Below are 115,343 nucleotides of genomic sequence, written 5' to 3' on the forward strand. Positions count from 1 at the left end.
TCAATGATCTCTTCTCTCTCGCTTTTTACGATACCTACATTTTCTGTCGTTTTCAGTACCGATTTGCGTGTGCAAAAGTAAAACTTTATTTCTAATTGACCAAATGTTTTTGAAAGAAATTTTAAAGTTTTTTGATAACCCTAAATCCTTATTTCCTAGCACTTGATTTATTCTACTCCGCTTCCCGTTTTACCGGACTGCAAAGATACTAATCTTTTTATTTCTCACAAATTTTTATTTCAAAAAATTTAAAAGTTTTTTTAAGATTCTTATCTATCCGTAGATAACATTAGTCTTATCGTTTTCGCCTTATTCAAAGCTCTTCTGCGCTACCGAACAACTCTCGTTTTTCAGTGGGGCAAAAGTAGTACTTTATTACCACACAATCCTAATTTATTTAACATAAAATTCATATTTAATCAATATTCCATGGTAACTAGCTGGTTTAATGATTCAAAATTTTGAGGGCTAGGTAGCACGGGTTGGGACTTAGGGCATCGGTGGCTGGTCGCAGATTATGGGGTGTGTCGGAGAGTTGCGGAGCAATAGCGTTGGAACGTTTGGGAATGAAGATTGTGGGAAAGGCTTAAGTTCTGGGATTCTCGGAGCGCAGCAAAGTAGAAAGAAAGGGTTTCCAGAGGGAAATATCTATGATAAAATATAGAGAGAAGCATCTTATCGCAAAGGCAGACTAAGAGTTTTCAGTTGTATCCTTATATAAGATAAACAAAGGCGTTTCACTTAGCAAAGAAAGACTAATGGAAAAATAAAGGATTCAAACGTGAAAAAATATTCTTTTATATATTATAAAAGAACACGTTCCTTAGGAGTGCAGGATTTTGCTTTTATATATTGTTCTGTCTGTGATTTGCTTTTTGGAGGATTTGTGTTTTAGGTGTCGCTCCGATGGAGCTTTGATTCTAAATTCATATGCCTTGCTACAAAGGTGGCGCTCCGTAGGAGCGCTATATTTATTATTATATATGATTTTATGTACAAAATAAAATGGATTGGTTTTCTAATGATTAAACAATAAGAAGTTTTTTGAAAAAATCCTTTAATGACCCATAACTGAACATTTTGGTAAACACCTTTTCTTTATATAATAATCTACTATCATTTTACAGATCGCTCCTATGGAGCTTAATCCTGTACTTTTATAATACTCTATTAACCGGGCACCACGATGTGGTTTTTAGATATTTTTGCTTTTAACGATATTGGGTGTTATCCACCAAATGGAACAATTGCTAAAATAGCCCGGATTGAACGGCTTGTTTGAGCTCTTTTTGCTACAAAGAAAAAGCAGGGCGCAAAAAAGCGAGTAGTGAAAGCCGGATTAGGCTACTGAAAAAAGTGGGAGGGTAAGAGAATAAGAGAGTTGAAAATATGCTTCTATTATTTTTCAAAAAAATACCTCCGAAAGTTTCAGAGGTATATGTATGTAAAAAATTTTATTGCTTATTTTCTGTGTAGATCATTCTAAGAAAATCTCCGTATGATCTATCAACTCCTATTATATCTCCAGATTTCAAATTTATTCCGGCATCACCAGATTTATTTGAACTGACTTTAAGTGCAGAGACTTGAAAATATTGAGGAACACCATCTGTATTGGAGATCTTAATTGCCGATCCGAGGAACTTTTTCGTCGAAATTGTATAAACATCTCCACGAACAGTTGTTAGTGAGAGGTAGGATCTTGGTTCAAGCACATAATTTTTTTTATTTACACTAATTGTCTGAGTCTTTTCTGAGGAAGAAAACAAATAAAGCTGTTGTGAATTTCTAGAAAGTTCTTCTTTTGTGATATAAAAAAGTTTAATTCTGTAGTTGGCAGGATTAAAAGGTTGCTCAATCTCATCAACTGTTTCAAAAGGCTCGTAAGCGAAAGCATTCGCGCCAATTTCTTTTGCTTTTTTATAAATTTTAGAGAAAACTTTCTCGTCATCAGAAGAGAATCCCTGAACATCAATCTGACCAAGGTATTCCGCAGGTGTCTCTTTACTAATTTTTATAAAAATTTTATCCGTGTTATCGTTGACCTTTGCCACTTTAGACAAATAAACATCTTGAGCACTAAATAATGTAAAGGAAAAAGCAAAAATAAGAGTGATTATATTTTTCATTTTAATTTGAAAGTATATTTACACAATCTTCTAAACTGTTTTCCCAATGTTTCGGCTCAATCTTGTAAATCTTTTCAATTTTATCGAGACACATTGTGCTTCTTTTCGGTCTTTTTGCCGGGGTTGGATACTGCTCTGTCGTTAATGCATTAAGCTTTACTGATGATTTGGAGAATTCAGCAATTTTTTTTGCAAACTCAAACCACGTTGTTTCCGGATAATTCGAAAAATGGAAAACACCAAAAGTTTTGTTCGGGTTTTCTATAATACTCATAATCGCTTCTGCCAAATCATTAGCATTGGTTGGTTGCCCAAATTGATCAGCAACAATTCCTAACTCATCTTTTTGCGAAAATAAGTTGAGCATTGTTTTCACAAAGTTCTTGTTGAACTCTGAATACAGCCAAGAAGTTCTTAAAATAATGGTCTTAGGATTATTTTCTAAAGCCAGCTCTTCCCCTTTCAGTTTAGATTCACCATAAACTCCGATAGGATTTGTAAAATCGTCTTCCGAATAATCTAAATTGGTTTCACCATCAAATACATAATCGGTTGAAACGTGAATGAAGACCGTTTTATAATCAGCACATGCTTTTGCAAGATTCCCTACTCCATCTGTGTTTACAGCAAATGCTTTTTCCTTTTCTTTTTCTGCAAGATCTACCGCAGTATATGCTGAAGCATTGATGCAGAAGTCTGGTTTTTGATCATAAAAGAAATCATTAATCTGGTCTTCGTCTGTAATATCTAAAGATTGAGAATCTGTAAAAATAAATTCATAATGAGTTTCAAAATCGGGAGCAATTTTTCTGATGCAGTTTCCTAACTGACCGTTACTTCCTACTACAAGTATTTTTTTCATTGAATTGGTTTTATGAATTTTTTGCATTTTGTGATCTTAAAAACTTTACTCTCGACTGAAAGTCTTTCTGTTCTAAGTCAACATAAAAATTTCCAAAAGTCTGCATAATTTCTTCCGGATGAATATCAGAACGCCTTGTTTTTATATTAAAATAAATTACCGTAACCCAAAGCACGGCATGAATTGTTTTTTCATCAAGACTTTTCATTAGAATTTCTACTTTAGAAATTCGGTCTCCTATCTCGATCGTTTTACTGCTGATAACAACCTGAGTATTGTATTTTACTTCTTTAAGATAAGCAATTTCATTTTGAATCGCAATCCAGGTACAGCCGGTTTTTTTAGTATATTCTTCGTAAGTAAAGCCATAGAAAGTTTCTACATGATCTTCTCTGGCATTGAACATGTAATCGAGATATTTCACATTATTTAAATGTCCAATCGGATCACAATCACTGAATCTTACTTTTACGGTCGTTGAGACTTCTTTTTCCATAGCGCAAAAATAAAAAAACCACTTCGAAATGAAGTGGTAGTTTTTATAAATCTTTGTTAATTTCAGAAAATTATTGAAGACCTAATTCTTTTTTAACAGCTGCAGTAGCATCAGGACCTCCTTTATAGATAAGACCTGTAGAGTTTGTATCCATTACATAATCATAGCTATTTGCTTTTGCTACTTTGTTTACAGCATCCATTACTTTCTTTTCGATAGGAGCGTAAGCTAATTTTTCTTTTTCAGCAAGATCTTTTTGTGCTCTTTCACTCATTTGTTGAGCTTCAGTCTGTAACTTCTGCATTTCCTCTTGTCTAGCTTTGTTTTCAGCTTCAGATTTTGTAGGAGCTTCTTTAGTATACAAAGCATATTTCGTTTGCATAATATCAGTCTTCTTTTTGATCTCAGCTTCTTTTACATCAAGGAAAGCTTTAAGATCTGTATCTGCTTTTTTCTTTTCAGGCATTGCATTAAGTACGCTTACTAAGTCTAGAGTAGCAATTTTTTGAGCTTTTGCCATCCCAACAGAGACAAACATCATTACTGCTCCAAATAATACACTTAATTTTTTCATAACGGGTAATAAATAATTAATTTGTTTTTAGATTTTAAATTTAAGTAAAAGTTAAGTTCTGGTGAAACTTTTACTATTTTTTATTTGTTTTCTTTTCTTTTTCTTTCTCGGTTCCTTTTAATAATACAGCCAATACTTTATCTGTATAATCATATCTTGGTTCATAAGAAAGAACATTGTCTCTATTTTTATCAAAAACTATACCTAATCCGTTTTTTGCAATAACAGTACGGAGAGCGGTATAAATCTGATCTTGAAAAGGCTCTACCAAATTAGCACGAAGCTGATTGATCTCGCCGGTTTTACCAAATCTTAAACTTAATGTCGTCTGAATACTTTTTTCTAAGTCTAAGACCTCTTTTTCTCTAAGCTTAAGCTGATCACCAATTAATAAAACTTTTTCACTCTCAAAAGCGGATTTTTTTTGCTCATATTGTGATTGAATGTTTTTAATTTCTTGTTCCCAAGTATCAATCTGAGCATTAAGCCTTGCTTCAGCTTCCTTATATTGAGGCATTTTATCCAAAATATATTGGGTATCAATGACTCCTATTTTCTGAGCATTGCTAAATCCAAAAAGCAAAATTACCGCTAAAGTGAAAAGAGTTTTAAAATTTTTCATACTATTATAAAGATTGGTTCATTAAGAAGTGTGTTCTACTTCCAGAAACATCACCACTGATTGTTTTATCAAATCCGTAAGCGAAATCAAATCCTATTAAACCAAATGCTCCCATATAAACTCTTACCCCTACACCAACTGATCTTTTAAGCTGGAATGGATTGTAGTCTCCCCACTTGTTCCAAACATTACCTCCTTCTGCAAATGTAAGTGCATAAATTTTAGCTGTTTGATTTAATGAAATCGGATATCTTAGTTCTAACGTAAATCTGTTGTAAATAGTACCTCCACCTCTTTGAGTAATGTCTTCAGCCTGACCACCGTACGTAGAAGCATTTTCATAACCTCTTAACGGAATTAATTCTCTACCATCAAATCTACCTCCAAAAAGACCGGTTCCACCCACATAGAATCTTTCAAATGGCGGTGCTCCCAATTCTTTGTTGTAACCATCCATGAAGCCCATTTCGGCAGAAGATCTTAAAACTAATTTCCCAATAACTTCATTGTAAACATCAGCTTTAAACTTTATCTTATAAAATTCCATCCACTTATACTTTTCTGTAGGTGTCATTGTAGAGTAATTTTTATTACTGAACAATGAATATGGTGGAGTAAATTTACCTGACAATTCAATATTTGAACCCACTGTAGGGAAAATAGGATCGATACCTGCAGAGTTTCTGCTTAACCCAACATTTAAACTTAAGTTGTTTGCATTACCATACAATTCTGTGGTATCTCCAAACTCAAAAGGATAATTGCTGAAGTTATATTTTTGGAATTGAATCCCAGTGTATAAAGAGAAATAATCATCCGGCCATCTCAAATATCTATTTAAACCCACAGTAGCTGAGAAAATATTTAATCTCTGATCCGGACCAGTAACTTGGCTATAATTAACTCTCGAATTATTTAAACTTACCGAAAGAGCTGTTGGTTTTGTACCAAACAACCAAGGTTCTGTAAATGAAACTCCGTAATTCTGGAAGTACTGTCCTGCTTGAGCCTGAATAGATAAAGTCTGACCATCACCTTGAGGTACAGGTCTGAAATCTTTAAATTTCAGGAAATTTCTCAATGAAAAGTTATTGAAAGTAAGTCCTAAAGTTCCGATGAAACTGTTACCTCCGTAACCAGCTTGCAACTGGACCTGAGAAGAACCTTTTTCTACTAATTTCCAACCGATATCAACTGTATTATCTTGTTGATTTGGTTGAATATCCTGACCGATTTGTTGAGGATCAAAGAATGACATTGACGCTAAATCAAAAAACGTTCTTTTGATTTCTGTTTTCTTAAACAATTCGCCAGGTTTCGTTCTTAACGCTCTCAAAATCACATGGTCATGAGTTGTTGTGTTACCAGACCAAGTTACTTTATTCCAGCTTGCCTGTTCACCTTCAACAATTCTGATTTCAAGATTAATAGCATCACCATTAACCGATTTTTCTACAGGAGTAACGTTTGAGAAAAGATAACCGTTATTCATGTAATTTGATTTGATATCAGAATCATCTTCTTTTCCTCCGTCTTCCCCTACTTTTTTGTTGAAACCTACTGCATCATAAATATCTCCTTTCTTATATCCTAAAATTCTTTGAAGATATTCTGTAGCAAAAACTGTATTTCCGGTAAAAGTAATATCACCAATGTAATATTTTTTACCTTCTTTCAATTTAACATTGATTTCGTAGTTATTCTTTTTATTCCTCCATACAGAATCAGAAACAATTGCAGCATCTCTGTATCCTAATGAATTGTAATAATTAATTAAGCTTTGTTTGTCTTCCTGGTATTTTTCTTCAACAAATTTTGAAGACTTCAAAATACCACCGATACCAAATCTCTTTTGTTTGGTTTCTTTGAAAGCTTTTTTTCTAAGTTTTGCATCAGTTACATTTTCATTTCCTTCGAACTCGATGTGACTGATTTTAATTCTTTTCCCTTTGTCTACATTAATTGTCCAGTCAACAAGGTTAGGATCACTTGCGTTTACCTTGTCCTGAATCGTGATTTTAGCATCAGCAAAACCTTTTTTAATATAGTCTTTAGGAATATTTGTTTTAAGACTAGAAACAAGATTTTGAGTAATCTTAGTTCCCGGCTTTAAGTTATTATCTTTTGCTAATTTTTCATTTTTAGACTTACCGATTCCTTTACCTGTAAATTTCACTTCTCCAAGATCTTTTAAATCCTGCAGATAAAATCTAAGAACAACGGTTTGTCCTTCAATGCTTTCTACATAAACTTCCACTTCAGAGAAAGATTGAGAATCCCAAAGTTTTTTGATAGCATTACTTACCTTTTGCCCCGGAATATCTACAATTTCGCCTTTTGATAGACCTGTAAATCTAAAGATCTGAGCTGGTGTGTATTTTTTTACTCCATCAACAACAATGTCCTTCAGCGTGTAAGTTCCTGTTTGATTTTCTGCAAGAACAGCAGAGGTAGTATCAACCTTTGTACTGTCTTGTGGAGTTACCTGTCCATAAAAATGTGCAGAAGCAGCAAACATAATGATGGGTAATAGTCTAAACTTCATTTTATCGTAATCTTTCTTTTCTTAAAATTTACTGAATTTGAATTTGGTCGCCTGTGAGACCATATCTTCTTTCCTTATTTTGATAATCAACAATACATTGGAAGAAAATATCTTTTGTAAAGTCTGGCCACAGAACATTAAGAAACTGAAGTTCTGCATAAGCAATCTGCCAAAGCAGAAAATTGCTTATCCTTATTTCACCACTTGTTCTGATAAGTAGATCCACCGGTGGAAAATCTTTTGTATAAAGATAGTTTTCAAATAATTTTTCATCAATATTCTCCACTTCTACTTTTCCTTCTTTTACATCGGAGCTTATATTTTTTACAGCATTTAGTATTTCACTTTGTGAGCCGTAGCTTATCGCTAATACTAAATTTCCTTTTGTGTTTTCTTTTGTAAGATCAACTACACTAAGCAACTGATCTTTTACCATAACTGGCAATTTATCTAAGTTACCAATAACGTGCATTCTTAAACCCTTAGTAAAAATCTCTTCAGCTTCTAGTAAAAGCGTTTCAGCAAGCAAACTCATTAAAGTGTTTACTTCATCTGAAGGTCTATTCCAATTTTCTGAAGAAAATGTATAGAGTGTAAGATAAGGGATATGAATCTCATTACATGCATTAATAGCATTTCTTACGGCATTAATGGCATTCTTATGACCAAAAGTTCTTTCTTCACCACGAGATTTAGCCCATCTTCCATTGCCATCCATAATGATGGCTACGTGTTTCGGTAAATTCTCAGAATTTATTTGTTTCTTTATCAACGACATAATTTCTTAATCACAATAACATGGTGGTCTACCAAAAGAATAGGTCAATCCTAAACTGAAAGTATTCATCCAATCTTTAGATTTTGGATCACCTACCGTTCTGTTGTTTATATAAGTTGCTTCTCTTTCTTTAGAAACATTATAATAATTTCCTGTTTGCAGTAAAGAACCTCCAGTTGTAGGACTCAGAATATCTGCATTATAATTACTAATCACATCTTTTGCAAGAATCTTGCTATGATCAAGCTGATCAGTTAAAGCATATCTGAAAGTAGCTTCAGCAAAAATAGCCCATCCATGATTGAACTTATATTTTAAACCAACTCCGAAAGGAATTTGTGCAACTGTTTTTTTACCCATAGAGTATTCTGTAGTAGTTACAAAATCTGTTTCATTGATTGGAGCTTGCGCCACACCATCCGCATTCCTTCTGAAATCATGAGTTAAAGTTGCTTTTGGAGCGTCAAACATTAAACCTCCAATTCCCCCAAAAATATAAGGACTCAACATGCTCAACTGCTCATTATTTACAGGGAAGAAGTTGTATTCAAACATTAAACTAGCTTCATAAACATTATTTTTACCGTACGAGTTTCTGTTTCTTCTGTATTCTTCTTTTGCTGCCTTATCGCTAAACTGCACCTGATTATAACCTAAGTCTAATCTAACAGTCTGATGCGGATTAAAATTAAATCTATATAAAATACCACCATAAAACGGAACACCCCATTCTGAGGCTCTATCCAAATCCAAAGGTTGCTGTAAAATGTAATTGGTTTTTCCGATGTCGCCAACAAGATTACTCATCCCTAAGCGAATTCCCAATTCATTTCTTTGTGCTTTTAAACTTACCACAGTTCCTAAGAGGGTAAGGAAGCTAAACAATAATTTTTTATTCATAAAAGAATATGGATTTATGGTTATTTTAAAAATTAATTTTTGCAAATATAAAACATTTTTATATTAATGATAATCTTAATGTTTAGTTAAAAATAAACAAAAAAATATAATTTGTTATAAAGTAAACGGCAAAGTAACAAATTTATTCTTTTTTTAATAGTTCAGATGAAATTTATAGTTTGTAAATTTCATCTGAATGTTTTATTTATTTCTATCAAAATAAGCTCTTACTTTATTTCTAATTTTAATTAATATAGGCTCCGTATAGTTTTTATCTTCGTCAAAGTACCCGTAACCATAGCCGTAACCATAGCCGTAACCATAACCATAGCCGTAACCTTGCTTGGTTATGTAATCATTATAAACAAATCCTAAGTGCTTAATCTCGTTATTGTGATACTTTTCAGTAATCATTTTAAGCATGTACTTTTCGGTATACTCGTGGCGCACAACATATAAATTAGCATCAGAATGCTTCATTAATTCATATGAATCTGCAACAAGCCCTACTGGCGGCGAATCTATAATAATAAAATCATACATTGTTCTCAGTTCTTCTATAAACTTCATATTTCTTTCGCTCATTAACAACTCAGACGGATTTGGGGGAATGGGGCCTGAAGTCGCTACATCAAGATTAGGAATTTTGGTTTTGTTAATAATCTGATCTATTGATGTTTCTCCGGTAAGATAATTTGAAATCCCAAGTTTATTATCAATATCAAAATCTCCAAAAATTTTTGGTTTTCGCAAGTCCATTCCCAATAAGATAGTTTTCTTGTCGCTTAAACCTAAAACCGATGCCAGATTTATTGAAACATACGTTTTTCCTTCTCCTCCAACTGATGAAGTCACCAAAATAACTTTACTATTATTGTCTTCTCCTGACAAAAACCTCACATTCGCTCTAACACCTCTGAAAGCTTCTGCAACCGAAGATTTTGGAGTATTAAGAACAGTAAGCATACTTTCATTGTTATTATTCCCAATTACACCTAATAATGGAATTTTGGTTGCACTAACCAATTCTTTGATATTTCTAACTTTACTATCAAAAAGACTTCCCAAAAGAATTAAAGCAAACGGAAAAGCAAGGAATCCAGCTAAAATTGTCATTTTTGTTCCTTTTACATTAGGTCCAATAGGTCCTTGTCCAAGGTTTTTAGCAGGGTCAATTACAGTAATATCAGACTGATTAGTTGCCAATCTCATTTGACTTTCATTCTGTCTACCGAGCAAACTGTTATAAGTCGCCTCAATCATATTATATCCTCTTTCTGCATCAAGAAATTTTCTTTGCTTTTCAGGGTATGTTGTAAGATCTGTGCTTGTTTCTGCTATTTGTCGGTCAATTTTGTTAAGTTCTGAAGTATATATGTTTTGAACATTTCTAAGAGACCCTGAAGAATTGGCTTTTGCTTCACTTATTAATCGGTTTATTTCCTTAATTGGTTCTGAATTAGGAGTATAAATTGATGATAATTCTCTTTTTTTAAGATAAAGAGCTTTTAGCTCAGAAACAGATGCTGTAAAAAGTCCATCATCAAAACCTGCCGCAGAAGGACTAATCATCTTATCGAAACCTTGAGATTCTACAGAATTCCTGATATTATTCAAGGAATTCATTTTACTAAGTATGTCCGCTTTTTTTGTTTCGAGATCTTTTATTTTTTGTAAAGATTTTTCGTCTCTGTTTGTAATATCATATAATTCTTCTGAAACCTTAAGATAATTAACATACGCTGCACTTGAATCTAACTTTTTTCTAATATCAGTTAAACTACTTTTCAAATACTGCTCCGTATTCTGATCCACTTTTATCTTATCATTAAATCTTTTCTTCTGAAGTTCAGCCACAGATTTATTAAGAAAATTAACTGTTCCATTTAGATTAAAACCGGTTTTAGTGATAATCATAATGGTATTAATTTCTTTGTCAAAATCAACACCAACAGTAGAAACAATTCCATTTACTGCATCATTTACCGTAGAAAGATTTACAATAATATTTTCGAAATTTATAGCTGGTGGCACGGGATTGGGAACCAATCTGAATCTAAGATTAGGAGTTGTGTACCACTCATTAACTTTAATAGTTTTGTCGGCAGGTCTTGCAAAATTTTCAATACTCTGAAATCCTTCAAAGTCATAAGAGTATAAATAAGACGACTGGCCTTCTTCCGGCAGATTTACCTGATAAGAGCCATTACCTTTAGGTGTTAAAGTAATAGGATAGTTTACCTGCTGTAAGTGCTTTCGGTCTACCTCCAAAAATACCGGAGAATCATTTTTGTCTAAATAAGTAGATTTAACGACTCCTTTGGTGCTATAATTTACAAAAAGCCCTAATTCTTTCACCAAAAATTCGTTATGCGATCTAGACAGCAACATTTTTTTCAAATAAATACCGTCCTGATTCCCATTTTGCCCCCAAATAAAATTAATCGACTGACTTGGTGTAAAATAACTGGCTGTATTGTTTGAAATACTTAATTTTAAATCTGATGCATAGATATTCTGCGCATAGTATTTACCATAAAACCAAGACACACCATATCCAATAGACAACATCAGTACAAACCAATACCAATTTCTTAGGATTCTTCTTAAAAAATGTTCTATATCAAATAAGGCAAATGATCCGTATTTTTCTTTTTGCGGTTCACTTTTACTTACTAAAGCTTCTTTTCCTGGAATCATACATTAAAGGTTTTTAATAAGTAGATAAATTGACAATGCCGTTGTAATCACAGAAACACCACTTATAAGTGTTTGTATCGGGTCTTTTCCAAAACCGTTAAGAGCTCTTCTCTGTGTAGTAAGGAAAATCTCGTCTCCGTTTTGCACATAATAATAAGGAGAATTCATCACGTCTTCTCTTGTAAGGTCAATCTTCGCTTTTTTAATTCCTTCTGGCAATTTCCTGTAGACTACAATATTTTTACGATCAACCGTTCTGTTTAATCCACCATTAATAGAAATTGCTTCTGTTAAAGTCAATGTATTTTTATGAACCTTTTTCTCCCCAGTAATTCCGGTCGTTTCAATATCACCTAAGACGTAATAAGTGATACCATCTGTGTTGAGCCTTACTTCAGATTTTCCTTCTTGAAAATTTTCGTTTACTTTTTCCTGAATATCCAAAGTAATCTCTTCAATCGTTCTTCCTTCCGCTTTTACATACCCTATACCGAAAATCAAGATATCGCCTTTAGAATCAACTTTTAAGCCATTAAAATATATCATTGCATTGCCTCCTATTCCGTTTCCAGCGCCCCCTCCACTAAATGAAATTCCATTTCCTGCCGCTTGAGCATTTAAAGAAGAATAAAACTGGGCTGCATCACCTTTAGGAGTTGTTACAATATTCAAAGTCAACATATCGTTTTTGGTAACCCTGTAAACAGGAATATTGTAGGGAATTAAACCCTCTTCATTGATAACAAGGCTTTCACTTGGCTGCATATATTTTACATCTTTTGTTGTGATACAAGACATCAACAAAAAAGGTAAAACTAAAAATGGGAAGTACTTATAAATTTTCATCGTAATAAATGTAGTTTGCAAAAATAGAATTTAATTATTAGTTTTTAGTTTATTATTCCGCAAGAGTAAAATAATATCCGGAATATAAGCCCCTAAAAAACCTAAACACAGAATGATCAACAATAATAGATTCACATTAGTATGCCTGAAACAATAGGTAATTGTTACAATAAACAAATAATAGCATATAATGTAAAAACTAGCCCTTCGATGAGTGAGATCAAGCTGAAGAAGTTTATGATGAATATGGTTTTTATCTGCTTCAAAAGGTGATTTTTTATTCCAAAGTCTTACAATAATAACATTTAATGTATCAACAATTGGAAGAATAAGAATAGCAACGGCCACTACAGGAGCTGATTCCAAATGATATCTGGGAACACTCACAATATTTTTATCTATAAAAATATCTATAAAACAGATACATGTAAACGCCAATAAAAATCCTAAAAGCATAGAACCTGTATCACCCATAAATATTTTTGTCGCCCGTAAATTTGATAAATTATAATATAAAAATGCCAATACAGAACCAATTAAAACAACGGATAAAATAACCAAAGGATAATTATATTCTCCTAAACGATAGTAACTGATTCCAAAAAGAGCGCTGCAAATAAGAGAATATCCACCTGCAAGACCGTCAATTCCATCTATAAGATTAAAAGCATTAATGAGAATAATAAAAGTGATAATTGTAAAAATGACACTTACCAAATAATGAATTTCGTAAATACCAAAAATTCCAAATAAATTTCTGATTCTCACATCCGAGCCAATGACGATGAATGCCGATACCACAATCTGCGCTACCAGCTTCTTGTAAGCACGCATCACAACAATATCATCCATTATTCCTACATAGAGCAAGATAATGAGCGAAGCAAAAAGAAATTTATACAAATCGAAAATTTCATACGCAAAAATTGAAGTACAGATTCCTATGGAGTAAAACATCGCGATGCCTCCCAAATTAGGAATTTTCCTGAGATGAGAGCTCCTTACACCGGGCTCATCCATCAGGTTTTTACGTTTTGAAATTTTAATGATTGTGGGAATAGAAAAAAACGTAATCAGAAAAGAAGACAAGAAACCAAACCCTACTTTTATGTAAAAAATAGAAATTCCTGTTTCATTTAAGAATAATTCAAAATTTTTCATCAACTGCTTTTTGAGCTTCTAGTTTTCGGTAAGTATTAAATAATTTTTAAAAGATTGCACTTAAAAAATCATTTCAATATCCCGAAAATTTCATTTGTGTTTATATGAGTTTTCGTATCATTTTTTTTTGTCCTGTAAAAAAAAGCAGATAGAATATTTTTTTTTTCAGGGGTAAAGATAAAAGATAATTCCTACCAAAACGACTGTAACACAATATATCTTTCATTTTAACATCTCTTTTTTCTACAAAATCCTTAAGCTCTTGAGCCATTTTGTAGAATTGAGTTTCGTTTTTAACAAAGGCCAAATAAGCCAAAAAGGTATATATCCCTTCTAAAATCTGAAACCCCTGCAATTCTTTTATTTTTGAAGAATATTTTGAATTTTTAAAAACTTCTTCCACATCTTCCACTGCTTTCAAAATATCCAGACCTCTTTCGTTATGGGTTTTCGAGATAGAATCTGCTCTTTCAAGATATTGATAATGAAAATTTTGCGTTTGCGCCAATATTTTACATTCCAGCAAAAGCTGAGGAATCAGCTGAATATCTTCAAAATGAACTCCTTTTTTAAATCTTTTATCAATAAATAACTCTCTTTTGAATAATTTATTGCAGGCAAAATAACTTAAATCAGAAAAAACAGAAAAATGTTTTTCCAAAACAATTTTCTTAGGCATATTAGGAATCTGGGGCAACTTTTGCGTTACATTTCCATCCTCGTCTACTTTCTGAATATTGCAGATCACCATTTCGGCATCGTTTTTTTCAGCCAGATTCAACATGTCTTCAAACATTGTTCCAGAAACATAATCATCACTGTCTACAAACCCCAAATAATCTCCCGTTGCTTGATCAATCCCAAAGTTTCTTGCATCACTTAAACCTCCATTTTCTTTGGTAAAAGATTTTATTTTATCCGAATACTTTTCTGAATATTGCTTAATAATATTTCCCGAACCGTCTTTACTTCCATCATTTACAACGATAATCTCAATATTCTGCAGACTTTGGTTCACCAAAGAATCGAGGCATTTAGCCAAATAATGTTCAACGTTGTAAACAGGAACAATCACAGAAACTTTTGGATTCGGATTTTCCATCGTTTAGATTTTTGTAAATCTTGAGCTCAGCCAACCTTTTTTAGCTTCATCAAAATCTTTTCTTGAGCACGGAATACAGTTTTCAATATTTTCATCATCTCCAAAATACCAAAGATTACTGAAGGTATCGCGCTTGAAAGCATATTGTCTGTCTTCAATCAAAACATAAAACATTTCGTAATGTCTTTCTTTAGGATGCGACTGCTGAATGTTGATTCCTTCAATCAGATACCAAAGCATTTGTGCCAAAAGCTGATGATTGAGCTGGTTCTCAGAATAAATATTGTAATTAAAAATTCCTACAGATTTCAAGTTTTCGCTTAAGCCGATTTCTTTCATGTAAGCACAGATTTCTCTTCGGTTTAAACCATTTACCTGCGGATTCATCGAAAATGCATCACTGAAGCTTTCAATGGCATCACAATTTACCGTTACCAGATCTGCTTTTCTGAAAAAAGGTTCGGTTTTTTCTGTAGAATTCATCATTTCTGCTAAACGTACAATATCAAACTCCACTTCTTTGATGAGCTTTACAGAATCCTGCTCGTTCAAATGTTTTTGATATCCTAAATGATGATAATTTTTGATAGAGAAGTTTTTCGAACCTAAAATTTTACTTAAAAAAGTATGTTCATTAATATTTTCACCTTGTTTCAGAGAAATAATATTACTGATTTGAGTATAATCAATATTTTTCTGATGAAAATGTAACCCTGAAAATAATGAGAATGCAAAATCATTAGAACCGCCAATAATCACCGGAATAGCTCTTTTATAATGACATGCCGACAAAACTTCCTGTAAAATATAATGAGAATCTTCCACCGATTTTCCTGAAACCAAATCTCCAAGATCAACTATCGGAATTTCAAAATCCAGTTGCGAAAGTTTGTAAAACTCTCTTCTTACTGCCGTAAAATCCTGAACTTCAGCATCACCATTTGCTCCTCTGTAATCAGAAACAAACAAAAGTACAATGCTGTCTTCTTTTATTTCCTTTGTAATCTTATTGCCAATCTGCCAGTTTTCTGTTCTGAAATTTCTTGGTGAAATGATAAAATCTTCAAAATCCATATTCTCAAATACTTATTAAAGCTCAAAAATATTAAAATTAAATGAGTCTGTAGAGTTTTGAAATTATATTTCAGAACGAAAAATATTCTTGTGATCAACCTTGTCAAAGTTCAAAACTTTGACAAGGTTTTCAAAACAGTGTAGTTTAAGCCTAACTGTTTAAAATCTCAAACACAAAAGTCGTAGAGGTTTCAAACGCACCACCTTGTGTTGTTCCAAATAAGAACTGCGGTTTTTTCCCGTCTTTGCTCATCAAAATCATTGGACGCTCTAACCTTCCAAATCGTTTTAAATGTTTTGGTGGATTAGCTTCCTGAGTATAAGACTGCATATTGAGATAAGCTATTTCAGGTTTTGTCCATTTCATTCCGTTTTTTGTCGTTAAATGCAAACCATATTCGTGGTTAAAAAATCCCATATCACGAGCGATCATATGGAACTTACCGTTTTCTTTCCAGATAAAAGCGTCTTCAAGCTGAGCATTGTTGGGTAAGTTTGAAAAATCAATCACTGGATTTTCAGAAACCTTTGCGTAAGGTCCGATTGGAGAATCTGCTTTTGCCAATCCGTATTTTCGGTTACCTCGAACGGTTCCTTTCTGAGTTTCGTATTCTTTAGTATTCCAAGATTTGTAAAACAGCCAATATTTTCCGTCATTTCCTTTTACAAAAGCCGGATTTGTAGTACAATGATCGTCCCAAGAACCTTCTTTTCCGGGAAGAAGCAAAGGTTCATCCGGTCTGTTCCATTCTCCACTCAAACTTTTCGAAGTAGCCAATCCTATTCTTTTGGTATTGGTTTTCCCGTTGGAATTTCCCATAAAGAACAGAAAATAAAGATCATCAACCTTTTTTATCAGAGGATTATGACAAGTTGTTGCATCCCAAAATTCGCCACCTCTTGGACTAAGAACAACCTCTTTATGCTCAAATTTATCGAATGGAGAATTGGCTTCCGCTCGACAAATTTCAGAGCCATTGAGCCAACCTCCCATTCCTTTTTCTTTTTTCCATCGAGAATAAAAGAGATGTACTTTTCCATCTTCACCCCAAATCGGAGACGAGCACCAAATATAATATCCTTCGAGTTCTAATGAACGACCGATCGGTTTTAGTTTAAAATAAGGTTTGTCGGAAAAATCAAATGCTTTAGTAAATGACGAACCCAAAAATACAGCCGCCATCCCCAATCCTGAGATTTGTAAAAATTCTTTGCGTGAAAAGTTTTTGGGCTGTTCCATATCATAAAATTCGCTACAGCCAAGGTAATGGGATTGATTGTGCAGAGCATCCTGCACTTTCGGGTTTTCTTATAATGGAAATGGTTTGATGATGATTTTTTTGTTTCTAATAGAAAACTTACAAGCAATTCGACGTCGCTGATTTTCAATCCGTTGGATTTTATTTGATGAAATTTTGTAATTTTAAATAAAAGATTGTTATAACAAACCAAAAGATATTTGCTTTTAAATCCTAAAAGATGATGTTATTAATCCAAAACTCCTAACAGTATGAATTTTAAAACTAAAATGTTTATGATTTTATTATCCTCTTTATTAATTACGAATTGTAAGGAGGAAATGAAAAAATGTGTAAGTCAATCTACCGATACTAATGTAAAACTATATAATGATTTAACAGATCAGTTGATACCTTATTTTTTTAGAGAAGATTATTTAGGTGAAAAAAGATATTTTGATAGTTTAAGAGTTCATGATGATGATTTATATATCGAAGAGAAGACAAAAGCGCACAACGAAATTTTTAATCATCCTGAAAAATTTTGCAATTTGTATATAGATTCTACTAAAAGTAAAAATACATATTTCGGGACAGATAATACCGAGGTTTATTTAAGACGCATAATCAGAACGAAGGATTCTTTTAAAGACTTTTCTAATAATCCAGATATTAAAAATTTAAGCATACGAAGTTCTATAAAAGCAAATCAATTTAATTTGTGTACCACAAAAGTTCTAGATCTGGCAGAGTATGATAAACATACAAATGAATGTGAGATAGGTGTTGTCTATTTTTCAGAGATTGTATTCGATACTTCAAAAAAAAGAGCATTAGTTTTTGTTGACCATCGTATAAAAAAAGATTATTACGGTAGAAATGCTGTATTTAAATTAATATTGCATGATAATTATTGGGAAATAGAAGATGCTATGTTAGTGTCAACTTCCTAATTTCCCCAGTTGGTGCGAGTATCCGCTACGCAAAGTCTCCCGACTTTGCACAATAAACAAATAAACTCCGAAGTCAGGAGACTTCGGAGAGCAAAAAAGCACAGACCAAAAAATCTGTGCTTTCTATTTAAATATAAACTATTTTATTTCTTCGCTGCCGGTTTCTTAGCCGCAGGCTTTTTCGCTGTTGTCGTTGTCTTCTTAGTCGTAGCCGCTTTCTTCGCCGCAGGTTTCTTTTTCTCTGCAAAAGCTTTAGGATCTTGGTCGGTAATCCATTTTTTAACCTCATCGATAGAAACGTCTTTCAGCTCGTCTGCTTCATACTTGGTATCGTCTTTCTTTTTAGGAATTTTATAAATATTCTTTCCATGTTTTACGATAGGACCCCATCTCGCATTTTCAATTGAGATTTTTTCAGCTTCCCACTGTTGGATGTAACGGTTAGCTTCTTTTTCCAGTTTGGCTTCTACCAATTCGTTGATGTCGCTTTGAGAAAGGTTTTCGAAGTTATATTTCTTCGGAACGTTGATAAAAATACTTTTATACTTAATGAAAGGACCAAATCTCCCTGTTCCTTTTGTAATCGGCTCACCTTTGTATGACGCAATGGGTGCATCGGCTAATTTCTTTTCAGCAATGATTTCTTCCGCACGTTTTTGATCTATAGAAAGAGGATCTTCACCTTTAGGAATACTGATGTAAGTTTCACCCCATTTTACATAAGGACCAAATCTTCCGACTCCGACTGATACGGTCTGATCTTCAAAACTATTTAATTCAAAAGGCAATTTGAATAGCTCCAAAGCATCTTCCAGGTTGATAGTCGCAATATTTTGTCCGGCCAATAATGATGCGAAAATTGGTTTTTCTTCATCATCCTGCTCTCCAATTTGAATCATGGCTCCAAATCTTCCGATTCTTGCATGAACATTTTTACCGGTTTTCGGATCTACACCTAATAATCTTTCACCATTCGCACGGTCTGCATTTTCTTCTACATCGGCAATTCTTGGATGGAACTTTGAGTAGAAATCGATCATCATTTCTTTCCACTTTTGGGAACCACTTGCAATTTCGTCAAAACTTTCTTCTACTCTTGCAGTAAACCCGAAGTCTAGAATTTCACTGAAATTATTCGTTAAGAAATCATTCACAACTTCTCCTATGTCAGTAGGAACAAATTTATTTTTGTCGCCTCCAAATTTTTCGTCAAGAACTTCTTTTTTGATTTTATCATTTGTTAAAGAGATTTTCACAACCTCTCTTATCTGTGGCTCAATTTCTCTTTTATCAACATATTCACGGTTCTGAATCGTCTGAATGGTTGGAGCATAAGTCGATGGACGACCAATTCCCAATTCTTCCAGTTTTCTTACCAATCCGGCTTCTGTATATCTTGCACTCGGTCTTGTAAACTTTTCCTGTGCCGTAATTTTTTTATAGCTTAAAACTTCACCAACGGTTACTTTTGGCAACAACTTTTCGTTGTTTTCCTCATCATCATCTTCTGTTTTTACAATTCCGTATGCTTTAAGGAAACCGTCAAAAATAATAACTTCACCTTGAGCTTCAAAATGCTGTGGAAGTTTGGCATTACCAATTTCGATAACCGTTTTCTCAATTTTAGCATTTGCCATCTGTGAAGCCAATGTTCTTCTGTAAATCAACTGGTACAATTTGCTTAACTGCACATCTGCAATTGATTTCACAGAAAAATCTGTCGGACGGATCGCTTCGTGAGCTTCCTGAGCCGATGAAGATTTTGTAGTATAATTTCTCGGAGAAGAATATTCTGCTCCGTATTCTGATATAATTTGATTTTTTGCGCCTTCTATTGCTTCCTGAGAAAGGTTTACCGAGTCGGTTCTCATATAGGTAATGAATCCTTCTTCGTAAAGTCTTTGTGCAAGACGCATCGTGTTGGTCACATTATAACCTAATCTTGAAGAGGCTTCCTGCTGAAGTGTAGAAGTTGTAAACGGTGCAGATGCAGAACGGCTTCCCGGTTTTGTTTCTACATTTAAAACTTTAAACTCAACTGTTTTTGCAAGTTCTAAGAATTTTTCAGCTTCTTCTTCTTTTTCGAAATCTTTTTTAAGCTTAGCAGCGATTTCCTGCATTGCTTTATTTAAGAAAATTCCGTCTAGTTTGAAGCTTGCTTTTGGAGTAAACTCACGGATTTCTTTTTCTCTTTCAACCACCAATCGTACAGCAACCGACTGTACTCTTCCTGCAGAAAGACCTGGTTTTACTTTTTTCCAAAGTACCGGAGACATTTCAAAACCTACAATTCTGTCTAAAACTCTTCTCGCCTGTTGAGCGTTTACTAAGTTTTGATCAATATCTCTTGGGTTTTCAATTGCTTTAAGAATCGCATTTTTAGTAATCTCGTGGAAAACAATTCTTTTTCTGTTTTCGGGTTTCAGTTTTAATTCATCTGCCAAATGCCAAGCAATAGCTTCTCCTTCACGGTCTTCATCGGAAGCTAGCCAAACCATTTCGGCTTTCTTTACGGCAGACTTTAATTCTGTTACCAATTTCTTTTTGTCGGCAGAAACTTCGTAATCTGGGCTGAAGGTCTCCAAGTCAATCCCCATTCCTTTTTTAGGAAGATCCCGGATGTGTCCGAAACTGGATTTTACCTCGAAATCCTTTCCTAAATATTTCTGAATAGTTTTTGCTTTTGCGGGGGACTCAACGATTACTAAATTTTTCGACATATTGAAAATTTTTGCAAAAGTAAAGCTTTTTTATTAGATGAGTTTTGCTAAATGATTTTATTTACCCCTTGAAATGGCTCAAATCAAGGTTTTTTAGATATTTTTTTTGAAAGTAAAAAGCCATTCCCCAATCGATTACCAAATAAAAAAAGGTAATCTGAGAAAAGCTCTTCTTTTAATAAAATAGACAAAATCGTTTAGGGTATTTGATATTTTAAATAACATAGGCTTAAAGAATTGAGTTGTTTTTAAATTCTTTAAGCCTTATGCAGTTATTTTTTTATAATTTTAACTACTGTTTCAGAATTATTAATTCTTACCAAGTAAATCCCTCCTACCAAGCCAGAGACATTGGTAAAATTGTTTTCAAACTTTCCTGATTTTACCATTTGACCTGCCGTATTGTAAATTTGAAAATAATAATCTTTATCTTCAGTTGCCTTAATATACAATCGATCTTGTACCGGATTTGGGAAAAGAGTAATCTTGTTTTCTTTTATCTTTTCAGAAATCTCATCTTTGCTGAAAACATTTGAAGCTCGTACAGCAGAACCTGGTGTTACAGGAATTGCCGGAATAGCACCTTCTTCGTCTCCGTTTTGATTGTATTTTACTTTAACACATCGGCAATTCATCCCAAAATAAGGATCATTATTATCATGGAAAGCAATAAAACGATTCGCTGCAGAAGCCGTATCAAATAAAATATTAATTGGTCTGCCAATATAATTTGAGTTTAAAGCAGCCGTCCAAACACCGGGATATTGAAAATTATTTACTCCATAAGTTCCAACGGGAGTTTGATTTGCCAACACACTTCTAAAACCACGCGACCCAGAATTAGGATAATTTCCTACAGCATAAGCCGGATTATTGAAAACAAAACCAATACTTGCATTAGCAGAATTTTTTACGGGTACTCCCAAATAATCAGCGGTCAAGCTATAACTTGTTGCCACTTTTTTATCTTTTTTATACCAAGGCGAAAGACCAAAATCTCTATTGGTAACAATTGCCACATCTGTGAGATCTGGAATTCTCCATCCTTCAGGACAAGGATCGAAAGGCGATTTTTTACCACCTCTTCCCCATCGGTCATTGGCAACATTCGGCTCATTTAAAAGCCAGTCTGTACCATTAGTATAATTCGGAACCGCACCATTATAAGGAGCAAAAGAACTTGGAATCATATAAACCAAAGGGTTTTCTACTGAGTAAGAAAGCACTTTCGCTACTTTTTCGTTTACTTTATCACTTGCTAAAATATTTGCATTGGATGCATCTGTATATGTATTGTAAGGAATAATATAATTTCCTGACGTGTTGTTGTATGAAGCCGCATTAAGTGTAGTATAAGCAATCGCTCCAGTTGAATTCGTGTTTCCTAAAAATATATCATAAGAAGTTCTGTCAGCATATTGAAATGAAGGAATTGGATCTTTTCTTCCCCATTGATATTGCAATCCTGTAGAAGCTTTAATTTTTAAATATTCCTGAACTGTGGGAGCTAGAGGATTAGCAACAACCGGAAAAGCATCGACTGCACCAAGATTCCGATCCATAAATTCTGTTTTTAAAACATCACCTTTAGGAACATAATTTACATAATTAGTCGCTACTGCATTAGGAGTTTCAGTTGCATAAATATTAGATTCTATCGCTGTATCTGTTACCCAAATATGCCATGACCAGTAAACAGGATTTGTAATACTTCCGTTATGTAAAGTAACCACAGCATTTCCGCTTTGATTAGCGCCTAAATTAACCGCAATTTTAGAATTTGATAAATCCGTCAATGATCCCGGTGAAGGATTTATAATATTTACTGAATTAATTAAATCTGTGTTAGTTGTCCAGAGAACATTAACCTTCAGATCATTAAAGCTGGAAGTGTTTAAAATATCTGGATTATTCAGCAATTGACTCTGAACAGAAAATGCTTTAGCTACAGGGATTTCAACAGTTGAAGACACTGTAGACTTTACAACCTGATATGTGTTTGGATTATCTAACCCAACTGTATATTCAGAAATTGGGTTTATATATTCTGTAGGAAAATCATAATCATTAAGCTGAAATAACGGATCTTTAATACATCTACAAGCATTAGCATCCGAAGTTTTGGCAGTTGATAATGGCATATACCAATATCTGCCTTTAATGGTCGGGTTTGCCGAATCTGGAGTATCTCCCTGATATTTATCTGGAAGCATAAATAGCATACGTGAGCTTACAGCCGGAGTTGTATCATAAAATCGTGTCATCGTTGAAGTCCACAAACCTACATGATGCTGGTCTGTATATTGCCCTCCCTGAGTATTGATAATAACATGCCCAGTTCCGGGAAACATACCCATACTATTTCCTCCAACATTTGATAAATTAAAACCAACGTTAGGAAATACTTTAAATCCCGTCATGAAAGCTGGAACATTATTATCATTTGGTTTTATGATATGATATCCATTAGATTCGAAGGCATTCTTCCCGATATTTGTTCTTGTTCCAAATGGAGAAAAATCTACCCTTATATTATCAACATATCCACCGGAAGCTAAATTAGCAACAAGCATTGAAGGAATTCGCCATCCGTTCGGGCAAGGGTCAAATGAAGATTTATTTCTATACGGAGCGCTGCTTGCATCACTTGTATAATCTGTATTGAGTCTACCTTTGGCATTATCTGACCATAAATTGAGCTCAGTGAGTCTACTATCTGTCAAAGCTACAGTTCTTCCAAACCAATTAATCATAAGATTTGCGTTGTTATTGTAATAAGCAGGGCCCGAATTATCATCTTTATTTACATAAATAAGACTTAACGGATTTTTTACAGAAAGCTTCATATTATTATCTACAGTTGCATTAGATAATAAGACGAATTTTCTAAGGTCATCAAAATTAACAGCACCAGTAAAGTTTTTTGCTCCTCTATGACGCACTCTTCCAATAGAACCAGAAACCTCATAAAAATCATTCCCTCTATAAACCAAAGCAGGAATAGGATCTTTTCTTCCCCATTGATATAACAGACCTCCATTTTTATTCCAATCATCCGCAGTAATTGAGTTACTTAAAGCACCTAGGTTTCTATCCATCCATTTCCATTCTGCATCAGGAATTACTTCTACCGTACCGTCGCTTTTTTCTCTTTTAACGCCTGCAAAACTTTTGTAGGTTGATCCATTGGTAGGGTCTTCGGTAACCCAAATATGCCAGGACCAAAAAATTTCTCCATTTACTCTAAAAACGACAACCGCATTGCCTTCTTTTGATTTATTTACAGGTACTTTTATTTTAGCACTTTCTCCAGAACCCTCGATTTCCAGGCTGTAATCCAATCCCGACTTGATCAGACCATGATTATCTTCCCAAAGAACATCTGCTGTAATATTTCCGTCCGGAATACCAGAATAACCTAAAAATTTATAGCCAGACCACATGGCATAAGCCTTTTTCACAGGAATATAAATTCCGTCGTTCGCTTGTGAAGGTTCGAAAATATAACTATTCGGAGCCTTCATCCAATCTTTTGCAGCGACTCTCTCGGTGTTTCCGTTACTTTTATCGGGAAACTTACTACCTAAAGTATCTGTTTTTTTTATCAATGCTGAATGTTCTGATTTACAAAAAGTATTTTTTGATTCTAAATTTTGAGCATCAACAGAAAAGAAACAGAATGCTGCCGCAACACTGTAAAAGTATTTTTTATTCATATTATAATTTGATCCCGCAATCTAAAAATAAAATTCACACAAACACAACATAAAATAAAAATATTAACTAAATAAAAATATATAAAACATTTATTATGTATAATCAATAAACATATTCACATATGTATGAAAATTTCATTCCAAATTATTTCGCGCACAAAAGTACAATATTAGACTCATTATATACATAAGTCCGAATTAACTTTCATTAAGATTAATGAAAATTTAAAATAGTTTAAAACTGAAAATCAGAAGTTGTTTTAAATAGAATAAAACTTAAGGTAGCAGATAATTTTTGTAAAGTTCTGAGGTAAATCTACCTCTTACAATGTTTTGAAAGCTTGCAAAAACAATAAAATTGAATAAGAATAAAGCGATAATAAAAGCGTAAATCGTCTTTTTGGTATTTGACGAAACTACATACATCGTATTGGGAATAATGATATAGGCAAAACCTATAAAAGCACCTGCCAATCTGGAAGAAAATATACTATTGTTTCTAAAAATAAAATACATACATATTCCCATCACGGCGTAAACCTTATGATATTCATAATAAGGGAATTTTTCCATCATTTTATCATCAAACGTAAACAAGAAAAATGTAAGAATTGCCATCATCGCCTCCGGAATACCAATACCTCCATTCAATCTTTCTGCAGATTGGTTCATGTATCCGTTGAAACCTTCGACAAGCATACTGTCTGAGGTGACACCCGTCAGAAAATCTCCGAATACTCTGTAAATCTCAAATGGTGAAGCGATAATTGAACCGATAATTAAAATCAGCATCCAATATCTGTTTAAAGGAACACGAACCAGCCAATACATGGGTAAAAAAAGGTAACAAACATTATGAATACCTGAAGCAATGAAAATCCAGAAAAGATAATGAATAAGCTTTCTTTCTTTAATATAACGTAAAGCAAAATACACAATAAAAGTCCCCAGATTCTGTCTTATCTGTCCGCTTTCCCCAATAAAAAAGCCCGGAATAAACATAAACAAAGTGAAAGTAAAGGGATAGAAAGTATTATCGTCAGTATATTCTACTTTAAAAAATACGGCGCAAATAGCAATAATCAACGTAAGAACATAAAACGGTGCGTTAAACACATTGAGCAATACTTTATTAATCAATGCAAAAAGCCATTCTAAATCAACATTTTGAGACCCGTGAATATGTAATGCTTTTAGAAGTATATTGATATATTCTTTGGTATCTGCATACACATAAATCATTACATAACTTCCATAATCTGGTCCCACATTCTCACGAAGTCCCGCAACAATCATTAAATAGATTCCTAAAAACCAAAACCATTTTTTTTCAACCTTATTTCCAAAGACTTCCTGAACGCTAAAAAACAGCATGTAAACAATAGCAATCAGATAATAAGGGTGCAGTAAACTCATCGTTTAATTATATAATTTTTTTAAATCATGACACGCCACCAATGCGCCTGTGAGAATAAGTGGTAAAAATAATCTTACTTCCCAAAAAAGCCCAACCAAAGTAATCATTACAATATAAGGCATTGAAAAGAATACATACTTTTTTAAAACCAGTCTGTTTTCGCTACCTGCGCAAAGTTGATACATAAAATAAAGTGCAATCATCGAAAACAGCAATCCGGCAAGATTGAAAGGACTTGTAAAATTAGCAACAACATACACGCCTTCCATAAAAGACGTTTCTTCGTGGCTCAAAAATATTCTTAAACCTAAATATGGAATCAGGAAAGATAAAAGTAAAGGAATCACTTTCCAAATAAATTGAAAATTTTTCCGCTTTATTTCTTCTATGTTGAAAAAAACTGAAGCAAAAAAAGCAATATTAAGACATGCAGTTTCCCTCACAAGAGTTGATACCGCAATGAGAATGATCAACATATAAAAAAACACGTTTTTACCGGTATGAAGATATTTTAAAGTCAAAACAATTCCAACTAAATAGCAAAACAAAGCAATTGTATCGCAGTTTGAAGGAGTATATTGAGTCATGACAATAAAGAAAATCATCAAAAGATGAACAATTCTTCTCCCCATCACATTCGAAAAAAGATCAACCGATTTAAATTTTAAAACCGCATTAATAATTCCAGAACACAAAATAAAAAAGAAGGTATTCATCAAAAAAAGACCGTGATAAAACGGAGTTCCATTTTTAATGAGAAGATTTTTAAAAGGCAAAAGATTATTGATACAATATTCTATAAAATCTGTCATATAAATGCTCAGATAATTAGGGATTATTCGGTACGAATAGACCGAAGAAAACAAGAAATCCGGTGGTCTTTCAGAAGTTTTAAAATGAGTATAAGAAGACTCGAACCCATAATACGACATGAAGAACAGCAGAAACGGTAAAATTACTACAAACAGAAATCCGGATAATTTTTCATCAAATGTTTTCAACATACAAAACAATTGCGTCTTTTAAGAATAATTTACTGCCAAATATAATCTGGCAATAAGGGAACTTTTACAAAAGTATAAGTTTTTTTCATTTTACATTAAATATTTTATTGATTTTCAGTTAAAACTTATCAAATAATTGTTTTGAACTACTACTTAAAAATTTAAATTTGCAAACTTGATTCAAGAAACCATGCATCGTTTTTTCATCCATTTATATTATTTTATTTCTAAAAACCGACTTATTTCTATTGCTGCAGCATTGGGAATCTTATTGGTTTGTGGTTTTTTTGCTTCGAAAATTAATTTTGAGGAAGATATCAATCAGATTATTCCGAAAAACGAAAAATCTGATCTTACGGCAAAAGTTCTCACGCAACTCAATTTTTCAGACAAGATTATCGTCATCGTTGAAAAAAAATCAAAAGACGACAATTTTCAGCTTTCAGAAACTGCCGATACTTTTTTAAATAAAATTGAACCTTTAAAAAAATACATCGGCTCAGTTCAGGGAAAAGTAAATGACAATGAAATTTCGGAGACTTTCGATTTTGTCAACCAGAATCTTCCTTTGTTTTTAAACGAAAAAGATTACGCAGAGATCGAAAGAAAGCTCAGCAAAGACAGCATTGCCAAACAGGTTGAGAATAATTATGTTTCGCTGGTTTCACCTACAAGCTTAGTGACTAAAGATTTCATCAAAAAAGATCCTTTAGGAATTACTTTTTTAGGAATCAAAAAACTGAATGCGCTCAATATCAGCAAAGATTTCAAGCTTGAAGACAATTACATCGTCACCAAAGACGGCAAAAATCTTTTGCTTTTCATCGATCCTAAAAACAAAAGCGACGATACCAAAAACAACGAAGTTTTCGTCAATCAATTAAACGAAATTAAAGACGAAATCAACAAAACTTTTAGCGGAAAAACTGAGATCAGTTATTTTGGTTCGCCCGTAATTGCTGTTGCCAATGCGCAACAAATCAAAAAAGACATTCAGAACACGGTGATTATTTCGATGACGGTTCTTTTGATTTTACTAATTTATTATTTCAGAAATTTCTTTACGCCATTAATTGTATTTCTACCAACCGTTTTTGCCGTTTTCATTTCACTGATGATTTTATATTTTATTAAAGATAAAATCTCGGCAATTTCGCTCAGTGTTGGTGCGATTCTCATCGGAATCACCATTGATTACGCGCTTCACATTCTCACGCATTACAAGCACAATAATAATATTGAAGAGCTTTATAAAGAAATTACACAACCTATTATTCTGAGCAGCGCAACGACAGCAGTTTCTTTTTTATGTCTGGTTTTCGTTCGCTCTGAAGCGTTGAAAGATCTCGGTCTTTTTGCTTCGATTACGGTTTTCCTATCTTCTTTTGCAGCGTTAATTATCGTTCCGCAATTGTATCACCCGAAAGCAGATAATGAGAAAACCAACACCAATTTTATCGATAAAATAGGAAGTTATCCTTACGAAAAGAACAAACCTTTAATTATCGGTTGCTCTCTGATTATCATTGCCTGTCTTTTCGGTTTCAGGCACGTTGGTTTTAATGAAGATATTGGCGACTTAAATTATATTCCAAAAGATTTAAAAATAAGTGAAGCCAAGCTTGAAAAACTGTCTGACATCACTTCAAAATCGATTTACACTATTTCTTATGGAGATTCTGAAAGTGAAGCTTTAACAAGAAATTCTAAACTGAGTCAGTTTTTAGAAAAAGAAAAGCAAGATGGAAAAATTTTAAGCTACAATTCGATTGGAAACGTTGTTCTCTCAGAAAAAGACCAGCAGAAAAAAGTAGACCAATGGAATCAATTCTGGAACAAAAATAAAAAAGACCAGACGATTTCTGAATTAGTTGAAAACGGAAATAAATTTGGTTTCAATGCTTCCGCATTTGATCAGTTTAATGAAAACTTAAATAAATCTTATTCTACTTTAAGTTTAAAAGATTATGAAAAAGTAAAAGCACTCCAAATCTCAGAATTCCTAAGCAATGAAAAAGGATTTTATACTGTTTCGAATGTTGTAAAAGTGAATGAGAAAAACAGAGATGCATTCATTAAAGATGTCGAAAAAAGCCACGAAGCTTTAGCAATCGACCGTCAACAGATGAATGAAAACTTTTTAGGTTTATTGAAACGAGATTTTAATACACTGATTAATTATTCTCTTTTAGCGATTGTTTTAACAATAATTGTTTTCTTCAGAAATTTTGAATTGTCGCTTTTAACAATGTTTCCTATTGTTTTAACAGGAGTCGTTACCGCGGGAATTCTTTATTTTTTAGGGCTGGAATTAAATATTTTCAGCACTGTTGTCTGTACTTTGGTTTTCGGTGTGGGCGATGATTTCAGTATTTTCCTGACGAAAGCAATGCAAAAAGAGCATACAAACGGGAAAAATGAACTTCCGACTTACAGAACCTCTATTATTTTGGCAGTTTTCACAACTATTTTATCCATCGGTTCGTTGATTTTTGCAAAACACCCCGCTTTACATTCTTTAGCTTTGGTTGCTTTAATTGGTATGTTTTCGGTGATTGTGATCACCTCCACTTTATATCCGTTTTGGTTTAGGTTTTTAATTACCAACAGACAAAAGAAAGGATTGTCACCAATTACTTTGAGGTTATTTTTGCGTTCAGTCTTCTCATTTATATATTATGGTTTGGGTGGGCTTATTTTTTCTTTCTTCGGACATTTCTTCATTAAAAAAGCCAAAGGAAAAACGTTAGACAACATTAAAAAAGCCATTGCTTTATTTTTAAAATCGGTTTTGCATCTTACCCCATTTGTAAAGAAAACTGTAATAAGAAATCCGAACGAAGATTTCAGCAAACCAGCAGTAATTATTGCCAATCACACCTCATTTCTCGATACTTTGGCGATTGCAATGACAACACATAAGATCGTTTATCTTGTCAACGATTGGGTATGGAATTCTCCAGTTTTTGGTAAGCTGGTAAGAGCTTTGGGCTTTTTCCCAGTTTCTCAAGGTATCGAAAATGGAAAAGAAAAATTAAAAGAAAAAATCGACCAAGGCTATTCATTAGTTGTTTTCCCTGAAGCAGAAAGGTCTTACACCAACGATGTGAAACGCTTTCACAAAGGAGCTTTTTATCTGGCTGAAGAATTCGGTTTGGATATTTTACCACTTTACATTCACGGGAATTCTGAAGTACAGCCAAAAGGCGACTTTATTATCTACGACGGAAGTATTACGGTAAAAGTAGGCGACAGAATCAATAAAAACGATTTAAATTTTGGAAAAGATTATTCTGAAAGAACGAAAAAGATCAATGCTTATTTCAGAGATGAGTTTGCCAAACTGAGAAATGAAATTGAAGACGAAAATTATTTTAAAAAGAAACTGTTTTTAAGCTTTTTATATAAAGAAAACGAAGTCGTAAAACCTGTAAAAGAAGATTTTAATAAAAATAAATCGGTTTATTTTGAACTGAACAAACACATTCCGAATGATGCAACGATTTTTCATATCGCTGATGATTTTGGACAAAAAGATATTTTGCTGACTTTGCAACAAGCCGGAAGAAGAGTTTTTAGTTTAATTAATGATGAGGAAAAAAGACTGGTTGCCAAAAACAATTATCTGGTACAGAGACGAAAAATTTTCTACATTGATAATCAGAGCCAAATCAATAAAAAAGTTGATCTGCTTTTAATTTCTGATGATAATTTTAATCTTAATGATATCAAAGATTTACCCGAGACTATTATTTTATTAAATAGTAAGAATCAAACTTTTGAAAATCCTAATTATAAAGAGGTTGTTATTTCAGAATCAATAAAAATATTTAGGCACGAATAATAAAATTGAAAATCTTATTTTTGTAATCCATAAAAAATATTAATGCAAAAAAATATACTTGTTCTTTACTATACTCAGACCGGTCAGCTTGAAGATATTGTAAAAAATATTGCACAGCCTTTTGAAGATAAAAAAGACGAATATAAAGTGACGTATTACAACATTCAGCTCAAAAAAGATTTTCCTTTTCCCTGGCCGAGTGATGTTTTCTTTAATACATTTCCCGAATCTTATTTACAGATTCCCAGCGAAATTCTTCCACCACCGGAAGAAGTGCTCAATACTAAATTCGATTTAATTCTTTTCGGATATCAGGTTTGGTATCTTACGCCATCAATTCCGATCATTTCATTTCTGAAAAGCGGTTTTGCAGCTGATATTTTAAAGAATACGCCAGTTGTTACCATTTCAGCAACCAGAAATATGTGGATGCTTTCTCAGGAAAAACTGAAAGTATATTTAAAGAATTTTGAAGCTAAACTGATTGGTAATATTGCATTAGTAGACAGAAGAGACAATTACACAAGTGTTTTGACTATTCTAAGATGGTTAACAACCGGACAAAAAGAAAAATCAGGAATACTTCCTGCAGCCGGAGTTTCTGATGAAGAGATCAACGGAGCCGGAAAATACGGTAAGATTATTGAAAATCATTTTGAAAATAATAATCTCGCCAATCTGCAGCCGGAACTGGTAAAAAAAGGAGCCGTAGAAATCAGACCTTTTTTGGTAAGAGTTGAAAAAGTAGGGAATAAAATCTTTACAATCTGGTCTAATCTGATTATCAACAAAAAAGAAAAACGACCATTGCTGATAAAATTCTTTAAGGTATATTTGATGGCAGCAATTTGGATCATCTCACCAATTGTGTTGATTTTTCATATCTTGCTTGCTCCAATTTTATGGACGAAAAGACAAAAACAGAAAGAATATTTACAAGGAATTAATTTAAAATAGAAATGTACGACGTATTTATAACAAAAGCTTCAACATACTTGCCGAATGAGCCGGTTTCTAATGATGAAATGGAAACGTATCTTGGCTATATAAATGACAAACCGTCAAAAGCAAAAGCACTGATTCTAAGAAATAATAAAATTAAAACCAGATATTACGCTTTAGATAAAAACGGAAAACCTACGCACACCAATGCTCAGATTACGGCAAAAGCAATTGAAGGTCTTTTTGATGACAATTTCAAAAAAGAAGACATGGAATTGCTTTCGTGTGGAACAACTTCTGCAGACCAGATTCAGCCTTCTCATGCATCAATGGTGCATGGTGAACTGAACATCGGAAAATCTGTTGAAATTAATACCTCAACCGGACTTTGTAATTCAGGAATGAACGCTTTAAATTATGGTTTCTTAAATATTAAAGCCGGAATTAAAGACAATGCAGTCTGTGTAGGCTCAGAAAGAATGTCTGCATGGATGACTGCCGATAAATTCAACCACGAAGCTGAAAACTTAAAACTTCTTGAAGAAAGACCTATCGTTGCTTTCAAAAGAGAATTTTTGAGATGGATGCTTTCTGACGGAGCCGGAGCATTTTTATTGGAAAACAAACCGAGAGAAAACGAAACTTCTCTAAAAATAGAATGGATTGATTTCTATTCTTATGCTCATGAGATTGAAGCGTGTATGTATTCTGGTTGTGAAAAACAGGAAGACGGAAGTTTAAAATCTTGGGCAGAATACCCTGCTGAAGAATGGCTAAACCAATCTATTTTTGCTTTAAAACAAGACACCAAGATTTTAGATAAATATATTTTGGTAAAAGGTGCCGAAAGTTTGAGAGCATCTTTTGATAAGCACCAACTTGATCCTGAAACTGTAGATCACGTCTTGGCGCACATTTCTTCAGGTTATTTTAAAGAAGGTTTAAAGAACGAATTTGCTAACGTTGGTCTTGATTTCCCTTGGGAAAAATGGTTTTACAATCTTTCAGAAATTGGAAATATCGGCGCAGGATCTATTTTTGTTGCCGTTGAGCAATTAATGAATTCAGGAAATTTAAAGAAAGGCGAAAAAGTACTTCTTTGTGTGCCTGAAAGTGGAAGATTTGCTTACTCTTGTGCATTGTTAACGGTTTGCTAATGGAGATATCTTTACCAACATCTGACCAAAATTTTGTTGAAAGTTTAATTCCGCAGAAATTTCCTTTTGTGATGGTCAATGGTATTTCAGAATATTCTGAAGAGCATTTGGTTTCAGCATTTACCATTAAAGAAGAAAACATTTTTGTACACGAAGGAATTTTTCAGGCTTCAGGTTTAATTGAACATCAGGCTCAAAGTGTAGCACTTCATACCGGATACAAATTTTATCTTTTAGGAAAAGAAGCTCCCACAGGTTACATTGGAGCCATCAAAACTTTTGAAGCGAAAACTTTACCTAAAACCGGCGATCAATTAACTTCAGAAGTAAAAATCATCAATGAAATGATGGGCGTTACTTTGGTTGAAATTATCACAAAAATCAACGGTGAAATTATTGCGAAGTCTGAAATGAAAACGGTGGTAAAGTAGACACAAGAACCAAGGAAAAAGTACCAAGAATCAATGGAATTAAGAGAAGAAAACCTCATCAATATTCATCATTTTTTGCCTCATCGCAGTCCGATGTTGATGGCAGATTATATTCTGGAGCTTACTCCGGAAAAAGTGGTGACTTCTTTTGAGATTACTCCAGACAATATTTTTGTACACAATGATCAGTTTGTAGAAGCGGGATTAATCGAACATTCTGCACAAACCTCATCATCAATTCTTGGGCAAAGCTTTTTTGAAAATCCGGAATCAAACACCAAAGTAATAGGATTTATTACCAACATCAAAAAAATTGAAGTTTTCGGACTGCCTCAAGTTGGTGACAAGATTATTTCTAAAGCTTCCTTGATTTCGCAATACGAAAACATTTGCAATATTTTCTGTGAAACTTTCCTTGATGATCAGTTGCTGATTCGTACGCAAATCAGTTTGTTTATTCAGGAAATAGAATCATAAAAATTTCAATACAAAATACAGAAGCCGACTTTGAAGTTGGCTTTTTTATTGGCTAAATTCTCGATATATTTGAGAAAATAAAGTTATATGAGCGTAAAAGTAAGATTCTATTCGTACGACATTGAATTTGAGTTCGAAAACTCTGTAGAATTCCCGGTAGCACCACAAGTTGGCGATGAGGTAAATCTGATTTCTTTTTTTAAATATCAAACTTCAGAAAGAATTGAATATTACGAAAACATGGAAGATTTAGGTTTATACAATAATGCCTTGGTTATTGAGCGAACCTGGTGCAACGATCTTGAAAAGAACGAGATTTATCTTTTGATACAGCTGAAATATAAAAGGAGGTAATACATATTAAAGGGATAAAAAAACAAGCAGAAAAATAAATAAAAACAAATCACACAAATGAAATATCTTTTATTCTTTCTTATGATTTCAGTATTTGGTTTTTCACAAAAATTTAGTTTTATATATGAGACTAAATATAAATCGAATACTCAAAAACCAGATGATATCAATACCATTAATATGATTTTGGATTTTGAAGGTAACACATCCATTTTCAGAGAAGTGGAAGACAAAAAAGCTGATTCCGCAAAATTGAATAATGGTAACGGAATGATGAAAATGGGAGTTGAAAACCAATTCTATGTTAAAAAAGATGTATCGAAAAATACAGTAGAAAAAATCATCACTTATTAGGAACCGATTATCTCTTACCAATTGATGAAAATTTAAATTGGAAAATTGCTTCCGAGCAAAAAACAATAGGAAAATACAAAGTTCAAAAAGCCGAAACAAATTACGGCGGAAGAAATTGGGTTGCTTGGTTTACAACAGAATTGCCTTTTAGTAACGGTCCTTATATTTTTGGCGGTTTGCCCGGTTTGATTATTTCGATTCAAGACACCGACAATCATTATTCTTTCAATTTGACAGAAGTAAAAAAAGGTGGAAATCTATTTGATACACGAACAAAAACGGTGAAAATTGACTGGAAAAAATACGAAACTTTAGCAAAATCATATTACAACGATCCCTTCGATTTACTTTCTAAAACCGGAAGAAAAGTTACCATGACCGATGCTAATGGAAACAAAGTAGACATTACAGAACGTATCAAAGTAATGCAAAATTATATTCAAGAAGAAGATAATCCATTAGAATTAAATCACAAAATAAATTATAAATAAAGGCTGTAAAACAAAAAAATGAGGCATTTCTGCCTCACTTAAAACAATTTATATTAATGAAAATTAATATCCAAAGATTTCTTCTAACGTCACTTCTTTAAACTGTCCCATTTTGTTGATCGATTCCATTTTCAGGTTTTCTCTTTTCCCGATAATGGCTGTATTGTAGCTCAATGGTTTAATTTCTGTATTGTAGAAACCAGTCAATTGAGGTAATGTCAATGACTGAATTTCAGAATAAACATCTTTTCTGATATCGTAATCAACTCCCAGTTTTTTAAGAGCCATTTGATTGTAGAAAATATTTGTTCTGTTGATTCTGTTAGATGCAATTTGCTTTAAAGCCGATCCTTTAGAATTCTCAAACTGAGCAGGAATTTGTGGGAAATCTGCCATCAATTCATTCATTGCATTTACTGCTAAAGGTAATTTATTAGACTGTGTTCCGATGTAATTGGTTACATAGTTCGGATGGTCTTTTTCATTTGCTGTAGCATAAGAAACGTAAGCAGAATATGCCAAAGATTTACTCTCTCTGATCTCCTGGAATACGATCGAAGATAAACCTCTACCAAAATATTCGTTGAAAACATTGGCTTTACCGAAGTTGGCAAGATTTACATCGCTTCCTTTTGCAATTTTAGACATTTCCATTTGTACCATGTCGTAGTTGGCAAAATAAACAGTTCCTCCTGTTGCAGGTTCTGCATATACTTTCGCTTTTGCAGGCTGTAAAGTTGCGTTTGCAATAAATGGTTTTACCGCTTTCTCAAGATCTTTCTGGCTTTCTCCGTAAAGGAAAACTTCGTAAGGATAATTATTTAAAGTCTTGATCTTCGACATCAATTCAGTTACATTGATATTCTGAAGCCTTTCTTTAGAAATAATATCAGTCATTCTGGAGTCTTTCCCGTATTTAGCATAGTTAGAAAGCGCTGCCATAATTCTGTTCTTGTCTTTCTTAGCAACATCTCTAGATTCAAGGATAGTCTTTACCGTTTGGTTGTAAATTGTCTGATCTGCTTTTACGTTTTTCAACCAGTGATCCAACAATTCTACCCCTTTTTTCATATTTCCTTCAAGACCGCTTAATGTAATAAAAGTTTGATCATTAGTCGTTCTGAAGCTGTTTGAAATTCCTAATTTGTAGAACTCTTCTTTTAATTGCTCTGGCGTATATTTATCCGTTCCTAAATACTGTAAAACACTTACTCCTAAAGAAAGCTCTTTATCGTTATCTGTTCCGAATGGGAAAATATAACTTACCTGAGCAACTTTATTGTATTTATTATTCACGAAACTTACCTTTTTATCTTTGATCTCAGTTGTCGCAATAGCAGTTTTGTAATCAACAAACTGAGGTTTTATTTCTGCAACTTTTGTACTTAAAATATCTTTAAGGAAAGGCGATTGCGCATCTCTGTTCAGTTTAATTGGTGTAATTCCTGGGTTTTCTACACGAACCAATTTATCATTCACCCCTTTCTCTTTGTAGATTACAACATAATTATCTTTAAAGAAATCATTTGCAAATTTTACAATATCAGATTTTGTAATTTTCTCAAACTGGTTAATTTCGTCAAGTTCCTGCTCCCAGGTTCTTTCACCAATATAAGCTCCGTAAAGCGTTGTTGCCAAACCATCTGCAGTTTCCCAACCTTTCATACGCTGAACTCTCATATCGTTTACGATAGCTTTCAGCATCCATTCCGGGAATTCTCCTTTTTTAATTAAATCAATCTGAGCAAAAAGTAATTTTTTCGCAGCATCAAAACTCTGTCCATCTTTCGGAGTTACATACATATTAAATGAACCGTATGTTTTTAAAGGTGAAGCATAAGCTCCCGCTCCTAAAGTCGCTTGTTTTTGATTAATGTTAAGGTCGATTAATCCTGCATCACCGTTGTTGCTCAAGATTTCACCTACCATTGTTGCCAATCTAGCCTCTTTAGTTCCGTTAGAATCTGTTCTCCAAGCGATTGTCATTCTTGGTGTAGATGGGCTTTTTACAGTTCTTGTTACAATAGAAGTCATTGGTTCTTCTGAAACCATTTTCTTCATTGGCAATTCTTTGTATTTGAATGCTCCGAAATATTGATCAACTAATTTTATAGTTTTGTCGAAATCAAGATCTCCAACCAAAACTACTGCCATGTTATTAGGAACATAGTAGGTATCAAAATATTTGTGGATCGCCTCCATTGAAGGACTCTTCAAATGTTCTGAAGTTCCTATTGTCGTTTGCTGACCGTTTGGATGTTTCGGGAAAAGAGCATCCATTAATGCGTAATTTACCAAACGTCCGTCGTTATCTTGAGCTCTGTTGAATTCTTCATAAACCGCTTCCAATTCTGTATGGAAAAGTCTTAAAACCAATTCAGAGAAACGCTCTTTTTCTACTTTAAGCCATTTTTCAAGCTCGTTTGCAGGGATGTTATTTTTATAAACAGTTTCATCCAACCAAGTATGAGCATTGGTTCCTGTTGCTCCTAAAGATGAAATTGCTTTGTCGTATTCGTTGGCAATTGCATATTTTGAAGCTTCCTGAGAAACCTCATCTATTTTTTTATAAAGTGCTTTTTTCTTTTCAGGATCTTTTTCTGCTTTGTGCTGTTCATAAAGATCAGAAATTTGCTTTAAAATAGCTTTTTCTTTTGCCCAATCCTGAGTTCCCAAATGTGAAGTCCCTTTGAAAACCATATGCTCTAAGTAATGAGCAAGACCGGTATTGTCGCTAGGATCATTATTAGAACCTGTTCTTACCGGAATATAAGTCTGAATTCTCGGTGCATCGTCATTCTTAGCAAGATATACTTTCAAACCATTTTTCAAAGTATACACTCTTACTCCTGACTGGTCATTCTTCACAGTTTCGAAGCTGTAGCCTTGAGCATCCGTTTGTTTCTGCGTTTCAAATTTTTGTGCAGCAGCGTGCAACATCACAAAAAGAGAAAGAGAAATAAAAATTTTCTTCATATGAAATTAATTATTTTAATAACATTAGTCTTTACAAATTTTGTTTCGTTACAATTCGTTCACACAATAAAACAACCTCACCCACGTTTGATATATAATTTAAAAATCTATACTATGAAAAGAAAACTTTTAAACATTTTTACGATCTCTGCAATTATTACAACAATCAGCTTTCTTATGGATGGTGATGTAAAAGAACCAAGCATGACAATGCGTTTTACAGAATTTTTTGCAATGATGACGATGCTATTTTTGGTAATATCAGCAATATATCTTCCGATAAATTCTTTTACAAAAAAACTTCAGAGAAAAAAACAGAATTATTTTTTCATGATTATATGATTAATTATCATATATTTATTTTATTAAAATAAAACCCAAATGGAACAAAAAATTAAAAACTTCAAAGAAATTTTATTTCTTTTCTTACTTTTTTCTCTTTCTCTTATAAGCTGTAGAGAAAATGACTCGATTCAAGCTGAAAATAAAGAAATTGTTCAAAAATTCCAATTTTTCCAAAAACAAGGAAATACTTACACTAAAGGAGCTCAATCAATGTCTGACCAGGAAGCCTTTAGAGCTCTTTACTATTATTATTACATTGATAACCCTAATAAATTTCTTGATTTTAAAGATTTAAGCCGACCCCATATCGATTTCAGGTATGCTTCTCAAGTTTTTATTGACGAAGATTCTACACGAAAGGTACTTTATCCTTTTATTGAGGATGGTTATGTATCAAATATTATAGTTGCTTCCGTAAGTAAAGAAAACGACAGAATTTCCTTCTATTTTCCTGAACAGGATGAAGATGTAAAGAATGCTATAGCCAGATTTTCTGAGACATATCGAAGTCCGGGATTTGATCTCGAAGATCCAGCTCTTATTGAACCAGTTGTTATTCCGACTCCTCCTAAACGAAATTATTATTTAGCACCAACTGAGCCTTTTAACCCAGGTTTCCCACTACCCCCTAGTGGTGGTTGTGGAGTTTATAACAATTGTGGTGGAAGTGGCGGAGGTGGCGGAGGTGGATCTTCTATACCACCACCAACAAATACGATTACACCACCACCGCCACCTGAGAAACCAATAGCTGATATAAAGAAATTTTTAAGCTGCTTAAATATTAATCAATCTGCCAATTTAAAAGTATATGCACAAACAATGCAAAGTTCACCACCTGGTCATGCTTTTATATCAATTACTCAGGGGAATAATATCATGGTTTTTGGATTCTATCCTTCAAATGGATTTCCTCAAAATATTAATGGACCAAGTACTTTCGCCAACGATGGAGGACATGCGTTTACTCATTCATGGAATATAGGAACAATTTCTCCGACACAATTACAACAAATTATAGCTGTAGCACATGCCTATTCTTCATACACTTACGATGTCAGTTTTACCAATTGTGCTGATTTTACACTCACAGCATTAAGCTATGCTGGAATTAGTACAAATACTAATGGAATTGACACTCCAAACACTGTAGCCAATTTAATTGGCGGTTCACCAACAAATGGAACAGCTCCATCAACAAATAGAACATGCAATTAACAATGAAAATTTTTAAATTAATATCTATTGTTTCATACATGATGATCTGCAGCATAGACTCAAAAGGATTTCCAATTTTTGTTCTATTATTAATATACTTAGTAGATTTTTTTCAAAGTTTTACCTATAATAACTTAGAAATTTCATGGAATTCTTTTATTACTTGCATATTGACCATTGGCACTCTTAGCGTTTTTTTGAAATGTCGAAAGTATAAGGATAAATATCTGTTAATATTTTGTTTTATATCATTATTACTATCAACAATCATATATACAGGAATTTTAAATCCTTCCAATTATTATTATCAAAATCAATCACTAAAATGGTTTGCGATACCTTTTTTTGTATTTGTATTAAGTTCTTTATCTCTTATTATTTTAAACTTCAAAAGAGTCAAAAATTAAAAAATTTCAACCGTATAAACTTTAATTCCTTTTTTATTGTTAGAGCGCCGAGAAAATCTTGGTGCTTTTTCATTTTAAAATATTTCAAAAAAATAGCACAATCTTATGTCCTGCATTTTTATTATTTTAGCCAATTAGATTTTAAAGATAATTAACATCAATATTTTCGGGTGAAAAAGCAAGATCTTCCTCAGGACGAAAGTAATTTACAGTCAGCAAATATGACCGAAGTGTTGTACGTGACTGATGAAAATGACAATTACATCACAGCAAACAGCATTGGTTGGGATGCCAAAAAAGCAGCTCTCGAAGAATCGATGGAGCTCATTAATGAACGCATCGAAGAAGCAAAACAAAATGTGGCAAACAATTTGGTAAGTCCTATCGTCTATTTTATGGAATTAAATAAAATGGATGTACAAGTTTTGGCAGCTTACGTTAATATGTGGCAATGGACTGTAAAAAGACACGCAAAACCCAAAACTTTCAAAAAACTCAGCGATTCTACCCTCAAAAAATATGCGGATGCATTTGGCATTTCGGTAGAAGAATTAAAAAATTTCAACGGCAAATAAAAAAATGAAGATCAATTTTGAACACCACCAAACTGCACATTGCGAAAACGGTGTTGCCTCCAATCTACTTCTCAACAGAGGTTTGAAACTCAGCGAACCAATGATCTTCGGGATCGGTTCAGGTCTGTTTTTCGTATATCTTCCTTTTTTGAAAGTTAATTTTGCTCCGGGTTTTAGTTACCGTCCGATGCCGGGTGCTATTTTCAGCAAAGCAGCAAAAAGACTGGGAATTAAAATTAAAAGACAAAAATTCTCAAATCCTCAGGAAGCACAAACTGCTTTAGAGAAAAATTTAGAACAAAACATACCTACAGGTTTACAAGTTGGAGTTTTTAACCTTACTTATTTCCCTGAAGAATATAAATTCCATTTCAATGCCCACAATTTGGTTGTTTACGGAAAAGAAAATGGGAAATTCCTGATCAGCGATCCTGTAATGGATTTCGCAACCACTCTATCTGAAGCTGAGCTTGAAAAAGTACGTTATGCAAAAGGCGCACTCGCTCCAAAAGGTCATATGTATTTCCCAACTCACATTCCGGAAAATATAAATCTGGAAGAAGCCATTAAAAAAGGGATAAAAGATACCTGCAAAAATATGTTGGCTCCCGTTCCTTTAATTGGAGTGAAAGCAATGCGTTGGGTTGCAAAAAGCATCCCGAAATGGGCAGAAAAGAAAGGTACGAAAGTAACCAATCATTATCTCGGTCAATTGATCAGAATGCAGGAAGAAATCGGGACCGGCGGTGGCGGATTCAGATTTATTTACGGAGCTTTTTTACAGGAAGCCGCTGTGATTCTTAAAAATGACGAATTAAAAGAATTGTCCAAAGAAATTACTGCAATCGGTGATCTTTGGAGAGATTTTGCGGTGGATATTGCCAGAGTTTACAAAAACAGAAATTCGAAAAGTAATATTTATAATGAGCTTTCAAAATCAATGCTTCATATAGCCGATTTGGAGGAAGCTTTTTATAAAAAACTGAGAAAAGCGATTTAGTTTGGAACATATCATCGAAATAAAAAACCTTTATAAGAAATACAAAAATTCGGAAGAATTTTCGGTAAATGATATTTCTTTAAATATAACTAAAAACGAGATCTACGGAATTCTCGGTCCCAACGGAGCGGGAAAAACCACCTTGATTTCTATGCTTTCAGGTTTAATTAAACCTACTTCAGGAAGTTTTACCATCAACGGATTATCGCCTAGAAAAGACAGTTCGAAAATTAAACAAATCATTGGCGTTGTTCCACAGGAATATGCGCTCTACCCTACTTTAACAGCGAAAGAAAATCTTTTGTTTTTTGGAAGTTTGTATGGTTTAAAACATAAAAATCTTCACAAAGAAATCGATGAAGCTTTAGAATTAATGGGCTTAACAAAATTTGCCAATAAAAAAGTCGACCAGTTTTCCGGAGGAATGAAACGCCGTTGCAATCTGATTGCAGGAACACTTCACAACCCGAAAGTTTTGTTTTTGGACGAACCGACCGTTGGTGTGGATGTTCAGTCAAAAAAAGCCATAATCGATTATCTTTTAGATTTAAATAAAAAAGGAACCTGCATTATTTACACTTCGCATCACCTTTCTGAAGCGGAAGAATTCTGTACAAAAATTGCCATTATCGACCACGGAAAGATCCACGCGACAGGAACACCGGAAGAGTTGGTTGAAAGGGTTGCCAATGCTGAAAACCTTGAAGATGTTTTCATTTCATTAACCGGAAAAGAATTGAGAGATGTTGTATAAATTGTGGAGAAGTTTCATCAAGGAAATTCAGTTGTTGAAGAGAGATTCAGGTGGAATTGTCATTATATTTTTAATGCCTTTGCTTCTGATTATTACGATTACTTTAATTCAGGATTCTACTTTTAAAAATCTGGAAGGTTCAAAAATTCCGATTATTTTTATTGATAACGATAAATCTGAAATCTCTAAGAATATAAAGCTGGAATTGCAACGCAGTAAAACCTTTGATTTATTGACCAATTATGACGAAAAACCTGCACAAAATGCCGTTTTTTCAGGTGATTATCAAATGGCAATCGTCATTCCGGAAAACTTAACGAAAGATTTAAATTCAAATATCGATTCCAAAGTTCAGACCATTGTCAGTTCATTTGGCTTGGAAGCCGATTCAACTGCGACAAAAGCTGTGGCTTCAAAAACCAAAGATATCCATCTCTATTTCGACCCTGCAACCAACGCAGGTTTCAAAAATTCGGTGATGAATGCCATTAATAAAATGGTTTTTGAAATCGAGAATAAAAAAATATACAAAGCCTTTCAAGACCAACTAGGAACAACCGAAGATCTTGAAAACAAAAGCTTGATTACTTTTAAAGAAATCACCCCGAACAAAGGCAAGGAAGAATTAATGCCAAATTCAGTTCAGCACAATGTTCCGGCTTGGGCATTGTTTGCGATTTTCTTTATCGTCGTTCCGCTTTCCATTAATTTAGTTAAAGAAAAAAGTCAGGGAACGAGTGTGAGAGTTCGTGTGAGCCCGACTCCTTATTACATTCATATTTTAGGAAAAACATTTACGTATCTCATCATTTGCATCATTCAGTTTTTATTGATGGTTGCAGTTGGTGTTTGGCTTTTCCCTTATATGGATTTACCACAATTTGATGTGACCGGAAAAATGTTCCACCTCATCATTGTCACTCTTTTTGCAGGATTGGCAGCGATTGGATTTGGAGTTTTATTAGGAACAGTTGCCGATACTCAGGAACAATCTGCACCTTTTGGAGCGACTTCTGTAGTTGTTTTGGCAGCGATTGGCGGAATTTGGGTTCCGGTTTTCCTGATGCCAGAATTTATGCAAAAAATCGCCGCATTTTCTCCGATGAATTGGGGACTGAATGCCTATTACGATATTATTTTAAGAAACAGTGGACTTGGCGAAATTGCTAAGGAATTGATTTTCTTATTTTTATTTTATATTGCAATGGTTACCATCTCATTACTATACGAAAGAAAACAAAATGCAGTTTAACCACTAAGAACACAAGGATTTTTCACAAAGAGCACAAGCAGTAAGATTAAGGATTATTTGCGTCCCTTGTGAAAGCCATTGTGCCCTTTGTGGTAAAAAATATTTAAAATTAAACAAATATAAGAACACAAATAATATGAATGAAAATGAGATTTCAAAAGTTATATTTGATGCAGGATTGAAAGTTCACCGTCAACTTGGAGCTGGGCTTTTGGAAAGCGCATATGAAGAATGTCTGTACTTTGAATTAAAGAAATCGGGATTACTGATAGAAAAACAGAAGCCAATGCCATTAATCTATGAAGATATAAAACTTGATATTGGATACAGGCTTGATTTTTTGATTGAAAGAAAAGTTGTTGTAGAAATAAAATCTGTAGAATCATTAAATGATATTCACATCGCTCAAATTCTAACCTATTTAAAGCTAAGCAATTGCAAATTAGGTTTGCTTATTAATTTTAACTCCGTTTTATTTAAAAATGGTGTTAAGAGATTAATCAACGGCACAATTGACTAATTTTATTAGGAAAAATGATTCTAAAATTGTGTCCTTTGTGAAAAACTTTGTGCCCCTTGTGGTTAAAAAAAGAAAATAAAAATGCAGTCTAAAGATTTAACTTGTACCGAGGAAGTTCGCGTACGATTCAACGAAACAGATCCGCTTGGAATTGTTTGGCACGGTCATTATATCGTGTATTTTGAAGATGGAAGAGAAGCTTTCGGAAGACAGCACGGCTTAACGTATCTAGATATTCAAAAAGCAGGATTTGTAACACCAATTGTGAAAAGTACGTGCGAACATTTTCTTCCTTTAAAATATGGTGAAACCTTCAATATTGTAACCACTTTTGTAAATTCTGTTTCCGCGAAGTTGATTTATAAATACGAGATTTTCAACCAGGAAAATCAACTCGTTTGTTCAGGAGAAACTATTCAGGTTTTTTTGGATTCTGATAATAATTTATGTTTGTACAATCCTGAGTTTTTTCAAACCTGGAAAGATAAAATGGGTTTATGAGGAAAGAAATTTACATTACAGATTACAACTGCGTCACGCCTCTTGGTTTTGATGTAGAATCAAACTGGAAAGCGCTTTTAGATGGAAAATCCGGTGTAGCTTTGCATCAAGTTAGCAATAACCTTGAAGCTTTTTTTGTTTCTAAAATTGATTCTGAAAAATTGGAAAAGGAATTTAAGAGATTCTTCGACTCCGCTAAGAATGATAACTTCACGAGACTTGAAAAAATGTTTTTGTTGAGCTTAAAACCATTAATTGAAAGACATCAGATTTCAGATGAAACCGCTTTTATTCTTTCAACAACAAAAGGAAATATCAGTTTATTAAAAAATAAAAAAGACTTACCTGAAAGCGTTTACCTTTCCAATTTAGCTCAAAAATTAGCTGATTTTTTTGGATTTAAAACTAAACCAATTGTTGTTTCCAACGCTTGTGTTTCCGGAGTTATGGCAATTTCTGTTGCAAAGAATATGATTCAGGCAGGAAAATACAAAGATGCTTTTGTGGTTGCAGGAGACGAGATTTCTGAGTTTGTAATTTCTGGTTTTAATTCATTTCAGGCAATTGGAAGTGAACCTTGCAAACCCTACGATAAAAACCGCAACGGAATTAATTTGGGCGAAGCAACCGCGGCAATGTACATTACTAGTCATTGCGAGGAACAAGGTGACGAAACAATCTCAAACGAAAAATTTAGATTTAAAGTTTTAGGAGATTCAGCAATCAATGATGCCAATCACATTTCTGGACCATCAAGAACTGGCGACGGATTGTTTGCAAGCATTCAAAATGCAATGAAAGAAGCAAAAGTTTCAGCAGACCAAATCGATTTTATTTCCGCTCACGGAACAGCAACACTTTACAATGATGAAATGGAAGCCATTGCTTTCAACCGAATGGAACTACAAAATGTTCCATTGAACAGTATGAAAGGATATTACGGGCATTGTTTAGGAGCTTCAGGTTTATTGGAAAGCATTATTTCTATGGAATCTTCTTTACATAACACGTTGATTCCATCTAAAAACTTTGAAGAAATGGGAGTTTCTCAAGATTTAAATATTATTAAAGAAAATCAACCTGCAGAAATCAAATATATTCTGAAAACAGCTTCGGGTTTTGGTGGATGTAATGCAGCAATTGTTTTGGAGAAAGCATAAAATAATTTTGTAATTTTGATAGAATTAAAGTTTTAGGAAATGGAATCTACTTTAGAAATCAGAAAAAGAATTCACGAATTCATTGATATTGCAGATGAAAGAATCTTACGTATTATCAATGGAATTATTGATGCTGAAGAAGAGGTAATTTCAGAATCAAATCCAACTGTTCCGGAATGGTTTTATGATGAATTAGACAAAAGGAGAGAAAAACATCTGAAAGGCGAGACGAAATCCTTTTCTTGGGAAGAGGTAAAAGAAAGGTTGATGAAAAATTATGGTTTATAAGTTAATTTTAAAACCCGAGGCTGAAAATGATTTAGGAGAAGCAATTGAATATTATCAAAGTAAAAGAAAAGGTTTAGGTCTTAAATTTTTAAAATGTGTTCAAAAGTTCTTTGACAGAATTACCAAAAATCCGCTTCATTACCCTTTAAAGAGTAATCAATTTCGTGAGGCATACATTCAAAAATTTCCTTACATTATCATTTATGAAATTATAGAAAACGAAATTGTGGTCTTCTCTGTTTTCAACACCTACCAAAATCCAGAGAAAAAGCCTTAAACTTTTTAAACTTATTAATGAAGAAAACAGACATTTGCACCATAGAAAATTCAAAAATGATTCTCAACAACGAAATTATTTTTGAATCCCAAACAGAAAACTTTTCAGATTTTGCGAAAGAAGCTTACAAAAGTTTAGAACTTAGTTATCCTAAATTTCATAAAATGGATAATCTGAGTAAACTCGCTTTTCTTGCTTCTGAAATGATTTTGAAAAACGATGATAACAGCAAAACAGCCTTAGTTTTCGCTAACAAATCCTCAAGCTTAGATACCGATTTTAAATATCAGGAAAGCATCAATTCTCAGAAAAATTATTTCCCAAGCCCTGCTGTTTTTGTATACACTTTACCTAACATTTGTGTCGGTGAAATCAGCATAAAACATAAAATGCAGACCGAAAATGCTTTTTTCGTCTTGGAAGAATTTGATGAAGAATTTTTAAACTCATACGCAGAACAAATTCTACAATCAGGAAAAGCCGAAAAAGTCTTATGCGGCTGGGTAGAACTATATCAGGAAAGTTATAAAGCTTTTGTATATTTGCTAACTACGTAATTTAACAATATAACAGTATAACAATGTAACAATAATATTCAGTCTTAATTGGTAAACTGGTAGATTGATACATTGGTAAATTAAAAAATATGGAAGATTTAAAATTAGAATTAAAAACAAAAATTATAGAAGTCCTTAATCTTGAGGACGTTGCAGTAGAAGAAATCAAAGATACAGACCCGTTATTCGGTGGCGGTCTTGGATTAGATTCTATCGACGCTTTGGAATTGATCGTGCTTCTTGACAAAGACTACGGAATTAAATTATCTGACCCTAAAAAAGGAAAAGAGATCTTCCAATCTATCGAGGTGATGGCAAAATTCATCGAAGAAAACAGAACAAAATAAATTAATATACCAATGTATCAATGTAACAGTCTAGCAATTGGTAAACTGTTACATTGATACATTGTTACATTTGCAAAAGATGAGTCAAAAAATTGCCATTACAGGGATGGGCATTATTTCCTCCATTGGTAACAATGTTGAGGAAAATTTTATTTCGCTAACAACTGGTAAACACGGGATTTCAGACATCGAAATGTTTGAAACACGTCATGCCGGAAGTATCAAAACTGGTGAAATAAAATTATCTAATGAAGAATTGATACAGAAACTTCAGCTTGCTGAAGATAACAACGTAACAAGAACCGCTTTGTTAGGAATGATTGCCGCAAAAGAAGCTGTAGAAAGTGCCGGAATTTCGGATATTAATGAATATAAAACCGGACTCATTTCCTCAACCAGTGTTGGCGGAATGGATATCACCGAAAAATATTTCTACACTTACGAAGATTTCCCTGAAAAGCAAAAATACATTGACTCTCACGATGCCGGAAATTCATCTTTGGCTATTGCAGATTTATTAGGTCTGAAAGGGATGGTTTCTACGATTAGTACGGCTTGTTCATCTGCAGCAAATGCAATTATGATGGGTGCAAAACTCATAAGAAATGGTGTTTTGGATCGTGTAATTGTCGGCGGAACAGATTCTCTTTCAAAGTTTACTCTGAATGGATTTAATACCTTAATGATTTTGACGGATTCTTACAACACGCCTTTCGATAACGATAGAAAAGGTCTAAATTTAGGTGAAGCCGCCGCTTTTATTGTTTTGGAATCTGATGAAATCGTGAAAAAAGAAAACAAAAAAGTTTTAGCCTATCTTTCAGGATATGGAAACGCCAATGATGCACATCATCAAACCGCTTCTTCGGAAAACGGACAAGGTGCTTATTTAGCAATGGAAAAAGCCTTGAAAGTTTCAAGTTTAGATAAAGAAAACATCGATTATATCAACGTTCACGGAACAGCAACTCCGAATAATGATTTGTCTGAAGGAATTGCAATGATTAGAATTTTTGGTGAAAATAAAGTACCTGAATTCAGTTCTACAAAAGCATTTACGGGTCATACTTTGGCTGCTGCTGCAGGAATTGAAGCAGTTTATTCGATTTTGGCAATGCAGAATAATATCATTTTCCCAAATCTTAATTTTAAAACCAAGATGGAAGAATTTGATTTAACTCCGGTAACTGAACTCAAAGAGAAAAATATCAATCACGTTCTTTCCAATTCATTTGGATTTGGAGGAAATTGTTCAACCTTAATCTTTTCAAAATCGTGAGTGCAGTTTACATCAACAGTGCAGCCTGCATCTCAGTTCAGGACACTCTAAACGAAAACTTTTTCCAAAATTTAAAACCTGAAAATTCAGTTCAGATTTTAAAAGCAATTGAGCCGAATTACAAAGAATTCATTCCGCCTGCAGCAAGCAGAAGAATGTCTAAAACAGTAAAAATGAGCACCGTTGCTTCTCAATATGCATTGAAAGAAGCCGGAATCGAAAAACCCGACGCCATTATTGTCGGAACAGGAATGGGCTGTTCGCAGGATTCTGAAAAATTTCTAAAAAATGTTTTGGAAAATAATGAAGAATTTCTCACGCCGACATTTTTTATTCAGTCGACTCACAATACGGTTGCTGGTCAAATCGCTTTAGGTTTGCAATGTCACGCTTACAATTTCACGTATGTGAACACTTCTTCGTCTCTGGAATTTTCGTTTTTGGATGCAAAATTGCAGATTAATGACGGTGAAGCTTCAACGGTTTTGGTAGGTTCTACAGACGAGCAAACCGACAGAACAATGGAATTGTATAAGCTCAACAGTACCATTAAAAAAGAAGAAAATTTTCCCGTTGATTATATAAATTCAAAAACCGAAGGTGTTATTTGGGGTGAAGGCGCCAGTTTTTTTGTCTTAGGAAAAGATAAAACAGAAAATTCTTACGCGCAACTAAAAGATATTCAATTAAATAATAAATTAGATTTAGAAGAAACCCAAAAGTTTATTGAAGATTTTTTGTCTAAAAACAATCTGAAAAATGATGAAATTGGTGCTGTTATTCTAGGATTCAGCGGAGATGCAAAGTCTGATGTTTATTATCAAAAAGCAATGGATTTATTTTCAAATTCAGCATTGTTGTATTATAAACATTTGAGCGGAGAATTCAATACGGCAAGTGGTTTTCCGACGTTTATGGCTTGTCATATTTTGAAAGATCAGGAAATTCCGGAGGTGATGCTGATTAATGATTTGAAGAAAAAAGAAATTAAAAATATTCTTTTATATAATCATTTGGGTGGAAATGACCATAGTTTGGTTTTGTTGGAAAAGGCTTGATTTCATTCAGCAAATTAAAACAGTCTCTTTGTCATTCTGACGAAGGAAGAATCTCAACTTTATCATTTAGATTCTTCATTTCGCTTCGCTACATTCTGAATGACAAAACAGAGGGCAACAAGGAGAACCAATAATTAAAAATAAAGATGAAGCATTACCCATTTATCCTATTTTATCTTTTCTGCAACGTGTTTATTTATGCGTTTCAAGGAAGTTTTTGGGTATACCTGTTTTTGTTTTTAGTATTTTCAGCAGTTGTAGTTTGGGGTTCTTTTGATATTCGGTTAGGATATTTTGTCAATAGTTTTACGCATAAAAGAACCAAAATAAAAGAAGTTGCTTTGACTTTTGATGATGGACCTACAGAATTTACACCGAAGTTTTTAGATATATTAAAAGAAAATAACATAAAAGCTAATTTTTTCTGTATCGGAAAACAGATTGAAAAATATCCCGAAACTTTTCAGAGAATTATTGCAGAAGGTCATACGATTGGGAATCACACGTTTTCACATTCAAATAATACAGGTTTTTTATCAACTCAAAAAATGATTGAGGAAATTGAGAAATGTGATGAAATGATATTGAAAGTCGGAAATCTAAAAACCGATTTGTACAGACCACCTTTCGGAGTTACCAATCCGAATATTGCAAAAGCAATCAGGAAAACTCAGAAAAAAAGCATTGGCTGGAATGTACGTTCTTTAGATACAATCACAGAAAATGAAAAGAAAATCTACAAAAGAATCACGAAAAATCTAAAAAAAGGAAGCATTATTCTTCTTCACGATACTTCGGAAAAAACGTATAATGTTTTGGTAGATTTATTGCTATTTTTGAAGGACAAAAAGTATTCGACTTTTACGGTTGATTAATAATTTTTTAATCGCAAAAGTCATAAAAGTTTTTGAACACATTAGTTATCTGAAGTTATAGATTCGCTGTATTAGAAGAACACATAAGTTTTAAAAATCTTTGATTTTCATCTTTTGCGAACTTTTTTAAACTAAAAGTATAATAATCTTTTGTGCCTTTTGTGGTTAAATTTAAACAATAAAAACAATGATTAAAAATATAGCTTTAAGCACATTTTTATTAATTTCAAGCTTCTTTTTTGCACAAAACACAGCAATGTCGGGAGCGGAAGCAAAAGCATTTGTAACTAAAGTTTCATCGGAAACTAAAGAAATAAAAACTTTACAAGCCGATTTTGTTCAAACCAAAAAGATGGATTTTTTAGATAAAAGCATTATCACGTCCGGTAAAATGTCCTTGAAATCACCGAATATATTGAGTTGGAAATACACAAAACCCTATCAATACAGTATTATTTTTAAGGAAAATAAAATCTTCATCAATGACCAGGGAAAAAAATCTTCGGTAGATGCAAAAAGCAAAACTTTTGAAAAAATCAATAAACTGATTGTGGGAAGTTCAAACGGAAAAATGTTCAGTGACCCTGAATTTGCAGTTGCTTACTTTAAAAACGGAACTTCAAACATCGCAAAGTTCACTCCGAAATCTGCTCAATTATTGAAATATATTAAGCAAATTGAGCTTCATTTCCCTAAAAATCAAACGACAGTTTCGCAGGTCAATATGACAGAAGCTTCGGGAGATACAACGAATATTGTTTTCAAAAACACAAAAATCAATGCGCCGATTCCTGCTTCAGAGTTTTCTTTATAGTCTGTTTTTTTTACTGTTTGTTTCCTGTAAAACGTATAAGCTTATAGATGTAAAACCAGTTTCAAATTCTGAAAAAACAGTTGAAAATCTATACTTTTCTTCCAACGAAGATTATGTTTATAAATGTCAAATGGATATTTATAAAAATCACGTCAGCGGAATTTTAATTATCAAAAAAATCAAGGAAACAACCCATCGTGTCGTATTAACTTCAGATTTTGGAAACAAACTGATTGATTTTGAAGTTTCGGAAAATGATTTTAAACTGAATTATGTTCTTCCAGATTTAGATAAAAAAATCGTCATTAATTTTTTAAAAAGTGATTTTCAGGAACTTTTAAGACAAAAATATCCTGTGAATGAAAGTTTTGAAAATGAAAATTCTAAGATTTATCTTTCAAAAATTGAGAAGAAAAACTATTATTTATTTTTCAACAAAGAAAATAACCTGCTCAAGCAAATCATTTATACAAAGAACAATAAGGAAAAAATCGATTTTAGTTTTGATGCAAAAAAACATATCTTCGCAGATAGTTTGAATCTTCAACATAAAGATTTCAAAATCAATATAAAACTATTTCAAATCACTGAAACTGAATAAATAATGCAAACCATTCTTACAGATTTTTATACTTTAAAGTCCTCTGAAAAAGCAGAAAACGGAAGTTTTGTTGCGAATATTTCTCTGAATAAAGATCACGATATTTTCAAAGGACATTTCCCTGGAAACCCTGTAACTCCAGGAGTTTGTATGATGCAGATTGTGAAAGAACTGACTGAAGAATTTACAGGTAAAAAATTGTTTCTAAAATCAGCTTCCAATGTAAAGTTTATGGCCATTATCAATCCTTTTGAAACGCCGGATTTAACGCTGCAACTTGATATTAACGAAGGCGAAGAAGAAATTAAAGTAAAAAACACCACTTCTTTTGGCGAGACTATTGCATTAAAAATGTCGGTAAACTATAAAAAATAGACCTTATGAAACTGATCTTCTCGTTTTTGACCGCTTTTTTTCTATTCTTTCAATTTGATCTTGATGCTTTAAGAAACAGCTATGAAAAGGCCAATTTGTCAACTGCAAATACACAAAGTTTCATTGATATTGCCGAAAAACAAACTGGTTCTGATGCCGTAACAAATGGTTACAAAGCTGCTGCGAAAATAATGGAGGCTAAAATTGTAACCAAAAACAGAAAAGCCCTCGTAAAATCCGGAGCAACAAGTCTTGAAAGCATTATTAAAAGCAATCCGAATAACGCAGAATTGAGAGTTATAAGAATGAGCGTTCAAGAAAATATCCCGAAAATTGTAGGTTATAGAGGAAGCTTAAAAGACGACAAAGCTTTTCTTTTAAATAATTACAGCAAACAAAATGCAGCGCTGAAAACCTACATCAAAAAGTTTGCAGCCCAGTCTAAGACAATGACAGACGCAGAAAAAGCAATGTTAAAATAAAACAATGACCCTTCCTGAAGTACAAAATGCAATTTCCGAAAAGAAAATCTGTGTTTTAATTCCTACTTACAATAACGAAAAAACTCTGAAAAGAGTAATTGACGGCGTGTTAGAGTACACCGAAAATATTATCGTTATCAATGACGGCTCTAACGATTCTACTTTACAGATTTTAGAAAAATATTCGATTACGGTTATTAATCTATCAGAAAACAAAGGAAAAGGAAATGCGCTTAAAACAGGTTTCAGAAAGGCAAAAGAAATAGGCTACGATTACGCCATAACCATCGATTCAGACGGGCAACATTATCCCGATGACATTCCTGTTTTTGTAGAAAATCTGTTGCAAGAAAACGAAGATGTCTTACTGATTGGAAACCGAAATATGTCGCAAGACGGGATTCCGAAAAAAAGCAGTTTTGGAAACCGTTTTTCTAATTTCTGGTTTTGGTTTGAGACCGGAATCAAGCTTGAAGACACCCAATCCGGCTATCGTCTTTATCCTTTACATAAAATTCCGAAAAAATATTTTACTCCAAAATTCGAGTTTGAAATTGAAATTATCGTAAGAACCGCCTGGAGGCACATTCCTGTAAAAAATGTTCCGATAAAAGTTTTGTATGACCCTGCAGAAAGGGTTTCGCATTTCAGACCGTTCAAAGATTTTACAAGAATCAGTATTTTGAATACGATTTTGGTGACCATCACTTTATTGTATATTATTCCGAGAAATTTTGTGAATAATTTCAAAAAAAAAAGCTTTAAAAAATTCATCAAAGAAGATGTTTTGGAAAGTGACGGAACCAATCGTATTAAAGCTTTTTCCATCGCACTTGGCGTGTTCATCGGACTTTCTCCGTTTTGGGGATTTCAGACTTTGTTGGTGATTTCTTTATCAGTCCTTTTCAAATTAAATAAAGTATTGGCATTTGTAGCTTCCAATGTGAGTTTGCCGCCGTTTATTCCGTTTATTATTGCTGCATCACTCTTTTTGGGAGCGCCTTTTGTTTCAGGAGATTCTAATCTTTTGAGTCAGGATTTAAATTTCGATTTGGTAAAAAATAATCTGCTTCAATACATTATCGGAAGCTTTATTTTAGCGACAACAATTTCTACCGTTTCGGGAATTGTTGCTTTTCTTTTTCTGAATAAAGTGAATCCTGAGAATAATTGATTTTTTTTGGGCAGCTATTTCCGCCTTCCACTCCCAATCTTTTTTGCCAAAGCTTTTCCCAAAACAAAAAAAGGATTTCCGCTCAAGTCGGGCTGCAAAATTCAACACAAAAGAAAAGTTAATGAAAAAAACAATATTTGTCCTTCCGTAGGAATCTCAAATAACATGTTTTAGTTATCTCAATTTTCTCAAAGTCTTCTTCAAATATCTCTCCACATTTTCTTTGTCGGGAATTGTCGTGATTTCTTTCGTCAAAGCTTTTTCAAATTCAGTTTTTGCTTTTAAATATTCTTTTTGTTTAAAATAATATTTCCCGGATTGATAGTAAACCAACCAAAAATCAGGATTTAAAGACTGATAATGTGGAATAAAATCATCGGTAAGAATCATATTATCCGAATCAATTGCACTTTGTATTTCAGAATGAGCAAATTTAAACTCTTCATAATTTTCAAAATCCTGAGAATTCACGAAAGGATCTTTCGCAATATTTAATTCTGACTTTGCAAATTCACCGCTTTTTAATCTTCTATTCGAGAAAATTTCATTTAAATCATAGCATACAAATTCGCCCAATTGATAAGGATTTGAAGACACCCAAACCAGTTTTTTCTGAGGCGAAAAAATCACCGCATGATGCGCTAATAACTGATTAATCGCTTTTTCATTTCCATAACCGATTTCTTCGTCCTTCAAACCTGATTTATCTCTTAAAATAGAAGCCATTTTTTCAGGATTCAGTTTTTTATTTTCCTGCAAAAGTTCCTGAAGTTTTTCGTAACGGTATTCGGAATGGCTTTCTAAAATTTGTTTTTGATTCCTTTTATCATTTTTATAAGCTTCCGATTGGAAATGATTGGTGCAAAAAACCTTACTCGTATTTTCAACTTTGTAAACCCCAAAATTATTCGGTGAAACCTCAATAATGACTGCATTTTTATCATTAGCACTTCCCACTAAAATAGATTCTGATACGAAAACTTTTCTCTTTTTTGCAATTGCAATCGCTTCGTCAATAGTTGTAGCATATTGCAGAATTTCCCTTGTCACAAACGAAATCGGAGTTTTCGCCGTCAATGGAATTTTAGATTTCCCGGCGTTAATCGTTACTGTAATCCCTTCTTTATTCATCCCGGAAACTACGCCAATCATTCCCGGCCAACTTACTGATAGATATGGAATTCCGTATTCGGGTTCTACAAATTCTATTAATTTATTTTTTGTAAATTCATCACCGACATAAAAGTCGAAATTTCTACCGATTAATAAATTACCATCTTCCGTATTTTCATTCCAAACCGCAAGCGAAGTGCAACCAACAACCATTAAATCCTGCATTGCATGACCAATATCGTGCGCTCCGTGCAAATACATTGCTCTTCTGAATTTTGGAGCAATAAAATCATATTTATCTGATGAATATTGAGATAAACCGTACAATTCAGCCTGAAAATCTTCACGAATATTCAGATACATTTTTCGGTTATACCATTTCAGGAAACCTCTCAACAATTTTTGCTTGAACTTTGAAGGAACAAAACCTTCTACTTTAGAAAAGAAAATTTCTTCCTGTTTCTGCATTAAATCCTGCGTTAAAGCCCCATTGTTATAGCCCAACTGTAAAGGATTTCCTTTGATGTACAATTCCCAAAGCTGTTGTTTATTTTTGGTTAAATAATTTTGATTAAAACTAAAAGTAGAATCATTGATTGTTATTACTTTCGGTATTTCTAAAGAATATTGTTTTACATCCGGAATGTGTTTTATGGATTTTCTGACACCGCAAGAAGTAAGATTCAGTATAAGAATAAGACTGAAAAAGAGAAAGATCAAACGCCTGTCATTTCGACGAAGGGAGAAATCTATTACAAATATATTAGATTCTTCATTGCGCTTCGCTCTATTCAGAATGACAAAAGTGTGTTTAAATTTCATTATTATTTTTAATCATTTGTGTCAAACGTTCATCAATTTTTTCCTTTCCTAAAATTTCTGCACAGGTGTTGAAAGCTCCGATTGTACAACCTAAAATTCCGTGCATATTCACTGATTGCCCTGTTAGAAAAAGATTATCAATCTTTGTACGTGGAGAAACCATTGTTTTTAGAGGATTTTCTGAACTTTTCATATATCCGTACATATTTCCGTCAAAACTTCCAATATAATCGCGATAAGACAAAGGAGAAGAGGTATAAATGTTTTTAATTGAATCTCTTAAATTCGGTATTTTCTTTTCCAAAGCATCAATCATTTTTTCTGCTTTTTCAAACTTGAACTTTTTGTATTGTTTTCCTCTTTCGTGTTCTTCAGCGACAGTATTTACTGTGGTTTCCCACGCTTTAACCTCATCAAAATCCATATAAGAAATGGCAGTTAAGCTTTCTGCAAATTCAGAATGATGTTTTGAAGGCGTAGAAGAAAGCATATAAGTTTCCGGCCACGATTTTTTCTCGTAACAATAGGCATTCCAGACTAATTCGTCGGATGAATAATGGTAAATATTATAATTGAAATTGGGAATTGTCTGAGGTTTTAAAACCAAATAAACACTGAAACAAGACGAAACAGGTTCCCAACTTAAGACTCTATTTAAAAAAGATTTTTTCAATCTTTCTTCACCGATCAATCTAGTTAAAGATCGAATTTCAATATTTGAAATAAACTGTTTAGCGAAATATTCTTTTCCTGATTTTGTTTTTACCGAACTTAAAACATTGTTCTCGTTAAAAATGAATTCTGAAACTTCTGAATGTTTATGAACATCAGCTCCATATTCTCTTAATTTCCGGATCAAAAGTTTTGAAATCTGGCTTCCTCCTTTCACGCATTTGTAAGCACTTTGAATGTAAGAATTCACCGTTAAAGCGTGAACATAAAACGGAATGTTTTCAGAATCACCTGCATACAAAAAATTGGAACCCAATAAAACAGATTGCAATTTCTTATTCTGAGTAATCGATTCGACGAATCTTTTGGTATTTAAATGGAGAATTTCTTCACTATAACTATCTTTTCCAATCACATTATATCTGGGAAAGTGATTGCAAACACGCTGAATTTCTTCACAATAATCTTCTAAATTCTCTCTTTCTTCAGGAAAATATTTTGATAATTGTTCAACAAAATTTTCATAACCCTGAGCGTGCGGATATTCAATTTCATCGTCTCCGAAAGTGATTTTATCGTAGCCATTTTCATCCATTTTCTGGAGCTCTAAATCATCGATTATTTCCAGGTAAGAAAAAAACTGATGCAGGTTTTGCCCTTTTGAAAGCCCACCCAAATAATGAACTCCGGTGTCGAAAATTAATTTATCACGGGAAAATGTCTGTAAATTTCCGCCATATTGATTGTTTTTCTCCAAGACACAGACTTTTAAGCCTTCTTTAGCCAAAATAAGCGCCGAAACAAGACCTCCTATTCCGCTTCCGATAATCAATATGTCGTATGTTTTTTTCAAATTCTGATTATAGTTTTAACGGCAAAAGGTACAAAAGTTTATCAAACTGTTTAGAATAATGTGTCTAAAAATATTTACGAAAAACTCAATTTATATTGCATTATTTAAACGCAAAGGACACAAAGATTTTTTTAAATTATTGAAAATATTTTTTGTTCGCAAAGGCGTTTCACTTAGCAAAGGAACAGTACTCTATAATCCTGTTTACCAAAAACTTACAATACATTAATTTAATAGATGTTTTAATCTTTGGATCTTTAAACTTTTACTTTGGCTCCTGTATTATTGAATTGCAAGCAGCCCGACTTGAGCGGAGCTCTTTTTGTGAAGCAAAGCGTAACAAAAAAGCGGGAGCGGAAGGCGGAAATAGCTGCCATAAAAAATATTAAACTGCTATTCAACACTGTCAAATAACCGCCTTAAAAGTATAGAAAATTAATCAATATCGTCCCAAAAATCGAAATAGTTGAACCATTGAAGTGGATATTTCTGAATCATTGATTCAAGATTTTTGGTGTATGAGTGTAAAAGTCCTTGTGCATCGCGTTTTTTGACGTTTTCAGCGACTCTTGCATACAAATGATAATGAAGATTTTTTTCTTTCATAACGTAAACATACACCACAGGAACACCCAATCGGGAAGCAATAAGGAAAGGACCTGCCGGAAATTTAGCACTTTTCCCAAGCAAATCTGCTTCAAGGAATTTTGAACCTTCAAAATAACGATCGCCAGTAAAACATATCAATTCGTTTTTAGACAAGGCTTCGTTGATGTCGAAAATATGCGACATATCGTCTTTTACGTAAATGAATTTGATGTTGCTCTGTTTCACAGAAACGCTTTCGAGATACTCTTTAATGACTGTAACTTCCTGATCTGTTGTCACTAAATTAATTTGGCAATCAAAATCAATTTCTGCAAAAAAATGTTCTGCAATTTCGAAATTCCCGATGTGTGCGCTGATCAAAACGCCACCTTTTTTTTCGGCTAAAAGATTTCTGAGATTTTCTATTCCGTCGAATTCGTAGGTGTATTTATTTCTTAAACCAGCTGAAATAGCAGTCTTATCAATTAAAATCGTTCCGAAAGTAAAATAACTTTTAAACAAGGAGATTTTTGTTTTCCAAAAACCGTAATTGAGTCTTTTCTGGAAGTAATATCGATAATATTTGTTGCTCTTTTTTTCGAATAAAAAATAGTAAAAAGCAACAAAATAAAGAACAAAATAAGAACTTCGGATCCCAATATTTCTAATGCACCAAACGAAGATTCTGTAACCTAAAATGGTACCTTTAGATTTTCCTTTCCACTTGTTCATAGTATTAATTTAACAATGTATCAGTCTAACAGTGTAACAATATTTAAAACATTGGTAAACTGTTGAATTGTTATATCGTTACATTTTTTTGAGTAAATTTTTAATCGATAGTTATGCGTTTTTTTGAGCGATTTTGTTTTCTATTGTCGAGTAGAAATCATCAAAAGTGATAATATCTTTAAAGTCTGTTTCGCCTAATTTTATTCCAAAATTAGATTCAATTACCACCACCAAGTCTATATAATCTAAACTGTCTAAGCCCAAAGTTTTCTTGAAATGGGCATCATTACTGATCTCGTCACCATCTACCTCAAACTCATTGATTAAAAAATCATTAGCAATGGCAACAATTTTTTCTCTTTCCATGTTTTTTTATTCAAATTTTTTAACGATTAATGCGGAGTTGGTTCCCCCAAATCCGAAAGAATTCGACAAAAATACGTCAATTTTTTGATTTTTAGTTTCGGAGATTAAATTTATCTTTTGAGCGTCTTCATCAGGATTTTCTAAATTGATGTTAGGCGCCACAAAATCATTCTGCATCATCAAAATGGAATAGATCACTTCACTTGCACCTGCCATCCAACATTCGTGACCCGTCATTGATTTTGTAGAACTTACCGGAACTTCGCTTCCGAAAATTTCATGAATTGCTTTTGCTTCGTTTGCATCACCAATCGGTGTGGAAGTCGCATGAGCATTGATATAATCGATATCTTTCACATCTAAACCCGACTGTTTTAAAGCACGGTTCATCGCTAAAGCCGGACCATCTACATTGGGCGTAGAAATATGTCCGCCATTTGAAGAAAAACCGTAACCAACGATCTCGCCTAAAATAGTTGCTCCTCTTTTTTGTGCAGATTCAAGGCTTTCAACAATTAAAGTTGCTGCTCCACCGCTCGGAATTAATCCGTCTCTATCAGAATCGAAAGGTCTTGATGCTTTTGCAGGTTCGTTTTCTCTTACCGAAAAAACACCCAAACCATCAAAACTCGCCATTGAATATTTGTTGGTTTCCTGTGCTCCACCGCAAACAATCATCTCCTGAAAACCATTTTTAATCATCATGTAAGCCAATCCCAAAGAATGAGAACCGCTTGCACAAGCTGCACTGATTGTTAAATTGATTCCTCTTAATTTAAAAATAGTAGAAAGATTCATCGTTACCGTGGAGTTCATCGATTTGAAAATCGCTCCAGAACCCATCAAAGTGGTATCTTTTTTTTCTCTTGCAATATCAATAGATTCTACAACCGCTTTTGAAACGCTGTCGTTTCCGTATAAAATTCCGACTTCGTTTTGGTCTAAAAAATCCTGATCGATTTTTGCCTGTTTTAGAGCATCCAATGTTGCAATGTAAGCGTATTCGCTTTCTTCGCCCATGCTTACGCGTTGACGTCTGTTGAGAAGATTTTTCAAATCCGGTTTTGGAACAACTCCCGTAAGACCTGATCTGAAGCCAAATTCTTTTCTTTCATCGACTAAAACAATTCCCGATTTTCCTTGATACAGGGATTCTTTCACTTCTTCCAAAGAAGTTCCGATGCAAGAATAAATTCCCATTCCGGTAATGACTACCCTATTTTCCATGTTTTTCAAATTTAACAATGTATCAATATAACAATGTAACAATTTAAAACATTGGTAAACTGGTACATTGTTATATTGTTACATTATTTTACGAATAAATTCCTCCGTTAATATTAATAATTTCTCCTGTGATGTAAGAAGATTTTTTTGATGCTAAAAATGCAACTAAATCTGCCACTTCTTCTGCTTCACCAAATCTGTTTGCAGGAATCATTGTTTTTAATTCATCTTCGTTAAAATCCTGCGTCATATCTGTTTTTATGAAACCCGGAGCAACTGCATTTACAGTGATATTTCTTTTTGCAACTTCCTGAGCCAAAGCTTTTGTCGCTCCGACCAAAGCACCTTTCGCAGCAGAATAATTGGTTTGTCCCGCAGTTCCTTTTACTCCGGAAACAGAGACCATATTGATAATTCTGCCGTATTTGTTTCTCAGCAACTTTTGAATAAAGAAGTTCGTCACATTATAGAAACCATTTAAACTTGTGTTAATCACAGAATTCCAGTCTTCAATTGGCATCCACATGAATAATCCGTCTCTTGTAATTCCTGCGTTGTTTACGATAATTTCAACTACAGAATTTGGATTATTTTCCTGCCATTCATTTAAAACTTTTTGAGTTTCTTCAGCATTTCCTACATCGAATTTAAGAATTTCTCCTGTAGAACCCAATTCTTCCACTTTAGCCAAAGTTTCCTTTGCTGCAGTTTCGTTTGAAGTATAATTAATTAAAATATGCTCGATTTTCTCTTCAGCCAGTTTTATACAGATTGCTCTTCCGATTCCGCGGGAACCACCTGTTACAATTGCACATTTCATATGTGTTTCAGTTTATTTATATATTGACAACTAAAAGTAGCCAATAATTACATTGTCTTTAAATATTTTTTCACTTCCTCCAAATAAGGATACATCACCATATCATTTGAAAATGCAGGAATAATTTTTCTGATTTCATCGTACAGCTCTTTTGTTTTAGATGAAACTTGTTCTTGAAAACCAAGATATTCAATCCCCTGAACAATCGTAATCGCCTCAATAGAAAGTACTTCAAACGCATTTTCAATTACTTTTCTGCAAATTACCGCTGCATTTGTTCCCATACTTACAATATCCTGATTATCATTATTGTTCGGAATACTGTGAACATACATAGGATTCGACAACATCTGGCTTTCCGCAGTTGTAGAAGTCGCTGTAAACTGAACACCCTGCATCCCGAAATTAAATCCTAATTTACCCAAATTAACAAATGGAGGTAAAATTTCATTGATTTTTGAATTTAAAAGATAATTCAATTGTCTTTCAGCTAACATAGTCAACTTCGTTACAACAATTTTCAGCTTATCCATTTCCAAAGAAATATAATCTCCATGGAAGTTTCCGCCGTGGTAAACGTGTTGATCTTTTACATTGATAATTGGGTTATCGTTTGCTGAATTGATCTCATTTTCTAATACTTTTTCAGTGTATTCTAAAGTATCTAAAACCGGACCTAAAATCTGAGGAACACATCTTAAAGAATAATATTCCTGTACTTTTTCTTTGAAAACCTTTTCCTGTTCTTCAAAGTGAGTATATAAATGATCTGCTCTTTTTCTGATTAATTTACTATCAGCTAAATGGTGACGCATTTTTTCTGCGATTTTCTGCTGACCTGCGTGAAGTTTTGTTCCGTTCAGTACTTCAGAAAAATGATCATCGTATGCCTGAACAATTTCATTGATTGCACAAGATAATTTTAATGAAATTTCAGTTAATTGATTGGCTTTGTATGCGTTTACAATTCCAATTCCTGACATTACCGAAGTTCCGTTCATTAAAGCTAAACCTTCACGAATTTCAACCTGAATAGGTTCTAAACCTTCAGTTTCGAAAACTTCTTTTGTCGATTTTCTTTCTCCTTTATAGAAAACTTCGCCTTCACCAATTAAAACTAAAGCCAAATGTGCCAATTGCACCAAATCACCACTTGCTCCAACACCTCCGTGTTCAAAAATAAGCGGTGTAATATCTCTGTTAATTAATTCTTTAAGTAAATTCACAACAGATTCATGAACTCCGGAATTTCCAAGTGATAAAGTATTCAGTCTTGCCAACATACTAGCTTTCACTTCATCTGCAGGAAGCGGATTTCCAATCCCTGAAGAATGACTTCTGATTAAATTATATTGAAGTTGATGAGTATCTTCATCACTGATTTTAAACTGAGCCATCGGTCCGAAACCCGTATTCACTCCATAAATTACTTTATTTTTTGAAAATTCTTTCAGAAAAGAAAAGCTCTCATTCACCCTCTGGAGAAGTGATTGATCTAATTCTATGCTTTCATTTTCGATAATAATTCTCTGAAAATCTCTCAGTTCTAAAAAGTTATTTATTTTCATCAATTAAAAGTAATGGTATATAATTTTGTAAGATATAATTAATTGTCACTAATTTTGCGCAAAGATAAAAAGTTTTATTAAACAAATGGACAAAGAAATTGTTGATGTTTTAGTAATTGGAGCTGGACCTTCCGGATGCGTATCTTCTGCTTATTTGAAGAAGAATAACATCAATGTGAAAGTAGTTGAAAAAACAAAATTCCCAAGACTTGTTGTTGGCGAAAGCCTTATTCCCAGAGTGATGGATCATTTTGATGAAGCCGGATTGTTTCCTGCGTTAGATAAAATGGGCTTTGAAAAAAAATTGGGAGCTCGTTTTATGCGAGGAAATGAAGTCTGTATTTTTGACTTCAGCAACAAATTCGGAGAAGGATGGGATTGGACTTGGCAAGTTCCGAGAGCTGATTTTGACAATACTCTGGCTCAGGAAGTCATCAACAAAGGAATTGATCTTGAATTTGAAACAGAAGTTATCGGCATTGAATTTAACGGAACAGATTCTGTCACAACCGTTAAAACTAAAGACGGAAAAACTAAAGAAATCCACGCAAAATTCGTAATTGATTCCAGTGGTTACGGAAGAGTTTTACCGAGACTTTTAGACTTAGAAAAACCATCAAAATTGTCTCCACACTCTGCAATTTTTGCTCACGTTGAAGATATCAACAGAGAAGAAGGCGTAGAAGGAACTTTGATTTCTTTTGACATTATTGAAACAGAAGTCTGGCTTTGGGTAATTCCTTTTTCCAATGGAAATACGAGCATAGGAATTGTTGGCCCGACTGATTATATCGAAAAATTATCTAAAAATGGAGACCCTACAGAAGCTTTAAGAAAAGCAATTTCACTTTCTGATTATTATGTAAAACGTTTTGGTGATGTAGAATTTCTTTTTGAACCAAGACATTTGAAAGATTATTCTTGCTCGGTAAAAAGTCTTTACGGTGACGGATTTGCTTTAACAGGAAATGCTTCAGAATTTCTAGATCCTGTTTTTTCTTCGGGAATGGCTTTTGCAACCGAAGGCGGAATGACAGCTGCAAAACTGGCCATAAGACAATTAAACGGAGAAAAAGTTGATTGGCAAAAAGAATTTGCAGACTATATTTTGTACGGCGTTGATGTTTTCACAACATATGTAAAAGAGTGGTACACCGGAAATCTTCAGGAATTATTCTTCCACCAACCGGAAAACCCTGATGTTAAGAGAAAAATCTGCGCAGTTTTGGCAGGATATGTTTGGGATAAAAAAAATACATTTGTGAGAATACATGATACTGCAATTGTGAATCTTGCAAATTTCATTAAAGCAGAAAAGCAACAAGCATAAAAAAGCGGTCTGAATATTTTCAGACCGCTTTTTATTTTATTTTAAAGCTTTTTTCAATTCTTTCCCAAACTCTTTTCCTGTTTTTTCGTAAGCTGCAGTGATTCTCCCATATTCCATGCTGTAATCGACCTTACTTCCGATTCCTTCAATTTTATCGCCTATAAATTTTGCTAAAACTTTTGAAGGATTTTCAGTTTCTACGATTGTAATTTCTGCAGTTAATTTTCCAGGCTGCATTACAAAACCGCTCCATCCTGCATACATCCATTTTGGCTGGATAATCAAAGTATATTTTGTTTCAACGTTTTGAGCAAATTTAATTTTCTTTGATTTATTTAAACCTTCAATAAATTTTTCCGTCCAAATGTTTTCTACATGTTGTTCCCAAGTGTCAATCCACTTTTTCCATGCTTCTTCACCCTTTTTAGCTACAGTTTCTTTGTGTCTTCTTTCTATATATTCAGTTTCTGTAAAATTATCAACCTGAAAAAGCGGGCTTCCATAATTACGCTCAACATTAACTTCTGTTTCTCCTTTTAGAAAACTCAAATTTCCCGATTCGATGGTCAATTTATTTTGAGCGAAAATTGTCGTTGTGATTACAGCGAACAGAAATAGAAATATTTTTTTCATAGTATAAAATTAAGACTGCAAATATAATATCAGAAAAGTAATTTAGTTTTAACTGAACGATAATATTTCTAACTTATTTGAATAAAATTTAAAATTTATCTTAAATCTATAAATGTAATCGGTTTTCTACTATTTGGATTGAAAACGGTTTTATACAAAACATCAAAATCTAGCATTTCAATTTTCGGGCTAACTCTTAATTTTGCACGGAAATGATCTCTCACTTCTCCTTCAAAACTTTCCTCTTCTCTTTCTGTACTTAGCTTAATGATAATTTCATCTAAACCAATTTCATTCGATTGAATAACAATTTGATAACACAATATTCCTTCAAAATCATTCAGAATATCATTCATTGCAGGCGGATACAAAGTTGTTCCTTTATATTTGATCATTTGCTGTTTTCTTCCGACAACTGGTCCTAATCTCATCGTATTTCTACCACATTTACATGGTTCATAATGAGCTTTAACTAAATCTCCCGTTTTAAATCTCAACAAAGGAAGTGCTTCAACACCTAATGTTGTAATGGTCAATTCTCCGCTTTCTCCATCTTTTACTGGATTTCCTTCATCATCAAGAATTTCGGTAATAATTAATTCAGGATGTTGATGACCACCAACTTGATTTTCACATTCGGTAAATGCAGTGCTCATTTCAGTAGAAGCATAAGTGGAATACAATTGAATATTCCATTTCTCCTTAATTTTTTGCGAAAGAATATTATCTGTAAAATCTTGATTTTTGATGCTTTCACCAATGCAAACCGCACCAAAAACGCTGGAATTTTTATAATCAATTCCGTGTTTTTCGGCATAATCAATCATTTTCAACAGAAATGATGGAACGGTTATCAAATATTTTGGTTTATACCTAAAAATAGAGTCCCACTGAAGTTCTGGAATTCCAGGTCCCATTCTGACAACACTTGCACCCATTTTTCTTAAACCTAAAAAATAAGCAAGTCCGGCCATGAATCTTTTATCAATCGTCGTAATCATCTGTACAACATCTCCTTTCTGAATCCCTGCGCAAGCGAAAGAAATTGCTTCGTTGTAAGCTAATCTTTCAAGATCGTTATCGGATAAACCAAAAGTTACGGGATCTCCTAAAGTTCCTGAAGTCGTACTGTAATCAACAATTTGATTCTGGGGAATACAGAAAAAATCATCATTATTTTGCTGAATATCGTTTTTCGAGGTCGTTGGAATTTTCTGTAAATCTTCCAAAGTCTGAATATCAGAAATTTGAATATTGTTTTCTTTAAATAATTTCTGGTAAAAAGGCGAATTGGCTTCAAGATATTGTAAAAGCTCCTGAAGTTTTTCTTCCTGAAATATTTTTATATCCTGAATGTCTGCTTTCTCGATGAATGGGAAAAGTTCCAATAGTTTAAATTTAGAAGACAAATTTATTTAATTAAAATGAAAAGATTAAAGCAAAGCCAAATGAAAATTTTTCTTGCTCAGATGATTCATATGATTGAGAATAAAATTACGATGGAAATATTGAACCATTAAGATTTCTATTAAGAAGTTAAGAATATTAAGTCTCTTCTCTCTTCCAGCAGAATGCTTTTCAAAAAATCTATTGATTTTTCTTAAAAAAGCTTAACTTCTTAAATCTCCTTAATGGTTCAGTTTTAATTTTTTTATAAAAAAATGTGCGATCTGTCGGACATTTAATTTTAACGTCAAATACACATCCTTTTATTCAAACTTTTCAATAGACGGAATCAAAATAAAACATATATTATAAACCGACAAAATTCACTAAATTTGCCAACTTGATTAATCAACGAAATTGAGAAATTACAATGAGCCAATTTAAAGAATATAAAAACCTCAACCTTATAGATGTAGCCGAGAATGTTTCGGAATTCTGGAAAGCAAACGACACTTTTGCAAAAAGCGTGGAAACACGTCAGGGAAATCCTGAGTTTGTGTTTTACGAAGGTCCGCCTTCAGCCAACGGAATGCCCGGAATTCACCACGTTATGGCAAGAGCGTTGAAAGATATTTTCTGTCGTTACCAAACGCAGAACGGGAAACAGGTTTTCCGTAAAGCAGGTTGGGACACACACGGACTTCCTGTGGAATTAGGAGTTGAAAAAGAACTCGGAATCACTAAAGAAGATATTGGCAAAAAAATTTCGATTGAAGATTACAACAAAGCTTGTCGTGAAGCGGTAATGCGTTACACTGATGTCTGGAATCACCTTACCGAAAAAATCGGATATTGGGTAGATCTTGAAGATCCGTACATCACTTACAAGTCAAAATATATGGAGACTGTTTGGTGGTTGTTGAAGCAATTATACAGCAAAGAATTGTTGTATAAAGGTTACACGATTCAACCTTATTCTCCGAAAGCAGGAACCGGACTTTCTTCTCACGAGTTGAATCAGCCGGGAACTTACCGTGATGTTACCGACACAACAATTGTTGCCCAATTTAAAGTTAAAAAAGATTCATCAGAATTATTCAACGATGTTGATGGAGATGTAAACGTTTTAGCTTGGACGACAACTCCTTGGACCTTGCCTTCAAACACGGCTTTGGCGGTAGGAAGAGATATTGAATATGTTGTCGTAAAAACTTTCAACCAATATACTTTTGAGCCTGTAACAGTTGTTTTGGCGAGAGTTTTATTGGAGAAGAATTTCGGTAAAAAATTCGTGGAAGGAACTGATGAAGATTTGGCAAACTATAGTTCAGACAGCAAAACAATTCCTTTTAAAGTTTTAAAAGAATTTACCGGTGAAAAGCTTGCAGGAACTCAATACGAGCAATTAATCCCTTGGTTTACACCGGATGAAACTCCTGAAAAAGCATTCAGAGTAATTATCGGAGATTTTGTAACGACGGAAGACGGTACAGGTATCGTACACATCGCTCCTACTTTTGGTGCAGATGATGCAAGAGTAGCGAAAGATGCAGGAATTCCGCCAATGTTGGTAAAAGATGAGAATGATAACTTGGTTCCGTTGGTTGACTTACAAGGTAAATTCATCAAAGGAAATGATGTTCCAAAAACTTTCTCAGGAAAATATATTAAAAACGAATATTACGATGAAGGAACTGCACCTGAAAAATCTTGGGATGTAGAATTGGCGATTTTGTTGAAAACAGAAAACAAAGCCTTCAAAGTAGAAAAATATGTTCACAGTTATCCACACTGTTGGAGAACCGATAAACCAGTTTTATATTATCCTTTGGATTCTTGGTTTGTAAAAATGACGGCTGTAAAAAACCGTTTGGTAGAATTAAACGAAACCATCAACTGGAAACCAAAAGCTACCGGAGAAGGTCGTTTTGCCAATTGGTTGGAAAACGTAAACGACTGGAATCTTTCCCGCTCAAGATATTGGGGAATTCCGTTGCCGATCTGGAGAACTGAAGATTTAAAAGAAGAAAAAATCATCGGTTCTGTAGAAGAATTATATAACGAAATCGAAAAATCTGTTGCTGCAGGATTAATGAAAGAAAATCCTTTCAAAGGTTTTGAGATTGGAAATATGTCTGAAGAAAACTATTCTTTGGTTGATCTGCACAAAAATGTAGTTGACAAAGTAGTTTTGGTTTCAGATTCAGGAAAAGCAATGAACCGTGAAAGCGACCTAATCGATGTTTGGTTTGATTCAGGTTCTATGCCTTATGCACAGTTGCATTATCCTTTTGAAAATAAAGAATTAATTGATAACAATAAGGCTTTCCCAGCAGATTTCATCGCAGAAGGTGTTGACCAGACTCGTGGTTGGTTCTATACGCTTCATGCAATCGGAACGGCGGTTTTTGATTCAGTTGCTTATAAAAATGTAATGAGTAACGGGCTTGTTTTGGATAAAAACGGTCAGAAAATGTCAAAACGTTTAGGAAATGCAGTTGATCCATTTGAAACTCTTGCAGTTTATGGACCAGATGCAACGCGTTGGTACATGATTTCAAACGCAAATCCTTGGGAAAATCTGAAATTTGACATCGAAGGAATTGACGAAGTGAGAAGAAAATTCTTCGGAACACTTTACAACACGTATTCATTCTTCGCTTTATATGCAAATGTTGACGGATTCAAATTCGCTGAACCCTCGGTTCAGAACAGACCAGAAATCGACCGTTGGATTTTATCTGAATTAAATCTTTTAATTAAAGAAGTAAAAGCATTTTACGAAGATTACGAGCCAACAAGAGTTGCAAGAGCGATCAGTAATTTTGTAAATGATAATTTGAGTAACTGGTACGTAAGATTGTGCAGAAGACGTTTCTGGAAAGGAGATTATTCTGATGACAAAATCTCTGCTTACCAAACTTTATATACTTGTCTGGAAACTGTTGCCAAATTATCTGCACCAATTGCTCCGTTCTTTATGGATCAGTTGTATCAGGATTTGAACAAAGTAACAGGAAAAGAAAGCGTAGAATCTGTGCATTTAACAGACTTCCCGGTTGCTGATGAAAGTTTGATCGATCAGGATTTGGTTGAAAAAACCCATTTAGCACAAAACATTACGAGCATGGTTTTCTCATTGAGAAAAAAGGAAAACGTAAAAGTTCGTCAACCGTTACAAAAAGTGTTGATTCCTGTGTTGGATAAGAAAACTGAAGATCAGATTTTAGCCGTTGCAGAATTAATTAAACAAGAAGTTAACGTTAAAGAATTGCAATTGATCAATGCTGAAGAAGCATCCCATTTAATTGTAAAACAAATCAAACCGAACTTCAAAACTTTAGGTTCCAGACTTGGAAAAGACATGAAAGTGGTTGGTAATGAAATTACTAATCTTTCTGCCGAACAAATCTCATCTTTAGAAAAAGAAGGAAGCATCGAAATTCAAGGATATGAAATCACATTGAATGATGTAGAAATTTCAACAAAAGATATTCCGGGATGGACGGTAACTTCAGACGGGAAAACAACTGTGGCACTAGATTTGAAGATGACTGATGAGTTAAAATCTGAAGGTATCGCAAGAGAATTTATCAACAGGATCCAAAATCTCAGAAAAGAGAAAGATTTTGAATTAACAGACAGAATAAGCATCGTTTTGGAAGAAAACACTCCGTTTTTGGAGCAGATTAAACAAAATGAAGAATATATTTCATCTGAGGTCTTGTCAAATAAAATAGAAATTGTATCTTCACTTTCAAATTTTAACGAAATCGACATCGATGAGATTAAATTTAAAGTGAATGTTGAAAAAAATTAATATATAACTATTGTTTTTTCAATTTCCAAATCATAAATTTATTAAAAAAGAAAAAGACAATGCAAGACGAAAGAGTAAAATACAATGACTCTGATTTACAAGAGTTTAAAAAAATAATCAAAGAAAAGATTGAGAAAGCAGAGAAAGATTTACAGCTAATCAGAGAAAGCTTTATCAATGATCAAAATAACGGAACTGATGATACATCGCCTACTTTCAAAGCTTTTGAAGAAGGTGCAGAAACGCTGAGCAAAGAGCAAAACTCTATTTTGGCAGGAAGACAGGAAAAGTTTGTAAGAGATCTTAAAAATGCTTTGATAAGAATTGAAAACAAAACTTACGGCGTTTGCAGAGTTACGGGAAAACTAATTCCAAAGGAAAGACTTTTGGCCGTACCACATGCTACTTTGAGTATTGAAGCTAAAAATATGAAGAGATAATTATTTTTATCTTATTTTTGTAAATAATTAATTGGGTTTATATAATGTTTTACAGCATTGTATAAACCTAATTTTTAATTATATCTATGAGTGAATTTTTGATTTTAGGAATTATCCTCGTTGTTGTTTTATGGTTTTTTAATAAAGATCGAATCAAAAACCGATTCTATCCCGATAAGCCTAAAAACCTGACAATCGATCAGCAATTTAACTCAGACAAACGAGAAAGAGAAAAAGAAATCGACAGACTTCTCAGTAAAATGGGCAAGAACGGAATTAACGATCTGTCTGCAAAAGACAGAAAAAGACTCGACGAACTTTCTAAACATTAAGTCTTTGATTATCCTAAGACTGACAAAAAAATAAATTAAAATGGAAGCATTAATTGTACACCCAAAAAACCAAATGGAGCTGAATGCGCTAAAAAGCGTGATGAAAGATATGGGAATTCGATATGAAAAATTTCATACCAGAGGTGCAAAAACACAAAAATTTGAACCAAAAACTCCTGTAAAAAAGGATAAACCTGTAAGAGATTTTAAAGACAATCCAAAGAAAGACAAGTAATGAAGAAAATAGCATTAATAACTTTTCTTATTTTATTAATAGATCAGGCTTCAAAAATTTATATCAAAACAAATTTTAACCTGAATGACAGCATTCCTGTTTTTCCGGGTTTTAAACTGACATTTGTAGAAAATCCGGGCATGGCTTATGGTTTTCATTTTGGTGGAATGTTTGGTAAATATTTTTTAGTGATTGTTCGTATTTTCCTGATTGGCGGAATGATCTACCTTTTCAACAAGTGGCTTAAAAGAGGCGAATCTAATTATCTGATTATCCCAATGTCAATTATTTTTGCCGGAGCTATTGGAAATCTTATTGACGGAATGTTTTATGGTTTAATTTTCGACAGCGGAATGGTTTACGATGAAAATGTAAATCAGTGGATTGGTTATGGCGGAGTTTCTAAGCTGGTTCCTTTCGGAGAAGGTTATTCTACTTTTATGAAAGGCTGTGTTGTTGATATGCTTCACTTTCCTTTGGTTGATTGGTATGTTCCTGAAAGTTGGCCTTTAATTGGTGGAAAACATCTTGAGTTTTTTAAATATATCTTTAACGTTGCCGATTCTGCTATTACTATTGGAGCTGCATTGCTTTTAATTTTCAGAAAAAAAGCTTTTCCAAACGGACTTGAGTTCTAAAATATTTAATATGTAGATTTTTATTGTCTTTTAAAGGACATATTTAATCCCATAATGTTTATCGGTTTTTATGTTGCCAACTCATTGGGATTTCATACTTTTATGAAACCTTCAAGGTTTAAAAATGTATGAAAAGAATTATAAAAAATATAATCAAAATTTTCCTGCTCCTTTTTGTGGCAGGAATTATTTTTATCATTTGGTCAAATTTTACCATTAATAATCAGTCAGAAGATTACGTAACGTCTAATATTTCAACTTTACCAAATGAAAAAACAGGACTTCTTTTAGGAACAAGTAAAACTTTATCCAACGGAGCACCCAATGCTTATTTCTTCAATCGAATTGAGGCAGCTGCGCAATTATATAAATCAGGAAAAATTCAGAATATCATCGTGAGTGGTGATAATTCTAAGAAAGATTACAACGAGCCGGAAGAAATGAAAAACGAGCTTATCAAAGCCGGAGTTCCTGCTGATAAAATTTTCGAAGATTTTGCAGGTTTCAGAACTTTAGATTCTGTGCTTCGTGCAAAAGAGATTTTCGGACAAAATTCTTACATCATTATTTCACAAAGGTTTCACAACGAAAGAGCGGTTTATCTTGCAAGAAAAACAATATTGAAGCTTGGGGTTACAATGCAGCAGACGTAAATAAATATGCTGGTTTAAAAACCAATGCGAGAGAAAAACTGGCAAGAGCAAAAGTTTTCTGGGACTTTATGTTTGGTGTAGAGCCGAAGTTTGGTGGGGAGAAGGTTTTGATTCCTTGATTTTAATAATTTAATAATGAGCGTCTTCACCTATCATTTAGTAAAAACAAATTACTTTTCTGCACTTAGAATCCTTTTGTTTCCACCAAAGCCGAGAAACATTTCGGGTTTGATTCACGCAGAAGTTATGACAGCGATGACATTAGGCTCTCCTATTCTTTCACCATCCAGGATGTTGATCAGACAAATCGCAATATTTGCTCAATGGGAAAAGGAAAGTGATATCGACAATTTTTTAACCAAAAATAATTTAGGAAAAATTCTTGCAAAAGGTTGGCATACGAGATTAACTTTCATGAGAAAATGGGGGAAATTCAATAAATTTGAAATTCCTGATGAAACAATAGAATTTGAAAATCCAGATTCTCCGGTCGTTGCAGTAACCATTGCCAGAATGAAATTTTTAGAAATTCCAAGATTTATTCATTGGGGAAGGCCGGTTGAAAAATTGGTACGCGACCATCCAGCAACAACTTTATCTTTAGCTTCTATAAAATTTCCAAATACCGTTTCTACCTTTTCAATTTGGAAAACGCAGAAAGAAATGACGGATATGGTTCACGGACATAGCAAAGTTCCAAAACCTGAAAGGCACGCCAATGCTATGAAAGAAAGAGAGCGAAAAGATTTTCATTTCGAATTTACAACCTTGCGTTTCAAACCTATTTCTGAATTTGGTGAATGGAATGGTCGACGCAACATTATTCCAAATCTCAAAAACAATTAAAATGCGGTTCGCTTATCCTATGCAGAAATTTCAGGATTGGGTGACTCAACAATGGGTTATTCTGCGTGGAAGAAAAATTAAGGCAGAAGACTTTCCTTGGTTGATGGGTCCATTTGGGAATTTGGACGCAATTGGAAAAGATTTCATCCATCAATTTGCGAAAAAAGAAAACTTAATTATACAAATAAATTCAAATACTAAAGGCATAATTCCCTCGATGCTAAAGCTTAATTTATCCGAAACAGAATTCTCAAATTTATCAAAAAATGTCATTGCCTTTTATGAAAAAACAGAAAATTACAACTTAGATTTTTCTGTAAAATGGCATCCATTTTTTAAATTTTTTGGAATTCTGGTTAATAAATTATTCAGCAATAGAATTAACCAATTGAATATTCCTATCAAAAATATTGCTGATTCAGAAACTTTAAAAAGCGAAATAATTAATCTCATTGATCCAAAATCGAATGAAATAAAATACACTTTTTGGTTTCGTTCCATTGAATCTAGTGGACAAGTTATTTATTCCGGGGTTTACGGAATCAGTAATTTGCCTTCTGGAAAAACCTGTGTAAAAGCTGTTTTTCCTCTGCCTAATGGAAATGCAACGGTTTTCATGATTCCAACTGTTGGAGAAAATGGCGAATTGATTTTAGATTCTTCAGGAAAAAAATTTGGCGATGCTGGATTTTATTTTTTACTGAAAGATTCGAGAGGTGAATATTGGTCGAAATTTATCCGTTCTTTCCGTGATCGATTGATTATAGATTCAGAAAACGACTTAATATCAGCGGAACAAACTCTAACTCTTTGGCATATAAAGGTTCTCACATTTTATTATAAAATTAAATTGAAGAAATAATTTAATACAATTTTGCAGCATTTTTTGAACAAGATAGATTCTAAATTTTCCCTATTTTTGTAGAAATAATTTTAAACAAATGTCAAGAATTCTTACCGGCATACAAGCCACCGGAACACCGCACCTTGGAAACCTTTTGGGTGCAATTATTCCTGCAGTAGAGCTTTCTAAACAAGCAGGAAACGAATCATTTTTATTCATTGCGAATCTACATTCGTTGACGCAGATTAAAGATGCAAAAGAACTTAAAAACAACACCTACGAAATTGCTGCGGCTTGGCTTGCTTGCGGACTTGATACCGAAAAAACATTTTTTTACAGACAGAGCGACATCCCTGGAACCTGTGAACTTTCTTGGCATTTATCATGTTTTTTTCCTTATCAGAGATTGACTTTAGCACATTCTTTTAAAGATAAAGCAGACCGTTTACAGGATGTAAATGCAGGTTTGTTTACCTATCCTATTTTGATGGCTGCAGATATTTTATTATACGACGCAGAAATTGTTCCTGTAGGAAAAGATCAGCTTCAACATTTGGAAATTGCACGTGATGTTGCTTCAAGATTCAATAATCAAATGGGTGAAGTTTTGGTTTTACCTCAAGCCGAGTTGCAGGAAGACACCAAATATGTTCCCGGAATTGACGGTCATAAAATGTCTAAATCAAGAGGAAACATCATCAATATTTTCTTACCTGAAAAACAATTAAAAAAGCAGGTAATGAGCATCGAAAGTGATTCTAAATCTCTTGAAGAACCGAAAGATCCTTCTACAGACAAAACTTTTGCGATTTACGAATTGATTGCAACACCTCAACAAACTGAAGAATTAAGAGCAAAATATTTAGCCGGAAATTTCGGTTACGGTCATGCTAAAAAAGAGCTTTTAGATTTAATTCTAACAAGATTTGAAAAAGAAAGAGAATTATTTTCATACTATATGAACAATCTTGAAGAGCTTGAAGCAAAACTACAGGAAGGAGCAGCAAAAACAAGAGTAATTGCTACTGAAACTATTAAAAGAGTAAGAGAAAGTTTGGGAATTTAATTCTGAATTTTCTGATTGATAAAGTTTCGGCGGTACCTTTGGTGCCACCGAAACTATTTTAAATAGGTCTTTACAAATATTCTTTAATTTGCAAAAGATGCTTTATCACCTTCAGATTTTCAACTTCTTTATTTTCATTTAAAACATCAAAGAAAATAACATCCATACCGAAATTCTGAGCACCAATAACATCCGCGATCCAATCATCTCCAATCAGAATACTTTCTTCTTTTTTAGCTTCAGAAAGTCCTAGAGAATACTCAAAAATAGCAGGATTGGGTTTTCTTACTCCAACAGAATCTGCGCTTGTAATTGTCTGAAAATAGTGATCAATTCCTGAAAGAATACATTTTCTCTCCGTCATTTCCTGAAAACCGTTTGATATAATATGAAGCGTATAGTTTTTAGCTTTTAAATAATCTAAAATATATTCTGCGCTTTCAACCAAATGGTTATAATTAAGAATTTTATCTAGGAAATGTTCCTCAAAAAACATCGACAATTCTAAATCATCAATTCCAAAATGTTTGAAAGTATCATAAAAACGATGCTTTCTAAGATATTCTTTATCAATTTCGCCGTCTCTGATCTGTTCCCAAAGTTTTTCGTTGATCTCATGATATACAGAATGAAATTCTTCAAAATCAATGTTGTATTTTAAAGTAATTTCTTCTTTATCGAAAAGATCTTTGATGGTTAGGTAAGCGTTTCTGCGGTGATCCCAAAGCGTATTGTCTAGGTCAAAAAAAATGTGCTGAATTTTCATACAGCACAAAATTAATGATTTTTAATTTTTTGAAAGATGGTAATGATTTTTTTTAATCTTTACTACTTCAAGATTTTTTGAGAAATTAAGCAAAAAATCAATAGTTTGTTTTTTGGGTTTCAAACTTTTCATTTTTAAAGAATCGTTATTTTTCATAGGCAAAAATTACTTTTTCTTTAAAACGTGAAAAATATTGAATTATTATCTCGTCAAGACAATATTATTTTCTTCCATTATTTTTCTTAGGTTGATTAGTGCATACCGAACACGCCCCAAAGTCGTATTAATACTCATATCTGTATGGTCTGCAATTTCTTTAAAACTCAATCCGTCAAAAAACCTGAGTTTTATCACCTCTTGTTGGTTTTCTGGTAAAAACTGTAACATTTTAAGCAAATCTTCTTGAATCTGAAGACTTACCAATTGATCTTCAATATTTTCTGAAGGCTCTCTAATTAAATCGAAAATAGAAAACTCATCATTTTCAAAAGTAGTTTCTGAAACTTTTACATTTTTTGCTTTTGCACGAAAATAATCGATAATAAGGTTTTGTGCGATTCTTTTTGCCCAAAGAATAAACTTCCCCTCCTCATTGTAACGACCTTCTTTCAGCATTACAATAATCTTGATAAAAGTATCCTGGAAAATATCATTTGCCAAATCCTGATCATTTATTTTATACAAAATAAACGTAAACAATTCTCTTTGATGGCGATGTATTAAGGTTGACAATGCTTCTTCGTCTCCTTTTTGGTACAGAGAAATTAATAGACTATCTGTTGATTTCATAACTCTTCTCATTATTTTCCGCCGACAAACAATTTCCTGACTAGGATCAAGTTAATTTTCAGTTTGCCAAAACAGTATTAGAGTAGAGTATTATCTATAAGCATTCAATTATGCTGTAAATATAAATAAAATTTTAATAACTGTTAACTAATTATTAAATATTCTGAAGAATTATTTAAAAAATCTACTTTAACATATCATGTAAGAAGGATGTTGGAATATTTAGTGTGAAATTTACATTTACTCCTTTTAATTCTTTACCATTTAAACCAGAATTCCCAACAGGAAAAGCATAACCACCTGTTAAATCTAAGATTCCAAAAAGAGTAACCCCAATCTTTGGAGCCACATATTTATTCGTTCCCTCAACTCCGGCAAGAAAATAATAAGAATGATAGAAATCTACATTTCTCTCAAAATTAAACAAAATGTCTGCCTGTAATTTAGGCATTATCGCAAAGTCAGAATTCGCAGATCCCATTAAAGCAGAAGCTCCCAAACGATAAATAACATCGTCATTTTTAAGAAACATCAGTTTCCCTCCTACTTCACCGAAGCTTTGGTTTTGGTAAACGTATCCCACATTAATCATTTTGTGCACCGTGTACTGCGCTTTTACAAAAGTGCTTACGAAAAATAGAAAAAGTATAGAGATTGCAAATCGCATATTCATTGTGAAATATTTAAGTGTAAAAATAAAAAAAACTGCTTTAGCATTTTAATGTTAAAGCAGTTTCTATACCGAAAAGAAGAATTAAATTCCGAAAGCAGATTTAATTTCTTCTACTTTGTCTAATTTCTCCCATGTGAAGAACTCTAAACCTGTAAGAGTCAACTCATTTTTATGTCCTTTATTAAAGGTTTTATCAGCAACGAAATGCTCTCTTCCCATGTGTCCGTAAGAAGCGGTTTCTTGGTAGATAGGATTTCTTAATTTTAAATTTTGCTCGATAGCGTAAGGTCTCAAATCGAAAATTGTAGATACTTTTTTAGCAATTTCTCCATCATTCAAACCTACTTTTGAAGTTCCGTATGTATTGATGTACAATCCGCAAGGTTCAGCAACACCAATTGCATAAGAAACCTGCACCAAAACTTCGTCAGCAACACCTGCAGCAACTAAGTTTTTAGCAATGTGTCTTGTAGCATAAGCAGCACTTCTGTCTACTTTTGAAGGATCTTTCCCAGAGAAAGCACCACCTCCGTGAGCTCCTTTTCCACCGTAAGTATCAACGATAATCTTTCTTCCTGTAAGACCTGTATCTCCGTGAGGACCTCCGATTACGAATTTCCCTGTAGGATTGATGTGATATTTGATCTGATCATTAAATAAAGCTTTGATTTCTTCAGTCTGCTGAGCAACAACTCTAGGAATCAAAATTGTTTTAATATCTTCTCTGATTTTGTTTAACATTTCTTCTTCAGCACCGAAGTCGTCATGTTGAGTAGAAACCACGATAGAATCAATTCTTACCGGTTTGTGGTCATCAGAATATTCAATTGTTACCTGAGATTTTGCATCTGGACGAAGATATTTGATTTCAGAATCTTCTCTTCTGATTGCAGAAAGTTCTTTAAGAATAGTATGCGCCAAATCTAAAGCTAAAGGCATATAGTTTGCCGTTTCATTGGTAGCATATCCAAACATCATTCCCTGATCTCCTGCTCCTTGAGCGTTTGCTTTTGTTTCGAAAGTTTCGTCAGCAACTACTCTGTCAACACCTTGGTTGATATCCGGTGACTGTTCGTGAATCGCAGAAATTACTCCACAAGAATCACCATTAAACATATATTCACCTTTTGTATAACCAATTCCGTTGATTACTTCTCTTGCAATAGTTTGAACATCTAAATAAGCATCAGATTTTACTTCTCCTGCCAAAACAACCTGTCCTGTTGTAACCAAAGTTTCACAAGCTACTTTTGAAGTTTTGTCGTATGCTAAAAAGTTATCGATAAGTGCATCAGAAATCTGATCGGCAATTTTATCCGGATGTCCTTCTGAAACAGATTCAGATGTAAATAAATAAGACATATTATTCTTTGTATTTTTTAAGATTAAAAAAAGTGAAGAAAAAATGAATAATTGCCCGGAAATGCTAAAAAAGAATTACTGTTTTAGCATTTTTTTAGAGAGGTTGCAATCAGGTCAAATTTTTCCTCGTTAATAAACGTCTGCAAAGTTAAGTACTATTTTTTAATACTCAAAAACTTTTGTCGATTATTATATTTTTATTGAAACATGCTTTAAACGTCCCTCAATTCTGTTACTGAGGCTTAATGCTTACAAAATCTTTTGGTGCATTATTGAAATTAAGCTTCGTTTCTAAAGAAGATTTTATAAAAGAACTCAACTCATCAATGATTTTTTGCTTGAAAGTCGGCTTATAATAAATGATTTTAATTTCTCTGTAAGGGAAAGGTTTTTTAAATCTGTAAACCTTGCCTTTTTGTTCTTCTGAAAGTTGATTTAAAGCTAGCTCAGGCAAAATACTGATCCCTCCCACTTTATCAACCATGTGTACCAAAGTCTGAATATTGGATGCTAAGAAATCTAAATTTTTAGGCTTCAAAGTGTTTTCTTTTAAGTGGCAAATGTTTTCAAACTGATTTCTCAGACAGTTACCTTCTTCCAAAAGCCAAACTTTTTCTACATTCAGTTCTTCAGGAACGATAAATGTATTTTTCTTGTTTGCCTCAGTATCTGAACTGTAAATCATCAATTCTTCATTAAATAAGAAGTCCTGATAAAATTCGTTGGCATTATCATAAGGCGTAGAAATAATTCCGGCATCCAATTCACCTGCTTTTAAAGCTTTAATGATGTTATCCGTCGTCATTTCCTTTACATTCATCTGAATTTTAGGATTATCCTGCAAAAAATGGAAAATTTCTGTTGGCAGAATGAACGAAGAAACGGTTGGAATTATTCCCAGATTAATGGTTCCTCCCAAAATATTATTTAATAAATTAGCCTTGTTTTTAAGCTCATTTACAGCCTCGATGATTACTTTAGCCTGGTCTATTATTTGCAGTCCTACGTCGGTGGTTCTGATTGGATGAGTTGTTCTGTCAAAAACCTTTACATCCAGCTCATCTTCAAACTTCTGTATCATTGCACTTAATGTTGGCTGAGTAATAAAACACGCTTGAGCGGCTTTACCAAAATGCTTATACTTATCTACAGCGATAAGATATTCCAATTGCTGAATGTTCATTTGATTAATATTATCTATGACAAAGATATAACGTTTTTGGCAGAAGCCATTAAAAATTCAACTAAATTTGATTCTGAAAAATGGAATGAATCTCAAATCATAACTATATGGATAATAAAAAATTAACAACAAGCAGCGGAGCACCTTATTATGAACACCAGGATTCTCAAACAGTCGGAGCGCGTGGTCCGGTATTGTTACAAGATTTTATCTTACAGGAAAACCTTGCTCATTTTGTGAGAGAAAGAATTCCTGAAAGAATTGTTCATGCGAAAGGAAGCGGGGCTTACGGAAAATTTACAGTCACTCATGACATCTCAAAATATACAAAGGCTAAATTATTTTCTCAGGTAGGAAATTCATGTAAAATGTTTGCCCGTTTCTCTACCGTGGGTGGCGAAAAAGGAAGTGCAGATACGGCAAGAGACCCGAGAGGATTTGCTTTAAAATTTTACACAGAAGACGGAAATTGGGACTTAGTAGGAAATAATACGCCTGTTTTCTTTATTAAAGACGCTAAAAAATTTCCGGATTTTATACATACTCAAAAAAGAGTTCCAAAAACCAACCTGAAAAGCGCAACCATGATGTGGGACTTCTGGAGTTTAAATCCCGAATCGCTGCACCAGGTTCTTATTCTAATGTCTGATAGAGGTACACCTTATGGTTTTAGACACATGCACGGTTTTGGCTCTCATACTTTTTCGATGATTAACAGTGAAAATGAAAGAGTTTGGGTGAAGTTCCATTTTAAAACAAAACAGGGAATTAAAAACTTTACCGACGACGAGGCAACAAAAATGGCAGGAGAAAATCCTGATTTTGCACAGGAAGACCTTTGTAATGCAATCGAAAACGGTGATTTCCCAAAATGGACAATGTACATGCAGGTAATGACCGAAGAACAGGCAAAAGAATTCAGATGGAATCCTTTCGACATCACTAAAGTTTGGTTTCAGGGAGATTTTCCTTTAATTGAAATTGGTGAAATGGAACTGAATGAAATTCCAGCAAATTATTTCGCTCATGTAGAACAGTCTACTTTCTCACCAAGCAATTTGATTAACGGAATCAGTTTTTCTCCAGACAAAATGCTTCAGGGAAGATTATTTTCTTACCCGGATGCACATCGATACAGAGTAGGTGTAAATTCTCATCAGCTTGAAGTAAACAGATGTCCGTTTGCAGTCAACAATTACCAAAGAGACGGCTTTATGGCAGATTCAAGTGAATATCAGGATAAGCCAAACTATCATCCAAATAGTTTTGATGACATCCAACCAGATTCGTCTTATAAAAATTTCGAATATGAGCTAGACAGCAATCATGTTGCTAATTTCAACAGAAATGAAAATGACGACGATCACTACACTCAACCAGGACTTTTATATACAAAAGCAATGAATCAGGAGGACAGAGAACACCTGGTAAACAACATCATAGGAAGCATGAAAGGAATTGACGGACCAAAAAAAGACGAGATTATCAACCGTCAAATATGTCATTTTTTCAGGGCAAATGTTGAGCTTGGCATGAAAGTGGCATCCAGTCTAAGTGTCAATATAGACGCCAACATGATGAATCATTTTAAGTAAACTATTAAATAATAAACACTTAAAAGGGAAAAAAGTTAATTTTTTCCCTTTTTATTTGTAAAAAATTTTTAATTTGCAGGTTCTTAAAGATTAAGAGAATAATGACTTACGAAAATATACTGCTAAAGAAAGAAGAAAAAACGGCTGTAATTACAATCAACAGACCTGAAAGTTTAAATGCATTGAATGCACAAACTATAAAAGAAATCAGTGCTGCATTGGATCAATTACAATCTGATAATGAGGTAAGAGTAATTATTTTAACCGGAAGCGGAGAAAAATCGTTCGTTGCTGGTGCAGATATAAAAGAATTTAGTAACTTTAATCAGGAAAAAGCAGAAGAATTAGCCAGAAACGGACAAAATATTCTTTTTGACAAGATAGAAAATCTGTCTAAACCGGTAATTGCAGCAGTAAATGGCTTCGCTTTAGGTGGAGGTTTAGAATTGGCAATGGCTTGCCACATCAGATATGCATCTGAAAATGCTAAACTGGGACTTCCTGAAGTAACTTTAGGTCTTATTCCGGGGTATGGAGGAACCCAAAGACTTCCAAAATTAGTAGGAAAAGGGATTGCGAATGAAATGATTTTCTCAGCAAAAATGATTCCTGCGCAAAAAGCAAAAGAAATTGGTTTGGTAAATGAAGTTTTCCCAATAGGTGAACTTCTTTCTAAAACAGAAGAATTGGCAAAAACAATTGCTAATAATTCTCCAATGGCAATTTCACGCGCTATTAAAGCAACCAATTTGTCTGATACCGATAAAGGTTTTGAAACCGAAATTAAATTTTTCGGCGAGCTTTTTGACTTAGAAGACAAAAAAGAAGGAGTTTCAGCTTTTATTGAAAAAAGAAAGCCTAACTTCTAATATACCAACACAAATTATTTCGAAAACAACCGATGCAGAAGTATAATAAGTTTGACAAAGCTTATCTAAAAATGGCTCAGGAATGGGCAAAACTTTCCTACTGTGAAAGAAAACAAGTAGGAGCTCTTATTGTAAAAGATAGGATGATTATTTCAGATGGATACAATGGTACTCCGTCAGGATCTGAGAACTGCTGTGAAGACGAAACCGGGAAAACCCATTGGTACGTTTTACACGCAGAAGCAAATGCAATTTTGAAATTGGCAGGTTCTACACAATCTGCCCGAGGTGCAACTTTGTACCTTACTTTATCTCCCTGTAAAGAATGCAGCAAGCTAATTTTACAGGCAGGAATTTCAAAACTGGTCTACATTAATGCTTACTCAGATGATGAGGGAATTGCTTTTTTAAAAGAACACCAAATTGAAATAATACAGGTTTCAGAAAATGAGTTAAAAATTTAAAAAAAACACAACACGATGACTTGGGATGAAAAAATTAAAGATTTTGAAATCTTTCTACGTTTTGAAAGAAATTTTTCAGAAAACACACTCGACGCTTATATCCGCGACATTAAAAAACTTAAAGATTACGCAGTAGGAGACCTCGAAAATACAGGTCCTGAAAAGATTACGTATGATAATCTTCAGGAATATATTTTCAAACTATCTAAACAGAAGTTCAGCGAACGATCACAAGCAAGATGGATATCCTCCATTAAAGCTTTCTTCAGATATTTACTGGAAGACGAAATTCGTCATGATAATCCGTCAACATTGTTGGAAGGTCCTAAGTTAGGTTTATATTTACCCGATACATTAAGCCTTGCCGATATTGAAAAAATCATCGAAGCTATTGAAAGAGGTTCAGATTTAGGTAAAAGAAATCACTGCATTATTGAAGTACTTTATGGATGCGGACTTAGAGTTTCTGAATTGATTGATGTTAAAATTTCTAATATCAATTTTAAAGAAAACTACATTAAAGTTATCGGAAAGGGTAACAAAACACGCTTCGTACCTTTAGCTCAATACACTGCAAAATTTTTGAAAGAATACATCACTGAAGTACGTTCTAAAAGTAAAGTGAACAAAAAGCATGAAGACACTCTTTTTCTTAACAGTAGAGGAACTTCAATGTCTCGCGTGATTGTATTTATTATTATTAAAGAATTAACAGATAAAGCGGGAGTAAGTAAGAAAATCTCTCCGCACACATTCAGACATTCGTTTGCTACGCATTTGTTGCAAAACGGAGCTGATTTGCGTTATATTCAGGAAATGTTGGGACATTCAAGCATTACAACAACCGGAATTTATACTCATTTAAAAACAGAAGAACTTCGGGATGTGATACTAAATTATCACCCGAGAAACTCTAATATTGCTTAATGAAAATATTAAAATTTTGTCCGAATTGCGGAAATGAAACCCTCAATTGGGACGGAGAAAAAAAATGGAGCTGCGCTGAGTGCAGCTTCACTTTGTATAATAATGTTGCAGGAGCTGTTGCTGTAGTAATTCGCTGTGGAAATGAAATCTATTTAACCCGAAGAAATCAGGAGCCTAAGAAAGGAAAACTGGATTTAGCCGGAGGATTTGTAGACCCGAGAGAAAGCGCAGAAAACACTTGCAAAAGGGAACTTTTTGAGGAACTTCAGCTTGAAATTGATATTAAAAATCTAAAATATCTAACGAGTCTTCCCAATGTATATCAATACAAAGAAATTGATTATAATACAATTGATTTGTTTTATGAATATCGTGTTTCTGAGAAGTTTGCAGTGAATATAGAATTGTCTGAGATTTCAGAAACCCAATGGATTCCAATTTCTGAAATTAACCTTGACGATATTGCTTTTGATTCTCAGAAGAAATTCTTTGAACAGTATTTAAAAGATTTTAATTAGAAGTATTTTCTAGTATTTTTTAGAATCTAAAATTCCTTTAAAATAATTATTTAAAAGCAATCTTTCTTCTTTAGAAAGGTTGGCTTCCGGGTGATAAACAATATAAGCAGGCATCGGCATTACTTTGCTTTCAATAGTCTGCATAGAGTGCTTAAGCATATTCTGCTTTAAATCTTTATTGTAACTTCCCCAAACGGAAAAATTAAGATGCTCTCTACCATCATTGACATGGCTTTTCACCGACCAGGAAAACGGAGCTATATAAGCATATTTAGGATAAACCGTTTCATCGGAATGACAATCGTAGCAAGCATTTTTCAATAATGCAGCAACTTTTGGCGGCGTATTTTCAACCTTAACAAAATTTTTGTTTTGATCTACAGGCTTATTTACTTTATCAACCGGGATAAATTGGATGATTGCAAAACCTACCAAACACCAAAAAATTATCTTCTTAAACTTCTGCATTATCTTCTTAATTCAAGATTTCTATTCGTTCCTCTAGTTCCAGAATTGTTATTCTGAATTGAAGAATTATTTGTTGGGTTTGTTGTCGATTTATTCTCGTTAGACTGAGCTTTTGTAGCACTTGTAACTGTTCCGAATTTACTGATATCAAGTACTTTTGTATCTTTTAGATCCCAGGTTTCTCTTGAAGTCCATAAAGGTCGAATAACCGCAGTCTTATAGTAAGTATAAGAATCTTCTGCAAAAGTAGACGTTTCAAAATCTGCAGGATCCCAATATCCGTTTTCATTATTATCAACCAAGATCCGGATAATATATTCTGCCGGTTTCAATACATCAAATGTAACCGTATTTCCGCTTGTATATACTTGATAAATTGCTTTTTCTGAAGAATCTAAAAGTTGGAGCCAATATTTTTTAGTCGGAGCATTTTCCAATGTAATTGACAGATTTCCATAATTTTCAATCTTATCAATTTCAAAATCGAAACGTTTCGACTCAGAATTTTTTTCATAATAAGAAGAAATTGTCGTTTTTGGAATCGTCAACTGATATTTCTTTCCGGAAATGAAATCTGATGTTATTAAAATCTGATAAGGATTGGTCTCTGATATTTTTGCAGTAAACGGTTGTACCGTTGTACTGTCAATCTTTAAAGTCCATTTTTCCGGATTAATTTTGTCGATAAGGTAAGTGGATGAAATTTTGAAAGCAGTTTTCGGAGGCAATAAAGCCCCACCATTTTCGCTAATAACATCCATCACATTCTTCTTATTGTATTTATAAAAAGAAACAACAGTATCCTGCTTTGTTCCAGTGTCGTAGCTGAACTCCAATTTTTCGTTCACAGTTTGCCCAACATCACTTTTTACCGCATCAAACCAAATCTTCACAGAATCTGATTTTGGCTTATGCGTCACTTTGATGTCTTTTAATTTTTCGCTTACCGAAAGTACTTTTACCTCTTCAGGATTCCCTTCAAAAGTCATCAAAATTCCTCCCGGCATTTCTTTTAACTCAGGGTTTTTAAACGGCTTTTTAGACGGAAATAATTTTAGATTTAATCCGGAAATAGATTTTTCAACAACAACAGTGTCTTTTTGAAATGCTATTTTTTCTTTTCCAGGATTGTAAATTGAGTTTTCGTTGTCGTCATCAAAAGCAATAATCTTGTATTTTCCTTTGGCAAGATAATTTAGTTCATAATATCCGTCATCATCTACTTTGGTGATGTAATATGGCTTCTGTTTATAATCCATACTGTCTTTCAGCTGATAAAGACCAACCACCATTTTGTTATCAGAGCTGCTTTTCTTTTTTAAAGCTAATGCATCTGTCACCACTCCACTGATGTATAAATCATCAAGCTTTTCGCCTGTAGAAAAAGCAAAATTATAATATCTCAAGACATTACCTTCGCTGTTATCAACGATTGCATTTCCAAAATTGAAATTATAAGTTGTGTTTGCCTGTAAAGTATCTGTCCATTGAATCACCATATATTTATTGGCAATATTCGAAGGGAGAATTCTTTTGATATTCTTTATAGGTGGCGAAATATTAAGATTTTTATTAATATCCTTTAAAGTAATATATTCATTAAAATCAATACGTAATTCTTTGATATCTCTTCTCACATTGACTCTTGCGGAATCTATATTTGAACCTATAGCTTCAGGAGCCAAAGTATCTTTAAGACCTCCGATTGGTGAGCCTACTCTTGCACAAGACTGTACAAGAATTCCGATGATGAATAAAAGAAGAAATCTTTTCATGAAATTATTTGAGCAAAAATAAACATTATTCTCCAAAAACCTCAGTTCCTGTTTTCAAAGTATCCTGGTTATCATTCATAATGCTGTGAAGCTTATCTTTCTGAGGTGGAAAATCTTCGAAAAGACCCGACAAAGCCAAAGCCGAGTAAACTCTTCCCGAATATTTGTTTCCTATAGCAATAATGGTCACTTTTGATTTTAAAAGATGGGCAAAAACAGAATTTGTCCCGTGCCACCAACCGTTGTGGTAGGTTAGTTTTTCTCCGTTATCAAAAATTTTCATTCTAAAACCCAATCCGTAATTATTTTGACCTGCTTTTTCATTGCTGTAAGGCGCAAAAACCATTTGCATCAATTCCGGCTTTAAAAAATCTTTTGAAAACATTGCTTTTGAAAAATTAAAAAGATCTCTTGGTGTAGTATAAACATTTTTATCACCATAAATAAGGTCTAATCGGTCTAAAGGATACAGCTTATTTCCACCAAAATAAAATGACTGGGATGCTGTAGGAATATCTTTTTCCTGAAAAATATACGTATTCGTCATTTTCAGCGGAGTGAAAACCATTTCCTTCATTGCTTGTGGAAAAGGAGTTTTCGTAATTTTCTCAATCAGCAAAGCCAAAAGAGCAAAATTGGTATTGCAATACATAAATCCTGTATCGGTATCTCTCGCCAATTCAGGTTTGTATTTGATGATCATATTCAAAACATCCTGATTGGTAATATAAGTTTTAGAAAGTTCTGCAGGAGCAGGTTGAATTTTAGTAATAAAATATTCGTATTTCGGCAGTCCGCTTCTTTGGTCTAATAAAGTCTGAACCGTCACATTAGGATAAGGAAATGCAGGGAAAAACTGTGTTAAATGGTCTGTCAATTTTATTTTTCCAGCTTCAATTAACTTCATCATTGCCATTGCCGTCAATGTTTTTGAAACTGAAGCAACATGCAATGCCGTATTTTGATTTATAGGATTTTGATTTCCTTCTCGTGCAAAACCTCTGTAATTTTCATATAAAATCTGATCTCCTTGTGCGACCAAGAAACTTCCACTTAAATTACCTCTTTCCCAAACCTTTTTATAATACTGGTCGATATAATTTACGGCATAATCTTTATCAACAAGATTGAAATCTCCTGAAGCAAAAACCTTAGTTAAATCTACATTTCCATAGTTGGGAAGATTGGTTGTAGATTCTGCTGTTGCAGAATTATTTTCAGATTTGTTTTTACAGGAAAATAGAAATAAAAATATGGTGGTAACTAGTACGAGGTTAAGCTTCTTCATGGGTTCAAAAAATGAACGGCAATTTAATAAAACTCCATTCAAATATGAAAAGGCGATTGTCAATTATGAATTATTTAACATAAAAATTCACACCTTAAATGAGTAATCTAATTCGTTGATTTTTGAACTAGCAAAACGATGCAATAATTTTATCTACAATTACTTGTGCCAACTTTTCTTTGCTTTGATGCGTCCAGCCTGCAATATGAGGCGTTACGATTACTTTTTCTGAGTCTAAAAGATATTGCAAATCTTCATTTTCCGATTCTAAATTTTCAAAAGAAGCTTTTTCGTATTCTAAAACATCCAGACATGCACCTTTTACTTTTCCGGATTTTAGAGCTTCAACTAAATATTTCGTCTCTACATTCTTTCCTCTTGCGGTATTCACGAAATAGAAATCGTTTTTCATTTTATTAATAAACGCTGAATCAATTAAATAATGAGTTTCTTCCGTCATAGGAATATGCAAACTTAAAACCTCTGCTTTTTCTTTTAATTCTTCCAAAGAAACCTGCGTTGCAAACTCGTCTGAAAGATCAGAAAGAATATCATGGAAAATCACTTTACATCCAAAACCTGAAAGTCTTTTTGCAGTAGCTTTTCCCATGTTTCCGTAACCTATAAGACCAACCGTTTTTCCAAGCAATTCATCACCACGGTTTTCTTCACGCAACCAAATTCCTTTTTTCACTTCATTTGAAGCAATGAAAAGACGATTCATTAAAATCAGCAACATTCCAACTACATGTTCAGCAACGGAATCTCTGTTTCCTTCCGGAGAATTAATTAATTGAATCCCTAATTTTTCAGCAACAGGAATATCAATATTTTCCATTCCTGCTCCTACTCTTGCAATGAATTTCAAATTGCTTGCTTTTTCTAAAAAGTTTTGATCTAAAGGAATTCTGCTTCTAATAATTACCCCATCGTAATTTTGAATTTTACCACAAACCTCATCATATGAAGACGTAAAATCTTCTTCCAAAATAAAGTTCTTCGCTAAAAGCTGTTCGGTAATAAGAGGGTGATTTTTATCTAATAATAAGATTCTCATTTTTGTAACTTACATTTAAAAATAAACGGAAGAAAAATTCTTCCGTTGTAAATTATTGTTCAATTTCTCCTGAAAATAGCTTTTTCAATTCTACAGAATCTGTTGGCTTCATTCTTCCCGAAAGAATCAGCGATAATTCTTTTCTTCTTAAAGCTGCTGCAAATCTTTCTTTTTCAAGCTCGGTCTCCGGCTCCATCTGAGGAATTGGGATTGGACGATTAAACTCATCAACCGCAACGAAAGTATAAATTCCTTTATTTGTTTGAATTTTTTTCTGGTTGATTGGATCATCTAACCAAACATCCACATAAATTTCCATCGAAGTTCCGAATGCACGTGAAACCTTAGATTCCATCACAACGATTCCTCCTTCCGGAATCGGATGATCGAAAGAAACATGGTTTACAGAAGCTGTTACTACTCTTCTTTCGCAATGTCTGGTTGCAGAAATTGATGCGCAACGATCCATTCTTGCCAACAATTCACCTCCAAAAAGGTTTCTCAGTTGGTTGGTATCATTGGGAAGTACGATATTCGTCATTACCGTCAGAGATTCTGACGCCTTTTTTATTTTTGCCATTTTGATTTACTTTTTTTTGGAATTGGGTTTCCAAGTTTTTGCAGCCTGCTTTATTGAATCTTTTTTAAGAGAATCCGCTTTAAAAGCTTTTACAGAATCTTCTCTTTTTATCTCTGCCGAATCTATTTTTACCGGCATTTTCTTTTCAATTCTCTTTGTTTTGGTCTGTACCGAAACATCATCAAAAGATTTTTTTCCGAAGATAAGTTCCTGTTGAGTATATCCTAAATATAATATTCCTAAAACCGGAATAATAAAAAGGAAAATCCAAAGAATTGATTTATTAAATTTATAATCTTTCTCAGGGTTTATCGGGCTTTCGAAAGAGTCACCTTCATTGATATCGGAGAAACGAATTTCTTCCAAACCATAAAAATCAGGATGATCAGATTCTAAACGATTTCCTTTGAAATGAAGTTCTCTGTCTTCAAGAAAAATAGTTCCGAGATTCTGGATCTCCAAAGTATGCTCTGCCTGAAGTTTTTTCTTCCAAAAATCAGTCTGGATCTGCAATTCATTTTCAGCCGCTTCTTTTGAAATTGATTTTTTATTGCTGATAAAATCTACCAAATCATCAGATGAAACCTGATAATCAGAATGGAATGCAATTTTTGAAGAAGGAGGAAGAATACTTCCGTTGTCTGAGTTGATGACCGCTTTAGAATTTTCCAGAGAAAATACACCAAACTTTGGAACGGTAACGGTTCCAAATTGTTTCAAATAGTCTAAAATGTAAGCTGAAATATTCATTTGGTGGCAAATTTATGACTTTTTCGTGACTTTTTGGAAGATTTATTTGTAATGTATAACAAGCAATAATTTTAAAAAATTAAAACTAAAAAAGACTGCCGAAACAGTCTTTAAAAAATTTAATCTGAACTAACTTGAAATATATTGATATGAAATGGTGTCGAATTTTAATTATTGAATTTTCCAGCTGATCCCAAACATAAAATTGGTTCCTGCCTGAGAAAAATAAACCGGACCATTGTAAACATACCCGTTGTTTACATATTTCTGATTAAAAATATTATTCACCAAAAGTTTTAAAGCAACCTCATGTTTTGCAATTTTAAAGTCATATTGCGCATTAAAATCTGTAAGCAGATAATCGTCAAGTTGTAAACTCTGAGTTTCTGTATTATCCAAATATTGCTTTCCAACAAACTGATTCATCAAAGCAAAGTGGAAATTCTTAGTTGGATTGTATTTCAGGCTAATATTGGCAATTAAATTAGGTGAAAATGAAATTTCAGTGTTCCCTAGCTCGGTAATTTCTTTTTTATTTTTAATTCTGAAATCCAGATTTCTGTTTTGACTCACACTTACATTTGCTGAGATTTCCCATTGTTTTGAAAGTTTTGCCAAAGCTCCAATTTCTACACCTCTTCTGTAACTTTTCCCGGAATTGGTTCTGATAAACTCTCCAATATTACTGATCTGACCGTTTAAAACCAACTGATTCAGATAATACATATAATAAAGGTTGGCTGTAAAAGCTACTTTACCAAACTGCTTTTCAATTCCTGCTTCAAAATCATGCAGTTTTTCTGATTTCACATCATTGTTTGATATTAAATCATCACGATTGGGCTCGCGTTGCGCATGAGCATAAGAGAAGAAAACTTTTCCGTTTCCTAGTTTATAATTAACTCCCGCTTTTGGATTAAAAAACAGCCAGTTTTTATCAAGATTAGCACCTTCTCCATCGCCTTCCATTAATATTTTAGTATCGTAATCGATATTTCTCAGCTGAAGATCTCCGAAGAATTCAAAATCATTTACTTTGATTAATGCTTTAGCAAAAGCTGCAACTTCAGTTTTCACCGAACGATTGCGATAATATTCATATTCATCAATATTTGGAAAATACACTCCGGTAACATTCCCATAATGTCTTCCGTAATACTGATTTCCTACCAATCCGAAATTCAAATCTAGATTTTCAAATTTCCCGTATAAAGTAGAAACCAAACCATAGAAATCGTTGTTCAACCATTTTTTTCTGATAAAATCAGTTTGATTTACCGGAGAACCGTTTAATTCAAACACTGGAAGATTGTAATTGGAGTAATGCGTTGCATCTTCATCTTCTTCGTTTACTCTTACGTAATTTTCATAAAACCCTCTTCCTTTTGTGTAATGAAGAGTTGTTTCAAGATTCCAACGCTCGTTGATGTTTTGTTCCCATAAAAACTGATAATGATTTTGTCTGTAATTATCAGTTTCGTTATCATAAAATTTCTCTTCGCCCGTAAAAAGATCTGTGTATTGACCGGAATAATTCAGTCGAGGGTTTGTTTCCCAGGTTTGTCTATCAATTCCGTTCCAGGCTTGATACGTTTTTTCTTTACCTCCAAAAGCCATCAAGCGAAGTTTTGTTTTCCCTTCCTCAAATAAAGCTGTGAAATTGTAAGAATTTAAATCTGAAAAAGCCCTGTCGATATATCCATCAGAATGAATATATGAATATCTTCCCATCACAGAAAGTCGGTCTTTCCAGAATTTACCAGAACCTACCTCAGCCGAATATTTGTACGTATTAAATGATCCGTAGCTATCATCTGTTTTAAAATAAAATTTTTCTTCAGGCTCTTTAGAAATCACATTAATACTTGCTCCAAAAGCCGAAACTCCATTATTAGATGTTCCCACACCTCTTTGAATCACAATTTGTGAAGCCGAGCTCGTAAGATCCGGAACATTGACGAAGAAAGTTCCTTGGCTTTCAGAATCGTTGAACGGAACGCCATTCATCATCACATTAATCCCTCTTCCTGCAACTCCACGAATTCTGAATCCTGTGTAACCCACCCCATTTCCGGCATCGGAAGTAGAAATAATTGAAGTTTGATTTTTTAAGAGAATAGGAAGATCCTGCCCAAGATTTCTTCCGTCAAGATCTTTCTGAACATTAATGATCTCTTTGGCAACAGGAAGTCTTTTGGTAAAGTTAACAGCTTCAATTTCTCTGATTTTCAGAGAATCATTATTTAGAGTTTGTGCAAAACTCAGGGAACTTGCGGTAAGTCCTAAAAAAAACAATCCTTTCATTCTTATAAATTTTAAAAATTTAATGGAATAAAAGGGGCGATTAAAGTAATGTAACAATTTACTAATTTAACAGTCTAACAATGAAATTGGTAAATTTCTACACTGTTATATTGGTACATTTTCAAATTTCCCTAAACAGCATTACCCGTTCCAGGTTCATTGGGTATAATCTCAGCCCGCTTTGGAGCACCCCTTTATTTCAGCGGCAAAATTACTAAAAATATGCGAATTAAAAATATTTTGAAATTGAGATTCAGATTTAACTATAAAACTTAGTAAGATCGGTTGTAGGAATCTATATAATAATAGTTTTTATCATCCTTTGTGACTTCAAACATTTTGCCCAATTTCCAGCTGTAATTCCTTTTTATATCTGAATATTCAAACGGAATGATAATCTTATTATTGATATCAATCACACCAAATTTATCATTATACGTTGCCACGATCATCGGATTTGCCAAATCATTACCTTCCAAAATATAGAGATATTGATAATTTGGATAAATAGTAAACTGACTGCGGTCTGATGGATTTTTAAACTTCGAATCTTCAATGATTCCGTATTTTTTGTTTAAAATATAGGCATGAAATAATGCTTTTTTCAATTCCAAACTACATTTTCCTAAATCAGCATCTTTATATTGATAAACTTTTTTGCCTGATCTATTAATTCTGAAAGTAATTTTATCTTTTTCTACAGTGGCAAAATCTCCACCTCCAAACTTTCTGATTTTCTCGTTGGGAGAGTTTAAAAGGTTGCAATCTTCACCAAAAAACATCACCAGATCATACTCCGGCTGAATTACAAATTTTCCTTTTTGATTAACAAAGCCCGATTTTCCATTCTTTTTTTGCGGAATCAACAATGGAACTTCTTCATTAACCACAGGAAGTTTCGACACGTCATTTTTTACAATATTTGACTTTACTGCATTTTTAGTTCTATTTAAATTATTCTTTTTAAGAGTTTTAGATTGAGAAAAAGCAAAAACAGAACACGTTATTAAAAAACCCAACTTCAATTTCCTTAGAATCATCTTATGTTTATTTTGTACCAAAAATAGAAAATATAAAATTCATATTTATAAAGAATCTAAATAATTTCAACCTTACAAAATAGTAAAATTTCGTAAATTTGGAAACATTTTCAAGTGTTTAACAACGGAAAACTAAATTTTGAAGGTTTTTTTGATAAATCTAAAAAAATAACATCAGTTCTTATCTGTTAAATTTTATTTCAGAAAAGATTTTCAATAAACAGCTTCAATTCCGATAACAAACTTAGAAAGATTTACGAATAAATCGTAAAACAATTGAAAGTGATGCGTATTAGGAATTTTATTAAATCCCAAAGGCGCGTTTAAAAATGAAAAGACTTCTAGAATTATGAATATTTATCAGGATTACATCCAAGAAATCGAAGAAAGAAAAAACCAGGGACTCCACCCAAAACCAATTGACGGCGCAGATCTATTAAGCGCAATTATTGAGCAGATTAAAGATACAGCAAACGAATACAGAGCTGATTCTCTTAAATTTTTTATTTATAACACTTTACCGGGTACAACAAGTGCTGCAGGAGTAAAGGCTAAGTTTTTAAAAGAAATTATTCTTGGCGAATCTGTGGTTGAAGAAATTACTCCAGCTTACGCTTTTGAATTATTATCTCATATGAAAGGCGGACCTTCTATCGAAGTTCTTCTTGATTTAGCTTTAGGAAACGATGAAGCAACTGCAAAACCTGCTGCTGAAGTTCTTAAAACTCAGGTTTACTTATATGATGCTGATACAGCACGTTTAAAAGATGCTTTCGAATCTGGTAATGTAATCGCTAAAGATATTTTGGAAAGCTACGCCAAAGCTGAATTTTTCACTAAACTTCCTGAAGTTGCAGAAGAAATTAAAGTAGTGACTTTCATCGCTGGTGAAGGTGATATTTCTACAGATTTATTGTCTCCTGGAAATCAGGCTCATTCTCGTTCAGACAGAGAACTTCACGGTAAATGTATGATCACACCTGAAGCGCAGGACGAAATCAAAATGCTTCAAGCTCAACATCCTGATGCAAGTGTAATGCTTATCGCAGAAAAAGGAACAATGGGAGTTGGTTCTTCTCGTATGTCTGGTGTAAACAACGTTGCACTTTGGACCGGGAAACAAGCAAGTCCTTATGTACCTTTCGTAAACATCGCTCCGATTGTAGCGGGAACAAATTGTATTTCTCCAATTTTCTTAACGACTGTTGATGTAACCGGAGGTATCGGAATTGACCTACAAAACTGGGTGAAAAAAGTTGACGAAAACGGAAACCCTGTTCGTAATGAAAATGGTGATATTGTTTTAGAAGAAAAATATTCTGTTGCTACAGGAACTGTTCTTACAATCAATACCAAAGAAAAAAAATTATACAATGGAGATGTTGAATTGAAAGACATTTCAAAATCATTTACTCCTCAAAAATTAGAATTTATCAAAGCTGGTGGTTCTTACGCCATCGTTTTTGGTAAAAAAATTCAAACTTTTGCTGCAAAAACTTTAGGAATTACAGCTCCTACAGTTTTCGCTCCTTCTAAAGAAATTTCAATTGAAGGGCAAGGATTGACTGCTGTTGAGAAAATCTTCAACAGAAATGCAGTGGGTGTTACTGAAGGTAAATTATTACATGCTGGTTCAGACGTTCGTGTAGAAGTAAACATTGTTGGTTCTCAGGACACGACAGGTTTGATGACTTCTCAGGAATTAGAATCTATGGCTGCAACCGTGATCTCTCCAATCGTAGACGGAGCTTACCAATCAGGTTGTCACACTGCTTCAGTTTGGGATAAAAAAGCGCAGGCTAATATTCCTAAATTAATGAAATTCATGAACGATTTTGGGGTTATCACAGCTCGTGATCCGAAAGGTGAATATCACGCAATGACAGACGTTATTCACAAAGTTCTTAACGATATTACAGTTGACGAATGGGCAATCATCATCGGAGGTGACTCTCACACAAGAATGTCTAAAGGTGTTGCTTTCGGAGCTGACTCTGGAACCGTAGCTCTTGCTTTAGCAACAGGTGAAGCATCAATGCCAATTCCTGAATCTGTGAAAGTGACTTTCAAAGGAGATATGAAAGAGCATATGGATTTCCGTGATGTGGTTCACGCAACTCAGGCTCAGATGCTGAAGCAATTTGACGGAGAAAACGTTTTCCAAGGTAGAATTATCGAAGTTCACATCGGAACTCTTCCGGCCGACCAAGCGTTTACATTCACTGACTGGACTGCAGAAATGAAAGCGAAAGCTTCTATCTGTATTTCTGAAGACGATACTTTGATCGAATCATTGGAAATTGCGAAAAGCAGGATCCAGATCATGATCAACAAAGGAATGGATAACCATAACCACGTTCTTCAAGGTCTAATTAACAAAGCAAACAAGAGAATCGAGGAAATCAGAACGGGCGACAAACCTGCTTTGACTCCGGATGCTAATGCAAAATATTACGCAGAAGTAGTTGTTGACCTAGACATTATTGTTGAGCCAATGATCGCTGATCCTGATGTAAACAATGACGACGTTTCTAAAAGATATACTCACGATACCATCAGAGACCTTACTTTCTACGGTGGTGAGAAAAAAGTTGACCTTGGTTTCGTAGGTTCTTGTATGGTTCACAAAGGTGATTTGAAGATCGTTTCTCAAATGTTGAGAAATCTTGAACAGAAAAATGGTAAAGTAGAATTCAACGCACCATTGGTTGTTGCTGCTCCTACTTATAATATCATTGACGAACTAAAAGCTGAAGGTGACTGGGAATTATTAGAAAAATATTCAGGTTTTGAATTTAATGATAATGCTCCGAAAGGCGAAGCTCGTACTCAGTATGAAAATATGATGTACCTAGAGCGTCCAGGTTGTAACCTTTGTATGGGTAACCAGGAGAAAGCTGAAAAAGGAGATACTGTTTTGGCAACTTCTACAAGACTTTTCCAAGGAAGAGTGGTTGAAGATTCTGAACGTAAAAAAGGTGAATCTTTATTAGCATCAACTCCGGTTGTTGTATTGTCTGCGATTATTGGAAGAATTCCAAATATTGACGAATACAAAGCTGCTGTTGAAGGTATCGATTTAACGACTTTCGTTCCATCTATCAAAGAATTGGTTACCGTTGGTCACTAATTTTTAAATTAAAGTCGCAAGACTTTTTAAATATAAAATGGAAGATTTCTTTTTGAAGTCTTCCATTTTTTTGTTTAGAATCTTTCCATTTAAGAGCAACTGGAATTATTTTAACCTATGTCAATGATTCAAAATTTATTTTTCCTTAACTTCATAGGTATAAAAAATAGTAGTTATTCATCTAATTAATCCTATTTTATGAATGGTAGGAATAGTATTTGATGAACCTTTATTGAAAAAATTTCCGGCCTTAGTTTTAATTAAAATCCCGGAAAACTATTAGAAAAGAAAAATTAAAATAGATATGACTTTCGACATTGACATGATCAAAAAAGTGTACGAACGTTATCCTGAAAGAATTGCTGCTGCAAGACAAATTACAGGAAAACCACTCACACTTTCAGAAAAAATCCTTTACACCCATTTATGGGAAGGAAACGCAACACAAGAATATGAAAGAGGAAATTCTTATGTAGATTTCGCTCCAGATAGAGTTGCAATGCAGGATGCCACTGCGCAAATGGCACTTTTACAATTTATGCAGGCTGGGAAAGCCAAAGTAGCAGTTCCTTCAACTGCTCATGCGGATCACCTTATTCAGGCAAGAGTGGGTGCAGAAGCAGATTTACAGGAAGGAATTAATAAAAACTCTGAAGTTTTCAATTTCTTAAGCTCGGTTTGTGATAAATATGGAATTGGTTTTTGGAAACCGGGAGCTGGAATTATCCACCAAGTTGTTCTTGAAAACTATGCATTTCCGGGAGGAATGATGATCGGAACCGACTCTCATACGGTAAATGCAGGAGGTTTAGGAATGGTTGCCATCGGAGTTGGTGGAGCTGATGCGGTAGACGTAATGGCTGGAATGGCTTGGGAATTAAAAATGCCAAAATTGATCGGTGTTAAATTAACCGGAAAAATGTCTGGTTGGACTTCCGCAAAAGACGTTATTCTAAAAGTGGCAGGAATTCTTACCGTAAAAGGAGGAACAGGATGCATCGTAGAATATTTTGGAGAAGGAGCAGAATCTCTTTCAGCAACAGGTAAAGGAACAATCTGTAACATGGGTGCTGAAATAGGAGCTACAACTTCTACGTTTGGATATGATGATTCAATGAGAAGATATTTGGCTGCAACCGGAAGACAGGATGTTGTAGATGCCGCTGATAAAATCGCTGAACATTTAACAGGTGATGCTGAAGTGTATGCAAACCCTGAACAATATTTCGATCAATTAATAGAAATCAATCTTTCTGAATTAGCTCCTCATTTGAACGGACCTTTCACTCCAGATTTAGCGACTCCTGTTTCTGAGTTCAGAGCTAAAGCTGAAGCAAACGGATGGCCTCTTGAAGTAGAATGGGCATTGATCGGTTCTTGTACCAACTCTTCGTATGAAGATCTATCGAGAGCAGCTTCTATTGTAGAAGATGCAGTTGCAAAAGGGGTAAAACCTAAAGCTATTTTAGGAATTAATCCTGGTTCTGAGCAGGTGAAATTTACTGCAGAAAGAGACGGCTTCTTAGATTCTTTCAGAAAATTTGAAAATGCAAGAATCTTTACCAATGCTTGCGGACCTTGTATCGGGCAATGGGACAGAGAAGGTGCTGAAAAAGGAGAGAAAAACTCGATTATTCACTCTTTCAACAGAAACTTTGCAAAAAGAGCCGACGGAAACCCAAATACACATGCTTTCGTAGCTTCTCCAGAAATGGTTGCTGCAGTGGCGATCTCCGGAAGATTAGATTTCAATCCGATTACAGATACTCTAACCAATGAAGCTGGTGAACAGATTAAACTGGATGAACCGAAAGGTTTTGAATTGCCTGCAAAAGGTTTTGCTGTTGATGATAATGGATATCAAGCTCCATCTGCAGACGGATCTAGTGTTCAGGTCAATGTAAGTCCAACTTCAGACAGACTTCAATTATTGGAAGAGTTCCCAGCTTGGGATGGTAAAAATATTACCGGAGCAAAAGTTTTAATTAAAGCTTTCGGAAAATGTACCACCGACCATATTTCTATGGCAGGACCGTGGTTGAAATATAGAGGTCACCTTGATAATATTTCAAACAACATGTTGATTGGAGCAGTCAATGCTTATAACATGGAAACCAATCATGTTAAGAATGAACTGACAGGTGAATACGGAGAAGTTCCGGCTGTACAAAGAGCTTACAAAGCTGCAGGCGTTCCGACTATTGTTGTAGGAGATCAAAACTACGGTGAAGGTTCTTCTAGAGAGCACGCTGCAATGGAACCTAGACATCTTGGTGTGAAAGCCGTTTTGGTAAAATCATTTGCAAGAATTCATGAAACGAACCTTAAAAAACAAGGAATGTTAGGAATTACATTTGCCAATGAATCTGATTATGATAAAATTTTAGAAGACGACACCGTTAACTTCTTAGATCTTGATCAGTTCGCTCCAGGAAAACAATTGACTTTAGAATTTGTACATGCTGATGGAACGAAAGATATCATTTTAGCAAACCATACGTACAACGATCAGCAGATCGATTGGTTTAAAGCGGGTTCTGCGTTGAATTTAATTAAGCAACAGGAAAACTAAAATTCAGTTTTTAATTATACAGAAAAAGCAACTTCAATTGAAGTTGCTTTTTTATTTCAGCTTTTCCAAAAGATTAGATTTATACATTTCTCCCACTGAAATTTCGTGTTCCGAAATCAAAATTACTTTTTTTGAATTTAGACTTTTCACTTTATCTAAATTTAAAATAAAAGATTTGTGAATTCTTGTAAAGTTTGCCGGAAGCTGATTTTCCAGAGATTTCAAAGTATCTAAAACAATGTATTCCTGAGTTTCTGTTTTGATGTTGACGTAATCTTTAATGCTTTCCACATAAAGAATTTCATCAAAATTAATGCGATGCTGCTGACCGGAAGATTTCACGAAAAAATGTCCGGTTTCATTAGCTTCAGTTACAGGAAAACGTTCCTGAGCCTTCATAACGCTTTTGCTAAAACGGTCAAAAGAAATCGGTTTTAAAAGATAATCAACAACATTGTGCTCATATCCTTCTAAAGCATATTCTGAATAAGCCGTAGTTAAAATATACTTCATTTTATCGCCGACGATTTTCATGAAATTAATCCCCGTTAATTCCGGCATTTGAATATCTAAAAAGACAAGATCTGCATCGCTCTTCTGAATAAATTCTAAAGCTTCAATAGGATTTTCAGTAGAAAAAACAAGCTCAAGAAATGGAATTTTCTCTACATAACTTCCGAGGAGTGATACTGCGAGCGGTTCGTCATCAACAATAATGCATTTAATTTTCTTCATTCTTCAAATCGATCTTTAAATCTACGGTAAAATTGGTTTCCGTTTCAATCATATTCAGCTCGTATTTTTTAGGATACAAAATTTCGAGTCTTTTTCTTACATTTTCGATCCCGATTCCGGAAACAGAGTCTTTCATTTTCTCTTTTTTAAAGTTTAAAAGATAAAAATGCAGAATTTTATTGTTATCTGAAATTTTCATATCAAAACCTTTGTTTCTGAAATCCCCGTGTTTAAAAGCATTTTCAACGAATGGAACTAAAAGCATCGGCGAAATATTCAGTTTTGGATGAATCAGTTTTTTCTCAACATTTAATAATTCAGGATTTTTAATTCTCAGTTTTTCTAAAGCAATTAAACTGTCTAGATAACCAATTTCTTTATCTAAAGTAATAAAATCTTTCTCAAGATCTTTAGTGCTGTATCTTAATAATTGTCCCAATTCTTCAATGGCAGGCAAAGCTTTATCTGAATTTTGATAGACCAAAGAATAAATATTATTTAAAGTATTAAAAATAAAATGCGGATTGATCTGGGTTTTTAAAGCTTGAAGTTGTGAGTTTTTATGTTCTTCAATCAACCTACGCTTTTCTTTTTCAGTTTTCAATGCGTTATTTAATAACCAAATTAAAGTAGCAACAAAAATAGTCGTATAACCAAAGAAAACGTTATCATAAAAATAATACACTAGAGTTGTCTTCTCATGATAATTTCTGAAACCAAATAAAATAGGAAATAACATCTCTTCAATAGAATACCTTAACAAACCGAAAAATAAAAATATGCTGATAATTCCACCAATGATAGCATACATTTTCTGCTTCTTATATACCCAAGGCATTAAAATAAAATAATTAGCATAAAAAGTTAATAGATTTACGAGTAGAAAAGAATAACCTAAAATATAGCTTTGAATTTCTCCACTGGATCCGTCCGGTAAAAAAATAAATCTAAATTGGTAATAAATAAAAAATAGCCAATACAAAAGATGTAGAAGTAGGATCTGTTTTGTTTTCATCTTAATTCTTTATTGTTAATTATAATTGGTTGAGAAGAGTAATAATGCAAATATATCGAAACCGGAACTGCATTTCGGTTCTCTAATTTCAACATGCTTTTTTTAGGTAATCTATATTTAAATTCAGACTTACCCAAAATTTCAGAAGGTATTTTCAGCTCAGAAACTAAAACTACTTTTTCCTTTGAAAGATTTTTTATTTCTATCGTTGCAGGCACTTTTACTTTATTAATAGTAATGCTTTCGTTCGGAGCTATTGTGATTGTTTTCCAAACATCTACCCTGTGATCGCCTACATTGGGTTGCATAAAAGCTAAGCTTAAAAGAAGTATTATATTTTTCATTCACCAAAAATAATTACAATAGCAAAGTAAGACCTTCCAAAATCTACAAACGGCTCTTTTTTTCCGATGAAAGTATTTTAAACCGGCATATTTCGTACTTGGTCGAAACGCTGTTTTATCAAATCGTTGTGAGATATAAATTTGTCAAAAATATTTAAAACAAATTATTATGAAAACATCAATATTGATCGTATTAATGACAATGTCAACATTCTTATTCGGGCAGAAAAAACCTTCAGAATATTTTCCTGATCCTAAAACAAAAGTTTTGGTTGTTGGTTCATTTCATTTTGATTATCCCAATCAAGACGCTCATAAAACAGAAAAAAGTGATCAGGTAGACGTGTTAGAGCCTAAAACTGCTGCTGAAGTAACAGAACTTATTAATTACATCAAAAAATTCAAGCCTACAAAAATTGCTATTGAAGCTTGGCCAAATTGGAAAGCCAATGAAAAATTGCAAGAATATAAAGAAGGAAAACACAGGGATCAAAGGGATGAGCGTTATCAACTTGCAATGCGCCTTGCAACAGAACTTAAGATCAGTGAATTGTACAGTATTGATGCCAATTCTGTGTTGGATGAATTTATAGAAAAATTCGAAAAAACAGATTCAGTGTATTTTAAAAATATGCTTAAAGATTATGATTTTTTAAATGACGACCGCATCTCTCAACAGTATAATACTTTCATTAAGAATACTGCGCGAAAAAACTTTAAATCTATTCTTGATATGTTTAAATATATGAACAGCAAAGAATATCATCAATATGAATACGGAGCATATTTAACAGGAGATTTTAAATTGAGAGAACACGACGGCGCAGATCTGCTTGCTTTATACTGGTACAACAGAAATCTTAGAATGTTCAGAAAAATACAGGAGATTCCTAAAAATGTAGAAGACAGAATTTTGGTGATTGCAGGAAACGGTCATGCTACAGTTTTCAGACAGCTTTTCACTATTTCTCCAGAATATGATTACGTTGAATTTTCATCCTTAGACTCAAAAAAATAATCTCCTTACCTCATCAATTTAAACCATCCATTTCTCATGAAAAAGACATTCGTTATTGCAGCATCTTTCTTATACATCTTTTCTTTTGCCCAAAAACAAGATAGTTTACAACTGAAAACTATAGAATCTGTTACCATTAATGGCAAGAAAAAACTTCTTCTCGAAAGGAAAGCTGATCGTCTTATTTTTAATGTTGAAGCTTCTGTAGCTTCTCAGGGAATGGATGGTTCGGAAACATTGGCCAATGTTCCGATGTTGAAAGTAGATGATAATCTGGGAAGTATTTCTATTGCGGGAAAGAGCAGTGTCAATGTAATGGTCAATGGAAGAATGCTGAATCTTTCAGGAACGAATCTTATCAATTATCTGAAAACGATACGCTCGGAAAATATTGCCAAAATAGAAGTGATCACTACTCCACCCACAAAATATGAAGCTCAGGGAAACAGTGGATTGATCAATATTATTCTTAAAAAAAATCCAAACTTAGGCTGGAGCGGATCAGTGAATACAGGATTGAACCAAAGAACCTACTCAGGAGGAAATTCAACAGGATCATTAAATTATCAGACCGAAAAACTAAGCTTATCTTTAAAAACAAGCTATGCAGACGGAGCAAAGCGTTCAGAAGAAAACTACAGTATTTTAGGTGCTTCTCAAAATTACAGCCGCTCTGTAAGAAAAGATATGTGGAAAGAATTGACGCCTAATCTAAATCTTTCGTACAAGCTCAATAAAAACTCCGAAATCGGAATGGAATACATCTATGCTCATCAGAAATCTGGGATGCATATTGTAAACGAAACACGAAATGTAGACACCGATTTATCTGTAGAAAACCTTTTAACAAAGACTTATCATCGCGAAAAAACACCAACCCATACATTAAGTGCTTATTATGATCTTAAATTAGATTCGTTGGGGAAAAAATTGAGTTTTGCAGGAAACTTTTTTAAAAATAATTCTGATACAGACGTTAACTTTTCAACATTGAAATTGAGTGATAATTCAATACAATATGTCAATACAAGATCAATTGTTGAGCCACAGGTTTTTTCTTTGCAAGGAGACCTGGAACTCCCGTTTTCTTTTGGTACCATTGAAACCGGACTTAAGTTTAATCAGTTTAAAAATGCTACCGATCTGCAATATTTTAACATCATCAACAATCAGTATATTCCGGATCTACAAAGAGCCAATTTATTTGAATATAAGGAAGAAAATTATGCTGCTTATTTTAGTTATGCCAAAAGTTTTGGGGAACACTGGGAAACCAAAGCAGGGCTTCGTTATGAAAACACTCAGGCACAAAGCTTTACTCCGTCAACTAACTTAGAAAACAAATACAATTACGGACAGTGGTTTCCATCGGCTTTTGTTTCTTACAAACAAGAAAAAAATGTCTTCAGTCTTTCTTATTCAAGAAGAATCAACCGCCCAAGTATGAGCAATCTTAATCCTTTCAGATGGTATGAAAACCCATATTCATATTCATCAGGAAATCCTTTGCTTAAGCCATCTTACATTAATAATCTTGAATTGGGATATACTTACAACAGCAAATTTTCTGCAAGCATTTATTATTTGAAACTTAAAAATGGTTTCGGGCAAGTCTCTTACTTAGATGGTCTTACACAGATCGGGACTTATCTTAATCATTATGACAATAATTTTTACGGTGCTAATGCTTCTTACACCGACAAATTGTTCAAATTTTGGGAAACAAGCCTTTCATTAAACGGGTCACTTACAGATTCTAAAATATTTAATATTGAAGCTGAAGCTAAGAATGGGTATTCAGTCAATTATTCGATCAATAATACCTTTACAATCAATAAAAACAAAACAGTTTTCTTTTTTCTAAATTACAGTCAGGATCTGCCTTATAAAAATGTAAACTCTTATTTTCATAATTTTTCTAACCTGACCTCAGGAATAAAAGTTTCATTGATGGAAAAACAGTTACAGATCAATGCTACTGTAACCAATATTTTTGCTCAGAAATATCGTGGTGATATGTATTTCAAAGACAACAGCCAACATTTCAATAATTATTGGGATGGTAGAAGTTTCCGTTTAAACGTAAATTACACATTAGGAAACAACAAAAAGAAACGAAGTACAAAAAGCATCAGTTTTGAAGAAAAAGACAGAGCGCAATAAAATTTTGTAACAAATTTATTTTTTTGTCGTCTAACTGAGTAGATTTAACTCACATATGAAGAAAATACTACTTACTCTCTCAATTTTAGCTTCAACTTTATGTTTTTCCCAAGAAACTAAAGACAACAAAGAAACCAAAGAAAAAGAAATTGAAGGTGTTGTTATTACCAAAACTAAAAAAGCCGTTGAGCAGAAAGCCGACCGTACAATCTTTGATTTTTCTGAGCAACCAAGCTTAAATTCAGGCTCTTTGATGGAAGGTGTAAAAAAACTTCCAGGATTAGTTGTTTCTGATATGGTGGGAATGATGTATCAGGGAAAACCTTTGGATGTTTATATGGACGGAAGACCGCTGAACATTTCAAGCAACGAACTGAACGCTTTTTTGGAAGGAATGCCCGCAAATTCTGTTGAAAGAATCGAAATTATTACACAACCCGGTGCAGAATTCCCTGCAACTTCTGGAGGTGCTATTTTAAATATTATTACAAGCAAATCAGCAAAAAATTATCTGACTGCAGTTTACAACGGAGGTTATCGTTTTTCAAGCTACGACAAATACAGAAGCAGATTCAATAATTCAATCGCTTTAAACTCAAGAAACAAATGGTTTGGATGGCAGGTCAATTTAGGTCAATACTACCGTGAAAGTTTATCGCTTTCTGAATTGGATGGGCTTACCAGAAACCACTCTAATTCTCTGGGAAGAACCTATTATATGAATTCTGCTTTCACTTTCGAGCTTGGAAAAGACAGATTATTGTTGAACTACGACATCAATCACAATAATGGAGGTGCAGATATTACTAGTGATAATTTTTTAACTGATACCTCAACATCTAATTATACAAATAATAATGGTTTAAGACAAGAAGTTGCTGCAACCTATCAGAAAAAATTTGAGGATAAAAATAAGAAACTTGATTTTAAAGCAGTTTACACCAATAGCGATTCAGAATTTAATCAATTTGGAAATCAATCATTAAATAACTCTTCTTTATTTAATCTATATAATTTCAGAGTAGATTATTCTCAACCTCTGAAAATTTTAGATGAAGGAAAGGTAAGTTTTGGTGGATTGTATGATCAACAAAATTTTGAAACAAAAAGCGGAAATCTCATTAATCTTGATTATACAAGACAAACAACTTCTGCTTACGTAGAATTTCAGGCAACTTTGAAAAAGTTTGATTTCATTGCGGGAGCAAGAGCCGAAAATTATGACATCACAGGAATTACACGATTCTATGATGACAACAATAATTTAAAGGAAAGTAATTTAAATCCGTTCAAAAAGTTTAAAGTCTTTCCAAACGCAAGTGTGCAGTATAATTTAATGAAACAGCTTTTCCTTAATGTCAACTACAACAAAAAAATCAGCCTGCCAAGCGTTTCGCTACTAAACCCGAATAACATAACGCTTAGTACTGATAACCTTACATCAAGCGGAAATCCTGATCTACAGCCAACAATTTATGACAATGCAGAAATCAAAATCAGCGCATTTGATTATGCATATATTGGATACAACACAAGTTGGGTAAAAAATCAGATTGTACAGAAAGTTTCGCGAGAAAATAATTTAATCAGAAACGAACAGGTACAGGTAAACAGCATCAGAACACATAACTTTAATTTTGGAATGCCTATTCCGTTTATGTTATTTACAACTCCTTTTAGCGAACTGATGAAATTCAATGTGAATCCTGATAAAATGAATTTATTATACGTTTATACCGGTTATCAGTTTCAGGAAATGCCCGATGTAAAAACAAAAGGGTTCTGGATCTTCAGCGTAATGGGACAATTTATTCTACCAAAAGACATCAGACTTCAGGCAAATTATAACGTAATACCAAAAGGAGGAAATTTTTATTATTTCCAAATTGACAAACCTTTAAACAATGCTTTCGATCTTACAATATCAAGAAAGTTTATGAATGATCGCCTAAATCTTTCATTGTACGCAAGAGATGTATTTAATCAAAACAAGAGTGTAATTGTTGCCGTTTCTCCGGAAAGGAATGTATTTACATCTAATAAATACGACAGCAGAAGTTTCGGAATCACCGTAAATTATAAAATCCCTACCAAAAACAAACTGGCAAAAGAAGATCCGAATATGATCAAAACGACCAATCAAGGCGACAGCAATGGTGGAATTTTGCAGCAAGGACAATAATTGATAAAATAAACATTTATCCAAAATCTCAACCATTATATATTTCAATAGAAATGGGCTTTTTGCCCGTTTTTTTATGTCTAATTTTCAGCAAGTTTTCCAAAAAAATAGCAGGACATCATTCATTTTTTAAATTGATCATATGAAAACCACCCCGTCAAAAATTCTTTGAATTTTCGCCACCCCTCCAAAGGAGGGGAATTTTAGCTTGTGCACTCTAGGTTTAGAAGTCAATTGTCTGAAATCTCCAGGTTAGAGTATCGATTAATGTGATTTGATTTAAATTTAATGGTAAATCGGTTATTATTTTTAAAGCTAAATTCGACATCATACTTCCTACAATTCCTGGTAATGCGCCTAAAACTCCGAGACTGTCACAATCCGGAAGATTTTCATCAAAAGGGGGTTCCGGAAAAATATTTCTTAAATTTTTGCTTCCATTATAATTGAAGATAGCAACTTGTCCGGAAAAACCGAGAATGCTTCCGTAAACTAAAGGCTTTTTAAGCTTTACACAAATATCATTAACTAAATATCTCGTTTTAAAATTATCAGAACCGTCAACAATAATATCAAATTGTGAAATCATTTCTTCAGCATTAGAATCATTAATCTTATTTTCAATTCCGATAAAATTGACTCGATGATTAAGGTTTTTCACAAAGTCTTCTGCACTTTTCACTTTTGATTTTCCTACAAAATGTTCATTATGAATAATCTGTCGGTTTAAATTGTGCAATTCAACCTCATCAAAATCTACAACTCCCAAAGCTCCAACTCCCGCCGCAGCCAAATATTGAATGACAGGACTTCCCAAACCTCCTGCCCCAATTACCAAAACTTTAGCGTTCATTATTTTTCGCTGACCTTCCAAACCGATTTCTTCAATAAAGATCTGTCGGCTGTATCTTGAGAAAATGTCTTCGTTTTTCATTTTTTTGATTTTATTTACATCAGATTGTTCGAGTTTTTTTGTAATGGAATGGATAAAAATGTATCGAGAACTTTCATTAAGCATAACTTCTCGATACGATTTTTTGCAAAAATCTACTCGAAGTGACGTTCTTATATTTCTGATAGAGTTTTTATTTTTAGATCGTTTAAAATTTCAACCTTTAAACTCCGCTATACACAGAATCCCAATCTTTCATTATTGGGTCGTAGCCTGCATTTTTAATAATATTTTTAATTTCCTCCATGCTTCTTTCGTCACTGGTTTCAAATTGTTCCAAAGATTCTTTGTCCACCGCATAACCACCCGGATTGGTTTTCGAAGCTGCACTCATTGCTGTTGCGCCTAAAGAAATGATATTATTTCTAAATTTTTCGCTCTCTCTTGTTGAAATAGAGATTTCCAAATCTTCATTCCAGATTCGGTAAGCACAGATCAATTGGAGTAGATCTTTATCAGACATAATAAAATTGGGTTCAATAATTCCTTCCGCTGGTCGAAGTCTTGGAAATGAAACCGAATATCTACTTTTCCAATATTGTTTTTGAAGATAATCAATGTGAAGTGCGTTGAAAAAACTGTCAATACGCCAATCTTCCAAACCAAGCAAAACGCCTAAACCCATTTTATGAATTCCGGCTTTACCAATTCTGTCAGGCGTTTCCAGGCGAAAATTAAAGTTTGATTTTTTTCCTTTTGGATGATATTCTTTATAAACTTCCTGATGATAGGTTTCCTGATAGACCAAAACAGCATTCACACCTGCATCATGAAGCTGTTGATATTCTTCTTCTGACAAAGGTTGAACTTCAATCGAAATATTAGCAAAATGTGGCTTCAACTGACGAACAGCATTCAGAAAATAATTAATTCCAACTGTTTTATTTGCTTCTCCGCTTACCAGCAAAACGTGATTGACACCCATTGATCTTAAAACGGTAGCTTCGATCATTAATTCAGTATCAGAAAGGGTTTTCCTTCTAATTGAATTATCTAAACTGAAACCGCAGTACGTACAAATATTCTGACATTCATTACTCAGGTACAACGGCGCATACAACTGAATGGTTTTCCCGAACCGCTTCTGAGTAAGTTGCTGCGTCATTTTCGCCATTAATTCTAACTTTTGAGCAGCAACCGGTGAAAGAAAGTTCAGAAAATCCTCTATCGTTCTATTCTTTTTTTGAAGACTATTTTCCACATCAGATAACGTTACTTTTTCAAGCTTTGCTTTTACCTCATCCCATTGGTATTTTTCAAAAAAATCTTTAAAACTTTTCATAATATTCGGTTTAATCCAAATGACGCGTTGTCTACTATTTATTGATAGGATTTTATCCTATCCTTTATTAAATCGTCCTTTCAGGACTCTTTTATTCATTACTTTAATCAAACAAAAAAGAAGTCAGTGGACTTGATGCTTCTGCATGGTTTCCGATAGCTCCCAAACCAGATTCAAAAGCTCTTCTTCCCGCAATTACGCCTTCTTTAAAAGCCAATGCCATATTTACAGGATTTCTTGCAACAGCAATTGCAGTATTTACCAAAACCGCATCAGCTCCCATTTCCATTGCTTTGGCGGCATCAGAAGGCGCTCCAATTCCGGCATCAACAACAACAGGAACATTACTTTGAGCAATAATTATTTCTAAAAAATCTAAAGTTCTTAAACCTTTATTCGTTCCAATCGGCGCTCCCAAAGGCATTACAACGGCTGTTCCTACATCTTCCAGACGTTTGCACAAAACCGGATCAGCATGAATATAAGGCATAACAATAAATCCTAATTTTGCCAATTCTTCTGTTGCATACAACGTTTCAATCGGATCGGGTAATAAATATTTTGGATCAGGATGAATTTCCAATTTCACCCAATTGGTTTCCAAAGCTTCTCTTGCCAATTGCGCTGCCAAAACCGCCTCTTTCACCGTTCTTGCTCCTGAAGTATTCGGTAAAAGGTGAGATTTTGTAGGTTTTAGAGCATTTAACAAATCATCTTCTGAAGATTGCGAATCGATTCTTTTTAAAGCCATTGTTACCAATTCACTTCCGGAAGCGATGATGGAGTCCGTCATTTCTGAAAGATTTCCGAATTTTCCGGTTCCTAAAAACAATCTCGATCCGAAAGTTCTGTCTGCTATAATTAATGGTTGATTGTTCATTGCATTGCTATTTTAAATTCGTTGATAGTAGATGGTTGATTGGTGATTTGCCCCGAAACGGCGACTCCATAAATTCCTATTTGTTGTAAGAGGTCGATGTCTTTCAAAACCACTCCGCCAATTGCGAATATTTTTGGAATTTCTAATCCTTTTTCTTTTAAATCCTGGATTATTTTTTTATATCCTTCAAAGCCTAAAATCGGACTTAACTGCTCTTTAGTTGAAGTAAATCGAAGTGGTCCCAAACCGATGTAATCACATGATTCATTCATTCTTTGCAAAACATCAGAAATAGAATTTGCCGTTCCACCGATAATTTTATTTTCTCCTAAAATCTGTCTTGCAATATCAATCGAAGTATCTTTTAAACCTAAATGAACACCGTCTGCATCGATATCTTTTGCAATCTGAACATGGTCATTGATGATACAAACTGATTGGTATTCTGAACACAGCAGTTTTGAATTTTCACAAAGCTTAATAAACTCATTTTCGGGAGCATTTTTCCAACGAATCTGAATCCATTTTATGCCGTTGTCTAAGGCCTTTTTTATATTTAATTCCTGTTCGGATTTTGTAAAACCTTGAGAAATATATTGTAGTTTTTCCATTTTTAAATTTGAATACATCTTAATAAACTATATTCTGGCTGCATTTTCTGAAAACATGTAAAGGCTCATCACTCTCCCATATTGCCCCTAACAAAGCCACTCCATCAATATTATTATCAAAAACGTGATGAATATTATTTTCGTTAATTCCTCCCAAAGCAATTAGTTTAACATTAGAATTGTCTCGTTTTTTAATATCATTTAAAATCGTTGAATTTTCCTCATATCCTTTTTTAGAAATACTTGGAAAAACCGGACTGATAAATGCATATTCCCACTCTTTATTCAATTGATTAAAAGTTTCAATATCATGAACAGACGTTGAAATTGTTTTATCTGTAAAAGATTGATACAAACCATTTTGTCTGTCAATTTCTCTAAAATGAAATCTTGAAATATTAAAGTTTTCCGCCACATCGTAATGACTGTGAAAAACCAATTGAGGGTAAAATTCCGAATCAATTTTTTGAATAAAATCAGTCATTTTTTCTGAATTAATAAAAGGTTTTCTTACATGAAGCAAATCCAAACCTTCCTGAAATAGTTGATTGATGATCTCAGTTTCATTTTGAACAAGTTCTTCGGGAGAAATTACAATGATCATATATAAATTTCTTTCCCTTTTTCGATGAATTCCTGAGATTTGTCGAACATTCCTTTTTCTGCAGACTCACGGATTTCCTGTGTGATTTTCATTGAACAGAATTTTGGTCCGCACATTGAGCAGAAATGCGCAATTTTTGCTCCGTCTGCAGGAAGCGTTTCATCATGATAAGATCTTGCCGTATCTGGATCCAATGAAAGATTAAACTGATCTTCCCAACGAAATTCAAATCTTGCTTTACTCAAAGCGTTGTCTCTGTATTGCGAACCAGGATGACCTTTCGCCAGATCTGCAGCATGAGCAGCCAACTTGTAAGTTATTACTCCAACTTTTACATCTTCTTTATTGGGAAGTCCCAAATGTTCTTTTGGTGTCACATAACACAACATCGCGCAACCAAACCAGCCAATCATTGCTGCACCAATTCCGGAAGTAATGTGATCGTAACCTGGCGCAATATCCGTCGTTAAAGGACCTAATGTATAAAACGGTGCTTCATCACAAACTTCCAATTGCTTATCCATATTTTCTTTGATCATGTGCATCGGAACGTGACCAGGACCTTCAATCATTACCTGAACATTGTGTTTCCAGGCAATTTTTGTCAGTTCGCCTAAAGTTTCCAATTCCGCAAATTGTGCTTCATCATTCGCATCAGCAATAGAGCCAGGACGAAGGCCGTCGCCTAAAGAAAAAGCAACGTCATATTTTTTCATGATCTCGCAGATCTCCTCGAAGTGGGTGTATAAAAAGTTTTCTTTATGATGAAACAAACACCATTTTGCCATGATAGAACCACCTCTGGAAACAATTCCTGTGACACGTTTTGCGGTTAAATGAATATATCTCAACAAAACTCCAGCGTGAATTGTGAAGTACGAAACTCCCTGTTCTGCCTGTTCGATCAAAGTATCTTTAAAAATTTCCCAAGTGAGATCTTCTGCAACACCTTTTACTTTTTCCAACGCCTGATAAATCGGGACCGTACCAATAGGTACCGGGCTGTTTCTGATGATCCATTCTCTGGTTTCGTGAATATTTTTTCCCGTTGACAGATCCATAATTGTATCTGCTCCCCATCTGCAGGCCCAAACCGCTTTCTCAACTTCTTCTTCAATACTCGATGAAACGGCACTGTTTCCGATGTTTGCATTAATTTTAACCAAAAAATTTCGCCCAATAATCATTGGTTCGCTTTCCGGATGATTGATATTATTGGGAATAATTGCTCTTCCTGCTGCAATTTCGTCTCTTACAAACTCGGGAGTAATTTTGTTTTTCGGAGTTCTTGCACCAAAATTATTTCCCTGATGTTGAAAAGCCATGTCTTTTGAAACAGAATCGAGCTGCTCAATTTTTTGATTTTCTCTGATCGCAATGTATTCCATTTCGGGAGTGATGATGCCCTGTCTTGCGTAGTATAATTGGGTAACTTGTTGTCCTTCCTTTGCAACTTTTGGTTTGTGATTGTAAGAAAAACGCAATTCATCCAATTTTGAATTTGAAAGACGGGCTTTTCCGTATTCTGAAGTAATTCCATCAAGAATTTCTACATCATTTCTGTCTAAGATCCATTGTTCACGAATTCTTGGAAGTCCTTTTTCGATATTAATTTCAGAATTTTCATCGGTGTAAGGTCCTGAAGTATCATACACAGTAACAGGTGGATTATGTTCTAAAGTTCCGTTGGTGAGTTTTGTCGGACTTAGCTGTATTTCGCGCATCGCTACATTGATTGGATGAATTTTCCCTTCAACATAGATCTTTTTTGAGTTCGGAAACGGCGAACGTGTAATTTTATGAGCCATAAAAATATTTTTTAACCGCCTTGAGTAGCAGTAATGATTAAAATTGAATCTTGGTTGTTGAGAATGGTTTCCGCCCAAAATGACTGCGGAATAATACGATTGTTGAGCGCTACAGCAATTCCTTTTTTCTTTTCAGGTAATTCCATAGCGATAAGTGCTTCCAGCGTTTTGGGAAGTACATCAAAATTTCTTAGTGTGTGATTGATTGTGAGCTCCATTCCTAAATTTTTAAATACACTTTAGGAATGCCCATCATTGTACAATAGAATGTACAGCAAAGTCATCTCACTTTTTCCTACGCTAGTATGATCTAGAAATCAGGTTCAAAGGGTAAAGTCTCAGCCTGTTTTGTCAACAGACACCCCTAAAGTTGGGAGCGAAGTTAGACATTTTTTTAAAATGGGCAAAATTTTTTGAAGGAGATGGAAGTTGGAGGATAGAAGCTGGAAGTTTTAAATGTTTGAAAATATTGTTTTTTATATCTCGCTGATTTTGCAGATTACGCAGATGTTTTTTTATTTTATACTGGAAAGATTCTAGTTGAAATTCTTATAAAATGATAATATTTGTGTTTGGTTTTCAAATACTTAAATAAATGACTTCCCCTCTAGCCGCGATTGCAACGGCATCCTTTTGGGTTGCGGCGAAGCGAAGCGGAGCCGTAACCCAAAAGATATAGTGGAAAGCGGGAAAAAGCTCCTAAAAAGTAGAAAAATAAAACTGAATTTTAGATTTGAAGAAAATAAAAATGGAAACCAGATTATCTCTAATTTCCATTTTATAACTTATTTCTAATTTAATATTATTCTTCACACGCTCTCCAGATCGCGTCATTCTGCGGAACGGGAGCAACGATTGTCATCTCCTCCTTTGTAACAGGATGTATAAACTGAAGTTTTCTGGCGTGAAGATTAATTCCTCCATCCGGATTTGAACGAGGCGCACCGTATTTTAAATCACCTTTAATAGGAACTCCGGTTTTTGATAACTGTGCTCTGATTTGATGATGTCTTCCGGTTTCCAGATCAATTTCTAAAAGAAGATAATTATCCAGAGTTTTAATAACATTGTAGGTAAGAATTGCTTCTTTTGCACCCTCGGTAACTTTCGTAAAAACGATTGCTTTATTATTCTTTTCGTTTTTCTGAAGATAATGAACCAATCTTTGGCTTTGAGGAATCATTTCTTTAGCAACAACTGCCCAATACGTTTTCTGAATTTCACGGTTTTTAACCATTTGAGTCAATCGTGAAAGCGCTTTTGAAGTTTTAGCATAAATCACTAAACCAGAAGTTGGCCGGTCGATACGATGTACCAAACCCAGAAAAACATTTCCGGGTTTATTATCTCTTTTTTTGATGAAATCTTTAATGGAATCGAGTAAAGGTTCGTCACCGGTTTTATCACCCTGAACGAGTTGCCCTACTTTTTTATTGATAACTAAAAGGTGATTATCCTCAAAAACAATCTGCTCTTCCATACTACCTTAACGATTCTGTGATCTGCTCACAAAAGAAATAACCACTCCACCTAAAAGACCAATCGTTTTTATGATGTTAAGACTTGAATCCATCGGTAAAAATGCTCCGATGATGCACAAACCTGCCGCAGCGTACATTGGGTACATAAACTTAGTATGCATCAACATTCTTCCCTGAACGATAAAACTGATTCCAATTAAAATATAAAATAATCTTGCTGAAAGAAGATAGTTAATATTATCCGGGAAAATTCTAAACCAACCTGCAGCTAAACAAATGATTGCTAAAATTGATAAAATTCCTTGTGTTGCCTGTAAATTACTTTTCATTAATAGCTCTCATTTTGGTTAGGGAAATCAGCACTTTTCACGTCTTTCACATATTGGGAAACTGCTCCTGTAATTTCTGTATATAGATCTAGATATCTTCTTAAAAATTTTGGAGAGAAACCTTTGTTCATTCCCACCATATCATGATATACCAAAACCTGTCCGTCACAATGAGGTCCGGCTCCAATTCCGATCGTTGGAATTGAGATACTTTCCGTCACTCTTTTAGCCAGATCCGCAGGAATTTTTTCAAGAACAACTCCAAAACATCCTAATTCTTCAAGCAATTTTGCATCGTTGATTAATTTTTCAGCTTCAGCCTCTTCTTTAGCTCTTACTTTATAAGTTCCAAACTGGTAAATAGACTGTGGCGTTAATCCCAAATGTCCCATAATAGGAATTCCGGCATTGATGATTTTTTTAATTGATTTTGAAATTTCTTTTCCACCCTCAATTTTAATCGCATGAGCTCCTCCTTCTTTCATCATTCTAACTGCAGATTCCAGTGCGATATCAGGATTACTTTGGTAAGTTCCGAAAGGAAGATCTGCAATTACCAATGCTCTTTCTACCCCTCTCACCACACTTTGAGTGTGATAAATCATCTGATCTAATGTAATAGGAAGTGTTGTTTCAAAACCCGCCATTACATTCGCCGCAGAATCTCCGATAAGAATGGTATCAACACCACCGGCGTCAACCATTTTTGCCGTTGTAAAATCGTAAGCGGTAAGCATTGTTATTTTCTCCTTGTCGAATTTCATTTTTCGCAAGGTTTCTGTAGTAACTCTTTTAATTTCAGAATGAACAGACATAATGTATATGATTGTTTAAAGTTAAAAAGTCGGCTTTCGCCGACTTATATATTTGGATTTTACAAAACTACGTGTCCTAGTTTCATTAATTTATCGTGGTTGAGAATTTTGATGTTTCTACCGTCTACTTCGATGAGACTGTCACCTTTAAATTCGGAAATCAGTCGGATAGCACTTTCGGTAGCTGTTCCGATAATGTTGGCGATTTCTTCTCTAGTTAAAGAAATTTTGATAAAACCTTCAGGATCTGTCCCTAATTTTTGTTCTAAAAGAATAAGAATCTCTGCCAATCTTTCTCTTACTGTTTT

General features: G+C 33.7%; 104 protein-coding genes, 1 pseudogene and 1 riboswitch (1 of these 106 running past the window's edge). Of the genes and pseudogenes, 50 read left to right on the forward strand and 55 right to left on the reverse strand.

Annotation, left to right across the window (positions count from 1 at the left end; all coding sequences use genetic code 11):
* Positions 1–1,454: 1,454 nt before the first annotated feature.
* The 14 genes from BUR17_RS10130 to BUR17_RS10195 form a co-directional block, all read right to left on the reverse strand.
* A complete protein-coding gene (locus BUR17_RS10130; protein WP_074230281.1) occupies positions 1,455–2,129 on the reverse strand; it encodes a hypothetical protein in 675 nt (224 codons plus the stop codon).
* A gap of 1 nt (position 2,130) precedes the next feature.
* On the reverse strand, positions 2,131–2,991 hold the full coding sequence (gene rfbD / locus BUR17_RS10135) for a dTDP-4-dehydrorhamnose reductase (protein WP_074231149.1): 861 nt from the start codon (positions 2,989–2,991) through the stop codon (positions 2,131–2,133).
* A gap of 10 nt (positions 2,992–3,001) precedes the next feature.
* The gene (locus tag BUR17_RS10140; RefSeq protein WP_074230282.1) at positions 3,002–3,487 is read right to left on the reverse strand and encodes an acyl-CoA thioesterase; all 486 of its coding nucleotides are present in this window, start codon (positions 3,485–3,487) and stop codon (positions 3,002–3,004) included.
* Between the two features lie 70 nt (positions 3,488–3,557).
* The gene (locus BUR17_RS10145; protein ID WP_074230283.1) at positions 3,558–4,061 is read right to left on the reverse strand and encodes an OmpH family outer membrane protein; all 504 of its coding nucleotides are present in this window, start codon (positions 4,059–4,061) and stop codon (positions 3,558–3,560) included.
* 73 nt (positions 4,062–4,134) lie between these two features.
* Positions 4,135–4,683 carry an OmpH family outer membrane protein gene (locus tag BUR17_RS10150; RefSeq protein ID WP_074230284.1) on the reverse strand — a complete coding sequence of 183 codons (549 nt, stop codon included), beginning with the start codon at positions 4,681–4,683 and terminating at the stop codon, positions 4,135–4,137.
* A gap of 4 nt (positions 4,684–4,687) precedes the next feature.
* Positions 4,688–7,228, reverse strand: coding sequence for an outer membrane protein assembly factor BamA (gene bamA, locus BUR17_RS10155; protein ID WP_074230285.1), 2,541 nt, complete (start codon positions 7,226–7,228; stop codon positions 4,688–4,690).
* 28 nt (positions 7,229–7,256) lie between these two features.
* Positions 7,257–8,006: a polyprenyl diphosphate synthase gene (gene uppS / locus BUR17_RS10160; protein ID WP_074230286.1), complete on the reverse strand. Its 750-nt coding sequence runs from the start codon at positions 8,004–8,006 to the stop codon at positions 7,257–7,259.
* Between the two features lie 6 nt (positions 8,007–8,012).
* On the reverse strand, positions 8,013–8,906 hold the full coding sequence (gene porG, locus BUR17_RS10165; RefSeq protein WP_074230287.1) for a type IX secretion system protein PorG: 894 nt from the start codon (positions 8,904–8,906) through the stop codon (positions 8,013–8,015).
* Between the two features lie 201 nt (positions 8,907–9,107).
* Positions 9,108–11,606, reverse strand: coding sequence for an exopolysaccharide transport family protein (locus tag BUR17_RS10170; protein WP_074230288.1), 2,499 nt, complete (start codon positions 11,604–11,606; stop codon positions 9,108–9,110).
* 3 nt (positions 11,607–11,609) lie between these two features.
* Positions 11,610–12,452, reverse strand: coding sequence for a polysaccharide biosynthesis/export family protein (locus tag BUR17_RS10175; RefSeq protein WP_074230289.1), 843 nt, complete (start codon positions 12,450–12,452; stop codon positions 11,610–11,612).
* 30 nt (positions 12,453–12,482) lie between these two features.
* The gene (locus tag BUR17_RS10180; protein ID WP_074230290.1) at positions 12,483–13,613 is read right to left on the reverse strand and encodes a glycosyltransferase family 4 protein; all 1,131 of its coding nucleotides are present in this window, start codon (positions 13,611–13,613) and stop codon (positions 12,483–12,485) included.
* A gap of 100 nt (positions 13,614–13,713) precedes the next feature.
* Complete coding sequence (locus BUR17_RS10185) at positions 13,714–14,715, reverse strand: glycosyltransferase (protein WP_074230291.1); 1,002 nt, start codon at positions 14,713–14,715, stop codon at positions 13,714–13,716.
* Between the two features lie 3 nt (positions 14,716–14,718).
* Positions 14,719–15,789: a formimidoylglutamase gene (locus tag BUR17_RS10190; RefSeq protein ID WP_074230292.1), complete on the reverse strand. Its 1,071-nt coding sequence runs from the start codon at positions 15,787–15,789 to the stop codon at positions 14,719–14,721.
* 151 nt (positions 15,790–15,940) lie between these two features.
* On the reverse strand, positions 15,941–17,029 hold the full coding sequence (locus BUR17_RS10195) for a glycoside hydrolase family protein (RefSeq protein ID WP_074230293.1): 1,089 nt from the start codon (positions 17,027–17,029) through the stop codon (positions 15,941–15,943).
* Positions 17,030–17,299: 270 nt separating this feature from the next.
* Between BUR17_RS10195 and BUR17_RS10200 the strand changes: the two genes are divergently transcribed.
* Positions 17,300–17,980: a hypothetical protein gene (locus tag BUR17_RS10200; RefSeq protein WP_143747565.1), complete on the forward strand. Its 681-nt coding sequence runs from the start codon at positions 17,300–17,302 to the stop codon at positions 17,978–17,980.
* 143 nt (positions 17,981–18,123) lie between these two features.
* Here BUR17_RS10200 and topA read toward each other — a convergent pair whose 3' ends face one another.
* From topA to BUR17_RS10220, 4 genes are all read right to left on the reverse strand, one after another.
* The gene (gene topA, locus BUR17_RS10205; protein WP_074230295.1) at positions 18,124–20,700 is read right to left on the reverse strand and encodes a type I DNA topoisomerase; all 2,577 of its coding nucleotides are present in this window, start codon (positions 20,698–20,700) and stop codon (positions 18,124–18,126) included.
* A 272-nt stretch (positions 20,701–20,972) separates the two neighbouring features.
* Positions 20,973–24,416, reverse strand: a complete 3,444-nt coding sequence (locus BUR17_RS10210; protein WP_084550557.1) for a T9SS type A sorting domain-containing protein — start codon at positions 24,414–24,416, stop codon at positions 20,973–20,975.
* Positions 24,417–24,692: 276 nt separating this feature from the next.
* Complete coding sequence (locus BUR17_RS10215; RefSeq protein ID WP_074230296.1) at positions 24,693–25,832, reverse strand: EpsG family protein; 1,140 nt, start codon at positions 25,830–25,832, stop codon at positions 24,693–24,695.
* Positions 25,833–25,835: 3 nt separating this feature from the next.
* Complete coding sequence (locus BUR17_RS10220; protein WP_074230297.1) at positions 25,836–26,837, reverse strand: hypothetical protein; 1,002 nt, start codon at positions 26,835–26,837, stop codon at positions 25,836–25,838.
* A 175-nt stretch (positions 26,838–27,012) separates the two neighbouring features.
* On the opposite strand from BUR17_RS10220, the gene BUR17_RS10225 reads away from it, so the two are divergent.
* The 8 genes from BUR17_RS10225 to BUR17_RS10260 all read left to right on the forward strand — a co-directional run bounded on the left by BUR17_RS10225 (position 27,013) and on the right by BUR17_RS10260 (position 34,887).
* On the forward strand, positions 27,013–30,681 hold the full coding sequence (locus BUR17_RS10225; RefSeq protein ID WP_228418695.1) for an MMPL family transporter: 3,669 nt from the start codon (positions 27,013–27,015) through the stop codon (positions 30,679–30,681).
* Between the two features lie 42 nt (positions 30,682–30,723).
* A complete protein-coding gene (locus tag BUR17_RS10230) occupies positions 30,724–31,638 on the forward strand; it encodes a hypothetical protein (protein ID WP_074230299.1) in 915 nt (304 codons plus the stop codon).
* A 2-nt stretch (positions 31,639–31,640) separates the two neighbouring features.
* Complete coding sequence (locus tag BUR17_RS10235) at positions 31,641–32,780, forward strand: beta-ketoacyl-ACP synthase III (protein WP_074230300.1); 1,140 nt, start codon at positions 31,641–31,643, stop codon at positions 32,778–32,780.
* Positions 32,780–33,211 carry a hypothetical protein gene (locus BUR17_RS10240; RefSeq protein ID WP_074230301.1) on the forward strand — a complete coding sequence of 144 codons (432 nt, stop codon included), beginning with the start codon at positions 32,780–32,782 and terminating at the stop codon, positions 33,209–33,211. Before BUR17_RS10235 ends, BUR17_RS10240 begins: the two co-directional genes overlap by 1 nt.
* A gap of 33 nt (positions 33,212–33,244) precedes the next feature.
* On the forward strand, positions 33,245–33,688 hold the full coding sequence (locus tag BUR17_RS10245; protein ID WP_074230302.1) for an ABC transporter permease: 444 nt from the start codon (positions 33,245–33,247) through the stop codon (positions 33,686–33,688).
* 87 nt (positions 33,689–33,775) lie between these two features.
* On the forward strand, positions 33,776–34,042 hold the full coding sequence (locus BUR17_RS10250) for a hypothetical protein (RefSeq protein WP_074230303.1): 267 nt from the start codon (positions 33,776–33,778) through the stop codon (positions 34,040–34,042).
* A 57-nt stretch (positions 34,043–34,099) separates the two neighbouring features.
* Positions 34,100–34,396: a hypothetical protein gene (locus tag BUR17_RS10255; protein ID WP_143747566.1), complete on the forward strand. Its 297-nt coding sequence runs from the start codon at positions 34,100–34,102 to the stop codon at positions 34,394–34,396.
* Between the two features lie 44 nt (positions 34,397–34,440).
* Positions 34,441–34,887, forward strand: a complete 447-nt coding sequence (locus tag BUR17_RS10260; RefSeq protein ID WP_262484509.1) for a GLPGLI family protein — start codon at positions 34,441–34,443, stop codon at positions 34,885–34,887.
* Between the two features lie 63 nt (positions 34,888–34,950).
* Here BUR17_RS10260 and BUR17_RS10265 read toward each other — a convergent pair whose 3' ends face one another.
* Positions 34,951–37,863, reverse strand: a complete 2,913-nt coding sequence (locus tag BUR17_RS10265; protein WP_074230306.1) for a M16 family metallopeptidase — start codon at positions 37,861–37,863, stop codon at positions 34,951–34,953.
* A gap of 114 nt (positions 37,864–37,977) precedes the next feature.
* Between BUR17_RS10265 and BUR17_RS10270 the strand changes: the two genes are divergently transcribed.
* The 21 genes from BUR17_RS10270 to BUR17_RS10370 all read left to right on the forward strand — a co-directional run bounded on the left by BUR17_RS10270 (position 37,978) and on the right by BUR17_RS10370 (position 53,722).
* Positions 37,978–38,205, forward strand: a complete 228-nt coding sequence (locus tag BUR17_RS10270) for a hypothetical protein (protein ID WP_074230307.1) — start codon at positions 37,978–37,980, stop codon at positions 38,203–38,205.
* A 39-nt stretch (positions 38,206–38,244) separates the two neighbouring features.
* A complete protein-coding gene (locus BUR17_RS10275; protein WP_074230308.1) occupies positions 38,245–39,426 on the forward strand; it encodes a hypothetical protein in 1,182 nt (393 codons plus the stop codon).
* A 577-nt stretch (positions 39,427–40,003) separates the two neighbouring features.
* On the forward strand, positions 40,004–40,408 hold the full coding sequence (locus BUR17_RS10280; RefSeq protein ID WP_074230309.1) for a helix-turn-helix domain-containing protein: 405 nt from the start codon (positions 40,004–40,006) through the stop codon (positions 40,406–40,408).
* A 4-nt stretch (positions 40,409–40,412) separates the two neighbouring features.
* Positions 40,413–41,408 (forward strand): BtrH N-terminal domain-containing protein, encoded by a 996-nt coding sequence (locus BUR17_RS10285; RefSeq protein ID WP_074230310.1) that lies wholly within the window; start codon positions 40,413–40,415, stop codon positions 41,406–41,408.
* Position 41,409: 1 nt separating this feature from the next.
* Positions 41,410–42,162: an ABC transporter ATP-binding protein gene (locus BUR17_RS10290; RefSeq protein ID WP_074230311.1), complete on the forward strand. Its 753-nt coding sequence runs from the start codon at positions 41,410–41,412 to the stop codon at positions 42,160–42,162.
* Positions 42,152–43,414, forward strand: a complete 1,263-nt coding sequence (locus BUR17_RS10295; protein ID WP_074230312.1) for an ABC transporter permease — start codon at positions 42,152–42,154, stop codon at positions 43,412–43,414. The genes BUR17_RS10290 and BUR17_RS10295 overlap by 11 nt, the downstream gene beginning before the upstream one ends.
* Before the next feature lie 136 nt (positions 43,415–43,550).
* Positions 43,551–43,934: a GxxExxY protein gene (locus BUR17_RS10300; RefSeq protein WP_074230313.1), complete on the forward strand. Its 384-nt coding sequence runs from the start codon at positions 43,551–43,553 to the stop codon at positions 43,932–43,934.
* A gap of 81 nt (positions 43,935–44,015) precedes the next feature.
* Positions 44,016–44,435 carry an acyl-CoA thioesterase gene (locus tag BUR17_RS10305; protein ID WP_074230314.1) on the forward strand — a complete coding sequence of 140 codons (420 nt, stop codon included), beginning with the start codon at positions 44,016–44,018 and terminating at the stop codon, positions 44,433–44,435.
* Positions 44,432–45,595 carry a beta-ketoacyl synthase N-terminal-like domain-containing protein gene (locus tag BUR17_RS10310; protein WP_074230315.1) on the forward strand — a complete coding sequence of 388 codons (1,164 nt, stop codon included), beginning with the start codon at positions 44,432–44,434 and terminating at the stop codon, positions 45,593–45,595. The genes BUR17_RS10305 and BUR17_RS10310 overlap by 4 nt, the downstream gene beginning before the upstream one ends.
* Before the next feature lie 39 nt (positions 45,596–45,634).
* Positions 45,635–45,883: an addiction module protein gene (locus BUR17_RS10315; protein WP_074230316.1), complete on the forward strand. Its 249-nt coding sequence runs from the start codon at positions 45,635–45,637 to the stop codon at positions 45,881–45,883.
* Complete coding sequence (locus BUR17_RS10320; RefSeq protein WP_074230317.1) at positions 45,873–46,160, forward strand: type II toxin-antitoxin system RelE/ParE family toxin; 288 nt, start codon at positions 45,873–45,875, stop codon at positions 46,158–46,160. The genes BUR17_RS10315 and BUR17_RS10320 overlap by 11 nt, the downstream gene beginning before the upstream one ends.
* Before the next feature lie 17 nt (positions 46,161–46,177).
* Positions 46,178–46,717, forward strand: coding sequence for a 3-oxoacyl-ACP synthase (locus BUR17_RS10325; RefSeq protein ID WP_074230318.1), 540 nt, complete (start codon positions 46,178–46,180; stop codon positions 46,715–46,717).
* An 89-nt stretch (positions 46,718–46,806) separates the two neighbouring features.
* On the forward strand, positions 46,807–47,064 hold the full coding sequence (locus BUR17_RS10330) for a phosphopantetheine-binding protein (RefSeq protein ID WP_074230319.1): 258 nt from the start codon (positions 46,807–46,809) through the stop codon (positions 47,062–47,064).
* A gap of 79 nt (positions 47,065–47,143) precedes the next feature.
* Positions 47,144–48,343 (forward strand): beta-ketoacyl-[acyl-carrier-protein] synthase family protein, encoded by a 1,200-nt coding sequence (locus BUR17_RS10335; protein ID WP_074230320.1) that lies wholly within the window; start codon positions 47,144–47,146, stop codon positions 48,341–48,343.
* Positions 48,340–49,401, forward strand: a complete 1,062-nt coding sequence (locus BUR17_RS10340; RefSeq protein WP_074231151.1) for a beta-ketoacyl synthase N-terminal-like domain-containing protein — start codon at positions 48,340–48,342, stop codon at positions 49,399–49,401. Before BUR17_RS10335 ends, BUR17_RS10340 begins: the two co-directional genes overlap by 4 nt.
* 146 nt (positions 49,402–49,547) lie before the next feature.
* Positions 49,548–50,276, forward strand: a complete 729-nt coding sequence (locus BUR17_RS10345; protein WP_074230321.1) for a polysaccharide deacetylase family protein — start codon at positions 49,548–49,550, stop codon at positions 50,274–50,276.
* A 187-nt stretch (positions 50,277–50,463) separates the two neighbouring features.
* Entirely contained in the window at positions 50,464–51,090 is a 627-nt protein-coding gene (locus tag BUR17_RS10350) for a LolA family protein (protein ID WP_074230322.1), read from the forward strand.
* Positions 51,056–51,691: a hypothetical protein gene (locus BUR17_RS10355; RefSeq protein ID WP_074230323.1), complete on the forward strand. Its 636-nt coding sequence runs from the start codon at positions 51,056–51,058 to the stop codon at positions 51,689–51,691. Before BUR17_RS10350 ends, BUR17_RS10355 begins: the two co-directional genes overlap by 35 nt.
* A 3-nt stretch (positions 51,692–51,694) precedes the next feature.
* On the forward strand, positions 51,695–52,066 hold the full coding sequence (locus BUR17_RS10360) for a 3-hydroxyacyl-ACP dehydratase (RefSeq protein ID WP_143747567.1): 372 nt from the start codon (positions 51,695–51,697) through the stop codon (positions 52,064–52,066).
* A gap of 5 nt (positions 52,067–52,071) precedes the next feature.
* On the forward strand, positions 52,072–52,548 hold the full coding sequence (locus BUR17_RS10365) for a hypothetical protein (RefSeq protein WP_074230324.1): 477 nt from the start codon (positions 52,072–52,074) through the stop codon (positions 52,546–52,548).
* A gap of 4 nt (positions 52,549–52,552) precedes the next feature.
* Positions 52,553–53,722, forward strand: coding sequence for a DUF2062 domain-containing protein (locus BUR17_RS10370; RefSeq protein ID WP_074230325.1), 1,170 nt, complete (start codon positions 52,553–52,555; stop codon positions 53,720–53,722).
* 174 nt (positions 53,723–53,896) lie between these two features.
* Here the strand turns inward: BUR17_RS10370 and BUR17_RS10375 are convergent, their stop codons facing one another.
* The 7 genes from BUR17_RS10375 to BUR17_RS10405 form a co-directional block, all read right to left on the reverse strand.
* Entirely contained in the window at positions 53,897–55,657 is a 1,761-nt protein-coding gene (locus BUR17_RS10375; protein WP_084550564.1) for a C45 family autoproteolytic acyltransferase/hydolase, read from the reverse strand.
* Positions 55,647–57,182, reverse strand: a complete 1,536-nt coding sequence (locus BUR17_RS10380; RefSeq protein WP_074230326.1) for a phytoene desaturase family protein — start codon at positions 57,180–57,182, stop codon at positions 55,647–55,649. The genes BUR17_RS10375 and BUR17_RS10380 overlap by 11 nt, the downstream gene beginning before the upstream one ends.
* Before the next feature lie 435 nt (positions 57,183–57,617).
* Complete coding sequence (locus BUR17_RS10385) at positions 57,618–58,502, reverse strand: LpxL/LpxP family acyltransferase (RefSeq protein ID WP_074230327.1); 885 nt, start codon at positions 58,500–58,502, stop codon at positions 57,618–57,620.
* A 111-nt stretch (positions 58,503–58,613) separates the two neighbouring features.
* The gene (locus tag BUR17_RS10390; protein ID WP_074230328.1) at positions 58,614–58,868 is read right to left on the reverse strand and encodes an acyl carrier protein; all 255 of its coding nucleotides are present in this window, start codon (positions 58,866–58,868) and stop codon (positions 58,614–58,616) included.
* Positions 58,869–58,874: 6 nt separating this feature from the next.
* Positions 58,875–60,095 (reverse strand): beta-ketoacyl-[acyl-carrier-protein] synthase family protein, encoded by a 1,221-nt coding sequence (locus tag BUR17_RS10395; RefSeq protein ID WP_074230329.1) that lies wholly within the window; start codon positions 60,093–60,095, stop codon positions 58,875–58,877.
* A gap of 88 nt (positions 60,096–60,183) precedes the next feature.
* Positions 60,184–60,915, reverse strand: a complete 732-nt coding sequence (fabG, locus tag BUR17_RS10400) for a 3-oxoacyl-ACP reductase FabG (protein WP_074230330.1) — start codon at positions 60,913–60,915, stop codon at positions 60,184–60,186.
* A gap of 47 nt (positions 60,916–60,962) precedes the next feature.
* On the reverse strand, positions 60,963–62,483 hold the full coding sequence (locus BUR17_RS10405; protein ID WP_074230331.1) for an HAL/PAL/TAL family ammonia-lyase: 1,521 nt from the start codon (positions 62,481–62,483) through the stop codon (positions 60,963–60,965).
* Positions 62,484–62,568: 85 nt separating this feature from the next.
* Here BUR17_RS10405 and BUR17_RS10410 point away from each other — a divergent pair, with 85 nt between their 5' ends.
* A complete protein-coding gene (locus BUR17_RS10410) occupies positions 62,569–63,813 on the forward strand; it encodes an NAD(P)/FAD-dependent oxidoreductase (RefSeq protein WP_074230332.1) in 1,245 nt (414 codons plus the stop codon).
* 36 nt (positions 63,814–63,849) lie between these two features.
* On the opposite strand, the gene BUR17_RS10415 is transcribed toward BUR17_RS10410, so the two are convergent.
* Both BUR17_RS10415 and BUR17_RS10420 read right to left on the reverse strand, forming a co-directional pair.
* Positions 63,850–64,446: a hypothetical protein gene (locus BUR17_RS10415; protein ID WP_074230333.1), complete on the reverse strand. Its 597-nt coding sequence runs from the start codon at positions 64,444–64,446 to the stop codon at positions 63,850–63,852.
* Positions 64,447–64,541: 95 nt separating this feature from the next.
* Entirely contained in the window at positions 64,542–65,834 is a 1,293-nt protein-coding gene (locus tag BUR17_RS10420) for a phenylacetate--CoA ligase family protein (RefSeq protein WP_074230334.1), read from the reverse strand.
* 428 nt (positions 65,835–66,262) lie between these two features.
* Between BUR17_RS10420 and ileS the strand changes: the two genes are divergently transcribed.
* The 9 genes and pseudogenes from ileS (at position 66,263) to trpS (ending at position 74,706) form a co-directional block, all read left to right on the forward strand.
* Positions 66,263–69,652 (forward strand): isoleucine--tRNA ligase, encoded by a 3,390-nt coding sequence (gene ileS / locus BUR17_RS10425; protein ID WP_074230335.1) that lies wholly within the window; start codon positions 66,263–66,265, stop codon positions 69,650–69,652.
* 59 nt (positions 69,653–69,711) lie between these two features.
* The gene (locus BUR17_RS10430) at positions 69,712–70,092 is read left to right on the forward strand and encodes a TraR/DksA family transcriptional regulator (protein WP_066678201.1); all 381 of its coding nucleotides are present in this window, start codon (positions 69,712–69,714) and stop codon (positions 70,090–70,092) included.
* 86 nt (positions 70,093–70,178) lie between these two features.
* Positions 70,179–70,424: a DUF6576 domain-containing protein gene (locus BUR17_RS10435; RefSeq protein ID WP_074230336.1), complete on the forward strand. Its 246-nt coding sequence runs from the start codon at positions 70,179–70,181 to the stop codon at positions 70,422–70,424.
* A 40-nt stretch (positions 70,425–70,464) separates the two neighbouring features.
* Positions 70,465–70,659 carry a DUF2683 family protein gene (locus BUR17_RS10440; RefSeq protein ID WP_074230337.1) on the forward strand — a complete coding sequence of 65 codons (195 nt, stop codon included), beginning with the start codon at positions 70,465–70,467 and terminating at the stop codon, positions 70,657–70,659.
* The gene (locus BUR17_RS10445; RefSeq protein WP_074230338.1) at positions 70,659–71,297 is read left to right on the forward strand and encodes a lipoprotein signal peptidase; all 639 of its coding nucleotides are present in this window, start codon (positions 70,659–70,661) and stop codon (positions 71,295–71,297) included. The genes BUR17_RS10440 and BUR17_RS10445 overlap by 1 nt, the downstream gene beginning before the upstream one ends.
* A gap of 128 nt (positions 71,298–71,425) precedes the next feature.
* A pseudogene (locus BUR17_RS10450) lies at positions 71,426–72,069 on the forward strand (SanA/YdcF family protein).
* 16 nt (positions 72,070–72,085) lie between these two features.
* Positions 72,086–72,796, forward strand: a complete 711-nt coding sequence (locus tag BUR17_RS10455) for a hypothetical protein (protein ID WP_074230339.1) — start codon at positions 72,086–72,088, stop codon at positions 72,794–72,796.
* Between the two features lies 1 nt (position 72,797).
* On the forward strand, positions 72,798–73,658 hold the full coding sequence (locus BUR17_RS10460; RefSeq protein ID WP_074231157.1) for a hypothetical protein: 861 nt from the start codon (positions 72,798–72,800) through the stop codon (positions 73,656–73,658).
* Positions 73,659–73,737: 79 nt separating this feature from the next.
* On the forward strand, positions 73,738–74,706 hold the full coding sequence (gene trpS / locus BUR17_RS10465) for a tryptophan--tRNA ligase (protein WP_074230340.1): 969 nt from the start codon (positions 73,738–73,740) through the stop codon (positions 74,704–74,706).
* 70 nt (positions 74,707–74,776) lie between these two features.
* Here the strand turns inward: trpS and BUR17_RS10470 are convergent, their stop codons facing one another.
* The 5 genes from BUR17_RS10470 to BUR17_RS10490 all read right to left on the reverse strand — a co-directional run bounded on the left by BUR17_RS10470 (position 74,777) and on the right by BUR17_RS10490 (position 79,479).
* Positions 74,777–75,472 carry a YjjG family noncanonical pyrimidine nucleotidase gene (locus BUR17_RS10470; RefSeq protein WP_074230341.1) on the reverse strand — a complete coding sequence of 232 codons (696 nt, stop codon included), beginning with the start codon at positions 75,470–75,472 and terminating at the stop codon, positions 74,777–74,779.
* 201 nt (positions 75,473–75,673) lie between these two features.
* Positions 75,674–76,261, reverse strand: coding sequence for an RNA polymerase sigma factor (locus BUR17_RS10475; protein ID WP_074231159.1), 588 nt, complete (start codon positions 76,259–76,261; stop codon positions 75,674–75,676).
* A gap of 184 nt (positions 76,262–76,445) precedes the next feature.
* Positions 76,446–76,934: a hypothetical protein gene (locus BUR17_RS10480; protein ID WP_074230342.1), complete on the reverse strand. Its 489-nt coding sequence runs from the start codon at positions 76,932–76,934 to the stop codon at positions 76,446–76,448.
* 81 nt (positions 76,935–77,015) lie between these two features.
* The gene (metK, locus tag BUR17_RS10485) at positions 77,016–78,296 is read right to left on the reverse strand and encodes a methionine adenosyltransferase (RefSeq protein WP_074230343.1); all 1,281 of its coding nucleotides are present in this window, start codon (positions 78,294–78,296) and stop codon (positions 77,016–77,018) included.
* Positions 78,297–78,528: 232 nt separating this feature from the next.
* On the reverse strand, positions 78,529–79,479 hold the full coding sequence (locus tag BUR17_RS10490) for a LysR substrate-binding domain-containing protein (RefSeq protein ID WP_074230344.1): 951 nt from the start codon (positions 79,477–79,479) through the stop codon (positions 78,529–78,531).
* A gap of 107 nt (positions 79,480–79,586) precedes the next feature.
* Between BUR17_RS10490 and BUR17_RS10495 the strand changes: the two genes are divergently transcribed.
* The 5 genes from BUR17_RS10495 (at position 79,587) to BUR17_RS10515 (ending at position 83,852) form a co-directional block, all read left to right on the forward strand.
* A complete protein-coding gene (locus tag BUR17_RS10495; protein WP_074230345.1) occupies positions 79,587–81,074 on the forward strand; it encodes a catalase in 1,488 nt (495 codons plus the stop codon).
* Between the two features lie 101 nt (positions 81,075–81,175).
* Complete coding sequence (locus BUR17_RS10500; protein ID WP_074230346.1) at positions 81,176–81,943, forward strand: enoyl-CoA hydratase-related protein; 768 nt, start codon at positions 81,176–81,178, stop codon at positions 81,941–81,943.
* A 32-nt stretch (positions 81,944–81,975) separates the two neighbouring features.
* Positions 81,976–82,407 (forward strand): deoxycytidylate deaminase, encoded by a 432-nt coding sequence (locus BUR17_RS10505; RefSeq protein ID WP_074230347.1) that lies wholly within the window; start codon positions 81,976–81,978, stop codon positions 82,405–82,407.
* A gap of 15 nt (positions 82,408–82,422) precedes the next feature.
* Positions 82,423–83,334: a site-specific tyrosine recombinase XerD gene (gene xerD, locus BUR17_RS10510; RefSeq protein ID WP_074230348.1), complete on the forward strand. Its 912-nt coding sequence runs from the start codon at positions 82,423–82,425 to the stop codon at positions 83,332–83,334.
* On the forward strand, positions 83,334–83,852 hold the full coding sequence (locus tag BUR17_RS10515; protein WP_074230349.1) for an NUDIX hydrolase: 519 nt from the start codon (positions 83,334–83,336) through the stop codon (positions 83,850–83,852). Before xerD ends, BUR17_RS10515 begins: the two co-directional genes overlap by 1 nt.
* A 9-nt stretch (positions 83,853–83,861) precedes the next feature.
* Here BUR17_RS10515 and BUR17_RS10520 read toward each other — a convergent pair whose 3' ends face one another.
* The 8 genes from BUR17_RS10520 to BUR17_RS10555 all read right to left on the reverse strand — a co-directional run bounded on the left by BUR17_RS10520 (position 83,862) and on the right by BUR17_RS10555 (position 93,114).
* A complete protein-coding gene (locus tag BUR17_RS10520; protein ID WP_074230350.1) occupies positions 83,862–84,320 on the reverse strand; it encodes a heme-binding domain-containing protein in 459 nt (152 codons plus the stop codon).
* On the reverse strand, positions 84,320–86,095 hold the full coding sequence (locus BUR17_RS10525; RefSeq protein ID WP_084550567.1) for an Ig-like domain-containing protein: 1,776 nt from the start codon (positions 86,093–86,095) through the stop codon (positions 84,320–84,322). Before BUR17_RS10525 ends, BUR17_RS10520 begins: the two co-directional genes overlap by 1 nt.
* A gap of 25 nt (positions 86,096–86,120) precedes the next feature.
* On the reverse strand, positions 86,121–87,383 hold the full coding sequence (locus BUR17_RS10530; RefSeq protein ID WP_074230351.1) for a serine hydrolase domain-containing protein: 1,263 nt from the start codon (positions 87,381–87,383) through the stop codon (positions 86,121–86,123).
* A gap of 127 nt (positions 87,384–87,510) precedes the next feature.
* Positions 87,511–88,440, reverse strand: a complete 930-nt coding sequence (locus BUR17_RS10535) for a 2-hydroxyacid dehydrogenase (RefSeq protein WP_074230352.1) — start codon at positions 88,438–88,440, stop codon at positions 87,511–87,513.
* A gap of 52 nt (positions 88,441–88,492) precedes the next feature.
* Positions 88,493–89,020, reverse strand: coding sequence for an acyl-CoA thioesterase (locus BUR17_RS10540; RefSeq protein WP_074230353.1), 528 nt, complete (start codon positions 89,018–89,020; stop codon positions 88,493–88,495).
* A gap of 6 nt (positions 89,021–89,026) precedes the next feature.
* Positions 89,027–89,770, reverse strand: a complete 744-nt coding sequence (locus BUR17_RS10545) for an HU domain-containing protein (protein WP_074230354.1) — start codon at positions 89,768–89,770, stop codon at positions 89,027–89,029.
* A 171-nt stretch (positions 89,771–89,941) separates the two neighbouring features.
* Complete coding sequence (locus BUR17_RS10550) at positions 89,942–92,074, reverse strand: TonB-dependent receptor (RefSeq protein ID WP_074230355.1); 2,133 nt, start codon at positions 92,072–92,074, stop codon at positions 89,942–89,944.
* A 272-nt stretch (positions 92,075–92,346) separates the two neighbouring features.
* A complete protein-coding gene (locus BUR17_RS10555) occupies positions 92,347–93,114 on the reverse strand; it encodes a WG repeat-containing protein (RefSeq protein WP_084550570.1) in 768 nt (255 codons plus the stop codon).
* 349 nt (positions 93,115–93,463) lie between these two features.
* Between BUR17_RS10555 and BUR17_RS10560 the strand changes: the two genes are divergently transcribed.
* Positions 93,464–96,244 carry a bifunctional aconitate hydratase 2/2-methylisocitrate dehydratase gene (locus tag BUR17_RS10560; RefSeq protein WP_074230356.1) on the forward strand — a complete coding sequence of 927 codons (2,781 nt, stop codon included), beginning with the start codon at positions 93,464–93,466 and terminating at the stop codon, positions 96,242–96,244.
* Between the two features lie 304 nt (positions 96,245–96,548).
* Positions 96,549–98,816, forward strand: a complete 2,268-nt coding sequence (locus BUR17_RS10565; RefSeq protein WP_074230357.1) for an aconitate hydratase — start codon at positions 96,549–96,551, stop codon at positions 98,814–98,816.
* A 51-nt stretch (positions 98,817–98,867) separates the two neighbouring features.
* Here BUR17_RS10565 and BUR17_RS10570 read toward each other — a convergent pair whose 3' ends face one another.
* From BUR17_RS10570 to BUR17_RS10580, 3 genes are read right to left on the reverse strand one after another with little or no spacing between them, the layout of a single operon-like run.
* Complete coding sequence (locus BUR17_RS10570) at positions 98,868–99,551, reverse strand: LytR/AlgR family response regulator transcription factor (RefSeq protein WP_074230358.1); 684 nt, start codon at positions 99,549–99,551, stop codon at positions 98,868–98,870.
* The gene (locus BUR17_RS10575) at positions 99,538–100,566 is read right to left on the reverse strand and encodes a sensor histidine kinase (protein ID WP_074230359.1); all 1,029 of its coding nucleotides are present in this window, start codon (positions 100,564–100,566) and stop codon (positions 99,538–99,540) included. Before BUR17_RS10575 ends, BUR17_RS10570 begins: the two co-directional genes overlap by 14 nt.
* Positions 100,563–100,910 carry a hypothetical protein gene (locus tag BUR17_RS10580; protein WP_074230360.1) on the reverse strand — a complete coding sequence of 116 codons (348 nt, stop codon included), beginning with the start codon at positions 100,908–100,910 and terminating at the stop codon, positions 100,563–100,565. The genes BUR17_RS10575 and BUR17_RS10580 overlap by 4 nt, the downstream gene beginning before the upstream one ends.
* 169 nt (positions 100,911–101,079) lie before the next feature.
* On the opposite strand from BUR17_RS10580, the gene BUR17_RS10585 reads away from it, so the two are divergent.
* The 3 genes from BUR17_RS10585 to BUR17_RS10595 are packed head-to-tail and all read left to right on the forward strand — an operon-like array spanning position 101,080 to position 106,273.
* The gene (locus BUR17_RS10585) at positions 101,080–101,928 is read left to right on the forward strand and encodes a DUF5694 domain-containing protein (protein WP_074230361.1); all 849 of its coding nucleotides are present in this window, start codon (positions 101,080–101,082) and stop codon (positions 101,926–101,928) included.
* Positions 101,929–101,964: 36 nt separating this feature from the next.
* Positions 101,965–104,091: a TonB-dependent receptor domain-containing protein gene (locus BUR17_RS10590; protein WP_074230362.1), complete on the forward strand. Its 2,127-nt coding sequence runs from the start codon at positions 101,965–101,967 to the stop codon at positions 104,089–104,091.
* Between the two features lie 55 nt (positions 104,092–104,146).
* Positions 104,147–106,273 (forward strand): outer membrane beta-barrel protein, encoded by a 2,127-nt coding sequence (locus BUR17_RS10595; protein WP_074230363.1) that lies wholly within the window; start codon positions 104,147–104,149, stop codon positions 106,271–106,273.
* 223 nt (positions 106,274–106,496) lie between these two features.
* Here the strand turns inward: BUR17_RS10595 and BUR17_RS10600 are convergent, their stop codons facing one another.
* The 11 genes from BUR17_RS10600 to BUR17_RS10650 form a co-directional block, all read right to left on the reverse strand.
* Positions 106,497–107,207 (reverse strand): HesA/MoeB/ThiF family protein, encoded by a 711-nt coding sequence (locus BUR17_RS10600; RefSeq protein WP_074231163.1) that lies wholly within the window; start codon positions 107,205–107,207, stop codon positions 106,497–106,499.
* A 181-nt stretch (positions 107,208–107,388) separates the two neighbouring features.
* Positions 107,389–108,507 carry a 2-iminoacetate synthase ThiH gene (thiH, locus tag BUR17_RS10605; RefSeq protein WP_074230364.1) on the reverse strand — a complete coding sequence of 373 codons (1,119 nt, stop codon included), beginning with the start codon at positions 108,505–108,507 and terminating at the stop codon, positions 107,389–107,391.
* Positions 108,508–108,610: 103 nt separating this feature from the next.
* Entirely contained in the window at positions 108,611–109,387 is a 777-nt protein-coding gene (locus tag BUR17_RS10610; protein WP_074230365.1) for a thiazole synthase, read from the reverse strand.
* Complete coding sequence (thiE, locus tag BUR17_RS10615) at positions 109,384–109,998, reverse strand: thiamine phosphate synthase (protein ID WP_143747569.1); 615 nt, start codon at positions 109,996–109,998, stop codon at positions 109,384–109,386. The genes BUR17_RS10610 and thiE overlap by 4 nt, the downstream gene beginning before the upstream one ends.
* A 19-nt stretch (positions 109,999–110,017) precedes the next feature.
* The gene (locus BUR17_RS10620) at positions 110,018–110,602 is read right to left on the reverse strand and encodes a thiamine phosphate synthase (protein WP_074230367.1); all 585 of its coding nucleotides are present in this window, start codon (positions 110,600–110,602) and stop codon (positions 110,018–110,020) included.
* Entirely contained in the window at positions 110,599–112,410 is a 1,812-nt protein-coding gene (gene thiC, locus BUR17_RS10625) for a phosphomethylpyrimidine synthase ThiC (protein WP_074230368.1), read from the reverse strand. Before thiC ends, BUR17_RS10620 begins: the two co-directional genes overlap by 4 nt.
* Positions 112,411–112,421: 11 nt before the next feature.
* Complete coding sequence (gene thiS / locus BUR17_RS10630) at positions 112,422–112,628, reverse strand: sulfur carrier protein ThiS (protein WP_074230369.1); 207 nt, start codon at positions 112,626–112,628, stop codon at positions 112,422–112,424.
* A gap of 57 nt (positions 112,629–112,685) precedes the next feature.
* A riboswitch (TPP riboswitch) is annotated at positions 112,686–112,786 on the reverse strand.
* A 426-nt stretch (positions 112,787–113,212) separates the two neighbouring features.
* Complete coding sequence (locus BUR17_RS10635; RefSeq protein WP_074230370.1) at positions 113,213–113,890, reverse strand: RluA family pseudouridine synthase; 678 nt, start codon at positions 113,888–113,890, stop codon at positions 113,213–113,215.
* A gap of 6 nt (positions 113,891–113,896) precedes the next feature.
* Positions 113,897–114,220 carry a hypothetical protein gene (locus BUR17_RS10640; RefSeq protein ID WP_074230371.1) on the reverse strand — a complete coding sequence of 108 codons (324 nt, stop codon included), beginning with the start codon at positions 114,218–114,220 and terminating at the stop codon, positions 113,897–113,899.
* Positions 114,220–115,035 carry a 3-methyl-2-oxobutanoate hydroxymethyltransferase gene (panB, locus tag BUR17_RS10645; RefSeq protein ID WP_074230372.1) on the reverse strand — a complete coding sequence of 272 codons (816 nt, stop codon included), beginning with the start codon at positions 115,033–115,035 and terminating at the stop codon, positions 114,220–114,222. Before panB ends, BUR17_RS10640 begins: the two co-directional genes overlap by 1 nt.
* A 59-nt stretch (positions 115,036–115,094) precedes the next feature.
* Positions 115,095–115,343 carry the final stretch of a Crp/Fnr family transcriptional regulator gene (locus tag BUR17_RS10650; protein ID WP_074230373.1) on the reverse strand. It continues 465 nt past the right edge of the window, so the window shows 249 of its 714 coding nt (coding positions 466–714); the start codon falls outside the window, past its right edge — the gene reads right to left on this strand; it ends in the stop codon at positions 115,095–115,097.

The organism is Chryseobacterium scophthalmum (genome assembly GCF_900143185.1).
Lineage (GTDB): Bacteria > Bacteroidota > Bacteroidia > Flavobacteriales > Weeksellaceae > Chryseobacterium > Chryseobacterium scophthalmum.

Coding starts and splice junctions, on each gene's coding strand:
- BUR17_RS10255 (WP_143747566.1), top strand. CDS start 34,100: ATGAAATATCTTTTATTCTTTCTTATGATTTCAGTATTTGGTTTTTCA.
- BUR17_RS10345 (WP_074230321.1), top strand. CDS start 49,548: ATGAAGCATTACCCATTTATCCTATTTTATCTTTTCTGCAACGTGTTT.
- BUR17_RS10635 (WP_074230370.1), bottom strand. CDS start 113,890: ATGGAAGAGCAGATTGTTTTTGAGGATAATCACCTTTTAGTTATCAAT.
- BUR17_RS10395 (WP_074230329.1), bottom strand. CDS start 60,095: ATGGAAAATAGGGTAGTCATTACCGGAATGGGAATTTATTCTTGCATC.
- BUR17_RS10375 (WP_084550564.1), bottom strand. CDS start 55,657: ATGAAATTTAAACACACTTTTGTCATTCTGAATAGAGCGAAGCGCAAT.
- BUR17_RS10415 (WP_074230333.1), bottom strand. CDS start 64,446: ATGAAAAAAATATTTCTATTTCTGTTCGCTGTAATCACAACGACAATT.
- BUR17_RS10250 (WP_074230303.1), top strand. CDS start 33,776: ATGAGCGTAAAAGTAAGATTCTATTCGTACGACATTGAATTTGAGTTC.
- thiC (WP_074230368.1), bottom strand. CDS start 112,410: ATGGCTCATAAAATTACACGTTCGCCGTTTCCGAACTCAAAAAAGATC.
- BUR17_RS10585 (WP_074230361.1), top strand. CDS start 101,080: ATGAAAACATCAATATTGATCGTATTAATGACAATGTCAACATTCTTA.
- BUR17_RS10175 (WP_074230289.1), bottom strand. CDS start 12,452: ATGAAAATTTATAAGTACTTCCCATTTTTAGTTTTACCTTTTTTGTTG.
- BUR17_RS10495 (WP_074230345.1), top strand. CDS start 79,587: ATGGATAATAAAAAATTAACAACAAGCAGCGGAGCACCTTATTATGAA.
- BUR17_RS10315 (WP_074230316.1), top strand. CDS start 45,635: ATGGAATCTACTTTAGAAATCAGAAAAAGAATTCACGAATTCATTGAT.
- xerD (WP_074230348.1), top strand. CDS start 82,423: ATGACTTGGGATGAAAAAATTAAAGATTTTGAAATCTTTCTACGTTTT.
- BUR17_RS10200 (WP_143747565.1), top strand. CDS start 17,300: ATGAATTTTAAAACTAAAATGTTTATGATTTTATTATCCTCTTTATTA.
- BUR17_RS10520 (WP_074230350.1), bottom strand. CDS start 84,320: ATGCAGAAGTTTAAGAAGATAATTTTTTGGTGTTTGGTAGGTTTTGCA.
- BUR17_RS10220 (WP_074230297.1), bottom strand. CDS start 26,837: ATGTTGAAAACATTTGATGAAAAATTATCCGGATTTCTGTTTGTAGTA.
- BUR17_RS10285 (WP_074230310.1), top strand. CDS start 40,413: ATGAAGATCAATTTTGAACACCACCAAACTGCACATTGCGAAAACGGT.
- BUR17_RS10590 (WP_074230362.1), top strand. CDS start 101,965: ATGAAAAAGACATTCGTTATTGCAGCATCTTTCTTATACATCTTTTCT.
- BUR17_RS10560 (WP_074230356.1), top strand. CDS start 93,464: ATGAATATTTATCAGGATTACATCCAAGAAATCGAAGAAAGAAAAAAC.
- metK (WP_074230343.1), bottom strand. CDS start 78,296: ATGTCTTATTTATTTACATCTGAATCTGTTTCAGAAGGACATCCGGAT.
- BUR17_RS10180 (WP_074230290.1), bottom strand. CDS start 13,613: ATGAAAAATTTTGAATTATTCTTAAATGAAACAGGAATTTCTATTTTT.
- BUR17_RS10515 (WP_074230349.1), top strand. CDS start 83,334: ATGAAAATATTAAAATTTTGTCCGAATTGCGGAAATGAAACCCTCAAT.
- BUR17_RS10430 (WP_066678201.1), top strand. CDS start 69,712: ATGCAAGACGAAAGAGTAAAATACAATGACTCTGATTTACAAGAGTTT.
- BUR17_RS10440 (WP_074230337.1), top strand. CDS start 70,465: ATGGAAGCATTAATTGTACACCCAAAAAACCAAATGGAGCTGAATGCG.
- BUR17_RS10230 (WP_074230299.1), top strand. CDS start 30,724: ATGCAAAAAAATATACTTGTTCTTTACTATACTCAGACCGGTCAGCTT.
- BUR17_RS10550 (WP_074230355.1), bottom strand. CDS start 92,074: ATGAAAGGATTGTTTTTTTTAGGACTTACCGCAAGTTCCCTGAGTTTT.
- BUR17_RS10540 (WP_074230353.1), bottom strand. CDS start 89,020: ATGGCAAAAATAAAAAAGGCGTCAGAATCTCTGACGGTAATGACGAAT.
- BUR17_RS10365 (WP_074230324.1), top strand. CDS start 52,072: ATGAAACTGATCTTCTCGTTTTTGACCGCTTTTTTTCTATTCTTTCAA.
- BUR17_RS10330 (WP_074230319.1), top strand. CDS start 46,807: ATGGAAGATTTAAAATTAGAATTAAAAACAAAAATTATAGAAGTCCTT.
- BUR17_RS10610 (WP_074230365.1), bottom strand. CDS start 109,387: ATGAACAATCAACCATTAATTATAGCAGACAGAACTTTCGGATCGAGA.
- BUR17_RS10370 (WP_074230325.1), top strand. CDS start 52,553: ATGACCCTTCCTGAAGTACAAAATGCAATTTCCGAAAAGAAAATCTGT.
- uppS (WP_074230286.1), bottom strand. CDS start 8,006: ATGTCGTTGATAAAGAAACAAATAAATTCTGAGAATTTACCGAAACAC.
- BUR17_RS10195 (WP_074230293.1), bottom strand. CDS start 17,029: ATGGAACAGCCCAAAAACTTTTCACGCAAAGAATTTTTACAAATCTCA.
- BUR17_RS10470 (WP_074230341.1), bottom strand. CDS start 75,472: ATGAAAATTCAGCACATTTTTTTTGACCTAGACAATACGCTTTGGGAT.
- BUR17_RS10300 (WP_074230313.1), top strand. CDS start 43,551: ATGAATGAAAATGAGATTTCAAAAGTTATATTTGATGCAGGATTGAAA.
- BUR17_RS10355 (WP_074230323.1), top strand. CDS start 51,056: ATGCGCCGATTCCTGCTTCAGAGTTTTCTTTATAGTCTGTTTTTTTTA.
- BUR17_RS10275 (WP_074230308.1), top strand. CDS start 38,245: ATGGAACAAAAAATTAAAAACTTCAAAGAAATTTTATTTCTTTTCTTA.
- BUR17_RS10320 (WP_074230317.1), top strand. CDS start 45,873: ATGGTTTATAAGTTAATTTTAAAACCCGAGGCTGAAAATGATTTAGGA.
- BUR17_RS10455 (WP_074230339.1), top strand. CDS start 72,086: ATGAGCGTCTTCACCTATCATTTAGTAAAAACAAATTACTTTTCTGCA.
- BUR17_RS10170 (WP_074230288.1), bottom strand. CDS start 11,606: ATGATTCCAGGAAAAGAAGCTTTAGTAAGTAAAAGTGAACCGCAAAAA.
- BUR17_RS10240 (WP_074230301.1), top strand. CDS start 32,780: ATGGAGATATCTTTACCAACATCTGACCAAAATTTTGTTGAAAGTTTA.
- fabG (WP_074230330.1), bottom strand. CDS start 60,915: ATGAAATGTGCAATTGTAACAGGTGGTTCCCGCGGAATCGGAAGAGCA.
- BUR17_RS10640 (WP_074230371.1), bottom strand. CDS start 114,220: ATGAAAAGTAATTTACAGGCAACACAAGGAATTTTATCAATTTTAGCA.
- BUR17_RS10335 (WP_074230320.1), top strand. CDS start 47,144: ATGAGTCAAAAAATTGCCATTACAGGGATGGGCATTATTTCCTCCATT.
- BUR17_RS10505 (WP_074230347.1), top strand. CDS start 81,976: ATGCAGAAGTATAATAAGTTTGACAAAGCTTATCTAAAAATGGCTCAG.
- ileS (WP_074230335.1), top strand. CDS start 66,263: ATGAGCCAATTTAAAGAATATAAAAACCTCAACCTTATAGATGTAGCC.
- BUR17_RS10405 (WP_074230331.1), bottom strand. CDS start 62,483: ATGAAAATAAATAACTTTTTAGAACTGAGAGATTTTCAGAGAATTATT.
- BUR17_RS10595 (WP_074230363.1), top strand. CDS start 104,147: ATGAAGAAAATACTACTTACTCTCTCAATTTTAGCTTCAACTTTATGT.
- BUR17_RS10480 (WP_074230342.1), bottom strand. CDS start 76,934: ATGAATATGCGATTTGCAATCTCTATACTTTTTCTATTTTTCGTAAGC.
- BUR17_RS10490 (WP_074230344.1), bottom strand. CDS start 79,479: ATGAACATTCAGCAATTGGAATATCTTATCGCTGTAGATAAGTATAAG.
- BUR17_RS10620 (WP_074230367.1), bottom strand. CDS start 110,602: ATGATCATTGTAATTTCTCCCGAAGAACTTGTTCAAAATGAAACTGAG.
- BUR17_RS10475 (WP_074231159.1), bottom strand. CDS start 76,261: ATGAAATCAACAGATAGTCTATTAATTTCTCTGTACCAAAAAGGAGAC.
- BUR17_RS10270 (WP_074230307.1), top strand. CDS start 37,978: ATGAAAAGAAAACTTTTAAACATTTTTACGATCTCTGCAATTATTACA.
- thiH (WP_074230364.1), bottom strand. CDS start 108,507: ATGAAAAGTTTTAAAGATTTTTTTGAAAAATACCAATGGGATGAGGTA.
- BUR17_RS10350 (WP_074230322.1), top strand. CDS start 50,464: ATGATTAAAAATATAGCTTTAAGCACATTTTTATTAATTTCAAGCTTC.
- BUR17_RS10445 (WP_074230338.1), top strand. CDS start 70,659: ATGAAGAAAATAGCATTAATAACTTTTCTTATTTTATTAATAGATCAG.
- BUR17_RS10305 (WP_074230314.1), top strand. CDS start 44,016: ATGCAGTCTAAAGATTTAACTTGTACCGAGGAAGTTCGCGTACGATTC.
- BUR17_RS10295 (WP_074230312.1), top strand. CDS start 42,152: ATGTTGTATAAATTGTGGAGAAGTTTCATCAAGGAAATTCAGTTGTTG.
- BUR17_RS10535 (WP_074230352.1), bottom strand. CDS start 88,440: ATGAGAATCTTATTATTAGATAAAAATCACCCTCTTATTACCGAACAG.
- thiE (WP_143747569.1), bottom strand. CDS start 109,998: ATGGAAAAACTACAATATATTTCTCAAGGTTTTACAAAATCCGAACAG.
- BUR17_RS10545 (WP_074230354.1), bottom strand. CDS start 89,770: ATGAATATTTCAGCTTACATTTTAGACTATTTGAAACAATTTGGAACC.
- rfbD (WP_074231149.1), bottom strand. CDS start 2,991: ATGAAAAAAATACTTGTAGTAGGAAGTAACGGTCAGTTAGGAAACTGC.
- BUR17_RS10185 (WP_074230291.1), bottom strand. CDS start 14,715: ATGGAAAATCCGAATCCAAAAGTTTCTGTGATTGTTCCTGTTTACAAC.
- BUR17_RS10265 (WP_074230306.1), bottom strand. CDS start 37,863: ATGAAGAAAATTTTTATTTCTCTTTCTCTTTTTGTGATGTTGCACGCT.
- BUR17_RS10140 (WP_074230282.1), bottom strand. CDS start 3,487: ATGGAAAAAGAAGTCTCAACGACCGTAAAAGTAAGATTCAGTGATTGT.
- BUR17_RS10325 (WP_074230318.1), top strand. CDS start 46,178: ATGAAGAAAACAGACATTTGCACCATAGAAAATTCAAAAATGATTCTC.
- BUR17_RS10530 (WP_074230351.1), bottom strand. CDS start 87,383: ATGAAGAAGCTTAACCTCGTACTAGTTACCACCATATTTTTATTTCTA.
- trpS (WP_074230340.1), top strand. CDS start 73,738: ATGTCAAGAATTCTTACCGGCATACAAGCCACCGGAACACCGCACCTT.
- BUR17_RS10190 (WP_074230292.1), bottom strand. CDS start 15,789: ATGGATTTTGAAGATTTTATCATTTCACCAAGAAATTTCAGAACAGAA.
- BUR17_RS10555 (WP_084550570.1), bottom strand. CDS start 93,114: ATGATTCTAAGGAAATTGAAGTTGGGTTTTTTAATAACGTGTTCTGTT.
- BUR17_RS10215 (WP_074230296.1), bottom strand. CDS start 25,832: ATGAGTTTACTGCACCCTTATTATCTGATTGCTATTGTTTACATGCTG.
- porG (WP_074230287.1), bottom strand. CDS start 8,906: ATGAATAAAAAATTATTGTTTAGCTTCCTTACCCTCTTAGGAACTGTG.
- BUR17_RS10130 (WP_074230281.1), bottom strand. CDS start 2,129: ATGAAAAATATAATCACTCTTATTTTTGCTTTTTCCTTTACATTATTT.
- thiS (WP_074230369.1), bottom strand. CDS start 112,628: ATGGAGCTCACAATCAATCACACACTAAGAAATTTTGATGTACTTCCC.
- topA (WP_074230295.1), bottom strand. CDS start 20,700: ATGTCGAAAAATTTAGTAATCGTTGAGTCCCCCGCAAAAGCAAAAACT.
- BUR17_RS10460 (WP_074231157.1), top strand. CDS start 72,798: ATGCGGTTCGCTTATCCTATGCAGAAATTTCAGGATTGGGTGACTCAA.
- BUR17_RS10410 (WP_074230332.1), top strand. CDS start 62,569: ATGGACAAAGAAATTGTTGATGTTTTAGTAATTGGAGCTGGACCTTCC.
- BUR17_RS10145 (WP_074230283.1), bottom strand. CDS start 4,061: ATGAAAAAATTAAGTGTATTATTTGGAGCAGTAATGATGTTTGTCTCT.
- BUR17_RS10310 (WP_074230315.1), top strand. CDS start 44,432: ATGAGGAAAGAAATTTACATTACAGATTACAACTGCGTCACGCCTCTT.
- BUR17_RS10210 (WP_084550557.1), bottom strand. CDS start 24,416: ATGAATAAAAAATACTTTTACAGTGTTGCGGCAGCATTCTGTTTCTTT.
- panB (WP_074230372.1), bottom strand. CDS start 115,035: ATGTCTGTTCATTCTGAAATTAAAAGAGTTACTACAGAAACCTTGCGA.
- BUR17_RS10360 (WP_143747567.1), top strand. CDS start 51,695: ATGCAAACCATTCTTACAGATTTTTATACTTTAAAGTCCTCTGAAAAA.
- BUR17_RS10580 (WP_074230360.1), bottom strand. CDS start 100,910: ATGAAAAATATAATACTTCTTTTAAGCTTAGCTTTTATGCAACCCAAT.
- BUR17_RS10565 (WP_074230357.1), top strand. CDS start 96,549: ATGACTTTCGACATTGACATGATCAAAAAAGTGTACGAACGTTATCCT.
- BUR17_RS10235 (WP_074230300.1), top strand. CDS start 31,641: ATGTACGACGTATTTATAACAAAAGCTTCAACATACTTGCCGAATGAG.
- BUR17_RS10385 (WP_074230327.1), bottom strand. CDS start 58,502: ATGAACAAGTGGAAAGGAAAATCTAAAGGTACCATTTTAGGTTACAGA.
- BUR17_RS10435 (WP_074230336.1), top strand. CDS start 70,179: ATGAGTGAATTTTTGATTTTAGGAATTATCCTCGTTGTTGTTTTATGG.
- BUR17_RS10245 (WP_074230302.1), top strand. CDS start 33,245: ATGGAATTAAGAGAAGAAAACCTCATCAATATTCATCATTTTTTGCCT.
- BUR17_RS10570 (WP_074230358.1), bottom strand. CDS start 99,551: ATGAAGAAAATTAAATGCATTATTGTTGATGACGAACCGCTCGCAGTA.
- bamA (WP_074230285.1), bottom strand. CDS start 7,228: ATGAAGTTTAGACTATTACCCATCATTATGTTTGCTGCTTCTGCACAT.
- BUR17_RS10525 (WP_084550567.1), bottom strand. CDS start 86,095: ATGAAAAGATTTCTTCTTTTATTCATCATCGGAATTCTTGTACAGTCT.
- BUR17_RS10600 (WP_074231163.1), bottom strand. CDS start 107,207: ATGAAAAACGAAGACATTTTCTCAAGATACAGCCGACAGATCTTTATT.
- BUR17_RS10390 (WP_074230328.1), bottom strand. CDS start 58,868: ATGGAAAGAGAAAAAATTGTTGCCATTGCTAATGATTTTTTAATCAAT.
- BUR17_RS10500 (WP_074230346.1), top strand. CDS start 81,176: ATGACTTACGAAAATATACTGCTAAAGAAAGAAGAAAAAACGGCTGTA.
- BUR17_RS10150 (WP_074230284.1), bottom strand. CDS start 4,683: ATGAAAAATTTTAAAACTCTTTTCACTTTAGCGGTAATTTTGCTTTTT.
- BUR17_RS10575 (WP_074230359.1), bottom strand. CDS start 100,566: ATGAAAACAAAACAGATCCTACTTCTACATCTTTTGTATTGGCTATTT.